The organism is Pseudoalteromonas sp. MMG033 (assembly GCF_057197785.1).
The window spans coordinates 288,358-403,700 of sequence record NZ_JBXVAL010000002.1; the positions used below are offsets into that span (position 1 = coordinate 288,358).

Sequence of the window (115,343 nt, forward strand, 5' to 3'; positions counted from 1 at the left end):
CAGCAAGTAACGCATGAGTTAGCCAAATTAACCTGTTAGTTATCAACTTAGCACAAATTTTACACACATTATGAATTTGCACCTTTTTCAGGCAAAAAAAGTACGATTTCTTGCCTTATTGCTAACACCGTCCATTTTTGGCACTAAACACATAGAAACAACATTCCAATTAGTTAAATAAAATGACTAAATAATACCCATAAATTTCATTTTATAAATTTTTTCTTCATTTTTTTGACTTTAATCATAAATATTATATTCATTTATTCGTTTAATAATTATGTACGAACGCAAGGTCTCTCACTTTGTAGTTTACGTTGTGAAGGAAACAACACGACAACAACTCCGTACATGAAATTTATTACGAGCCAATTAGGCTCTTTATTCTCAAGAAAAGGAAAAAACTATGAAAACTGGCGTATTATTCTCACTAATTGCCATTGCTGCCGCTGCTAACGTTTCAGCTGAAGAGCTGCCTGCTGATGCTGGTTATGCAAGTGTTCAAGAAGTGCTGGAATATGGTCGTAAGTATCAAGCTATCAGAACACAGCTTAAAGATGCAGGATATCGCTTCCACAACTGTCACACCCAAGTAATCAATTACTTCGTGACACCAATGCAACCTGAATATCTTTATGCACAAACTGAATGCACTTACTCGACGCCAAGTGGTGGCAATTACTCTCTACAAACCGACTATGCAAAAGTCACGATTGATGTAAATTATAATCAAGAGTTTGGTTTATATAGAGAAGGTGATGTGACTGTAAACTATATGACGGTTTACTAATCATAAAAAATACATGGCAACTCTTAATACCGGTTACAGTGGTTGTTATGTACCAAAAATATTGGGGTGCCTTCTCGGCACTCCTATAAAGTTGACTTTCATTTTCCAACAGACTCCCGTGCCTTATCTAAAAATTATCTCCATAAATATATGCACTTAGTGCATAAAAGTATAAAATACATCGCTCAAGTTCATCTTTCTATGACAATATTCATAGACTGGAAAGCACCTTGAGTAACATCAACTGTCCAGAATCAGGAGATGTCACCTAGGTAAAAATACACGGAGTTTCAATGTGTAACGGAAAAGCTGCACACCTATCGATATTAATTGCTGATGATCACCACTTGGTTAGACAAGGGCTGAAGTCACTAATAAACCAATCAAAAAACCAGTATAAAATAGACGACGTCGCAACCGGAGAGCAGGCGTGGCAATTTATTTTTGAAAAAGAGCCTGATGTGGCCATTTTAGATATCGCCATGGGGGAACTCAGTGGTATACAGGTATGTGAGCGTGTCAAACAAAGAAACCTAAATACTCGTATCATTTTTCTCAGTATGCATGAGGATCTCAAGATTGTTGACCGTGCATTTGAAATAGGGGCCGATGGCTACTTGTCGAAAAGTGAGGCATTTGACACACTTAATCAAGCCTTGAAACATATCGCCACAGGCAAGACTTTTATCAGTCCAAGTCTCGAGTCTAAGCTAAAACACTACCAAGCCGAAAAAAAACAAAACACGCTAACCACAAGAGAAAAACAAATTATTAGCTATATTGCCGTTGGCCATACTAATCGGCAAATTGCCGACATACTATGCATATCTGCCAAAACAGTTGATAACCACAGAACGAGGGCAATGAAAAAAATAGGGGTTAAAAAGACAGCTGAATTAGTCGCGTATGCCATCAAAGAAAGGCTTGAAATATAAAATTCAAACTCTTGTAGTACAATTAGGGTAAACACCCTATTTATACTTTAATGGTTAAGTACTATTTTACCCATCTCAAAAAAACAAGCATCAATGCGAGTCTTGGAAGATGGAACTTTAAAATTGTCTGACACGCAAAAGCTTAAAGCCAAAATTAAGAGTTGCCAGAATAACCTTGGATAAAATGGACTATCTAATGAAAAAAATTATCAGCATACTTTTATTTTTTCTAGCCAACCTTGCCCAGGCCAATAGCAGCATATATGTCGATGTACCTAATTCGCAAATTAAAACAAACAGTGACTTCTATGTCGATATCATGGCACAAGACTTACCTGCTGTGTACGGGGTTCACTTATCCATAAAGTATGATCCTGCACAGCTTAAAGTATTAGCTGCCACCCCATACTATGAAAAACCTCATATAGAACATGGTAACTTATTTAAACAACAAGCCATTGTAGAGTTAGTGAACAGGGCATATACAGAGCAAGGTTTAATCGAATATTCGGTTGAACAAGCTGTCCCTGCACGCAACCTGTCAAATACCAATAGAATTGCTCGTGTATTTTTTAGAAGCCAAAACAACAACGCGACGACACACGTAGCACTTGAAGAAGCTTACTTTAAGACAGATAATGGAAACGAAGTAGCTTATAAAACACAGTCCTCTATTGAGCTGCAATTTGCAAATTCATTTCATGAACCAATTCACCCAACAGACGACTTTTCTTTCTCTCGCTATTTAATACTTGTCGCGCTAGTCGCACTCTTTGGTTTACTGACACTGCGAACTCGTAAAGCGCCTTTCAAGCCATCACATTGGTTAACCCGGGTCTAAGCTTGATTAGACCCAAACACTCAAATAATTTGCATGTTTGGTTGAATAATGCGATGGCATTTTGGCATGAAAAGTCCCATTAGTAGAATATCACAGCTATTGTGGGCCACTTCACTTATGTCCAATTCAATTTGCTATGAATCAATTACTGCTCATATACGTGGATAAAGCCATCCAAGTCTGGTACCAAAACCTTGCCTGATCCCACTGCTGGTGAAGCATATACACCGCCGTGTACAAAGCCCGAAATCATATTTGGTTGATAATGCCAAACTGTTTCACCTGACTCTTTGGTCACAGCCATAAAACCACGCTGAGTAATATACCAACCAGGCTCATCATGACCTGTGGAACCGATATAAACATGCTTGTCATCAATAATTGGTTTTCCCCAACTCCAACCAGGAGTTGCTACCTGCCAAACAATGTCACCTGTCTCAGTTTCCATCTTAAATAAGCGCTTGGCATCTGAACTGCCGATATAAAAGTAATCGTCATCACTATCCGCAACCGCACTGGACTCAACCCAAGACCCACCTGGTAGCGCCTTTTTCCATAAGACCTGACCTGAATGAGGCTCAAGTCCATACAAGTTAGTATCTCTAGATCCAATCACGACAACATCATCAATCACTGCGGGGCTTGAGGGCACTGCACCTTGTGTCTGATACTGCCATGCCAGCTCTCCTGTATGTTTATTTAGGGCATAGACGTGACCATCCCAGCTGGCAATAAAAACTTTGCCTTGATATAAGCTAGCTGTCGCACGGATCATACCTTGTGTTTCAAACTGCCATTTAACTTCGCCTGTACGCTTAGAAACTGCATAGAAATGACCATCGGCACTGCCAACATAAACAAGTCGGTTATCTGCAACTGGGCTCGACTTAGTATAATCAAATTCCCAAGGCGCGTGATTCGCAGGTAAGATCCTATGATGGCCACCATCATTTAAACTTACTTTCCATAGTAACTTACCGCTCCAGCGATTTAATGCGTATAAAAACCCATCATCACTTGAGAAAAACACTCGATGATTATCGACAAAGGGTTTTGAACGCACCTTACCTTGTGTTTCATGTGTCCAGCGTAATTTCACTCGGTCAATATCAAAAGCATACAATTTGCCATTGTCACTACCAAAATAAGCGAGGTGATTTTTAAGGGAGATACTTCCCCAGTTTTCACTGCCAGTCTGGTAGCTGTATAAGTAATCTCCACTTTTAGCAAGTGAAGATACACTGATGAAGGCGGATAATAGTCCTGCGCATAATGTGGTTGCCACCTTTTTTATTGTCATTGGTTGCTCCTTGTTTTAATTTCCAAGCAACATTAAATGACCCCTAAAAATAAGTCCTGAAATTTAACTTAAACATTCTTAGTAAATATTAAATATCTGATATATTTACTTTTAAAATATGATTTTGCACAAGTTGAGTAAATTTTTCATCTTGCCTTAATGATAAAAAATGCGGATCTGCTGCAATCCATAAAAAAGCATATTGCCCAGCGAGTCGCGACTGCTCCAAGTAATGCAGCGCGAGTTGTTTATCCCCGATCGCCGTTGCATAACGGGCTTGGGACATAGGTGGCTCATAATGTCCAATGTCCGCTCTTCGCGTATCCTGATAAAGCAACCAATGGTAAACCCCTTCCATACCTTGAGAGGCAAACTGCTTTTCAATCATGGTGATTTCAGACTGTGTGTATCCTTCATATTTCATAACCCAAACTAACTCTTGCACTGCCAAGTCAAACCGTCCCAACTGTTCATAAATCGCTCTTAAGCAAACATGATAAAATCGATTACTCTGTGAGTATGGACGTAACCTATCCAGCACTTCAAATGCCTTGTCAAACTGTTGGCTCATCATATAAACCCATGCCACACTCTCACTTGAATAACCTTCAGGCTCCATCGCCTGATACGTACGAATGTGGTGCATCGCTTCGTCAGTTCTACCCAGTGCAAGTAAATACTGCCCATACATGTGATGCGCTTCGCTGTTAGGTAATGCATTTAAAAAATAAGCTTCAGCATCTTGAGTATTCATCTCCCCCATAAAAATGAGCTTTGCGTATAATAGATTAGCCTCTTTATGCTCAGGATAGTCTGATAAAACCCGCTCTAAAATCGTTTTTATATGCTGCTTGTCCTCTGAATAACTGTCACTTTTGGGGCGTAGCTGAGAAAAGTGTGCTTTAGCAAGCCAATATATAGGTTCGGCCAACTGAGGCTCTTCAATAGATATTGATTTTAATAAACTTATCGCTCTATCAAGTTGTTCTGGATGATTATTAATAATATAACGTGCATGATTAAATGACTCCGCTAAGTGCTCTGGGATCACTTGCTTGACAGGTGTTCTAGGCATTTGCCAAAAAACCACAAAAGAAATAGCGACCAAGCACAGAGCTGCTTTTAACAAAAAGCTATCTAACGAGGAAGGTAGCGCATCGCAAAGCGGCGGCCCCACCCAACGATACCCTACGCCCGAAATGGTTTTTATGTATTTAGGTGACTTAGCATCATCTCCTAATAACCTGCGCAGCCCATTAATAGCCACATAGATTGCATCTTCACTAACAACACGTTGCCCCCATACTTCGGATAAAATTTGTGATTTGCTGACATCTTGATGCTTAAACTTTAAAAGTAAAACTAACAGCGCATACTGCTTAGGATCCAATTCCACTACTTTTGTGCCATCTTGTAAGCTCAACTGCCGATGATTTATAACCCATTGTCCTTTATTGGCGGTCTTCAGCATAATTCCTACCTAAGAATAAAAATCTATAGTTATCTAATTTGAAAATAATATTTGGGTAAAATATCGCCATTAGCATAATGGACTTGACGTGTGTTGTTAAGGTTTTGTTTACAAAAATTACAAAGGTAAGAATTTTGCAACATAAAGGGCTGAGAAATTCTCAGCCCTTTGTTAGCTAAAATTAATAATAACTAGTACTTAACGTGCCTTGCTGAAGGTCTTGATTTATTTTCCACTCATCAAAAAGCATCGTTGAACCACCAGAATTTGAACAACGAACAGCATAAGTCATGGAAGAACTGAATGCATCATAAAGCACTTTACCAGTTTGGTTAAATACATCGCTATAAAGGTTATTTACATGCATCTTGCCATTAAATAATCCAGGTACATCACTATTACCAAACTCTACGACACGACACTCGCCGTCAGGTGCATGTGTATTTACTGATAATTGCGCTGTTAAAGTAACAGATTGAAAATATCCCGGATACCTATCACCTGCGTCGGTCCAGCTATCAAACTGCAACGACCTGTCGAAATTAATTGACGGTGCCGCAGGCACTTTGTGGTGTACTAAATAGCTACGGTTGTCATCATGACAAGTCAATTTGATTACCTTGGCCACGGTTTCATTGCCATGTTCTACAGCACCAAAAACCACCCGATTATCAGCAACGGTTAACGGCGCAATCAAAGCACCACTGACTTCACTATACAACGCAGCCGCATTACAAGTCGCTTGTGCTGCTGTGTCAAAAAATGCGGTAAAATAATGCGACGAAGTCGTCTGCACCATCATACTTTTGACCGGACCATATGGGTATTGGGTCGTTTTACCTGCATTACTATCCGCGTCGTAAATTGTCTCAAGCGCGTAGGCATTACCCGTCATCAAAATACCTACAGATAGGGCGTGAATTACTTTCATTATACTCTCCTTTGAAAACAGCCACTTAATAAGTCTATTATTTTTACTAATTATTATGAGCACAAAAATGGCGACTAGCGCTGGTGGTAAACACCAGCGCCCACTCGCTACAAAGCACATCATTTACTTTACAGCCTCAACTCTACAAAAAAGTCGATTTAGGTACAAGCTGCCGCTGTGTGCCATTCTATAATGACCGCAAAAAACAATAAGTCAAATGTTTTTACTTAATAAAAATATCGACATTATCATAATCACTAACCTATAAAAAAATAATTAGTCATTGATATTTATGGATATATTATTTAGTTGAAGCGTAGTTATTAAACCGTGCATTTTTTTGCCCATTAAATGCGTTAACTTATCTTGGCAAGATGAATAGCTTGATGCACTTTTATAAACATGTAGGGAAAACAATGTACTTTTGGAATATAAGGGCACTCAAATCAGATCTCAGAGCGAACCTGCTCACCCCTAGGTGCGATTTAAAATATCTAATTGCTATTATCATTTTGACGTCATTTCGAAATACGCCAACAGAAACCTCAAATGGCTACGACTACTTAAGTTTGATACTCGATCTATTGATGTTTGTGATCTGCTCTTGGTATTGCTTCAAAATAAACGGTGGTGACAGCAGCAAAGATTTTTTACGCCGTTATCTATCTATTTGTTGGGTTGTAGGTGTTCGCGTTCTTGTTTGTTTAGTGCCAATTTCCATTTCTGTTTATTCTCTAGTGTACATAGCAAGAGGCGAAATATCCGAGGGAACCACATTGTTTGACCTTCTGTTCACTTTGTTATTTTCAGGTGTGTACTACTGGCGAGTCATAGGCCAAATGAAAGACGTTCAAAACATGGCGGTGCGCGAGTAAAGCGCACTATGTTAACTCGTAGTGCAATGATAGAAAATCACTGCGATCATAGATAGGTCAACTCAACAACTCAACAACTCAACAACTCAACAACTCAACAACTCAACAACTCAACAACTCAACAACTCATTATTTAATGAATTTAACAACGACACACAAAGGTTATTTATTATTATTTTAATGAGGAGGGTGACAGAGAATAGTCCAATTTTATTATACCCAGTTACCTCCATCTCCCTTTCGTGTTCTTAATGCTTTGATTTATTGATGGTCTGAATCAAAGTTCAACAATTAATTTGGGCTTTCAATATATAAAAATCAATTATTGCTTATAACTTAACTAAATCATCATGTAATAAATCGTGATATTTTTCGTTTTTCCACGCTTACTATTTCAATGTCGTAATACACGATGCGACCAATACACAATGAAAATTAACGCAATGGAGTAACATCAAATGCGTATACGGAAAAAAATAAACGAAATAAAAAACATGCCTTGCGAAACACTTTTTATGTCCTTGCAGCGTATCAATTGATTGTTTTTGATTTGCCGCACTTGGGTCAATTGGTGTGCTTTTGTTGCCGTACTCTGCTTTAGATTACGGTGACAAATATCTTCAACACACTGAATTTTATTAATGACTTTTCTGGTACGTCGACATAGTTTAAGCCACTTTCAATGCCCGCAAACCAGTTTGCTATATGAGGAAAGTCACTTAAATTGACACCGGCTTTTACAGCCAGTTTAGGGTAAGTATACAAGGCAATGTCGGCAATGCTTGGTACCTAACAAGTAGTCACGATCACTTAAATGTTATCTAAATAGATAAAAAATAAATTTATTATCATAGACTTAACAAAAACCTTCGGGTTTAACAATAACCTTAATACCACGATATAAATTAGGGTCATTGAGCACCTCACCAGCTGACTTGGATAAAAGTTTTTGTACTTCTGCTCTCAGTAAAACTTCCTCAGGGTATCAGGTTTTATCCGCCTCATTCTTTTGAACAAGGAACACTCATATCGCATTCGAATCACAGCTCACAACGTCACCATTGTTCTTTTTATGTGTTAACTATAATCACTCTGGATATACTTAGGCATGTATAAATAGGCACAGATTGACAATTTAAAAAAGTATTTTTACGTGACTAAAATTATAGACTACCCCTTACAAAATAAACCAACAACAAACCCACACCAAAATAAAATAAAATATTTTCATTTTGAATTTTTTCATATTATTAAGCTAACTAATTGACAAAAAGATGCTTTCTATATATTGTCAATACCGGTTAAATAAAAAACAATAAGAAGGACATTTAAAATGAAAATAAAAATCAATAAAAAGAAAATAAAATGCTTATCTCTTAACGCTAAAGATTTACCCTCTAATGCTACTCCTCAAGTAGGTGGTGCATGGCAAGTACCTACAAGAGGCCGCCCTGATTGGGCACCAGGTGATTCTGATTGCTGCTGGGCACACTAAAAACCATTTAAATAAAGCATAAAAATATAACATCGAGATTGAACGTTATAAACAATATCACACAATATATTAATTATGTCGTGTGATATTGATTTTAATTAAATTAACTACACCACACAGTTATCATATCGATTTATATTAAAATATATAATTTATTACATCAATAGGAACAGAGTTATTTATTTCAGATCTAACCTTTATCTCATAACCTACAGACATCACCTTTTTCCCTTTTATCACACCCTGAAAATATTGAATTGATGAGCAATGTGCTCACATGGCGGAATTTATGTTCCCGATAAACCCCAAGTACCTAAGTCCCTTTTGGCAATGCAAGACAAGCCTTGCTTGTGCATGGGCGTACCTACGTGGCATGTACGTTCCTATCAATTTATTATTTATAAGAGTTTTTGTGATAAAGGACGCCGTGGAGTTCAAAGTCGAGATAGGCGCCAGACTAGGTGTGTTTTTGTAGCCGTACTCTGCTTTAGATCACGGCAACAAATATCTTCGACACTCTGAATCTTGCAGATCACTTTTCTGGTGCATCAACATAGCTTAAACCACTTTCAATGCGCGCAAACCACTTTGCAATATGAGGAAAGTCACTTAAATTAACACCCGCTTTTACAGCCAGTTTAGGGTAAGTATACAAAGCAAGATCAGCAATGCTTGGTTTGGCACCTAACAAGTAGTCACGATCACTTAAATGTTTGTCCAAATAAACAAAAAAGTTGATTGTTTTATCATAGGTTTGTTCAAGGTCGCCGGGTTTACCAATGACCTTAATGCCACGATATAAGTTAGGGCCGTTGAGTACTTCACCTGCTGACATGGATAAGAACTTTTGGGTTTCTGCTCGCAGTAATACGTCCTCTGGATACCAGGTATTGTCCGCATCATACTTTTGAGCAAGGTACACTAATATCGCGTTCGAATCACATATCACAGCGTCACCATCAACCAAAACAGGCACTTGCCCAAGAGGATTTAGCGCCACAAAATCCTCACTTTTATGCTCCTGCGTATGTGGATCTAGCAATTTAAGTTCGTATTGCAGCCCAAGAATAGATAAAAAGTGTCTGATCTTGTGACCGTTACCCGATAAAGAAAAACTATAAAGCGTTATACCTGACATAAGGATCCTTTTACCTGTTAGTTAGTCAATCTTGAATACCGTTGATACATTCAACAATCGGATCTAGTTTTTCACAGACTTGCAAATGAGTAAATTAAGTATTTTTGAAGATTTTAGCTCTACCTAGTCACTATTGCGCTGTGCTGGTATATCACTGAGATACTCCACAAACTCAACTTCAAATCCATCGGGGTCAATAAAATACACATTTTTTCGATATGAGTGGACTGAACCCACTTTATCTACTTCAAAACCAGCTTGCTCAAGACGCTTTACCACCCCATCAATACAGTTGACCACATAAGCGAAATGACCCAGACCAACTTGGTGTTCCGTTAATACTCTGTTTTGTCCTTCACCATGGTCACTAAAAGCAAGATAGTGGTGATCATCACCAAAGTGCAGCCATGTTCGCGGTTTACCAAACCACTCTCCACTGCCTTTGCTCCTGACTTTCCAGTGTGGAAAAGCAGCACGATAAAAAGTTAATGCCGTGTCGATATTTTTAACTACTAAATTGACATGTTCTAAATACATATGCGTCTCCTATTTGTTTTCCATGGTGAACTTAAATGTGGCATATTTATCCGCAGTCAATTGTTCTATATAAAGTTTAATCATGTTTTTCATGGTCATCCCTCCGTAAGTTGAGTGGCACTTTAAAAGCTCAACTTAACTTGAGGTAAAGGCTTATTTTGATATTTTATGAAAAACTGGCCACACGAGCTAAAACCTCACTTGCCAGATTGCTACAAAAGCAAATCCGCTATTGGTATCAGGCCTTAGAAAATGTAATATTTATGTTTAAAATTCATTTTTAGAGGGAACACTATGTGGATGATTAGGGCCGGTGAAGGCGCATATTTAGTTGATGATTTTGAGAAAGCAGCCTGCGTTAGTATAGGCTGGAACGCAATCGGAGATTTATCTGCCATCACTAACGAATCAGACTTAAAATCTAAATACTTGGCAGTCTTTCAAGGCCAACATACATCAAAATCGAGTAATGCCGTCGCCATGATTAAGAAGTTTCGCTTTGACATGAAAGTGGGCGATCTGGCAATTACCTATAATCCATCTAGCAGGGAGTATTTGGTTGGCAAAATCACAAGTGATTACACTTATGTGCAAGATATTATTGATGATGAGAGCTTCAATCATATTCGTAAAGTTGAGTGGCTAGGTCATGTCAGCCGCGATGCGTTGAGCGTATCTTCTCGTAATACTCTCGGCAGCACGCTCACTGTCTTTGCCGTTAACCAAGACGTCGCATCCGAAATTAAAAGAAACTTAGACCACCAGCAACCAAACCAAGTGGAAGAGCTCGCAGAAGAAAATGAAAAAGCAATTGAGCAATCTCGAAACGATGTCATTGAACAATCAAGCGAACTCATAAAAGACCGGATCATCGCTATCTCACCAGAAAATATGGAATACTTAGTTGCAGGTGTATTAAGAGCGATGGGGTATCGGACTCGTGTGTCAAACAAAGGCATGGATCGAGGTGTGGATATATTCGCCTCTCCTGATGGGATCGGGCTTGAATCTCCTAGAATAAAAGTCGAGGTAAAACACCAAAAAAATAAACGTATGACCTCGCAACACTTACGAAGCTTTATTGGCGGACTCCGCGAAGGTGATCGTGCTTTATACGTCAGTACAGGTGGATTTACTAAAGACGCAAAATATGAAGCCGATCGTTCAAATATCCCTTTGACCCTCATTGATATTGACGATTTAATGAAACTCATCACTGAGCATTACGACGAGTTCGACATAGAAACCCGTGTTTTACTGCCCCTGACCAAGGTGTATTGGCCAAGGTAAAGTAATTAAAACGTCACTCTTAAAACAAGTTTTCTCATCTAAATCACTGAGTAATTTACGCTAATTGCACTTTAGCACACATAAATACAGCACTTGGTGATTTTTATTTCAATAACAGCCTCTCAGAAAATACTGCCTGAATAAACTCAACAAATGCGGCAACTTTAGGAATATGCAGACGGTTTTTAGGATATAGCACGTAAACATCCACCGCTGGTAACTCCCAGTGAGGCAATATAGGCTCAAGCAGATCTTTTTCAGGACTGTGGGAACACATGTAATCTGGCATTATGGCAACGCCAATGCCATCGACAACCATTTGCTTAAGCACAATGTAATCATCCACCCGCATTCTAGGTGAAATAGTGACATCGCATTGCTGTGTGTCATTAACCAAACTGATGACCTCAGACTTTTGGATACTGCTCATCAATAATACATCTAAATTAGCTAACTCGTCTGGGTGGCTAATAGCACCATACTGTTCAACAAATTCCCGACTTGCATAAAACCTTCTTGAAACACGCCCTAAACGCTTAGCAACCAAACGTGAATCAGCTAACTCTCCTATTCTGATCACCAAATCAAACCCTTCTTCAATCACATCAACTCTGCGATTTAGCAGGCTCAATTGCAAATTAACCTGCTTGTGCTGGTGCATAAACTCACTCAATACAGGTTTTAAAATTTCATGTCCCATGCCCACAGACATGCCCACTTTGAGTTCGCCAGCCACCTCATTCAGTGCTTTTGCAACACTGGCATGAGCCAACTCAATATGCGCTTTGATCTGTTTGCAGTGCTCAAGGTAAACACGCCCCGCTTCCGTTAAATGCTGCGTTCGAGTTGTGCGCTCTAGCAAAGTGATACCTAAGCTGGCTTCCAATTGCGCAACCTTTCTACTCAAATTGGCTTTTGGCATATTTAGTCGCTCTGCTGCCACAGTAAAACTCCCTGCATCCACCACAGCCAAAAACAGCAGCATGGCATTCACATCGGTTTTTTCCATCACCCTTACCTTATTGTTGTTATATATGAAAAAGAAATTCTATTTTATAGGTATATATAAAACAACCGTCTGCTCGTACACTTTACTCATCACTTCGAAACAAGATTAAAAAATAGGAAATGACCATGAATATTCTTTCAAGAGATTCTTTAGAACTAGGCGGTTTTGCAGGCATTACAGAGCACAGATTAGTCACCGATAGCCGCGTTTTTGCAGGGCGTAAAAAACCAGAAACATTCGAAGGACTAGGCAACATGGTGTACTTGGCAGATGCGCGCTACTTACCAAAAGGCCAGTCGGGTATGCACCCACACAGCGAAATTGACGTCATTTCGATTGTCTTAGAAGGCCGAGTAAGCCACGAAGGGTCGTTAGAACATGGTAAAGACTTAAGTGCAGGCGATGTGCAAGTGCAAAGAGCAGGCGGTGAAGGCTTTAGCCACAATGAGATTAACCCAGATGACAAACCAAACCGCATGTTACAAGTGTGGGCACTACCCGAAGTTGCAGGCCAACCTGCCCAGTACAAGTCATATACGCCTAAAGGCAATGGCATCACACGTATTTATGGCGGCAGCGACAGTCAAACAGAGACTTTTGCCAGCGCAACCACGATGGATATTGCGCGTTTGGATGCCGCACAAAACCTCACCTTAGAAAAAACCGCTTTAGTTTATGTGATTTCTGGACAAGCTCAGGTAGAGAAGCAAGGTCAATTAACGCAAGTGAAAGAAGGAGATTTAATTGAGGCTGGCAACCTAGCAATAACAGCTACTGAGCAATTACATTTACTGATTGTGTCACATTAATGTGGCACTGAACTAGGAGCACATACACAATGCAAACTAAGCCCCCCAATACACACATAATGATGTTGATAAACTATCTTGCGTTGTTTCCCTTGGTCTATTTTATACCCGAGTGGTTAGCGCCCATGATAGGCAGCAACAAGCTCGTTCATACCGCACTAGTACTCGCGATTATCGTGCCGATTATTTCTTACTTTGTGATGCCATTGGCCGTAAAATCGCTGACGAGAAAATGATGAACACATATACGGCCACCAGCCTAGGTGGCTTGCCTGCTGCATACTAAAAAGCATGGTACTATTATCAAGCTCCTTGCTATCAAACCTGTATAAAATTTCTTGCTCTACCGTCACATTTCCCAACCCCAACAATAAAACCCTTTGGGCTCAGGGCACACGGTCAATGATACACAATACTGACCTCAACTGATAACTCAGCATCTCTGACAGTCATATAAAGAGCACAATTATCCGTCTGAAAAATGTGTCAGTTAAAACTGAGAATTAAGTGATAGACAGGTACAAACATGCAACGCACAATATAAAATACACATAAGTTACTGAAAAGTAATAAAAATAAATTTAAAGTTACTACTTTAAAAGCTCATTAAAAAGGACATCATTATGAACGCCATCAAAGCAATCGCCCTTACAGCTGTCGCAGCAGTTACACTCACTCTAACGGCGGTTTTTACAATAGGCCATGGAAATCACACTCTCAAAGCAATGGCATTTGGCGACCAAGTGATAGAATATAATACATACGGAACCAATAGCTTGGATACCAATTTCGAAGATACGATTGACCATATTGAAATGCGTCTAAAAGACATGCAAACAGACGTACACTATGTGCAATATAAAGTTGATACTGCAACAACAAAAACACCGTTTATTGCGGAGCACCAACGTATAAAAATCACTTATCATGGTAACCTAACAGCCACGTTATGCGGAAAATTTGGCGAGTATGTTGGCATTCTTGCCAAACGTAAAGGCGTTCATCTAGAAGATAAATGCATTACAATTTAATCCTGATTTGGAGGTAAAAGGGCACGATTAGAGGTGCCCTTTTACCCTAGTCAACTTAGCCCTTTCGCTTGTCCATGAGCTCAAACCCCAGCTTAGTGACTTTTTGCCCTTTTAATTTATGCATACCCGAAATGTTAGACAAAATGATATATCCAGCGCGGTTTTCTATATCCATGATCATCACAGAGCTATACCCACCGGTGCCACCATCATGAAAATATACCGTGTCTGATTGATTATCTCCTTGAAAAACATACCAGCCCAACCCCATTTGAATATGCCCTTGCTTAAACAAGACTTGGCGCTGTAATCTTGCCCAAGCATGTATGTCGTCAAAATGTGCTTTCATAAATTGCCCGAGATCTTGCACAGTCGACAGCATGGCCCCTGCACCTTGCAACACACCTAAATCCCAATTTTCGGTCGGATCGCCGCGCTTATTTAAGCCCATCACCAACTCGCCATGCACATCGCGCCAATTGCAAAAGCTGCGCGGCATGCCAAGCGGCTCAAAAAGACGCTTTTGCAGTAACTGTGTAAAGTTCATGCCCTCTATTTTAGCTAAAACATAACCCAGCAACCCCACACCTAAATTTGAGTAATTATGCTTTTTGGTGCGATTAATTTTGATATCGCTGGTAAGATGTGCCAGTAAGTCGGCTTCTAAATAGGCCTGATAGGGGTTGTCTTTGCGCTTAAATAACGCCTGCCATAAGAGCCCCGGAGGTAATCTAGGCAAGCCTGACGTATGGGTCGCTAACGACTCAAACGTGATCTTTTCATTGTCAGCAATCGTCAGGTCAAGATAAGAGGTGATCGGATCGGTTAAGGCCAACTTGCCTTCACACACCATCTGCGCCAACACAGCATTAGTAAACAGCTTGGTGAGCGAACCAATCTCAAATACAGAAGCACGATTGTCAATTTGCTCAATGCCTTTGTTGCCATGCCTTGCACCGTAATACTGGCATTGGCCTGCGTCGAACTTAGCCACCGCCAGCTCGGTGTTGGGCGAAAACGCCTTGGCGACTTTATGAATTGACTGTATTTCGTGATCCGTAAATTGCATAGCTGTCCCTTTACTTTTGTCTCCTATTTATTGGAGCATAAGCGCAGAGACACTACAAAATGAATAACGTAAGTAAATGTTTATAGTGAAATAGTTTGTAATTTATTGGCACCTCAAAGGGTTAAGATACCAACTGCTCACGATAGCTGCCTGGCGACACACCATGCCAGGTCGTAAATGCGCGAATAAATGAGTTAGACTCTTGATAGCCCAATAAAAACGCCACTTCACTTAAGGATATGTGTGACTTTTGCAAATAATGCTTAGCTAATTCAGAGCGCACGTCTTGCAATACACTGTGAAAGCTCGTGTCTTCATCACTCAACTTGCGCTGCAAAGTGCGCTTACTCATGGTCAGCTTTTGCGCCACCATGTCAACTGAGCTTTGCCCAACAGGCAAGGACTCGATCAACACTGCACGAACCCGCTCAACCGTTGTTGCTGTTGCCGTTAAATCAGCTAACTTTTGATTTAAGCCCCCTTCAAAATAAGACCACATACTGGCGTTTGCCGTTAAAAAAGGTCGCGCGGCATCTTCTGCTTTGAATACCATAGAGAGCTTATCACCTTGCTTAAGCTGACAACCAAAAAACGTCTCATATGCAGCGACATTACAGGGCAGTTCAGGTAGGGTTACCGCTAACGGCGAGGCATGATGGCGCGTTGCCATCCGCAATAGCTTGGTAAAAAACACCATTTCAGTGAGCACCAATACAGCAGGTACAGGTCCTTCATAGCCGTAACATGACAGCCCCATTTCAGTGGCAGTGTCAGTGACATCCAGATCCATTTTCATCGGGCCAATTAGGGGTTTGTAATGCTGAATACGTGATAGTGCGGTATTTAAATCGGGGCTACATAAAACAGCAAACAACAGCGCATCGAATACCTCTACAGATAAATGCTCCGCCACCAATAATGGCACATCGCGACCATCAGCGGCCTTTTCAATGGCCAACCACCAATCAAAGTACTCTTTTGGCGAGAGCATCACAGGTTCACGGTTGAATACATCTGCTGGTAACTTGGAGTACGCCACCACAGTTTCAACATCAATGTCCATGTCTTTTAATAAAATTTTACAGTTTGCATGTACTGTAAACTTGCTCGCTATTTTCATATCTTGTTACTTTTCCATTGATTGGCGTGACAACTTCAACACCATTTTACGTGGCAGTAACGGGGTGATCCAGTTCAGTAAAAACTGCAATTTTCGCTCGTTAAATACCACCAGCTGACCTTTTTGCATGGCTTTATAACCGCACTGGGCCACTGACTTTGCCGACCTTGCATTTTTCCAAACATCAACCCCTTCCAAATTACCGGCTGCCACAAAACCTGTATTCACCGCCCCCGGGCACAATGCCGTTGCCGTCACGCCAGTGCCAGATAACTCTTCAGCCACCGCCTGCGTGTATGAGGTTACATACGCTTTTGATGCATAGTATACCGCTTGCAGTGGGCCCGGTAAAAACGACACCGTGGATGACACATTTAAAATACGTCCTCGCTGACGCGCCACCATGCCTTTTGAGTATAGATGTGTGAGATCGGTCAATGCGGTGATATTCACTTGCACCATTTGCTGATCTGCCACCATATCACGTTGGTAAAACACGCCATGACCACCAAAGCCAGCGTTATTAATAAGCACATCCACCTCAATATTCAGTGCCGATGTTTTATCAAAAATACGTTGCGCAGCACCCGGCTGAGATAAATCTTCACTAATCACGGTCGTTTTAATACTGTGCTTAACCTCAAGCTCTTTTGCCAAGGCATCCAACTTATCTTGAGAGCGCGCTACCAAGACTAAGTCACCCCCTTGCTGTGCATGCAAGTGTGCTAATTCAAGTCCAATACCGCCCGATGCGCCTGTGATTAATGCTGTATTTGCCATGTGTTTTACCTCTGTTTAAACCCCGTTGATTCAATGTGCTCAGTATAAACATTCAAAACGCGCCACACACTGACAGATCGTGACACTCAACATGCAAAAGGTGACAAGCTGCATCAAAGGATGCCAAAGTGGAAACCCCCATTACAGTTTTGCTGGTTTAATAAATATCGATTGCAGCGAAATACGGATACAGATCCCGGGGCAAGCCCGGGAAGACGGCCAAGGGAGCACTTAAATAAAACCAACACACCAAGAGAACCCTCGTCATCCTGATAAATATCGTGCATACGGGGAACACGCATGGACGTATTGGCACCATAGTCCTGAGATTCGATTTAGCCCCGTGTGTACGGGGAACATTCTAACAAACGATGGCAGGGAGTTTGTTGTCACGGTTTAGCCCCGTGCATACGGGGAAGACGTACACGAGGTGCCAGTAGGTATCGACCCTGGCGGTTTAGCCCCGTGCATACGGGGAAGACCAGTTCACCCACAAAAACATTAGGTAACATTGCGGTTTAGCCCCGTGCATACGGGGAAGACTGACGGCCACCACTCCAGTTGACACAGCCACACGGTTTAGCCCCGTGCATACGGGGAAGACGAAAGTATGACTCGAAGCGCTATAGCTCAGTACGGTTTAGCCCCGTGCATACGGGGAAGACTCTTAAACAAATATGCGCGCTATGTTCGCACACGGTTTAGCCCCGTGCATACGGGGAAGACAGATAGCCTAATAATGCCTAATTCCGTTTCTACGGTTTAGCCCCGTGCATACGGGGAAGACGCAATTTCGAGAGTGAGTGCGTTCTTTGAATTCGGTTTAGCCCCGTGCATACGGGGAAGACATAAAGCGTAAAGCCGAACGTTGGGCCAAAAACGGTTTAGCCCCGTGCATACGGGGAAGACAGCCAGTCGATAAGTTCCGAAGTTGATGGCTGCGGTTTAGCCCCGTGCATACGGGGAAGACACCCTGAACGCTCGTTCGATGACATGCTGGAGCGGTTTAGCCCCGTGCATACGGGGAAGACTGCTTCACTGGCCGCAAACTCAAATACAGCGCCGGTTTAGCCCCGTGCATACGGGGAAGACAGCCAGTCGATAAGTTCCGAAGTTGATGGCTGCGGTTTAGCCCCGTGCATACGGGGAAGACGCTGTTAAAAGTACGGAACCTGCTGATGTTTTACGGTTTAGCCCCGTGCATACGGGGAAGACACCCTGAACGCTCGTTCGATGACATGCTGGAGCGGTTTAGCCCCGTGCATACGGGGAAGACTATTTGTGCCTGATTTTGTAATTGAATCGAATCGGTTTAGCCCCGTGCATACGGGGAAGACGATTAAAGTATCTTTAGTAGAAACAAAAATTACGGTTTAGCCCCGTGCATACGGGGAAGACGATTAAAGTATCTTTAGTAGAAACAAAAATTACGGTTTAGCCCCGTGCATACGGGGAAGACGCAGCACCGTTCAATAAACTCGCTACGGAGTTTCGGTTTAGCCCCGTGCATACGGGGAAGACATCTTTTAGCTGCATTAGAAAATGAGCAACGCCGGTTTAGCCCCGTGCATACGGGGAAGACCAAACCAATGGTGTTTGATTTTGGGACGTTTACGGTTTAGCCCCGTGCATACGGGGAAGACTTTTTCATTGTACCTCAATTAGTGCGAATCGGCGGTTTAGCCCCGTGCATACGGGGAAGACGGGAGCCAAAAAAGTTTGAGTACATTAGCCAGTCGGTTTAGCCCCGTGCATACGGGGAAGACGCAACCTCACGATATACAGACTCAGCAAAGTGCGGTTTAGCCCCGTGCATACGGGGAAGACAAAAGCAGGTACTTTAATCGAACTCGATACCGGCGGTTTAGCCCCGTGCATACGGGGAAGACAGACAGCGGTTTGATGTGCACTGGACCAAAGCCGGTTTAGCCCCGTGCATACGGGGAAGACTTCATTTAGGTTATGTTGGTGCTGTATTTCGGCGGTTTAGCCCCGTGCATACGGGGAAGACACCTGATTGCCAGGCGAAATACTGAATTGGAACGGTTTAGCCCCGTGCATACGGGGAAGACCAATCTGTTATGCCGACGATTTTCTAATTCGACGGTTTAGCCCCGTGCATACGGGGAAGACTACGCATTGCCGCTAAGTGGCGCTGGTACGTCCGGTTTAGCCCCGTGCATACGGGGAAGACCAATACAGCAAGAAACAAAATCATCGTATCTCCGGTTTAGCCCCGTGCATACGGGGAAGACCCCAATCAATACCTACAATAAACTCATTCATACGGTTTAGCCCCGTGCATACGGGGAAGACTGGTGGCCAACTTAAGATGGTACGACTAAAAACGGTTTAGCCCCGTGCATACGGGGAAGACACATGTGTAGACAAAGCTCGATTTCGGTATGACGGTTTAGCCCCGTGCATACGGGGAAGACTGATTATGACCGTTTTAAACGTGATATTGTTTCGGTTTAGCCCCGTGCATACGGGGAAGACATTCCTTTGTCGACAGATACTGCTTCTATCAACGGTTTAGCCCCGTGCATACGGGGAAGACCCTTACTTATTTCGGCATGTGGCTCACTGGTTCGGTTTAGCCCCGTGCATACGGGGAAGACCGGACAACTCATTCATTTCATCAAGTGCATTCCGGTTTAGCCCCGTGCATACGGGGAAGACAGGCTCGATTGCGCTTGGTGCGGGCCTGTTTGCGGTTTAGCCCCGTGCATACGGGGAAGACTGAATTGCGCGTTACCAAGCGCCTCACCAATACGGTTTAGCCCCGTGCATACGGGGAAGACTGTGATATCTGGAGGAATCCAAATATTGTAATCGGTTTAGCCCCGTGCATACGGGGAAGACTATGTTAACCAAGCATTTTGCTGATAGCCGAACGGTTTAGCCCCGTGCATACGGGGAAGACTCTAAATTTATACCATTGATTTATATAAGTAAATTTGAAAAATAAAAATCTACCAAAATTTTAGGTACAATACGAAGTTTTAAATAGCCATATTTTTAAAGAGCAAAACAATTATTCATCATCAATAGAAGAGCTTTCTTGCGGTGTATACTTCACCAGCCTAAGCCCATCAAAATCAACAGGCATTCGAGCATTTTTTCCGTAAGTGACAAAGTCAAAGCCGGACTCAGTATTAGTTGCCCATGCCATTACTACATTACCATTTTCGGCTAACTCACCGACTTGAAACCACACCATTTCTCTAACACGGCGGCTAATATCGCCCACATATACGCCCGCTCTGATTTCCAACAGCCATACAGCGAGCCTTCCTCTCAACCTAGGCGGTACTGCTTCCGTTACAACAACACACATACTCATAATGGACCACCGCTGCGATGGCCATCGTCACCAATAGATTCTGGTTCAGGTATTGCTGGAGGTTGCGCATCTTCATACGGCTCAGGAGGGTTAATGTCTCCTGCGGCCAAAACCTCTTCAATCAGGGGGATCAATCGCTGCAACACTTTGTCTTTGCGAAACGCCTCTCTGCATGCAAGCCTGACTTGGCGATCTGGCGAGTGTGGACGTTTTTTAGCTACTTTAAATGCGACGGGTACAACTGTGTCAAATTTGATGATATCGGCGATATCATATACAAAAGACAAAGGTTTTCCGGTATGTAAAAAGCCAATGGCCGGGGCATAGCCAGCAGCTAAGATCGCCGCTTCGGTCACGCCATACAAACAAGATGTAGCGGCACTAATGCACTGGTTAATAAGGTCTCCTTTTGCCCAATCTTTAGGGTCATAACGACGACCTTGCCAATTTACTTGATGCTGCTTGGCGAGTAACTCGTATGTTTTGCGAACTCGAGCACCTTCAATGCCCCGAAGCTGATCAACACTCCGTCGCTCTGGTGCAGGCTCACCAAATCTTAACTCAAACATTTTTCGCACGACCTTCAGGCGTAAGCCCTCATCCAGTGCTAACTTTGCTTGATATAACAATTTACCTGAACGGGCACCACCGGGTTGACCAGCAGAATATAGACGCACACCAGCCTCTCCAACCCAGATCAGCAAAGTACCTGTGGTTGCTGCCAACTTGACCGCAGCATGGCTCACTCGCGTACCGGGCTCCAACATAATACACACCACAGATCCCACGGGAACTAACATGCGCTCGCCGTTCACTTCATCAATCACAGCGAAAGCGCCATCACGCACATCAATCCGACCCATACCGATAAATATCATGGAGTTTCTATCTTTAATGGGGATTGGTTTTAAGGGAAGAAATGCCATTCCTTGCACTCCAAAATATCAGGCGAGCAAGCTCGCCTTTTGAAATTATGACAATGGTTTTATCAGTAACAGACCGCAGCCAAACGCTTTTGAGCGACCAATGCCTGACAACAACACCTGCTCAAGCTTTTGCACATCCGCCACTTTTGCGACACCAAAGTAGTCTAAAGTGCTTAAGTGAATGGCTTTTGAGTTATTCTTCTTCACAATTTTATGCTGCTTATAATTGTTAAACTCAATACATTGACTCAACAACTCCAAACCGCCTTGTTTTAGCTTTTTTTCTAGCCACGTTTTGGCCGCAGCATCGACAGCTTTACTCACATCCACGTTAGTTTTTTGAGCTTGCTTTTTAGCATGCATCAACACATCATGACGACGAGTTTTATCCCCTTTGAGCGTGATATCCACGGTAGGATTAGCGCGTAATGAAAACTGCACCAAGCATTCACCTGCATACTGTTTAATATCTTTACTCTTCAGGGCTTTCCAACCTTGGATCGATTTTTTTAACTGCCGCTTCGAACGAATAAACACCGTAGGCACAGGTAGCGTCATGTCCACACGAAACATAAAGTCAGCTTGAGTCAGGTCGCTTTGCTCAAAACAGCGCCAAACCCACTGATGTTGCAGATATAAATCCTCTGGATGCAAAAAGCCAATATCTTCGCCTTGCTGCTCAGGGTCAAAATACAAGCGCGTTTCATACCAAACTTCTTCAGACATAAAGCACTTCCTCTGTATCTACTAACCCCCAACGGCTTTTCACGCATCTAAATGTGAAAGCTCTTTGGTTTAGTTCAAAACTCAATGGCACATCATGCCGCTGCTCAGTCCCTGTTTTATGCTCGCTGTCATAAATATATTTTACGGGGACATCGGCAAGCGTTTCATGCTCGACTATCATTCTGGGGGCTTGCTGCAGGGCTTCCTCTAAAGGCACATCAACGAGCGCATTACGTGGATCAACCACAGGTATCCCCGGTAAATAAGATTTTCGACCCAAAAACTGCGGCCATACTGGATTAAGTAATGCATCGTATAACTGTTCAAGCAGCGGTTTATCACCTTCAAAACCAACCCAAAAAGCAGCATCAGCAAGATAAGCGCGATGCGACAACTGGGTATCAGGTTTTCCACCATCCGCTTTCGCCACATTAAGCGCGGTTTGATAGTCAAATGCTAAATCACCTGGTTTATCTATCCGAACGCCCATACGTAACGATGTGAGGTCTTCTAATGACTCATTGCGTTCTCGGCCAAGTGACGCACACAAAAGACCAATAACCCCACTTTTAGTAGGATCAAGCTGGGTGTTACGCAGCTCAAAGGCACTCTTTAAACCCCAAGATTGCATTGGACCCGCAAGCCGGATCAGTAATGTGCTCATTTACACTCCAAAGCACCTTGCAGTGCATCGAGCATATGCGCTTCAAGTTGAGAGATTGTGCCGCAGTCTTTACCTTGATATTCCTCTAGGTTATCAATATAGGTGCTGCGCCCTTCAAAGATAAAGCCGCTCTCACCATACATAGACGATAACTTTTTAGCGAACATTTCTAATTTTTGTGCCGATTGATGCTCTAGTTCTGCTTCATCAGGTTTATCAATCACTACAGCTTGCGTAAATGCATTACTTAAAGACCAAGGTGCACCGTCTTTTCGTACGTTCACCTTGACATAACTCGGGGGATTTTGTGCCGCAAAACTATTTTGTTTACCAGAGGGGACCGCTTGTACCAAAGCACGGAAAAACCCTTGAACAGCGCCTAATACTTGCTCGTTGTCATGCCCTAGGTTTGCAGCCAATTTATCAATATTAATTTGCGCATAACGGTAATAACACGCACTGTTAAAGTACACACCGCCCATCATCCCAGAGCCTTGCTCACCCGCTTGTAACTCATCGTCCACCGCGGTGAAAAAGTCCATGGCGGGCGTTACGATATTAGTTGAAATTGCATGCGCAACCTGACACGCTGCGTCAACGTTGATGTTATTGTTATCAGCGACCATACGACCAAATAGCGCAATATCTGCTGCGAAAGATTTACCATCTTTAACAAACACATCATTCACGGCTTTGGTGATGGATTTATCTAGTTTTTCTTGTTGGAGTTCGTCAAAGTGCTCTTCAGCAATCGCCTTCAAGGCCGCTATTTCATTTAACCCTAAAAACAACAAATACTCGGTTTTAAATGGATGCTTTTTATCTTTACTTAAACTCAATTTAACCTGTGCTAACAACCTTTGTGCAACGGCCTCGCTTTGCGTTTCTGACTTGCCTAAAGCCACAAAATGGTCGCGAATATCAATGGCTAATTTTCGTGTACGTACGGCACGATCTCCCTGATGCGCAGCAACGGCATCATTAAATGCTCCATGAGTGCGAATTGCACGTTTTTGACATTGACTAGAAATACGTGCTCGCTGTGAACCACCAAAAACACACGATTTTGGCGTATTTGTGTCGTCACGGTTTAAGTTACTTGGCGCAAAGTTTTGTAATAAGTGAAATTCGATAAATGACATAAGAAACTCCTTTTTAATGTGTTGTATCTGCTGAGCTTGTAAGCTCTTCCGATTGTATTGGCTTAGCCCAGTAATCTCTGGCCCATTTTAATTGAATGCGTTTGTCGTCGCTGTCCCAGTGGTAAAGGTCTTCCATCAAGGTACGGTAATCAATCGCGATGTCTTTGCTTTTAAGAATTTGTACCATTTGGCGCAGTATTTGTTTTAACTGATCGCCATTGGACTCTAGGAGGCATTCAAAGCGAAAACTCATACCCGGGCGTTGGCTTTCATCCGCATGTCGCCACAATGTGCCTAGGCTTTTGTGACTCGATTCTTCATAGATTTTATAGTGGCTGGCAAATAACCCCGCTACATAAGCTTGCATCTCTGCACGCTCACCCTGTTCAGACAGTAAGGAGCCTAAGTAAGGCATGCTGGCAAGTTGTGCGCTTTTTTGAAGGTCAAGAGATTTACGCAGTGCTGCCAAAATATCTCTGCGAGGAGTATCAGGATTTCCCCATCGGTATAATTCTTTTACGATTTCTTGTGTATCTTGGCTCCAATATACATGCCGCTGCCAAGACCTACCATATAATGCTTCTTCCAATTGCTGTTTGGCGAGGCTCAGGCCTTTTTGTGCTTTAACACCACCATAGCACCAGCTTTTTGTTGCGCCTTCAAATGCTGCCAACGCGATATTTTGACATACCTTTCTCCAATGAGATTTCGCGTCTTCGCTATTGCTGTTGAGCGCCCAAATAAACTGTTCAAATGATTCATTTAACTTGGGCCAATAAAAGCGGCTAGGGTTGATTGATTCCACCTTAGTCGTCACATCCTGTACTCTCGCGCCTTCAGGGAGTAAATGTGAAGCAAAAGTACGTACGGCACTTAACAACTGAGCATGGATCGCTTCAGCAGTTTCTAACCCTTTAAGTAAATGAGTACTAAATTGGTTGTGTGACGCGCGATCTTTTTCAATCAAGTTAAGTGATAACGGTAGCCGCTCCTCAAACCAACACAGCGGGTTCGCTTTATTATTATCTAAACCAACCAATAAACAGTTCAGTTTAAGTGCATCAATTAACTCGTTATCTTCCGCAGCCAATAATTGAATGCCTGCTGGTCTTAAATCTTCAGGGTCTATACCTGTTTTTTTAGAACGTGCATATTGCAGTAAGTTTGCAGTGTCTCGCCAACACGCTCGCTCAAAACTTAATCTTATAGGTAGTTTTTTATCGTCTTTATTCAAGCGATAAGCAAAGTAGGGCTCTTGTTCCATTTCTTTTGGATTGGGCAACCCCTGAGCAAAAAACATCCTATTTACCCGCCCATCACTGTCTGGGATTAGACGCACATGGCGGGCTCGCCAAGTTAGATAATCAGTCAGCCCTTTCATTGGACGAGCTTGGGGCTTTTCAGACTCTGTTTGCTCCCAAATAGGCAAGTCAACTGTATGTTCTAGCCACTGATCATTTTTCGGCATCTGTAAATTGAGCATCAAGGTTTGGAAAAGATTTTCGCCTTCAACCAATACAACAGCCCCGCCAACCAATGGCGCATTGGTTAGATTAGGGTGTTTACCAAATTGCACAGAGCTGCCACTCACACCGCCGCCAAGGCTAAAGTACTGACAAACAAGTAACTGAAGCGCAGCCTCTTTAGGTGATAACGAAAAATCGTGAGTATCCGCAATGTGATTAAACAAAGTTTTATTGTTGCCACTGGCCAAATCTGGAGAGAGCTTTTTAACTGACGTTGTCACTCCTTTATCTTTCGTAAAATTCGCAGTTTGAAAAAAAGGATAACGCTCTGAAAACAAATCAAATCGTTCTTCACAACGTGGCGATGACAAATAATTGGTGACTTGGCTGCCAAACTCAGCGGATTCGAAAATCTCATCCCACTCATCCATATCGAGATAGCCATAGCTGCGATATAAAATAGCGAGCAACAAACGCTGTACTGAGGACACAACCAGTGGCTTTTCATGGACTATCCGCTGCAACCTTGGTGCAGCTTCTAGTATAGAGATAATTGAATAATCACAGGTGTGACCATCTTTATCCATAGCTGGTATCCAGCTTTCTTTTAGTAAATCGTATTTCATGTTCTTTCATATTCCTTATGTAAATCTATTTCTAGACCGAATGTAGCCACATTAAAATGGAAACATTCTTTACTGTTTATAACTTCACATATGTAATCCAAACCTAGTTATTCACGCGATTTTTACCCAAAGTTAGACCCTGCTTCGGATCTAATTTAAGCTCACCTAACCCTTCTACTTGGTAGACTAGACTCTTATTCAAGATCACGGGGATACAATTAAATAAAGTGGGGGAGCGCTGCCATACGCTTTTAGCTACAAATGAATAAGGCCATTGCGCTTCTAGCTCTTTAAAATGGGCAACCCATTTACTGTGGGATACAGAGATCATGGATTGTTTTAAACGAGCAATGTCTCTTTTTTGCAAACATTGCTTACCTTGCCAGCCAATATCATGTTCTAGTTCTTGTTTGCATTCTGATAATAGAAACTCTGGTCCTTGAACACTTTGCTTATAAATCGAAAACTCGGTTACTGGAATCACGTTGCCTTCTTCAGCGACGAGAAAAACCAATTGCACGCTGATGCTGGTTAAACGCGTACTGAGTACAACTTCATCATGGTCAATTTCACTATTGTTATACTTTAATAAATCCCTTACGCTCTTTTTAGCCGCATCAAACATCATGTTCTTAGCAAGTGTAAACTGCGTGCGCTTATCTAACCTGTATTCAAATGCTTTATCATACTCCTGCTCAAGCCAGGTTACTTGCTGCTCAACATCTGCATAAACACGGTTGATCCAATTATCCATATCTCGATTAATATCAATCTCAAATGCATTCCCTTCCACATTGGCACTTTCCCATAACAAGCGTGTTGTAACAGCCAATATGTGTGATGGGTAAATAAGTACTTCACCATGACCAAACCAGTCTCCATAGTCGTTTGGAATTTTATCCATTGAAGGTAAGTAAACATTTAATCTAGGTACTTGAGTGAACTCGGACCGTACAGGGTTATTGATCTGATGACGCCAAACTCGACCAACTCGCTGTAGCAGCAAATCAATGGGGGCTATCTGAGTGAACATTTCGCATGCATCATAATCCAAGCTTTGCTCCAACACTTGGCTTCCTATCAGAATTAAGCATTTGTCTTTTACAGGTCGATTTGGGTTAATTGAGTTGTGGTCCTCTGGATGTTTACCAACTAAATGTTCAATCATTTTTTCTATCGATAAACGCGTAGCCAGCGGGTATTTTGCATGAAAAGTTAACAGCTCGATGCCACTATGAGGGACTTCACTACAGTGACGTGCAATTAATTTCGACAGCTCCTGAACTTTAGAAACAGTATTTAAAATACAGACAAATACACCTGTGCCTGCTTTCTTTGCAGTGGCTAAAACATCATCAGCCATGGTGCTCACACATTGAGATGGCGACGTAGCATGCAACTTGATCTCATACTTACTCGGGGGGCGGCTCACAATTTCTTTTTCATAGAGATCTTTATCATCAGTAATTGTGTGGGAATGTGCTAAAGCCCCCGAGCTATATGTTGTGACTCTTGGGTATGGCTTATTTTCAACTTCAACCTCTTTTGTTACTGTTTGCCCATATGCTTTAACTAACTCAACTAACATAGTCCGAGGTAAAGTAGCCGACAGTATGACGACCCTGACTTTTAACTTAGCCATCCAATATAAAGTATTTTTAAGCAGATCTAGTTGAAAGCTTTGTAATGAGTGGACTTCATCTAGTATTAAAACCTTGTTTGCAAGGCCAAATAGCCTGACAAAATTATGTTTGTACAACATTGCTGCCATCAAAAGCTGATCAATAGTGCCGACACAAACACCCGCCAATAAGCCATGCTTTTTTGACGTAAACCATTGGTTTGCTCTAACAGAAAGTGCGCTATTTTTCTCATTCGAGGAGTCAATACTGCTCAACCTTAATGCTTCATAGTTTGGCTCAAAATCAGCATTACTGTGCTTTAGATGCATTTCAACATTTTGATATCCCAACGCCTCATGTTGAAGAAATTTTAGCATGCGCTTGTATAGCTGATTCGCCGTAGCCTGTGATGGCATAGCGACATACAGGCCAGAATGCCCAGCTTGGCGTATAAAATGATCTGCAAGTATCTGCGCAGCTTCTGTTTTGCCACTGCCCATACCACTTTCAATGATAGTTATCCAAGGCAGTGTCTTACCCTCTATAATTTTAAGTATTTTTTGCTGCAAAGCGTTTGGTTTAAAAGCAAACACACCTGTAAACCTAAAGGGATTATTTGTAGCGAGGATACGCTTAATGTTTAATTCATCAGCAAGCGCATTTGCTGTATGCTGCCTTTTTTCACAGACATATTCCTGCGCCTCACAATAACAAAAATGAGATTTATCTGAGCCAATCCAATCAGCAACGGAACATAAACCAGCAATGTACGAAAACCATGCAGGCGTCAAAGATTTACTATGCAAACCATTTAATAAAAGAAGGTCTACAGAAAAGTAACTTGCAAACCACTCAATTGCAGTCACCTGTAATTGTTCCCAATTTTTATCACCACATGAGCCACTTTGGGCTTTATTTGCTACAAATACGCCATGATGACTGGCCACAGCAGAAATCATCACTCTGGCGGTGTTTTTATTGACAGCATATTTGTCACATAGATAGTCGTGTAGAATTACAAAACCCGCAGTGCCATGTTTTTTTTCTGCGCCTTCAAAGTTGCTAAAGTGATGTATATTAAACAACTTCGCGATTCGCTCAACAGGAAGCTTATATTGGAAACCCGGTGTGATTTTACCGATATCATGTAATGCGATAAGCAAAAAGACAATTGAAGTTGCGGTCTCTTCATCGACACCTTCAATAGATAAAAAAGGGTCAATTAGGATAGCGCGCTCTTGCTCTGCAAGCTGATTGATAATTGCTCTCGCAACAAAGGCAACATCCAGCATATGACATACGGCAGGCAACGTATTATGGTCATCTGCTTTACCCCAGAACTGAAAAATTTCACAATTAAAATCACTCACACTGCACATTCCTTGCTTTTGACGTGATTAGGTTATACCTGAAGTATTTGCACTGCAATTCTGCTAATTTAACCAGTAAAAAATTTACTAGGTTGTTGATTACTAACTATTCCAAAGCAGTTTATTGTTCCTCAATTCACGATAACATTCAGGGTCCATCACAATTTGCTGAGCTTCTGGGCTTGGGTGTTGCACATCTAAACGTAAAATACTGATCAAATAATTAAGCAGCGCCACGTTGGTTTTGAGCTGTTTTTTGTTGGCGCTCATATCAAAATCATGGGCAATGACTTGCTGAGCATAATCACTTAAACGCGGATCTGGCATGATGGTTAACGTGACTTCCTGCTGCCATGCTTCATCATCTTGTTTGTACTTTTGTGCCTTACATTTAAAGTCTGGAACAGCCGACAAAATTCGAGACAGCGAATAATCACTAAACCCTACTCCCTCACAATATGCTCTTAGGTGATATCGCAACCCCGAGTTCACTAACGTATGTGGGCGAATAATGCGTTCGGTTTCTTCACCATCTTTTATCGATTGATAGCGAATATCGAGCGCACTTTGTCGGCGACAAGCGTTTAATATGGGCCTTAAAATAGTGGGGTTGAGTTTTCTATGAGGTAAAGGGAGCGTTGCAATCGTCGAGGTACTTAAGTTGTGAACATACTGCTCACCAATTAAACTGGCATACTCGGTAAAGTCCTGGGAAATATAATTTGGTGTAAAGGGGGTTGCCAATACATAGGCTTTTTCAGACTCGTTATAATGCGCGTCAATTTGATAGCGTGCGATAAAGTCTGTTAAGTAACGCCGAGCGCTGGGTCTTGATAGTTTGAACTTATCTTGAAAAGTGCCTGTTTGGATCTCTCCTTGCCAAAATAACACCGCCTCAATATATCTAAAATATTGCTCTTCCTTAGCCTGCATAAATCACTTTTAGTAAAATTAACGTGAACAAAATGTATCAAAACAAGGTGAGAAAGTCATTGATCCGCGACAAAATGCGGCACTGTTTACATTGTTTTTGTGTTCAATTGCTCATATATTTTATTACAGACTAGCCTGAATTATCCTTTCTATTAATCAATAGAATGGTTTCTGAGACGAGCTCAGAATGACACACTTCATATGCGTACGTGTTGTTCAAGAGCATACCAATCCTCATAGCTCAATTACATCTCAGTTTAGTTCAGTGTACGGGGAGCACTTGGTAGTATTGCTCTGCACAATGTATAAACCCAGTTTAACCCCGTGCATACGGGGAACACGAGCAAAGAGCGCGATTGTCCATATCTAATATCGGTTTAGCCCCGTGCATACGAGGAACACGAGCAAAGAGCGCGATTGTCCATATCTAATATCGGTTTAGCCCCGTGCATACGGGGAACACAGGGCCGAAGTATTCAACGAGTTGTTCTAGCTCGGTTTAGCCCCGTGCATACGGGGAACACCAAATCACCAAACTCATAATTCTTCCTAGTGCCGGTTTAGCCCCGTGCATACGGGGAACACAACGGGGAAAGCACCGCCTAGTTGTGCATAGGCGGTTTAGCCCCGTGCATACAGGGAACACTTAATTGATGCACCCACTGATGACAGCATTGGCGGTTTAGCCCCGTGCATACGGGGAACACATGCTTAACGTGCACGATGTCGTTAACTCTGGCGGTTTAGCCCCGTGCATACGGGGAACACCGATAAATCCATTACACAGCCTCACAAACCATCGGTTTAGCCCCGTGCATACGGGGAACACGTTCCTGCTTTGAAATCAAAACAAAATCACAATCGGTTTAGCCCCGTGCATACGGGGAACACGCTTAAATCTTTCTGCGGCAAAGATGCATGGCCGGTTTAGCCCCGTGCATACGGGGAACACTTGCCATCATTTCGGCCAACCATAAACAAACGCGGTTTAGCCCCGTGCATACGGGGAACACTATTGCGTATAATCAACTCAGCACGATGCTGGCGGTTTAGCCCCGTGCATACGGGGAACACAGAGGGTGACTCTGCGGGGTGACCAAGGGTGACGGTTTAGCCCCGTGCATACGGGGAACACAGCAATTACACCGAATTTTGCTAAACGAGAGTCGGTTTAGCCCCGTGCATACGGGGAACACTATGAAGCAGCAAATACAAATAATTAAAATTACGGTTTAGCCCCGTGCATACGGGGAACACGCGGTTTAGGCATGCAAAAGGTGAATTTAGAGCGGTTTAGCCCCGTGCATACGGGGAACACATTTACTGTCATTATGGTCGCTGGTGAGACCTCGGTTTAGCCCCGTGCATACGGGGAACACACACTGTGCTTTTCAGCAATCTCATTTACAGCCGGTTTAGCCCCGTGCATACGGGGAACACGCTGAATAAAAATACACAGTAGTATGTAATTCCGGTTTAGCCCCGTGCATACGGGGAACACTCAATACCATTAATTTTCTTTTCTGAGTTTTACGGTTTAGCCCCGTGCATACGGGGAACACTCGTTTTAAAGCGCTATTGCATTGTTTCAATGCGGTTTAGCCCCGTGCATACGGGGAACACTCGTTTTAAAGCGCTATTGCATTGTTTCAATGCGGTTTAGCCCCGTGCATACGGGGAACACCTGCTTCTTTAGATAATGACATGTTTGATTTCCGGTTTAGCCCCGTGCATACGGGGAACACCTGTTTTGCTGCACTGATATCGCCGTATGTTTCGGTTTAGCCCCGTGCATACGGGGAACACCATTTTGCAACAAGTTGATTGGCGAGCTCGACCGGTTTAGCCCCGTGCATACGGGGAACACAATCAATCCATTCAGCCTGTGATTTTCGGCAACGGTTTAGCCCCGTGCATACGGGGAACACAAATTACGCTTGTCAATGAAGAAAAAACAAGCCGGTTTAGCCCCGTGCATACGGGGAACACGCACCTATTGTAATCAGGTCATTTTTACTGATCGGTTTAGCCCCGTGCATACGGGGAACACACAATGCACCGTTTTCTGTGCCCGTGTCTGTTCGGTTTAGCCCCGTGCATACGGGGAACACCATTTGCATTTGGCCGGTCATATCAACGATTACGGTTTAGCCCCGTGCATACGGGGAACACCAACCACTTGTTACCGTCTGCGTCTTTCCAATCGGTTTAGCCCCGTGCATACGGGGAACACCAACCACTTGTTACCGTCTGCGTCTTTCCAATCGGTTTAGCCCCGTGCATACGGGGAACACGCAGCAACTTTCTGACCTTGGTCATTAACATCCGGTTTAGCCCCGTGCATACGGGGAACACGCACAATATATGGGCACATCACTCTACCTCTACGGTTTAGCCCCGTGCATACGGGGAACACTGCGTGTATAGTTATCCTCAAACCCGAACAACCGGTTTAGCCCCGTGCATACGGGGAACACGGCTCAAAATCCGTATAAGATGCGCCGTCCCACGGTTTAGCCCCGTGCATACGGGGAACACGGACGCAGGAGCGCGCCCAGTTGCAAGTAGAGCGGTTTAGCCCCGTGCATACGGGGAACACCCATCGGCGCCCAAGTTGAGTGTATTTAAAAGCGGTTTAGCCCCGTGCATACGGGGAACACATTTCATTCATTGGGTCGCTGAGGTCTGTGAACGGTTTAGCCCCGTGCATACGGGGAACACTCAGTGGTCAGGTATCCAATGCACGCGACAACCGGTTTAGCCCCGTGCATACGGGGAACACTTCATACCCAACATTAAACCCGAGGCCCGATACGGTTTAGCCCCGTGCATACGGGGAACACTTGCAAGCAGGTGACTTATGTTGGCCATGATTCGGTTTAGCCCCGTGCATACGGGGAACACTGATCTGTACAGAGTTGTAGGTATATATCCGGCGGTTTAGCCCCGTGCATACGGGGAACACACAAACATGTGCATGTGATTTTACCCGCAAGCCGGTTTAGCCCCGTGCATACGGGGAACACAGGTACTTAACATTACGCGAGAAGTAATCACGCGGTTTAGCCCCGTGCATACGGGGAACACGATACATAGAAGAACCGTTGACACTTAATTCTCGGTTTAGCCCCGTGCATACGGGGAACACTACATAAAGCGGATAAGCGTCCAACTCATACGCGGTTTAGCCCCGTGCATACGGGGAACACGCGGTTTAGGCATGCAAAAGGTGAATTTAGAGCGGTTTAGCCCCGTGCATACGGGGAACACTCACAGGTTAGTTTCAGAAAGGCTAAAAACTCCGGTTTAGCCCCGTGCATACGGGGAACACTTGTTGTACACTCTATTTGTTGATTAGCAAAACGGTTTAGCCCCGTGCATACGGGGAACACAAACTCGTTTTTCCATCCATCTAGACCCAGTACGGTTTAGCCCCGTGCATACGGGGAACACTCTAAAAATATACTATTGATTTATATAAGTAAATTTGAACTCTTAAAATCTACCAAAAATATTGGGAACAAACCAATCTTACCAACCCAGTAAATACCTGCCTCTCTTTTCCACTCAATAAAACCAAGTTTGCCTCAAAAATAACCATCAGGCACAAAAAAGGCCATTTTACTGGCCTTTTACATTTCCCTTTTCTAAATAGATGGATTTATCTAGAACAGTTGTTCATACAACGCCTAATAAAATCATTACAGTTTGTCCAAGGTGGCGCCCACTTAACGCACGCCTCGTAGTGACTTTGACAGCGCGCTTCACACGCATTTGATGGGGTTAGTTGGTCTAAAATGGTTGGCTGAGCTGGGTAAGTCGCTGCTGTCACACCATCAACCGTTAACGTTTGATTAGCAGTAGTCGATTGCGTATCTGCGGCAATAACTGCAGCACTCATTGCTAAACAGCTCACCGCTGTAAGTAATAGTTTTTTCATGATTTCTCCTTGAGTCGCCTATATCAAATTAAAACCACAAAACGCTATCATCATTACACAAAATTAACAATTGAGTTATATTTAACCACACCTTTTATATGGATAAACCACACAATCTTCTACCACAAAGCTTTACTCAGATTACGTAGTTATATTTCCCAAGTTTTTAAAGAGCGAATTACTTACAGTGTCTGTGCAACAAAATAGTGCAGCGCCAGAATGATACGATGTTTCGTCAACCCCCTTTACGCGGCTTTTGATTGTGCACGCCATAAACGTGTGTAGTAGCCGCCAATAGAAAGTAAGCAACGATGTGTACCAGACTCAACAATTTTGCCCTCATTGATCACCAAAATATTATCTGCATGCACAATACTTGAAAGACGATGCGCTACGGTGATCACAGTACGGTCTTTTAGCAAATTTTTGATTGCGCTAACGACTTCCGTTTGGGTAATTGGGTCAAGCGAGGCAGTAGCTTCATCCAGTAGCACAATGGGCGTGTCTTTAAGTAAAGCCCGAGCTATCGCAATGCGTTGTCGCTGACCGCCAGATAATCTCACCCCACCTTCGCCAACAGGCGTATCAAATCCATTGGGGAGCTTATTAATAAACCTAAGACACAGTGCTTGCTCACATGCATGATGTACTTCTTCAAGGGTGGCATCTGGCTTGCCTATACGAATATTATCTAAGATACTGGCGTCAATGAGCTGCATGTCTTGAAACACCATACTGATAAGGTTGTGCAGCCCTTCAGATCCAATGTCCCGAAGATCAATCCCGCCAATGGTGATACAACCACTTTGTGGCTCAAAAAATCGCGCACATAGATTGATTAGCGTCGACTTGCCACTGCCCGTTTCTCCAACAATAGCAGTAACAGATCCTTGCGGCACAATAAATGAGATATGTTCTAGGGCTTTTTTATCATCATAGTTAAACGATACACGCTCAAAGTTGAAGTCGAACTGCTCTGGTTTTTGTGGTTTGTAGGGCTCTTCTAAGGTCGCTTCACAAAGCAATGACTCCACTTTTTGCTCTGATTGCACTGCCAGTTTTAAGCTCATGCTCTGCTCTGCGATTTCATTCAGTAGCGTTAGCAGTTGCAGCAATAATATGGCAAATATAATGGCACCCAAATTGAGATGACCCACACTATTTTCAGGCGTTGTCAGCGCTAACATGACAACAAATAAAACAACCGTAAAACTCAATATGACTTGAAAGCCAATCACAGGTCCTGCGCCCCACATTTCAACTTGCAAGCTATGCTGCTTACTTGTCTCAAGTTGCTTTTGCACGCGGGCTAACCAGTGGCGTGTTTGATTAAATAACTTTAACGTGCAAAGCGCCTCTATGTAGTCGGTAATAACACTGCTGGTATGCTTATACGCCTGTACTTTTGCTTTGGCCGCCCAATTAAACCTTGCCTTTGCAACACGTAACACCCAAAAAGCACAAGGCAAAATCACACATAACCCCAAGGCATATAAAGGCGAAATGATCAGCATTAATAACAAAATAGTGACGGATGCGACGGCGGCAGATAATAGGTCTGGCAAAACATGTGAAAAAATACTTTCAACTTGCTTGATGTCCTCACTGAGTAACTCTAAAAACTCACTGCTATGGGTTGTGTGAATATACCCCAAAGGTAACTGCCGAAAATGATTTATCGCTTTTTTACGATACGCGTGTGCTAGTTGGTAACTACCTGTAAAGCTGCGTATTTGACCAAGGTAAGCGCACAATAACTGCGCGACAAAAATTGCCACGAGCACAATGAAATAATCTACTGGTGACGACAAAAAAGCCCCGTCTAGCGTGCCCAAGCTCTGCTCTGTATGAAGCCAATAAAAACAAAACATCATCGGCACAATGCCGATACAACGCTCGAATCCTCTAAATAAAACCCCAGATAAAAAGGTCTTTTTTCCGTCGTTCACGTGACCAAATATACGGCCAATACTGTTTATTACTTGTCTATCCATTTAAATCTCATAACTCAGTATAGGTGCCGGTGTAAAATGAGGCGTAGAGGCACAGTCGCCGCCTTGTAATTGCCAGCCTTTTTGATAATGCTCACAACGAACGAGCAAGGACTCATGATCTCCCTGCGCCACGATTTCACCATCGACCAAACTAAAGATCTGATCGCTGTTCTCAAGGCCAAAGTATTTATGGGTGATCACTAAAAATGTGGTGTTGGGGTAATGCCCTTTTAAGCCTTGATAAAACTTACTATGTGTTAAGTTATCCATGGCGGCGCTCGCCTCGTCCAAGATCACCAACGGAGGGGCTGCAAGCAGTGCTCGTGCAATCGCGATACGCATTTTTTCTCCGCCTGATAAGTTAGCACCACGGGCACTTACGGGTGTTTCAAGCCCTTCTCGTTGCAGATGTAGCCAAGGCTTAAGTTGAGCTGCCACCACCGCATGCTCAAGCGTCTCTGTACTAATGCCACTTCGTCCAAATATAATGTTGTCACGCACAGTGCCTTCAAATAGATAGCTGTCTTGTGTCACCACACTCATAGCCTGCGTGCGCACACTATCAGACAAACCAAATACATCTTGACCGTAAAGCTGTACACGCCCTGCACTGGGTGCCAATAATCCACATGCTAACATTGCCAGTGTCGACTTGCCGCCGCCGGACTCGCCAACAACCACGTTAATGGCATTGGGAAGCAATTTAAAATGCACATTGCTTAGCACCCTATGTTGTTCATAACCAAAGTCCACACAATAAAATTGCAACATGGGGTATTTTGAATTGACTTGTATAGGCCCGTCGTCTCGGTGGGTTGACTCGATACTAAACAACGGCGTAATACGCTGGATACTTGCCAATAATTCGCTCACTTCCATAAAAAAACGACTGACTTTAACCACTGGCCCCAGCATCCCAACGGCTAACAAAAAAGCCAGCAACGAATGACTCAATGTAATTTGCCCGCTACTTTGCAACCAAATAGTACAAGGTAATAAAAAGATAAATGCAGAGCCAAGTAGAGCGGTATACAGCGCCCAACCAGGTGCAGTTTGCTTAGTCACCTCATGGACCACTTGCTGGTAATGACTGAGCTTATTGTTAAGTATCGCGAAACGTTGGCTGTCTAAGTTATACAACTTCATCAAAGGCGCGTATTTTACATAATCACTTAATGTGGTGTTTAGGGCAGTCTCCGCGTCACTATATTGCGCATAATGTTGCGCTGTTTTTCGCATAAAAAACGTACTAACCATAAACGCAACAGGCACCACAGCAATAGCACTCAAAGCTAACCGCCAATCAATCATAAATAGTGCAAATAAAATACAGAGCGGTGTTAAACACGCATTGAGTAATTCAACACTTTGATGTGCAATGAAGTTTTCTAACTTTTCGACATCTTGAAGGCATTGTTGCTTCAGTACAGCGCTATTTTGCTTATTGAGCCACTTCAATGACAAGCTGGCGAGATTGTTAGCAAGTTTGAGCCTGACTTCAGTCAAGGCTTTAAAAGCCATTTGATGGCTAAAGTAATAAGCACCAGCCAGACAGAATGTTCTGCCTAAGACAACTGCAACTAACCCAGCACCAAGCCACATCAGTTTTTCAGTAGAGGCAATCACAGGCATTAATATTTCATTGAGCGACAGAAACAATAAATACACAGGCAGTAACTGCAAGCCACTGACCAATGCAATTAAGCTCATCGCCACCATTAATGTCACTTTGTGTGGTGCACAAATTTGTCTCAACACCAACCAAGGACTTTTAATTTCCTCAGTATCATAAGGCTCATCACGCATATAAACAGCTCCTTGAAATGCGTACTTGAATCAGGGCCAAACGGCTAGCCAGATAATATGTAAGTCACAAAGTAATGCAATCACCTTGCTACAAAACACTGACTTTGTTCAGGTGAGTTTGTTATACATCAAACAAACCTCTGACTCCTTTAAGTAAAGTCAGTGATAAAGACTGAATTCAGATTACAATGATCGCTATGTTTATCAATGTTAATTTATTCATGTAAAATACATTTATCTGGCAATATTTATCAAAAAAAGACGAGTAAACTTAAGTTTTATTCATAAATACAACGCATAAATAACCCGTCCTTTTTTCCGCCCCATCAAATTTTCTTGGATTTACCAACCTCTAAAATAACAATAATGAGCATGTAACTGGCTGTAAACCAATACATTTATATTAGGAAAACGTGGCGGCCTACTTGCGCTTGTTTAACTACTGCCGTTTCTGCTAGTACCAAATACGTAGCCTAATAATGCGGTGAGTGTTGGAAACAGTACATTGAGTAAAATAAGCTGCAAGGTATCGAACCAAAAAGCACGAAAATCACTTCTCTGTTGAGTTAACTGCATGAGTGCATCGGAATTTGCCACTTGATTTGTCAATATCAGATTTTGGGTCTCTCTCATAGCCGCAAAGAACTGATACTCACCCCACATAAAAATACAGAGAATGATGACCAAAAACCCAATTAATACACCAATGATCCCCCAAGTTAAATTAACGCCCGCTCTTTCTTTGCCAGTGAGCGGCTCGGAGACAGGGGCATCTTCAGGTGTATAATCCTGTGCAGACGCAAGATCAATATCTTGCAATGATTCTTGTGATTGGATTGCGTGTGATTGTGTGCAGTCCTGTGCACTTAAAGACATGACTTAACTCATTTAAATATTTCGTATTCTACAGATTTGTTTTGGAGATATTATTTAGCTCAGGTATGACAAGACGATGTATGTCTTTTCCTTGCTTATTTGCGGATAAAATTGTTCTATCATGGACTACCTCATCTGATGCCCAATCTAATAACGTTAAAGCGACTTTTGTAAGATCACTTGATTTTTTTAGTCCTAAACGGCTTTGTAGTGCCGCTAAATAGTCTGCATCAACCGAGAATCTCACTTCTGTCTTCTTCGTATCCGCCATTAAAACTCCAAAAAATATCCAGCTTTTTTCCAATTCTAGTGGATGTATGGTGTATGCGCAATAGAAAAAAGCCTAATATATACCCAAACTGGGAATTATTTAAGCAGGCCCCATGCAAGTGGCTTTTGCCATTGCTTTGATCTGAGGATCTACCCCGTTTAGTAAGTCGATTAACTGTGATGCGATGCCAAAATCTGACTGAACTCGGCTTTGCGCTTCATATTCATCTACTCCATTTACCAGTTCAGGCAAAGTTAAAAAAAAGCCACTATTACATTTATTCCCTATCCCCTTCAACGTCACACAGACCATCACATTGCTCGGCTGACTGGCCGTATTTAGAACAACGCCCAATAATTGCGGCGGCATAAAAGTATACAAGCTCGCCAGTGACTTAAATTGATATTCTCCCATCTGCGTATAGATAACCCAAATAGGTGCTTGCTTGTTATAGAGAGGCTGATAATTGACTACAGGGCACTTGTCGGTGGAGAGCATTTCAACAAATCCACTCTCAACTTGATTCTTAATTCGCTGCTCTACATTCTCTCTAAATTGATTGATCAACGTAATGTCATGTTCAATCCTTGTCATTCGGCCATGCTCCATATATAGTATTTACATATTTTAACATTTTAATAATAATTACTTAAACATAAAAAAATCTTTAGATTAATTAACATTTTTGTATGTAGGGCGAGACATTGAATAAAACAGTTAGGCCGCACGATGAGCAAAGCTTAAGTGACTTAAAGGTAATGAGGCTCGCAGCAAACAAGACTCAGAAGCAAATGGCCAAAGTACTCGGGACGAGTGAAGCAACAATTATAAACTACGAAAATGGCGTGAGTGATATAAAATATAAAGATTACTTAAAGTGGTCACTCGCATGTAGGTTTGACTTAAGTGCTATTGAGGAGCAACTGCAAGCCCTCAGAGAGCTAGTCATAGAGAATAACCTGCATAGGTACCGTAAAGTGAACAAGCTAAAGCATGAAAAATAACCAGCGAGTTTATCAGAGCTGAGTTTTTAATAATCAGCTTGGTAGTAGACAAAGGTGGCTACCGACAATTGCGACCTTAGCATCACTCTGAAAGACTTGCCCATGATAACCTACAAATACCCTTGTCTTATATGAAGTAAAACCAATATGGGCAGTAGAACTTAATCACCCTCTTTTAGCACATAGTCCCTCTCTTATCTGACAAACGCATTCATATGCGCTGTTATTTGCAATATGTGAACTGCAGACAATTAAAATCCAACAAATATTAACCGACTTGCAGTAACCGAAAGCAGCTTACAGGCCTTTGCTAGAGAGTATATCGGTTATGGAAAATGGCATGATTGGACTCATAACATCACTGAAAATGTACATACTTCATACACATGCTCAACAAGTGTTTATTTTATTATTATGAATAATCTCATTTCTTAATAAAAATCTCGAAAATTATCCTCTTTTTAATGACAAACCATATTGGATCTGAGAGAATCCGCCACCATAAACAGTAACATAAGTCAGTATTTACTTACTGCAAAGCAATTTATAGCCATAAGTGTATTAAAAATGCGTAACGCCCTAGTGTCATTCCTTCTACTGTTTACATTTCTCCCCTTGCTTATACAAGAAGTTGTAGCAAGCAATGCTTACTATAAAGTAACATATCACTACAATATTGGTGATGTATTCACAACGAACGAAAATGGTGTTTGGCGCACTGCGAAAATTTTAGATATTGATACAAATGAGCAGTCTTCTACAATCCATGCTCTGCTATACAGCAATACAAAAAAAAAGCCGACCTTAGCAAGCTTAGATGAGCTATTAATACAAGCTTATCACTCGACGATTGCACACGGAAATTTAGAGCAAAAATGGCTTTTTATTGGTAATGACACCCCGTTAAAAGCAGAGTTGAAAGGCTATATAAACTACCTAAAACACCATAATTTTCATAAGTATGCTGAAGCGACCAATCAAAAAGTAGACGACCTAATTTTTAGGGCTAATACCCTTTATACAAAAGGCTATGCGTTAAATCAGGCTGCCCAATACAAGCAGGCGATTGAAGCATATCAACAAGCAATCAACATATATCCATTATACTTTGAAGCCATTGATAGCATTGGTTTTGCTTATATGGATATGGGTGACTTTCAGACGGCCATTAATTATTTCAATCAATCTTTACAGATCCAACCAAAGGGTATCACCGCTCAATACTACAAAGGTATGTGCTACATAAATTTAGAAGATTATGAAAAGGCCCGTCATGCATTCAAGCAAGGCATTGAAAGCTTTCCAGAGCAAAGTCACGTTTTTGAAGAAATTTACGACAAGTTGCAGCACAACGCGCTTTAATTCCCAATATAAAAACCAATTCATTGATTGACTGATTTTCAATCATTTTAGATTGACTCCACCAACACATTCACGTAGTTTATTTTCAACATAATCACAGTGAATAAAAAGGAGTTCTCTATGGAAGGCGGTGTCGTGCTGCTTAGTGGCTTATTTGCCACAATCTGGATCACGCTAGGGGTGTATATCGCCGCTCGTTATTACCCAAACTACAATCATAAAACTCAATTTTGCAGTGAACTGGGCGCAGCTGGTAGCCCAACAGAGAAACTATCTCCACTTATCAACAATTACCCCTTAGGCGTTTTATTTTGCTTATTTGGATGGGGCATTATCACACATGCAAATGAGTCATTACTGTTAATTTGCGTTGGCTGGTTGATCATCGTTCATGGTATTGGTACGTGGATAGCGGGCTTTTTCCCTATGGATAAAGACCCTTACACAACAACACCGAGTTTTAATTGCCAAGTGCATTCCTATGCTGGCTTTATCATGCTTTTGTCTCTGCTTATTGCACCAACGCTGATGATATTCAGTCAGTTTGAAGCTTGGTTCCGGGCTTTCTCCGGCTTGTGTGTCGTTATTGCCTGTTATTACCTTTATAAAATGGCACTGACCTTTAAACAAAAGGCCAATCTAGTCGGTCTATATCAGCGCTTATCTTACTGGGTCAAACTCATTTGGCTGGCTGCGTTATCTATTATGTTATGGGTAGCCAATTAATACGTGACCTCTGCACTGGCTGTGCAGAGGTTTGACCAACTAGTTGAAAAACTGCTTGGTCATTGTTCCAATTTTAACTTGTTCGACTTTATCAAACTCAATCTCACGCACTTTAGACATATTCTTCCACAATAATTTATAGCCTCGCGTAAAACGGGTTTTACTCACTCGCCTTTGAAAACGCGCTTGTTCACTCTCCGTCGCATCCCGTAAATCGCCTAAAGTGCCATATAACCTAACGGCAGGTCGAGTGCCAAACTCACCTTTAATTAATGACTTGAGCCAGTACCACATGCTGCCATTCACCGCTAAAATACATACCCGCTTATGTGTACAAGCCGACTTAGGCAACTGAGAAGTAAATTTTTCAAAATAATAGCCCTTTCCTGACTCTGTTAGGGTTAATGAGCCGATAGGGGTAATGTGTGGACTGCCATCGTCTTTTACTGTTGCAATCGCATAGTGAAATGACGATTTAAATGAACACCTAAATAATCTTTTGATTTCGAGCCAATCTGTTTTTATATCCATATTAACATCCTGATTTTTTAGTTTTCTCTTGTCTCATTTTTGACATCTAGCAAATTCGCTGCACAAAAAAGCGTATCCATATAAGGATCTTTGATTTCATAGTATGCGCCTACATCGTTTGGAAAACGTTTCGCAAGTGACCTTTTTATTTTTTCATAAGCCATCGCAATGGCTTCATTATTACGTAAGAAATCACGGAATAGTATTGCATATGCTTGGTTGACGCGACCAACTTCCCTAACGTGTATATGGGCTTGTCTAGCCCCTTCAGGTTCACGAAAGTATAGCTTTTGCATTTCTTTATCTTGGTTCTTATAACCAATCAAATTGTCATGCGTAATATCACCACGATAGATATATCCGCCTTTTTGAAATGCAGCAGCCAGCAAGTGAGTGTCAAGGGCCTTTACACTCGCTTGGATGTCAATGATGTCTTTCGCTGCAAGCCCAACGACCGCTGTCGAGCCAATGTGATCAATATCAACCGCCAAATCACCCAATAAACACTGCAAATCTTCTTTAATTTCATGAAATTCATCTACCCACCTTGGTTGGTAGTCTAAGATAGTAATTCGGGTCATTCTGTACGCTCCTTGATATAACATACAACTAAGGGTATTTTAAAAATCCGCCCCTGCGATTACCAGCGACAATCTTGTACCTTCTTAAACCACGGAGCTGTAAATGGCATTAATTTTCGTGTCGGCAACCGTGGCAGCGTAACTTTCACAATCGGGGCCAAATGCATACCAACCAATAGTTTAACTTGGTGGCTCTCTAGCTGTGAATAGGCGGTTTGCAAGTTTTGACGAGCTTGATCTGACATATGACCACCATGCTTAACTATATACGCAGCATGGATCCATGTTAAAAGTGCTTTTTTTGATTGATTAGGAAATCCGTCCGTCAGCGCTTTTATGGGTGAATAAAGGCGCTGATAGTTGAGTATCTCGTCTCTTAAAATAAATAAAAACAGTAAATTAGTCCCTGCGGTAATGTGACCTGAGCGCTTATCAATACGCTGATAACCAGTCAGTGCAGCACGAAAATAGGCATCAGCTTCATCGTAGTTAGCCAAATCTAAAGCTATCGCCCCCAAATTGTTATCAATGGTTGCCATCATTGATATATTACGCTGTTTTTCCGCCAACAGAGCCGCCTCTTTGTATAGTGAAATTGCGTTTGGATACTTGCCCATATGTCTTGCAACCAATGCTCTGCTATTAATTAACGTAAGCTGCTGCGATGCATTTTGGGCGTACTTTAATGCGCATTGCAAGCTAATATCAGCCTCTTGTAAATGCCCTTTACGGCGCTGCCAAATGCCCAGTGCGCTGAGTACACTGGGTAGGTTATCTTCGAAGAAAGGGTGCGTACTTAACGCAAACAACGCTTGTAATGATTGCTCAAGTTGCCCTAACTGATTGGTCGGCACCGATGCTCTCACACGTAAAACATGCCAGCGGATCTGAAGTCCCAAGGGTAACGCCTCAACATCAGAGATTGAGGCAAGGATGTGCAGCGACTGAGAGGGCTTAACCGTAAGATAATCTTGCGCTTCTTGAAGCATGTCCATCTGCTGCTCAATCGAAGGACGTGCGCTAAGTAGCGATGAAAACAGCAGCCCTGCGGCAATGAATACTACCTGACCTATCAACTCAAGTTCCTATTTATTAATCATCTATTGAATATAGAGGAACAAAGTCAAGAGGCCAAATAATCCATTTTAGACTGAGAATACTGGATTAAGAAGCAAACCCAGCGGGCATTTTTGTTTCATGATTGTTGATGGCTAACCTATCACATACCGCAGCCATTTCTGGATAACTTTGCTTAAGCGCATCATGATCAGCTGCTTCAAAACAGTCCCCTGTAAAGCCCGGCGCCATCGTACAACCAAATAATGCATACTGCCCACCAGCCACCAGCTCGCCTGCCTGCCATACTCCGGCAGGAATTCGATACTGTATTTTCTGACCTTTTGAAAAATCAGTGCCCAATACAATTGTTTGTGATGTTCCATCTGGGTAGAGCAAATAAAGATTGAATGCATCGCCTTGATAAAAGTGCCAAACCTCATCATGTGTTAGGCGATGAAAGCAAGACACACTTTTTAAGGCCCTACAGTACATGCCTATCATCGCTGTACCGACCGGCTTACTATCACCTAATTCATTATCCGCGCGCCAGGTACTTTTATACAAGGTGCCCTCGACAGGTAAGCGATCGAAGCGATAGTGGGCAAGTACATCAAGAATATCAGGTGTGATCTCTTGATGGGTAAATAACTGATAGTCAACAATATCAACTACAGCGTCCAGATTAAGTTTGCCATAAATATGTGGAAACCCAATATCTGCGTCCATAGGCTCAGAGGGCGCTTCAAAAATAAGCTTAGCTTTAACACGCCGCGGGTCAATCACCGCCACCTTAACCGAGTCTAAGTTCGCATAAAATCGCTGATAGACAGCCTCTACTTGCGTAGCTGTACAGGCATGAATATATCCCTCAGATTGCAATGAGGACGGCGCATAATCTTCATCAGTTAATGTGATTTCATCACCACAAAAAAGAACAAAAACCGCATTGTGTGTTGTCATATAATTCCTTAAATATACATCTATGCATCAAGCGAGATGTGAAGTATGAACGGATCTCTCCATTCATATAAAAACAGATATTCGTATTTAGCTAGGCTCATTACTAACCAATTTCAAATGAGGCGACACCAAATGTTTGTGCTATTGGCAGGTCGGGCTCATCGGCAGTGTACATTCTGGCTGTTTCAAAAACCTTCGTCATACCCAATGACTCTGCTAACTGTACCGCGTCCTGGTTCGGCTCTGGTGTATCTAAAAAAGCGATGACAGGCTCGTTAGTGGCTGCGGTCACTTTTCCAAGCAAAGCATCAATGAGCGCTTTTGCCGTATCCAGATTCTCAGCGTAAAGTGGGCCTATTTTATGGCCCTCTTCACACGCTCTGATCACACCATAACCATTAGTAGTACCTTGGTTTACTATGCTCAATGCATCTGCATTAGGTTGCACTCGCCACTGATGGTTAAAATCATCTCGACATACAGGGAAAAATGGCTTTTCATAGGCTTGGATCTGATGTTCATCAACGTCACAGACCGTCCCATCAAAGGTTACCGCCTTGTCCGCCAATAACTCTGATGTAAATGTCCCCTGATATCGAATATTGCGATATGCAAGCTCAAACCCTGATTTTCGGTAATTATCTTGCTGTTCTACCACCCCATCTAAACCGATATTGCAACCAGATAAATAAGCCATAGCGGCTTGCCAAATACGATAGCCAAAGCCCTGCCCTCTATATTCTGGCTTAACGATATAAAACCCAATGAACCCAAAACTGTCATCATATTTAATCGCCGAAATCACAGCGATTGGCTCATTATTGAGTAAGCCAATAAGAAAACCTTGCGGATCGGCTATGGCGTAGCTTTTTGCATCACATTTTCCCGGATTCCACCCCTCTTGTGCAGCCCATGCAATGGCAATGTCGATTTCATCATCTTTCATTGCCCGGATCACAAACTCATCCTTTCCCATTTACCCGCCTCACCTAAATCATCTATTACAGTCAAATATTTCTACAGCTTAATCAAGGAAATATGAAATTCAACCACAACCAATTCTGATTGATAAATATTCGCATATAAATTGGCGATGCGTTGCCTTTTTTGAAACATTCAGTGTATTATAATTGGGTATTACAAGGAGTATAATTATATGGATATAGTGAGCAAGCCGACACAATCAGGCGCAAGCACACCATCATTAGTGCGCTTTACTGGAAATGGAAAAGATTTTTTCGGTATTTGGATCGTCAACCTAATGCTGAGTATTGTGACTCTCGGTGTCTATTCAGCATGGGCAACCGTCAGAACAAAACAGTATTTTTTTAGCAATACACATATCGATAACCACCGTTTCGAATACCTCGCAACACCAATGCAGATCTTAAAAGGCCGGATCATCGCATCAATATTATTGGTGATATACCTGTTTTTTACACATTACTTTCCATTAGTAGGCGCGATATTAGCCCTTATGGTCACACTTTTAGCACCTTGGCTTATCAACCAAAGCTTTAGATTTAATATGCGCATGACGCGCTTTAGAAATGTTCGCTTTAATTTTAAAGGCAGCTATGGCGGTGCGTTTAAGATATTTTTACTCATGCCTCTGCTGTGCGTGTTTACCATGTATTTGTTGCTGCCTTGGACATTGAAAAAAATGGATGAATACCTCCTCACGAATATTCAATTTGGTGACAAAGCATTCTCTGCAAAGCTTTCAACAAGTAAATACCTGAGTGCCTTATTAATCACCTTATTAAGCTCTTTTGTGGCAATTCCCTTTATTGCTGCAGGAATTTATGTTGCTGGTACCAGCTTTGAAGACTCCAGCAAAGTACTGATAACCTTGATACCCGCATACATTGTCTGTATGTATCTATTAAAAGCAATTTATCAGGCGATCATTAGAAACCATGTATTTAACAATGCCGAGATTAAAGAAGTCGCACTGTTTCATTCGGATTTATCTGCGGCGCGTTTTGCCTTCGTTGAAGTAACAAATATACTCGCCATTCTTCTCACCGCAGGCTTGGCATACCCATGGGCGAAAGTTCGTAAAACTAAGGTGCTTGCAGATGCGACTGCGGTCACCATCATGCCCGCAGCTGACAGCATCATTGATACCATGGATAACACTGAATCATCCTTGGGTGATGAAGCATCAAACCTATTTGATGTAGACGTATCTCTGACTTAGCAATGCGTGTTTGCGGCCAACTCTACCCATTTTCGAGCAGTGCATCCTTCGAAGTAGAAGCACTACTCGACAATGGGCAAATACATATTTCTTACGATGTAAATCGTGCGGTACGCTGCTCACTTGATAGCCTATCCTTATCGACGCCAATTCCCGGCGTCGCTACACAAGCATCATTTCCCTCTGGTGAGCGCTTTGTCCCCCACAGTTCAGACTTTGTGTGGCCAGCGCATAAAAAAACACAAGGGCATTGCAAAACTAGAAGGTCATTACGTCATGATCTTCTCAGCACTGCTTCTGACGCCTTTGTTGATTTACGCTCTGTTATTTAAAGTTGTCCCTAGCGCAGCAGTTTGGTTGGTAGATTACGTGCCTGAGTCTGTGGTCGATACCATGGGGCAACAATCCATGTATTTAATTGAAGAAAACTTCCTTTCTGAGAGTGAGCTACCACCAGAGACCCAAAATCAAATCCACCTCATTTGGGATGAAGCCTTAACCGCCGTTGCACTGTCAAAAGAGCGTTATCAACTAGATATCTACGCATCAGAGCACTTTGGCGCCAATGCCTTTGCACTACCCCATGGGCAAATAGTGATAACCGATGACTTAATAGAGGCCTTGGCGGATAATCCCAACGCCATTCGAGCTGTATTTTTACATGAAATTGGCCATGTTGAAGGCAAACATAGTATTCGATTAGCAGCACAAGCATTTGCCGGCACCATTGCTATGAGCTTTATATTTGGAGATATGGAAGGCATACTCGAACTGATTATCGGCTCAGGCAACCTCATCATGGGCGCCCAGTTTTCACAAAAAATGGAGTGGGAAGCGGATGAGTTTGCATTGCAGCGCCTAACCCATATTGGTCATTCCAGTGCAGATTTTGCCGACGCCTTAAAGCGCTTAAAAGCTCTCTCTGAAGCACAGGACAGCACACGCGAAGAAGACGGAACTTGGCTTGAGTACCTCTCTACACACCCAAGCTTAGATGAGCGCATCAAACACGCGCAAACATTCCAAACGAAATAAGGCGGAAGACACTTAGCCGCCCTACTCGATTAAAAATATACAGTATCACTCACACAGTGCAGCTGGGTAATCGTCCACCTGCGTCTGTATATGTTGAAAGTAATTATTAACCTCAATTGGCGTTGTACCATAGTGACCTGCATCATGGCCGATGGTAAAGCTATTACTCGCGCCTAACCCAGCACGTATAAACGCTTCAGCATCTGTTTTTGCATTACCATAAGCACGAACAATATCTAGCCCCTGCGCTTGTAATCGATTTATCTCCGCTATTTTATATTCAGCAGTGCGAAATAAGCTCGTTTCATTGCTCAGCGATGTTCTCAAAAAGCCTTGCGGTAATCCCATCCAATTAAGCCAATCTCTTGTCCCTTTTGCATACCAGTAAACCCGTGCTGTGAGATAAACAGGCTGATAGCCCAGATCCAAATATCGACGCACCAACGAATATGCACCCTCTTTTTCATCCGCTCGAGCAATCCCCGTATAGTCACCAATTTGCTCAGCATCCGACTCAGTCAACGTGCCGTCAATATCAAAAAGCACGGCTTGTGTACCAGCTTGAACCACTGTTACATAACCTTCGGCGCCAGAGTTATCGGCAGGAACCCCTGCATAAATACGGTATTGTCCCGCCTGTAAAGATGGCAACGAAATGCTGGCTTTGCCATCGCGGTTAGTCACTGCGTCTGCCAAGAAACGCCATTGAGTGTCTTGCTCAGAGCGAATGTAAAACTTGACGGTTTCGTACTCTAAATCTTTATGTGCCACGGCCCCATAGTCAAACTTGGCCGTGACGGTGACAGCGTGCCCTTCTACAGAGATTTCATCGTGTACCATATGAAACGCAGGTAACCAAGTGATCAACTTATTTAATCGGTTTCGATATTCTGTGGTCGGCATGTCAGGTTTGGTAAACTTGGCTTCTAGCCATGCTAAATTTGGACAGGTAGGAAGCGCATTTGCTGCGCAAGAAAAACCAGCTATCAATGCCATATAACCCAATTTTTTCATTTTCGTTTCCATCATATTTTTGTCACACGAAGAGTAAATACTCCACATTACAAAATTATTAACAAAAAATTTTCTTTTTCCAGTGACAGGCAAAAAATTTCTTGTGAGGAATTAAACTATGAATATAAGACCATGAATAAATTGGAACTTTATTTATTTTTAAGGGAAAAAAGCAGGCGTAAGAAAATTGTTTCTCAGAAAACTGCCGCTAAAAGTTACTTTTAGCAATGACATCAACTGGGTGTGCAAACTCATCCGGATATTTAAGATACTGCTTTTTACCTTCATATTGCGCAGCGATCCAACCATATTGCGCATGAGAGCGGAACAAATATTCGCCATTGGTAGTCTGCAAACTCCCCTCCACTGAACGCCCATCTAACTTCAGTTTTAGGACAATATGCTGTGATTTATCCTCTGTAAAATATCCAGATGCTACGAGACTGCCTAGCTTAGACTGCTCAATACTGTGAATGGTGATCATGTAACTACGTGCTTGTTGAGGAACATAAAATGCAATTAAGTCAGACTCTTGCAAATTTTTAATACGCCTAATGTTAAACTCTACATAGGCTTGACTGATATATTCATGATTATCAAATAGTGCTTTTCTTGCATTCGTTGAGGCTTTGTTAAAAACAAAGTGTTCTTCATTTTGATGAGATGTGGCATGCTCTAGATTGAGCTCCATATGACCATTCGCAGCATTTAAAGCATGAGGCTTTATTCCATTTGCACATACATTGCTCAGACTTCCCCAAAGAAGACATGCAATAAACAGTGCGACTGCACAGGCTATTCCCTTATACATATCACTATATTAACAATTATAAGCTATTTAGGTACATTAAATGGTGCAAGTAAGTTAATCAAGCAATAAAGGTCTTTTATCAATCACAAAATTTTCACATTGATAAAAAGTCATATGCTTGACATATTAATTTCAATAACTTGCAAGCATTTATTTCTTTACACTCATTTACAATGAATACTTATTTGTCGTTTAAAGGCGGCAAAAATTTACTGAACAGGTTGCGTAAAGTAATGCGTTTTATGGGGTTCATTAATTAATGTAAAGTGCCACCATTCTTCTTTAAGCCCTTTAAAACCTGCCGTATGCATTACCTTCGACAGCAGCATACGGTTGGCTCTTTGCTCAGTACTAATACCTTGATAACTTGGCCAAGACACTTTTGAGAAGAAGTCCCAACCAGAGCCCATATCTAACTCTCGACCTGTTTTTAAGTCAACGACAGTCAAATCAATGGTACTGCCACGAGAATGCCCTGAACGTGCTGCGATATAACCACGCTCGAAAAGCTTATCTTTTGGCACTTCAGGATAGTAGCGTGCTTTGTTTTTAGTATCATCCAGATCTTTTGCCCAACGCACAAAATGATCAACAGCCATCTGTGGTCGATAGCAATCAAATACTTTAAGACCCAAACCAAATGTGTTGAGTTCTCGCTGTGCTAAAACAACCCCTGATGCTGCCGCTGCGCTTAGTAAACATTTAGGCGCTAAATAACCATCGATTTTTTCACCAACAAAGTTATCTTTCGTAAAATAACGGATCTCTGTGTGGATATTTGGCACTTTAGTGGTGATGTCAACAAACTCTGCCGTAGATATCTCTGTGGCAGAGAGTTTTGAAGTAGCCAAAGCGATCAAAACCAGCCCGTAAACTGATGTTTTCATTTAAAACCTCTAAGTACCTTTACTAAAAACAAGTAACACAGTGTGGATTGAAATTATGGAAGAAGTATGGACTAACGACTTGTAATTTCAACAGTTCAGTAAATTACGTGGCAGTGAACACAGTTAGATGATGAGACACCCAAAGCTTAAAGTAGGTGCTTACTTACACTTTTTTACTTATTCATACACTCTATAACGGCATTTCAAACGTAATGTCATAAGCTATAAGTAAGCTACTTTTGGGATGGACAAATGCTATATGCATTATTTTTCAAGGACGATGACTTTTTCACGATGGTAACCCATCGCTTACTGCGCCCCTTGACCAGTTGGCTTAATAAATTGCGAAAACAAATCACTCACTTCAACTCTAGCGCGCAATCTCGCTGCGATTAAGTACAGCCCAGCTAATTTTCGATGTATAAAGAGTGCGTCAACGGGTGGTGTATGCCATTGCCTTTCTCGTGTACTAAGATCCATTCCTTTATCGCGGATCCGAGCTGCAATATCACTTGCAGAAAAGTCGAAAGGTTGTTTTGCTCTGAGCGGCTCTGTTGCCATAAAAAATAATTCCAAAACAATGTCTCGATAGGCATCGTCGATGTCATCGCAAAAATAACCAATTTCATAAATTGCGTCAGTCATGGCGTCTTTATCGTAAGTTTGGCCAGCACGCAATAATGACCAATAGCCTTGAGCAAGGCTCATATTGATTGTACGAGAAGCGCCAAAGTCCAATAGTACGACCTGTTGCATCTTATCGTCATATAGGTAATTAGCTAGATTAGGATCACTTTGAATTGCGCCAAGCTCAAACATCTCAATGAAGAACAATCGGATCAAATCTGTGGCAATTTTATCTCTTTGTGTTTGAGACGCACTGTCATAACACGTCAGCTCTTTTCCAACCACATACTCCATAGCCAATATACTGCCTGTCGAGTACTGCGGGTAAAAATTTGGCACACGATACGCTGGGTCATTTTTTAACCCTTCCTTGAACTCTTGTAAACGCTGGCCCTCTGCAAAGTAGTCTGTCTCAACCAAAAGCTGTTGCTTTGCTTCCTCAATAAGCGGGTCAATCACTACTTGCTTCGGGATCAATCCTGACATTTTTATTAGCATTGCCACATTGTCTACATCGCTATCTATACTATTTGCGACGCCTGGATATTGAATTTTTAAAGCAAGCTTTTCACCTGACTCAGTGGTGGCCTCATGCACTTGGCCAATCGATGCCCTTGCGAAGCTTCTTAATTCTAGATGGCTAAATTTATCTAACCAATCTGGGCCCCAATTCTGTTTAAGCAACTGTACTAGCTGTTTATGCGGCATTGGCTGAGCATCAGCACGTAGTTTTTCTAACAGTACAGCCAGCTCTTTAGGTAGCAGATCACCTGCATCCATAGACACCAGCTGACCAAGCTTCATCGCAGCCCCTCTGAGATGGGCTAGCTTATCTGCCACTGCATGCACATTTTTAGGCTGTAACAGCAGTTCTTTTTTATTCACACTTTGCCCTGAAAGCACTTGTTTTGCGCCAGAGAGCACAACATTAGAGGCAACTTTAGAAGCCAATCCACCCAAATGGGCTAACCGAGAGATACGTGAGGATGGAACCCGCTTACTTTTATCTGTCATTTTTAAAACCAATCAAGTTTATGTTGTGCGTGCGCAATAAAGGTACTTTGCTTTTTGCTATTTGGATCAATATTGTGACCGCAGTGATACAAAAAGCATAGAGAGATCACACCGAGTATATCAAAATCAATACGTTACCCCCAACGCTCAAGCACATCCTTTTATTAAATAAGCTCTGCGCTATACTTTGGGTAGTTTTATAAATCACCCACTGTCGCCAATGAAGTATTTGATTGCAGCTTTTTTTTTACTATTCACCCAGCCTCTATATGGCCAAACCTACCATTTTGTCTCGATCAATTATCTCATTGAACAAGAAGTAGGGCGAATTGTATTAACTGAAGTCTATAAGCAATTAAATATTCAAATTACCATTACGCCATTACCAGGAAAGCGGGCACAATTTGAGGCACAAACAGGGCTTAAACATGGTGAAATTATGCGCATTTTTAGTTACGGTGATGAAACACCTACAACAATTAGAGTACCTACACCATATTATTCCCTTGAAACAGCAGCATTTGTTCGAACAGACAGTAACGTTAATATCAAAACAGCTGCTGATCTACATGAATACCATATCGTTAAAGTAAGAGGGGTAAAGCATACTAACAATATCACCCAAGGCATGAAACACGTTGAAGATATGGATACGACAGAGCAAATACTAAAACTTGTTTCAAAAGGACTCGCAGATGTGGCACTCACCAATAAAATGGATGGCGTTATGTATTTAAAGAAGCTTGGAATAAACAATGTCGTGCATGGCCGAAGCTTGGCAGAGCTTGATTTATATCACTATATACACGAATCACAGAAACACCTTGTACCTTTAGTAAACGGCAAACTCAGTGAAATGAAAAAGTCCGGAGAGCTAGAACGACTCATTAAAATGGCTGAAAAACAAGTGATGTCAGCACAATAAACATGATGCTTGAACAAGATTAAACATTCTTAAAATAAGAACAAACACTTCTCTTTTTATCAATTTTATTCGACTAGATTGATAGCTATATTACACTTATTGGCACATATAAGTGAGACAGCTATGAAAGTTTTAAGGCTAACTAAAGCACAAGCAACGCAAGATGGGGCAGGTGTAAAAATACAACGGATCGCTGGGTTTGATGGAAAAAGCATAGACCCATTTTTAATGATCGATGAACTCAAATCCGACAACACACAAGACTTTATTGGTGGCTTTCCAGCACACCCCCATCGCGGAATTGAAACATTTACCTACATTCGTAAGGGGGGCTTCGAGCATCAAGATCAAATGGGAAATAAAAAAGCCATCCGCGCAGGACAAGTGCAATGGATGAGCACAGGTAGGGGCGTTATCCATTCTGAAATGCCATTAGCAGATGCAAAGCAGGGGATGCATGGCTTTCAAATATGGCTAAATATGCCAGCGAAAGACAAAATGAACCCACCGAAATATCAAGACTCTAGTGCTCGTCCATTGCCAACGATCACCACTGCTAGCAAAGCGACCTTAACCGCACTGGCCGGTGAGTGGCAAACAGCGGGCAAAACAATTACTTCCGATTTGAATCAATTAGCAGGCGATGGCGCGATCAGTGATATCTCTCTGCCAGTTAATAGTGCCTTAAGCTTAGATTTATCACACTTTGGTAAAGTCGTTGCCTATATCCACTCTGGCCGATTAAAAGACACAGCTCATCAAGCTGGATATCTCCTTACCTTAGACCCAAAGACACCCATAGTTTTGGAAACAGCAGAGCACGAAGCAGGGCTTTTGCTACTTGCAGGTCAGCCGATTAACGAACGCATTGCCCATATGGGACCATTTGTGATGAATACCCAAGCCGAGATTCAGCAGGCGGTCCGGGATTATCATGCCGGCTTATTTGGTAATATTTAGCAAATACTGTCAACCCCGTTTACAGATGACAAACTGATATTTTTCAAGTATTTACTATTAATTGAGTGCAGCCTATAATCGCTGCGCTTTAATTAACAAGGAAATTAACTCAGTGAAAAAGTCAGTCCTCGCGTTTATAACGATAATAACAACCTATGCCAGTGCAAGTGGCAGCGAGATCAATGTATTGCACGACGAAGCTCGAAAAAGATCTATTCCCATTGAAATTAATCAGCCAACCAATGCAGCTTTTTGCACAAAAGACAATCCGTGCCCAGTCGCTTTTATCAGTGCAGGTTATGGTGAATCTCATCAAAATTATCAATTCCTCAGTGATACATTGGCGCATCAAGGCTACCTTTCGGTGTCTATTCGCCATGAGCTAAAAGCTGATCCCCCTCTATCTGTGACCGGCAATTTATTCCAGACTCGACAAGAAAATTGGCAACGAGGGGCAAAAACACTGGACTTTGTGCGCTCAACCCTAGCAACAGACTATCCAGAATATGACTTTGATAACCTCTTGCTCGTTGGCCACTCCAATGGCGGAGATATATCCGCACTATTAATCAACCAGGGCAAAACATATGTCTCTGGACTGGTCACATTTGATCATCGACGTGTACCACTGCCACGCAATAAAACGGTCTCTGTGCTCTCCATTCGCGGCAGTGACTTTCCAGCAGACAAGGGCGTTTTGTACACGGAAAAAGAATTGCAAACTTACCCTGGGTGTGTGATTAAAATTCCCAACTCAAAGCACAATGATATGACAGATGCAGGGCCAATGTGGCTAAAAAAATCAATGTCAGCATTATTCAAAGGACATTTAAATGGCCAATCTTGTCAGCGGTTGCAGAGCAAAATAACAGAAAAATAGAAGGGCAGTATAGCTCCAATTGCCATAGGTTGCGTTTCGCCGCACCCTATGGCAAATAACGCTATAAAAGCAAAGAAGATTCTATCGGGGTAAACTGAGTGGCGACATTCATCAAACTCGCAGCTGTCAAGGAAGGTACACCATACACATGCGCCTCTGATTGATATTTATTACGTACCGTATTTAGTAAAATATCAAAGTCACCATCTCCTGATGCCAAAATTATTAAGTCAGAATCCTTAGCTGACTCAAGCACATCAATGGTGATCCCAACATCCCAATCTCCTTTTGCAGTGCCATCCGAGCGCTGGATAAAAGGCTTTAGTTTGACCTCAAACCCGATGGCCCTAAGAATATTTTGAAATTGGCGCTGCTTTTCATCGCCTCGGTCTATCGCATAGGCATATGCGTTGACTACTTGTCGATTGTGCGTTACTTCAGCCCAAAAACGGTTGTAATCAAAATTACGCTGATAAGCGCTCCGAGTGGTGTAATAAATATTTTGTACGTCCACAAAAATGCTCACAGTTTGCATTAAGCTCTCTCGACAATTCGCTGATGAATAAAAACCTTAGTCTAACATCAATGCAACGAATGACCATGCGCAAAGCAGCTATAGTGTATAAGGATAAACAAATAGCAAAGGAATAACGTATGAATAAAGAATTACAAGGTAAGGTTGCATTGATCACTGGCGGCGCTAAAAACATGGGGCAGGCATTCGCTATCAATTTAGCATCAAAAGGATGCAACATCGTCATACACTATCACAGTGATAATGCCTTTAGTGAGGCAGAAAAAACAGCGGCACATATTCAAACGCTTGGACAAAAAGCACTGATAGTCCAAGGCGACCTTACCAACACCTCTCATGTCACAAATCTCTTTTTACAAACATTAGAAGCATTTGGTCGCATTGATATCGTTATTAATAATGCCGGTAGTGTGCTCAAAAAAGCATTTGTTGACTATTGTGAAAACGATTTTGATAACTTATTTAATATCAACTGCAAAGGTGCTTTTTTTGTCATGCAAGAAGCGGCCAAAACCCTTGAAGACAATGGCAGGATCATCAACATTGGTACATCATTGTTAGGAGCATTTACTGGCGATTACTCGCTCTATGCAGGCTCTAAGGCACCGCTTGAGCAATTTACCAGAGCGCTTGCCAAAGAAATCGGCAATAGGGGGATCACAGTCAATTTGGTTTGCCCAGGTCCCATTGATACTGATTTTTTCCACCAACAAGAAACACCTGAATCTGTGGCTTATTTAAGTGCCGCCAGTGTTTCTCAGCGACTTGGCGCCATCGATGACATTGTACCAACCGTCGCGTTTCTCGCTTCACCTCAGTCTCAATGGACAACAGGCCAAACACTGTTTATAAATGGCGGCTTTATCACGCGATAAATGCAATGGACTTTTCATCATGAAGAGCCCACAGAAGCCAGTACTTTCTCAATAAAGGGCCATTTTTGTTGTGTATAGATCTCTCGGTTATGACGATGAATTTGCGCTAGTGTTTGCTTTAAATGTGCGTATTGCCCAGCCACCTTAGCGTTCGTGCGAAGAATATCTCTAAAATTAATGTGCTCAAACCAAAGCGGACTTTGGTTGGGGATCAAATGCACATGATGCGTTCTAAACTCTGGCGAGGGGCGACAAAACCAATGCATTTGCTCAGGTTTGTATGGGTAATAGCAATATCCATTGGTGCTCAGTACATCAATCGCGCCACGTGCATCTTTTAAGTTATTTACCCCGACCATAATATCAATAATGGGTTTCGCAATCATGCCAGGGACAGATGTACTGCCAACATGTTCAATGTCACCTACCACCCAAGGTGCAATCAATGCTTGGAGTCGATCGCGTTCCTTTTTAAATTGACTGGGCCAAGTTTCATCATAGTTGACGAGCGCAATATTCATCTTTTCTCCTAATTATTCTCACGTTAAGACGCTAAGCTCATCTTTATGTTTAGTACGCTCACACCCACCAGCTAATTTAAAATCAAAATAGACCAGCAATCCAAGTTTTGTCACTTTTGTTTCGTAGAGTGTTTAGGTAAAGGTAATCATACTTTGCAAGACAATGCTTTCTTAGCACAGAGGTGAATATGAATATCATACTTCAGGTCGCCACAGAGTCAGACAAAGACTTTCTGCTGTCTTTACGCACGCAAACAATGACAGAACATTTAGAACGGCAAGGGATCTTCTTATCTCAAGAAGCTCATCTAAGTCGCCTAGAAGAGCACTACCAATATGCCAATATCGTTTATGTAAACAATGAAAAGATAGGCTGTCTTAGATACAAGGCCACTGTGCTCAGCCTTGAGATTATGCAAATACAAGTGTTACCGCAATTTCAAAATAAAGGTTTTGGCTGTGCCATACTCAAACAGCTTTTAGGCCAATATCCACATCTTCCAACGCGTTTGAGTGTACTAAAAAAAAGCCCGGCTACACGCTTTTATCGCAAGCTCGGTTTTGTTGTACATGCCGAAGATGAGTTTGAGTACCACATGATGTTATTACCGAAGTTTAACGGCTAGATAGAGACTGTCAGCCCCCTTTACACCAAGGGGGGCTTTTCAATTTGATAATGAGATTGCACTAATTGTCCTATCAACACGGACGTCGCAAGCAAGCTTATCTTTCCTTGCAAAGGTTCACTTGGTAACCACTTTAAACCTTGTCCCAATACCACAGGTACAGTGAGCACAATTAATTCGTCGATCAGGCCTTTGGTTAGAAAGCTTTGCACCAACTTTCCACCATCTATATAAAGTCGGTAATGACCCAACTGATGCAGTTGAGATACAACTTCTTGCTCACTGGCACATACTAGATAAGCTTTGCCTTTGCTTTGCTCTGGCAACTTTTCAAGGGACTGACTCAACACAAATACAGGTTTATCATAAGGCCACTGGCCATAGCGCATTACTTGCTCAAAGGTATTTTTGCCCATCACAATTGCATCTATGTCGGCCATGAAGTTACCAAATCCCAAATCGCTATGCTCTGGGTTGTCAATTTTCGAGAGCCAATCAATGTTACCATGCTGATCTGCAATATAACCATCTAAGCTTTGTGCTAAATATACTGTGTTTTTTGTCTTCATTACCTTAACCGCTTGCCTTAGCCAATGATTATGTATCGGCTAAAAGTCTAGATTAATTAGCTGCTTTGATACAGTTTTTAGTAAAAAAGCGCTCAAGCAATTATAGTTCAGACCACAAATAATCCATTTGGTGGGCCGTTTTCCTCGCCACATCAAAACCAAACCTTTTTTTCACCATATCCAGGCTCATATCGATACCCGAAGCCACACCCGCTGAGCTAGTAAAATTTTGATCTGTGACGAATCTTTTGTCATTGACCACAGATAGGTGAGGGTACTTTTGACTTAACTCTTCAATGCGTTGCCAGTGGGTTGTGACAGTTTTTCCTTCAATTAAACCTGCTTTTGCAAACAAAAAAACACCACTGCATATTGAAGCACAGTGCCGTGTATGCGTTGCCGTTTCAGCCAACCAATCTAATACCGCTTGATTATCTATCACTCGGTCAAGCTTGCCGCCAGCGACAATCAATAAATCAAACCTAGGGTGGCCGTGTATGCAAAAGTGAGGATTAATTGATAAATCGCCCCGCGCTCTAATCGGCGAGTTGCTAGGTGCAATTAAACTGACATTAATGGGACGTTTTGAAATGCGAGAGGCAGTTGTGAACACTTCGAGCGGACCGCAAAAGTCCATGGACTCGACGCCATTATAAATAAAGATACCAATTTCCATGATGTCATCACGGGTTTGTAGTATGTGTCATTAAAGTGGCTCAATTTTAATCAACAATCAAGGGAAAGTTTTATGAAAGCAATTAAAATTTACTAAAAACAAACATTGAAAAATAAAAAATTTCATTGTTTTTTCGATAAACAGTAGCTTATCAGCGATAGAATCACCGACTTATACTACCTAAACATTTTGCAATACTTTTACTTTTCAACAAATTTGCACTTTACCGGTATTGCAGTAGTATGTCCCCGAAACAGCAAGCTTGTATCTCCAAAACATCAGATATAGCGACCAATATTTGGTCAGGATTACAACGTAAAGACTCACAATTATCAATCGAACAAACTGAGAACACTATGAAATTAAAAATGTCATTTTTAAGCGCTGCGGTATGTTTAGCGCTAGCTGGATGTGGCACGACCCCTAGCTCACAAGACTCAGCTCCAGTTGAACAAGTAAAAAAACAATACTCGAACCCATTATTAAAAGAATATACCGGCCCTTATCAGGGGGTTCCTCAGTTTGGCGAGATGAAGCTAGAAGATTTAGTACCAGCGGCAGAAATTGCGCTTGCTGAGCAACTGGCTGAGCTTGATGCTATCGTCAACAACACTGACGCACCTACATTTGAAAACACCATTGCAGCACTTGAACGCTCGGGAAGCGCTGTAGACAATATGTACCCTTATTTCGTTACCTATATTACGAACCTGTCCTCACCGGAAGTGCGCAAACAGCAAGCTATTGTGATGGCAAAGATGTCTGAGTTCGAATCTAAGCGTAACCAAAACAAAGCACTATTCCAACGTGTAAAAACGGTTTATGAAGGTGCTGAATTTAAAACATTGACGCCAGAGCAACAACGCGTCACTTGGAGTCAATACAATAGCTTTGCTCGTCATGGCGCAACCTTGGAAGGCGAAAATGCTGAGCGTTATGCAGAGATCAACCTACAGCTATCAAAACTATACACGCAATTTGGTAATAACGTACTAGCAGATGAAGAAGGTTACACCACTTTCTTGACCAAAGATCAGCTATCTGGCTTGCCACAAGCATTTATTGATTCAGCAGCAAGTGCAGCTGAGAAGAAAGGCCAACCAGGTAAATATGCGATCACCAATACACGTTCATCAATGGATCCGTTTTTAACCTACTCAACTGAACGTGAACTACGTAAAGCAGTCTGGCAAAACTACTACAGCCGCGGAAACAATGCAGGAGAGCACAACAACAAAGCGGTGATCTCAGAGATCCTAAAACTGCGTCGCGAGCGTGTTGAACTGCTTGGCTACGAAGACTATGCGCAGTGGCGATTAGAAGACCGCATGGCGAAAAACCCAGAAAATGCCATCGCCTTAATGGATAAAGTATGGCCTGCTGCTATTGCACGCGTTAAAGAAGAAGTTGCAGATATGCAAGCAATCGCGGATAAAGACGGTGAAAATATTACAATTGAGCCTTGGGATTACCGTTTTTATGCAGAAAAAGTACGTAAAGCAAAATATGACCTAGACTCAAATGAAATTAAGCAGTACTTGCAATTAGACAAGCTCACTGATGCCATGTTCTATGTTGCAGGCCGCCTATTTAACTATGAGTTTTCACCTATCCAAGATGGCTCTGTGCCAGTTTATCATGAAGATGTAAAGGTATGGGAAGTCACAGATAAAACAACAGGTAAGCATATTGGTTTATGGTATTTAGACCCGTTTGCTCGTCAAGGTAAGCGCTCTGGTGCATGGGCTGTATCATTCCGTAGCCATACTTCTATGGATGGCAAAACTAATGTACTCAGTACCAACAACTCTAACTTCGTTAAAGGCCCTGAAGACAAAGCAACACTTGTATCATGGAGCGATGCAGAAACTTATTTCCATGAGTTTGGTCACTCACTACACGCGCTATCTTCAAACGTGAAATACCCAAGTTCAAACGCAGGTGTACGTGACTATACTGAGTTTCAGTCACAATTGCTTGAGCGCTGGTTGTCTACCGAAGAAGTTATCAATAAATTCTTAGTTCATCATGAGACTGGCAAGCCAATGCCACAATCTTTAGTCAAGAAAATCAAAGAGTCTGCAACTTTCAACCAAGGTTTTGCAACCACTGAATACTTGGCATCTGCCATTATGGATATGAAGTTCCACACAACTGATCCAGATAAAATTGGCGACCCTGTAGCGTTTGAAAAAGCACAACTTGAAGCGATTGGTATGCCTAGCGAAGTTGTTATGCGCCATAGAACAACACACTTTGGCCATGTTTTCTCAGGCGAAGGCTATGCTACCGCTTACTACGGTTACCTATGGGCAGAAGTACTGACGTCAGATGCTGCTGAAGCGTTTGCCAATGCACCAGGTGGTTTTTACGATAAAGACGTTGCTAAACGTTTGGTAGACTACTTATTTGCAGTTAGAAATGCGATGGACCCAGCTGAAGCTTATCGCAAGTTCCGTGGTCGTGACGCAGATGTCAGTGCATTGATGCGCGACAGAGGTTTCCCAGAGACCAAGTAATATTGGCTTTTTGACCACAAAAAGGGCATATTCAATATGCCCTTTTTCTACTTAGTTCACACCCAGGCTACTAACTGCATAGTTGGCCGTGCTCATCCAAAACATTAATGCGTTTAAGCTGCTGAATTAACGTTGCCATATTAAATGGCTTCACCACAAATCCATCTACTTTTTTTAATAAAATTGCCTGCACCCGTTCTTTACTGCTTTCACACGTCACCATTAAGACAGGTACTTTTGACAGTTGTGGTGTCTCTCTAATTTTACTCAATAAGGTGAGCCCGTCGACATGTGGCATATTTAGATCTGAGATAACCAAATGATACTTACGCTTGCCCAAGAGCATTAATGCCTGCTTGCCATCTGTGGCCTCGTCAATATTATCAAAGCCCAGATTTCTCAACATATTAATCATGACATGGCGCATTGATGTCATATCATCTACCACTAAAATTCTCATCTTATGTCCTTATTACGTGCATAGAATAAGTGTCGAACTACAAAGCTAGTCAATTTTTATTTGCTTGTCTAACCCCTTTACAGCCACAAAAACAGCTATCCTAAAAGGCCTTCAGCTATGGTATGGTTGATTTAAGAAGATAAAAGCGTGAACTGGCAATGAAATGTGAGCAAAGCGACTTAATTGAAATTGCATGTATGAAGTACTTCATACTGAAAGTTAAGACAGAAACTGAAGCCTTTGAGGGTAGGGCAAAAGACATTGTATACGACGAAAAGAGAATACAATGTCTAGTCATCGAACAGGGCTCTGAAGAAGTCATGATTGAGTTAGATGCCATAAAAGAGCTGACAGCTGTGACTCAAAATCCTTTTTTTGAAACCATTCGATTTAGCTAAACGGCTTACTCAGATTTAAGAGATAAAGACATAAACACACTCAAAGGGTTATCTCTGTATAAACCAAATCGCTCACAGCGGTCAAAGCCTAAAGATTCATACAGTTTAATTGACTCTTCTTGCTTCACACCTGTCTCTAAACGGATCAGCGGTATTTGAGCATCACCCGCGTAATGCAATAAAATTTGCATGATACGCTTCGACAACCCTTTACCACGATAACTAGGCTTAACATAGAGACGTTTAATTTCACCATACAAGGTTTTATCAAACTGCTTAACAATGGCACCACATGCCACAATTTCAGATTCATCTTTTAAACCAACCGCTCTCACATTTGGCTGATTCAATTCCTCTAAAGCAAGCGATTGATCACTGGCAATAGGGTAAAGGGTATTCATTAATCGATCTATTTCCGAGAATAAATCTTGTACATTAGGATCGTCAGGCTTTAGCTCTACTAGCTGCATAGGGTCCCTTTAACATTGTTATTTTGTCGCTCGCACACTGCGAAAATACACCGATATCGGTTGTAGACGTAAGCGCTTACAACGAGCCAAAAGTTAGTTTCCAAGTGCAAACATGCACATATAAACGCTAGAAGTTACTCAGGTAAACGATTCAGTGTAATCTAAATTGACGCAAGTATAACGGAAAATAGTTAAAATGTTATTAAAATGCGATTTCTTGCGTTAAATGGGTACAAAACACCCCACTATGTGCATAAATCGTTCAATTAAATTTAGCGCAAGTGAATAGCGCTTAAAGCACGTGCATATCTTAGCCCTGCACGGTCAAAATGCGCTCGATCAGACGCGCTATGGTAATGGTATACACATAAACGACTCAACAAAGCACCTGAGTACTCTCTGAGCAAGTCATCTATTCCGCTGTGACTAGGGTTGCCTGCAACCGCACAATCGTGAAATATGATTTCGCTTTTAGCAGAAACATGAGACAACAACTCAGGGATAGGGCGGGTATCTCCTGAATAAAACATCACACCGGGTAAGTGTAATGCAAATGCAGAATTAGGCGCATGGTGACGTACTGGGTATGTATAAACTTTTAAGTCTTGATGCCAAAAATACTCGCTCACAGGATGCAGTATGAATGTCTGCCACACATCTGTTTTTTCCTCGGCAAGCTTGGTATATCTGAGCATAGCGCACAACTGCGTGACTAAAGAAACGGGCACATATAATCTCACCGGTTTGCCAGCCAGTGCCGCCTTAAAATACAGTTGCTCAAGTCCACCAACGTGGTCGTAGTGCAAATGGGTAATAAAAATATGCTCAGGCAATCTATTTGAAAATACCTCAGCAAAGCGTCTTAACGTATCATGACCGCAGTCAATTAACAGCCACGGTAGATTATTACGTATCAATAAACAGGCAGAGTTCCCTAACTCCACAGAGCTTGCATCTCCCACTCCCAGAAATAGTGCAGAGTCTGGTGCCGCTGTGCATGGCGCCTCATACTGTTGTGCGAGTGCATCTGCAATTATCACCTCTTGCAATACCTTCACCTTAGCTCACTGAGTACCTTGAAAAGAATCTGCATGATTAAGTTGACCACATCGTGACACAGAATTGACGATTTTATTACTTATAACACTATATTTTGGTCAAAAAAGTCATACACCAACAGAAAGAGAAATAATAAAAGCATTAAATATCAATGCTTTATAGGTTTATTCGAATGTGGCCTTATCTTTGCTGTAATATCAGCAACAAACTCGAATAAGACTAAAAAGATGAAAAGAATAATTACACCTATTATCGCCGGTTTACTACTAAGTGGCTGCGTAGTACACGTCAACGGACATGCTCAAGATGAACTAATAGAACAAACTAAAACACTCTCTCTATCTTCAGCAGATCTAACTGAACTAAAGATAGACAACAGTGCAGGCAATATTGTTGTCAAAGGCATAGAAGACGCCACGTCTATCTCACTCACTGCACACATCATCACAGCCCCCGACAGAAGCTACACACTCACATTAGATAAGCAGGGCGATACAGCAAAACTGATTGCCAAACATGATGCATACATAGGTGTGGCTTGGTATTCAGGCCAAAGCCCGCAAATTAGTGTTGAGGTACACATGCCACAACATATGCTACTTGAAATAGATGATAGCTCTGGAGATATTTCAGTCTCTAATGTCAAAGGCATTACCATAGACGATAACTCAGGTTACATCGAACTGGCCGATATCGATGGCGAAATCAATATTGAAGATGGCTCAGGTCATATTACTGTTACCAATGCAGCAAAAGATATCCGTATTCAGGATGGTTCGGGGCAGATCACCCTAACCAATGCAAAACAAGGCATTCATATTCAAGATGGTTCTGGAGATATTAATATCAACGCAGGTCAATTTGTCTTCATTGATGATGAATCTGGCAATATCAAGCTAAGAAATATTATAGGTGAGATCACCCTTGAAGACGGTTCGGGTGAAATTGATATCATTGGAGGTCAATCGGTAACACTCAAAGATGATGCGGGTGATATAAAAATTTCGAACATAGCAAGTAATGTTACTATTGATGACGGCTCTGGTGACATCAAGGTAACGCAAGCAAGAGGCCAAGTATCTATTGAAGATGATGCCGGTGATATTGCAGTCAGTGATAGTCACGCACTGGAAATCACAGAAGATGGTGCAGGTGACGTTAAAATCTCGAATGTTTTACATGTCTCAAACCTCAATCTAGATAGATAATGAAGCACGCTGTGCTCCCAAAAATAGGGCACAGCCTTAAAAGTGACGGCTCTACAAGAAGAACTCCCTACACACTTGCTTATGCTCAAGCTGTCACTTATTTGAAAAAAATGCATAGCAATCTGGTATTGTTAATAATAATTACCTATATCCCATCCTACTCAGTTTTCATAATATAGTTCTCTTGCTTGCTAAACCAATGGGAATTCTGTGTTTAAGGTCTTTATCTCGACGTGTTTATTGTCACTTGCGACATACTGTCATCATGCGCACTCCTTGGAAGAGTTCGAACAGTACAAAGCACAGTCAGAAGCAAAAGGTAACAAAGATAGAATTGCCCTGCTAGAAGATGCACACACTTTACTCGCAGATCCGGCTTTAACTGCGAAGCAGCGCACCTACGTTTTACATCGAAGCGCATTGCATTTGGTGAGGACCAATCAATTCAGTCTAGCCGCAGAACGACTCGAACAACTTGCCGCTCATTTAGCCCAGTTTCCGGATGCTAACTTTTTGGGTAAATATCATTGGGTAGCAGGGGACTTGGCAATCTTGCTTGGTAATAACACCGACTCAAAGCACCACTTTGAGCACGCCGTTGCTCAATTTGCCAAATCAAACGATATTCGAATGCAAAGCCATGCCCATCGTATGCTAGCTAACGTACTTTCGGAACAAAAAGATTACTTTCAAGCGCTCTCTCATGTGTTTCAAGCCAAAGATACGGCAAACAAAATTAATAACGCGCATTTATTCAGTGCCGCATTAAGTACAGAAGCCAAAATCTATAGAGATTTCCACCAAATTGATAAAGCGCTCGATGTTTTAAATCAACAGTTAGAGTTTCAGCTCGGTGAACCTGATATAAGTCTTGCCCATATTTCTTCAACTTACTTCAGCTTGGCGCGTATTTATGAAAAACTTTCAGATCACCAAGCTGCAATTGACGCATTAAATAAATCTTATGAGATAGATACCAAACTAGACGATAAAAACTACATGGGGGTGACACAGCTCCATATTGCACAGCAATATATTGAGCTTAAAGATCTCACTGCGGCGCGTATTGCAATTGACAAGGCGAGTAGCCTCTTCACGATTGTTAAAAACGAGAAAAACTTAGCCAGAGCACAAGCTGTGCAAGGAAAAATAGCCTTGGCTAACGCTGAATACCCTATAGCCATCGAGCTCATTACACAGAGTTTAAAAAAACTCAGCCCACAGGATAATAAAACCCTATTTAATGAATTTAGCGTCAATCTAGGTGAGGCACTGGCCCACGAAAAGCCCACTGAGGCCATTGCGCACCTATCCCGTTTACTAGATAACGTCAGCGATGAGGATAACCTTATCGTATTGCAAAGCCTTGCTGTGGCATTTAAAAACCTCGCAGACTTTGAACAAGCTTTACATTATCAAGAGCGCGCCTTCGCCGCTAAAGAAGCAATTAACCAACAAGCCGTTACAACCCGTCTAGAAGCGAAAAAGCTAAATAGTGAAATAGGCCTAAAGCGACTTGAGGTGAATGAGTTACAAGCAGGCCTTGCGAAATCTCAACAAGACACCAAAACGCGCACGGTTGTTCTAGCTGCAGCCATCATCGTACTGACGAACTTTCTCTTGCTGTTTTATCTTTACCATTTAAAACGACGTCGCGTAATGGAAAAAGAGACTGAACTACTTAATCAGAGTCTAAGCTTGAAACAACAACTACTGGCAGATGTGTCCCATGAGTTACGTACGCCTTTAACCGTGCTCAAGTTAAATATTGAAGCACTTGAATATAATTTAACAGAAGACCCGAAAACAACGTATAAAGTGTTGCAAAGAAGGCTTGATATGCTCAATACCCTGATTGCAGATATTTATGAGTTAGCCCAAGCGGATACAGACAACCTGCGTCTTGAATTTGAACAGTGCCAAGCAAAAGCTTTATTTGATGATCTTACAATCGCCATCGCGCCCATTATTGATACCTCGGACTTAGAAGTAATCTACATCAACCAATTATCAGAACTGCTGGAAGTTGAGTGTGACATCAGCCGACTCAATCAAGTATTTAATAATTTAGCAAGAAATAGCGTACATTACACAGACAAACCGGGCCAAATCAAAATAACCGTTTTGCAGCAAGAACAAGATATCGTCTGTACTTTTGAAGACAGTGCCCCGGGTGTAAGCAACGAGGCATTAGGCCGACTATTTGAGCGACTCTATCGCTGTGACAAATCCCGCAGTCGAGATTTGGGTGGCTCCGGACTCGGTTTATCAATCTGTGAGAAAATCATTGAGTTACATCAGGGTCGTATTGAAGCAAAACACAGTGACTTAGGCGGAGTCGTGATCCAATTTACCTTACCAATCAAGTCCTAATACCATTTCAATACCATTCACTTATTATCGATTGCGGTCTTAATTCAATGGCCGCTTTTCGCTTCTCTGTATTAATAATATACCTTAGTTGATGCGCCCCTAATCAATTTGTCATTTAGCGTCTATATTTTGATAAGAGCAAAATTAACCAATCAATTTTTTTGATTGGTTCGATTAATTCAATCAAATATACAAATTACCGTTCCGGCGACATAATAACTCCATCAACTTTCGAGGAGAATATAAAATGCTAAACAATATTGAAGGCCAAAACGTACCATCAGTCACTTTCCCAGTTCGCGTAGGTGATGAATTTCAACGCATTACATCTGACGAATTATTCAAAGGCAAAACTGTCATCGTGTTTTCACTACCAGGTGCGTTTACACCAACATGTTCTTCAACACACTTACCTCGTTACAACGAGCTGGCAAATGTGTTCAAGCAAAATGGCGTAGATGACATTATTTGTATGTCTGTCAACGATACTTTTGTCATGAACGCTTGGGCAAAAGATCAAGAAGCAGAAAATGTAACGCTTATCCCAGATGGCAACGGCGAGTTCACAGATGGCATGGGCATGCTGGTAGACAAGAGTGACCTTGGCTTTGGCAAACGCAGCTGGAGATACGCAATGTTAGTTAAAGATGGCGTTATCGAGAAAATGTTCATCGAACCAGATTTACCGGGCGACCCGTTTGAAGTATCTGATGCAGATACCATGCTTGAATACATCAACCCAAATCAGAAAAAGCCAGAACCAGTTTCAATTATTACTAAACCAGGCTGTCCTTTCTGTGCCAAAGCAAAAGCGCTACTAAGTGAAAAAGGCCTAGCTTATGAAGAGTTGGTACTTGGCCAGCAAGCAAGCTTAACCAGCTTAAAAGCACTATCAGGACGTGAAACTGTACCACAGGTATTCATTGGCGGCGCGCACATTGGCGGCTCAGATGATTTAACAATTTACTTTGAAAACAACTAAATAACAGCACTGTAAAGGGGCATGACAGCCCCTCTAAACCACATTTCCAATCTTTAGTGAGGTAATAATGAAACAGCTTGAAACAGATGTCGTTGTGATTGGTGCAGGTACTGCTGGCCTAAGTGCTTATCGTAATGCAAAACAATATACACCCAACGTGCTTATGATTGAGTCCGGTAAATATGGTACAACTTGCGCACGTGTAGGCTGTATGCCCAGTAAACTGTTAATCGCCGCTGCAGAGGCAGCACATCATGTTGAACAAGCTCCTCAGTTTGGCGTCATGTCAGAACCTGCAAAGATTGATGGCAAAGCGGTGATGGCCCGTGTACGCAGTGAAAGAGATCGCTTTGTCGGATTTGTTGTTGAAGCTGTAGAGGAGTTGCCTGCTGAAGACCGTATCATTGGTCACGCTAAGTTTCTTGATGACCACCGCGTGCAAATTGATGATCACACCGTTATTACAGCTAAGCGCTTTGTCGTTGCAACCGGTTCTAGACCAAATATTCCCCCCCCATTTTTGGCATTTGGTGACAAGCTTATCATCAATGATGATGTTTTTGATTGGCAAGATTTACCAGAATCCGTTGCAGTATTTGGCCCAGGCGTTATTGGCCTAGAGCTTGGTCAAGCACTGCATAGACTCGGTGTAAACGTTAAATTATTCGGCGTAGGTGGTAATATTGGGCCACTCACAGATCCTGTGATTAGAGACTATGCCAATACCGTGTTTGCTGACGAGTTTTATGTCGATACGGATGCAAAGGTATCTGATATGAAGGTTGTAGACGGTAAAGCACAATTAACCTATGTGGACAAGCAAGGTCAGTCTCAAACTGAGCAGTTTGATTACGTGCTTGCTGCAACAGGTAGAGTACCGAATGTGGACCAGCTTGGTCTGGAAAATACCTCTTTGGAACTGGAAGATCATGGCGTGCCGATTGCAGATCCACATACCATGCAATGTGGAAATAGCCACATATTTGTCGCAGGTGATGCCAGCGACCAAATTCCATTACTGCATGAAGCCGCTGATCAAGGCACGATTGCTGGTGTGAATGCAGGGCGCTTTCCTGATATCAGAAATGGTTTACGCCGCACACCCATCGCTGCTGTGTTTAGCGATCCGCAAATAGGTATGGTTGGCGATAATTATGCACAATTGACCGCGAACTACGGCGAGTGTGGTTGTTATGAAATCGGCGAAGTTAGCTTCGAAAACCAAGGTCGTAGCCGCGTGATGTTAAAAAACAAAGGCCACATGCGCGTGTATGCAGAGCAGGGGACCGGTTTATTTTTAGGCGCTGAGTTTATTGGACCAGCGGCAGAGCACATTGCACATTTACTTGCTTGGGCTGTGCAAAATAAGATGACGGTACCGCAAATGCTGGACATGCCATTCTACCACCCAGTTATTGAGGAAGGCGTTAGAACAGCGCTTCGTAACGTCAATGCAAAATTAAAGTTCGGCCCAGACATTATCAAACATTGCTTAGAGTGTGGTCCTGGCGCATAAGTCACAAGCAATCTCGAGTGGGCACACTGCTCACTCAGTTTGGCTGTAAAAGTATTCTGGATCAAAAACTTCAGGCTGACGGCCTCTGATCACTTTCAACGCGTCATTCATTTTATCGATAATGCGCTTATCTATCGCTTTATTACACGCAAATCCCAAATAAGAAGAGCGTAGCGGCATCACAATGCGATAGTGCTTCGGATTTATCCCAGCTCGCTTAAACTGATAACGCGCAATGACGTCACCATACGCGATAAGATCTATGCGTTTTAACTTTAACATTTGTACCAGCTCGAAACCGGATGCCAAAAATACCAAGCTCTCTTTATCAACTCCCAACTGACGCAACAACTGATGACCAATGTCATTTTTTACCACCCCAATTTTTAAGTCGCCAATGCTTCTTAGGTTCGGTAAATGATAATCTGTTTCTTTGTGACCAATGATGGCCACATGGTTATCCATCGTAGGACCAATAAATTGAAACAGCCTTGCTCGCTCTTCAGTGTAAGTCATTGAGAATATGCAGGCGTTATTATTTGATAAAGTCATTTGATAAGCTCGAGGCCAAGGCAATAACATCACCTCGTTGTCATCGAATTTCCACCCTAAGTCACGATAAACGAGCTTTAATGCTTGGATCGCAATACCTTCAACTTGGCCATTCACATGATAATTAAAAGGCGGGTAGTCTTCTGTGAACCAAACAAGGTTAGGCCCTTTAGCAACAGCGTGCTGCGCTAACAACAGCATCAATATGTAAAACGCGAACTTAGGCATCATATGTTTCCTCGCTTCACCTTAAAGTGTAGATGCTCACACGAGGTTTGTAAGGCCTATCTCCGCAAATTATCAATCAACTAAGCAGCCATTTAATTTAAGCATTCCACTGAGTACAAGCTATAATAGATCATCCATCACAGCTTAAGTCAACGAGATTAAAGTTGCTGGTAAGTTATCTTGGTACGCTTAATTCATCAGCAAATTCGCTCTAAATAATAAACCAATTATCACCTCATATTGCCTTACAAGGCAGACTAGTTTTTACTTTGGAGCCGATTTTAATGAGGATGTTTTCCAGCTAAGAAAAATTCGACTTTTGCACATTGCTTGCAAGCAAACATATCCAGCTGCTCTTTATTGACAAAGAACTCGGCCAGATTACCTAACACACCCCAACGCATCCCTTCATGGAACTCCTTGGTACCAATAAATGTGAGTGGAATATCACACCTTAAACAACATAAAGCGGCAGTGCTTGCGCTCACAGGCTTTTCACCCCTGACGCAACTGCAATTCCAGCAGACCTCAAATGCATCATCATCAATGTGAGTATGGCAATTTTCGCAAGTCCAAGTCATTTCTAGGCCCTTTTGTTTAAAAATTATGAGATACCAACATACCATCACATAATATGGTTCTAAACAACAAAATATACTTATAGGAACAAGCGATCGTGCTTAACCGCAAACGAAAAAGGCAGCTTACGCTGCCCTTTGATTACTTTGCATGTGACTATGCTTTTTTAATCGCTTTTTTTAACTTTTTGATCTTTGCTTCGTGCTTTGCAATTTTTTTGATACGTTGCTTAACTTCTTTTTTAAGTTGTTTCACTTCTACTTTTTTCGCCATTTTGATCTCCTTTTAGCGCCTTTTGCTTCGGCTTGTGCTTATTTACAAACCGCTTGATAAACTTTCTGATCTCTTTGGATGAGCTGGTATCTAGCTCATTACATAAAGCAACAAACTCATCTCTTTGGGCCTTATTGATCCGCACAATAAGTTGCGCGTCTTTATTCTTTGCCATTTACAACCTCTTTTTGTATATACAAAAGTATATACATTAACCATCTGTGTCAATGATTATTCTGCACAATATATGCCCAACTATAGTGTGTCTTATTTTGTCCTATGCTTGTCATGAATAGGTATCTACGCGCATTGTCTCACTCTTTATACTGGTCACAACAACGTAACCGTAATAGGACAAGCTCCATGAACAAAGCGCTTATCATTATTGATACACAAGATTCTTTTTTTGAAACTGATTATTGGCAGGAAAAAGACTTCACCGACTTCAAAAAAAACCTAGGAAGCCTAGTTGAGCACTTTAACAGTGCTAACTTACCAATTATCAAAGTGCTGCATAGCCGAGAAGATATGCCTGACAGCCCATTCAACCCTGCTTCAGGCTTAGTTAAACCCATGGATTTTTTACCAAGATCATTTACAAAAGTGTTTTACAAGTCAGTACACAATGCTTTTACAGATACCGGATTAACGACATGGTTGAAGCGATACAACATCGATACAGTCGTGATCACCGGCATACGAACTGAACAATGCTGTGAAACCACAGCAAGGGTCGCTTCCGATCTCGGTTTTAATGTTGAGTTTGTCACCAAGGCTACATTGACCTTTGACATGAAATGTCCGATCACCAATAAACTCTACTCTGCAGAGGAGCTGAAAGCCAAAACCAACTTAGTGCTTGCTAAGCGCTTTGCTTCCATTCAAGATCCCAGTGATTACTAATACTGTGAAATAGTATACTTTTTAAAATTCATACGAATCATATTGCCTAATGAAAAACTATCTATGCATTTCATCAGGCAAGTTATAGGTAGCACTCAATCGTGACCATATACTTTGTATTACTCGCAGATACACTGCCTCTGGATTTTGCAGGACCATTGCAGGTATTTTTAGAAACCAAACGCTTAGGCATACAATTCGAAGTTAAATATATCAGTGCGACGACACAGCTTAACTGTGATGGCGGACTGCAACTGCATAACCTAGCACCTTTGCCCACTGAATTAGCTTGCGATGATATCATTGTGCTTCCGGGCTGCCATGATGCGTTTTCTGCATATACGACACAAGATGCTGATAAAACCATTCAATGGCTGAAAAACACGGTCACTAAGCAGACAGTTTTAACAATTTGTTCAGGCTCTATACTTGCTGCAAAAGCAGGCTTATTAGCCAACAAATCATGCACAACGCATTACCAACTCATCAATAAAATGCGTATCGCTTTTCCTAACTGCCAAGTATTAGACAATAGAATTTTTGTTGAAGATGACAATATCATAAGCAGCGCAGGGATTAGCTCGGGTATCGACATGGCAATCTATTTTGTTAGTACTCGGTTCACAGAGCATATCGGTGCACAAGTAGCGCAAGAAATGTTAGTCTATTTCCGTCGAACTGGCCAAGACCCTCAGCTCAGCAGCTGGCTACAGTATCGTAATCATATGCACCGTGGTATTCATAAAGTACAAGATATGGTGTGTAGCAACGTCGACAAACACTACTCCTTGGCACAACTTGCCCACACAGCATGTTTATCACAACGACAGTTGAGCCGCTTATTTTCCATTCATTTGGGAATAACCCCAAGAGAGTACCTTCAACACATCAAAGTGGGCCATGCTCAGCAACTGTTAAAGCGTAGCAATCATAGTATTGAACTAGTCGCACAGCACTGTGGATACTCGAGCAGTCGTCAATTTAGGCGAGTCTTTACCCAAACGACTCATATGAGCCCTCAGCAATTTCGTCAGCTACACTGTGATGCTTAAACCGCTTTATGCGTCATATCAATACCTTTATCAGATAATAAATTTATATTATCTTTAGGAATGTCTAAACTCAAAGAAATCAATACTGCTGGAGTGTTTATGAGTGACCTATTACTCTATATACAATTGCGATTAGAACCAGGCTGCATGGGGCCGCAGGGTAAAGATCATATCGAAGCATTTTGCAAAAAAGAAAACGCTTCTCCGTGGCAAAATCAGTTCGCCACAGTGAGCGTTGTACCCAGATATGATAAGACCCTACCAGAGTGGGAATATAGAGTAAAAAACAAACTGCTTAGCACGGAACAAGCAAATAAGTTTATCTCAATGCACGACACGACAAAGCCTGAATTAGAAGACGACATAGAGTCACATATGGCAGAAGAAATTGACGCTTATATGCAGGGTAAACTCTAGTCTGTTGGCATATGCGTAAAAAACCATGATATGAACCAGTCACTTTTTTATGTATTTTTCATACATATTAAACACCTCAGCGTTTATATGGCGACCAAAGATCTCAAAAAATGAGATTTTCTTGGTTGCACTGATATAAACGCAGACCAGCACTAACAGCACAGTTATCAATTGATTTTGCCAAGCATTTAATTCCCATTGCCCAGACCAAGTCAAAGTAAAATCAGTGGAAAAAGGATAGAGATATTGAATAGGCCATTGAAAACCGTCAGGGCCTTTTGAACCGAGCACATCGCATATAATATGTAAATGAAAACAAATGAATGACAGGCACCACATACTTACCTTATGCGACTTTGCTAAAACAGCACATATCGATGCTATCAACAATGCAGCTAATAAATTATGCCCTAATACATGATGATATTTACCATACAGGTTAGTTTTGGCAAAGATGAGATCGACAACGACCCCTATGCCATCGAGGTCAGGCGCTACCCCAGAGAGACTAGCAAGTACACGATTTCTCCGATTTTGTAAAACTGTGGCAGACAGTGCCCAGCTCAATAAAAAATGCGTTGCTGGCGCCATTTAATAATCCTAATCATGCGTCAATGAATGGAGTAAGAATATAAAGGGAACAGGAAAAATTTATGCTGAATGTACGTGTTGAAAGTTTGCGTTGGAAAGACTTGTAGATAGTATAAAGTGTGCAGGCTAAATGCACACTTTATGAAACGATAAACGGCTTAGTTATGGGTGTAAAGCCCCTGTACAGCCTTTGCTAACTTCTGTATTTTGCATGAAAATTGTCACTTCAGCCATCACCAAACCAAACTTTTTGATGTAGGAGCGATTCATCAAGGTACACTTATCAAAGGCCCACATCCAATCGTCAAACACAACTCGGTAAGTGGTATCATCGACAGGCAAATCCATCTCATATTGCCATCTCAAAGCGTTGCCGTATACAGTACCAATAGCAGTCGTTGCAATATCCGGTGCGTTACCCGTAAACCCATTATTATCATTTTTGATTGTCCAGACACGCTGCTTAACACCATCACCGTAACCATAAGTGAACGCTTCATCCAAGACCAGTTCACCAACATCATTAACCGCGCCATCAATACGCACCTTAAAACGTTGTACCAGCTCACCACTGCGATTTTGCACAATACCCCATGCATTGACCTGCCCATCAAAAAAATCATACACATCGATGTTTGGCGTCATATTTTGATATTCATCGCTTTGTACTGAGCTACGACAAGCCGATAACAATACTAAAGCGCAAAGTAATACAACCAGTTTCATTATTTTTCTCCTAGTAACTTCAAGCGCATTTTTGGCTCTGTGGTTTTTTCACTCAGCCAGATATCGAAAAACCACTTAGTAAAATTTTGATCTGTAATTTCCCCAAGTAACTTTTCAGAGTCATAAAAACGTGTTGCACCATTTTCATCTCGTACACCATAAAGTGAGTAGTTTTCTGTTACATCAGGAAAAATTTGTTTCATCTGCAAAAGCCATTTTTCACCAAGGGCTTCATCATTGAACCCTTGCTTCTGCATCTCTTCTAATGATCGCTTTGCTATCTCTTCGCCATCTAAATCTCTTAAATAGGTGAGTTGAAGCACAAAAGGAGCGAGACTGTTATAGCTACCAGAAGGGGAATAGAGGCTAATATCGTACACATCCCAGAATAAATACGTCATACGCGCCGTTTGGCCAACTTGTGTCATGCCTTTTGTTAGGTCTAGTCCGTGATTATCTTCACTCACGGCCATTCCACTCACCAAAAGCAGCATTGCCAGCAGGCTATTTTTAAACTGTTTCATTTTTAATCCATCATTTATGTTCAACAGCTTATACGCAACGGTGGTCAGGATTGTTCACTTCATCTTAGACAATTTACCACCCATTCATTTGTGTGAAATATAACCGAACAGATGCTTTCAAACGCATTTGCGACTATTTAGACCCTGTCTGCAAATCAAAAAATTGGCAAAACTGCGCTATAAACCAACATAACTTAGGATCTTTTTGACGCGTTTTATGCCAGTATAGCTTCACTCGATAATTCGGCACGTTTACAGGCGGCTGGTGAACTGATAAATGATGCATGTTGGCGGCGTGTTCAGCATATTTAGCTGGTAATGTCAGTAGCCAGTCTGTGCCGGATAATAGTGCGGGCGTAGCGAGCATATGAGGCGTCGCCAATACAAGCTTGCGGGACTTTTTAGATTGCGCCAACGTTTGGTCAACAATGCCTCGCGTTTCGTTCCAAGGGGCAATCAGCACGTGGGGCTTAGATAAAAACAAGTGCAGCGGCAGCTGATGGGGCAGGGCTTGGTTCCTGCAGCTTAACGTAACATAAGATCCTTCAAACCAGTTGAGCTGCGCTAGGCTTTCAAGTGTCTCTTGTTGATGCTCAAAGCCACACACCAGATCCAACTTACACTCTTTTAATGCCTGGACTGGGATCCGCTCTTCTAATTGATTAATCTGAACTGACAGGTTGCGATATTGGCTTAACAAATCACTCAAAAATGGTTTCAAACACCACGCGGTGTAGTCAGTTGCAGCAAGCGTTAAACGCTCCACCTGCGAGGGGTCATACCATTCCGCATAAAGATTAAATCAGCTTTATCCATTCACGACTGCACATTTTCTTAACTCGTTCAGGTATTGAAATAAATTGATTCCAAGCTTTTGAAACTTCGTCAACTATTTCTACATAGCCCGAAAATATTCTATTGGATAAGCAATGTTGCCTTATCCAGCTCCATACTTGTTCTATTGGATTTAACTCAGGTGAGTAAGGGGGAAGCTTTATTAGCGTTAAGTTGCTGAATTCTGACGCAGTATCATGTGTATGCCAGCCTGCGCCATCTATTATCACTACTGCATGCCTACCAATTGGTGTAGCTTGTGATATTTGACGCATGTGCTGCGTCATCGCTTCTTTATTTACGAATGGACTTACTAGCGCTTCTGTTTGGCCCGTGGCAGGACATACTGCACCAAATAAATACCCGTATTCAAACTGTTGTTGTTTCACAATCCTTGGCCGAGTACCCGTCTTAGCCCAAATGCGTGTAGTCGGATTTTGCTGGCCAAATCGAGCTTCATCCTGAAACCATACGTCGATACGATCAAGAGGTAAGTGTCCTGGTGTGTGAAGGATCGTTTCCAGTTGGAAGTTTTTTAAAAGCTTCTTGGCTTTGTAATGACTGCTTAGGGTGTTTTGAACGACTTGTGATCCAACTAAAGCCAAGCTGCTTTAGGATTTTATAGACATGATTTAAGTGGTAATGAACACCAAATTCACTGCTAATGTAATGCACAATGTCCTCACCGGTTAGACGGCCACCTTGAAGCTCCGTGTTTGTGCGTTTAATAAATTCAGACAGTTGATCAAGCTGAGACTGTTGCAGTCTGGATGGACGTCCTTGAATAGGCTTATTGTCTAAGCCATCGAGCCCATGCTCTAGGTAACTAGAGACCCATTTATTAACACTACTCCGTGCTATATTAAGGCGTTTTGCAATGTCGGTTCTGCTATGACCTTCATAAAATAATGACACAGCAAGTAATCGCATACGTTTACGTGCGTTGGGTTCTTTTCGAGAAAGCGCTAAAAACTGTTCAGATATACTTGGGTTCAACGTTATTTAGTCTGTAATTTTATATGCTCTATATTAGATCAGATATTTAAGCGGATTGGTATCAAACGGCTTTGATTCTTGTAATCCAGATATAATCGCTTCAAATGCAGGTAATACGTCCGTTGCCAACTTATTCGCAAAGTCTGTGGCCAACATTTGATTGTTCTCTCTGACAAACAGTTCATCTTTAAGACTTGTGCGAAGACGAGTCAATGCATGGCTACATGCAGATTGACTCATATGTAAAATACTGGCCGTTTGTGTTACTGAGCCTGTTTGATACAAAACAGCAAATAGTTTGAGTAGATTTAAATCTATATTTGGTATGTTTTCCATGTAAATAATGCATGTGGCAAGTGCAAACTATGCACTTTATTCATGTATAACTTAACAGTACACTGATAAACAACTAAGTCAAATAGGGATTAACAACCATGAGTATTTCTATCCGTCCTGCAAAGATCCAAGATGCAGGCACTATTTTGCACTTCATCAATGAATTAGCAATTTATGAAAAAGAACCTGATGCGGTTAAAAACACTGTGCAAGATATCGAACAGAAACTTTTTGGTGATGACGTAAGAGCACACGCGCTTATTTGCGAGCAAGATGGGGAAGCCATTGGCTTCGCCGTCTACTTCTTTAACTATTCAACATGGTTGGGGAAATACGGCTTATATCTTGAGGATTTATACGTTACACAAGATAAACGAGGCGCAGGTGCCGGCAAAGCCATCATGAAACACCTAGCTCAAACCGCCATACAAAAAGACTGTGGCCGCTTTGAGTGGGTCGTTTTAGATTGGAACAAGCCTGCCATCGACTTTTATCAAAGTATAGGCGCAGAACCGCAAGATGAGTGGATCATTTATCGACTTACAGGCCAAGCGCTTAAAGACTTTGCAGAGCAACCTTAAACATCCACATATTTATGTTGCATTGCTTTGAGCTCTGGCGGCAAAGCAATGCCTTCGCGCTCAGCGATAGTAAACATCGCTCGCTGAATAAATCCACCATAGATATTGCCATCACTGTCAGTGATCTGCCAATCTTCAATATCTTTTAACTGGCATACATAGTTATGCGCCATTTTACCTTCATGTGTAATAGGCGGAGTGACTAAAAAAACACTCACTTCATTTCCATTAATTGCCTCTACATGCGCACCTAAGTGCTCAATCACACCGCCATCACTCTCAAAGCCAAGCTTGACGAAAGCATCATTTGGATACTTTAGAAACAATGCTAAAAACTCATCTAACGTAGCTTTAGCAAGCTCTACCGCTTCTAACACTAATGGATCATTTGGGTCAGTCTCAAGTGGCGGAAAATCTTGAGACTCAGAGCTATAGCGGTTGTGTAACCAGAAACCAGCCAAAACAACCACCACGATTAACCCCCAATACATATTTCCCCCTTGGCCTCTAATCAAGATAAGTAAGACTCTATCAACATAAATGATAGCCTTACAATCCTAGTTTAGGACAAGTTTGATCTAAGGTAATGTTTGTAGCGCATCGACTGAGTAGACAAGACCAATACAGGACTGTTTTATAGTGTCACTGCATCAACTTCCAAAAACGCACATAAAAGTTACAATTCAATGTAAACAAATGCAAAAATTAGAATTTTCACATCCCTTTACAATAAAAATATTAATGTTTGAACACAGCTTTAAGCCGCTCGTTTATGTGCTCGCTTAGACTCTTTTCTGCGTATTGAATTTCCCAATAAATCTTCTCTGCTTACTAAAAATCCACATATGGTGCTCACAACAATGTATATCCCGTACATTGATCCAATATAGACCCAATCATTTTCACTGGTAAGCAGAGAGATATTCGTTCCATCATTCACAAATAACACATTCACGATAGATAAAGAGAATACAGCACGATAATAAAGCGAATGCCCTAGATGGCTTGCAAATGCAGACACTAACAGTGCAAATAAACACAAATAAAATCCAATAACGGAATTTGCACCCGGTTGGTAACTAGGATAGATGGCAAAAATCGAAATCAATACCGAGATCCATCCCGATAGATGATAAATCATTATCAGTTCCTTTGAATTAAAATGTTATTTTTTGTAAACCAAAGTACTTGGCGATTATGGTAGATGTACAACAAATTCGCAACTCCTTTGAGATGACTCACACTAAGTTTAACTCATTAAAATGTCTGAGACGCGATTTTTTAATGCAGGAATTGCATTTATCTCAAACCATGGGTTTCGTTTAAGCCAATGATGGTTTCGTGGGCTTGGGTGCGGTAATGGGATCTGGGTTGGCATATAGCTTTGCCATTGCTGCACTGTATCAGTCACATTGTTAAAACTGTCTAAATGGTATGCCTGCGCATACTGACCTATCAAAACCGTCAGTTGGATATGATTAAATTCAGACAGTACTTTTTCCCGCCATGTTTTAGCACAAAGTTTGGGGGGCGCTTTATCTCCACTTTTCCCCTTCCCAGGGTAACAAAATGCCATGGGAACAATGGCAAATAGCGCAGGATCATAAAACTGCTGTTCAGTCACGCCTAACCAAGATCTTAGTTTTTTGCCACTTGCATCGTTAAAAGGTTTACCTGTTTTGTGCACTGTCAAGCTGGGGGCTTGGCCCGCAATCAATATCTTCGCATTTTTGCTACCTTGAATAACTGGCGAAGGTATATGGTTAAAGTCTGCTTGGCACAAACGACAAGCGGTAATGTCATCAAGTAATGTCATAATTCAACTTTCATGAACCAAAAAGGCTGACTAGTTATTGCTTTAATAGACCGGATAAATCAGAAAGTAATTCAATCAGCTGAAAATTTTTCCAATTAGATTAAAAATGCTCGCCATTTGCAATGGTAAAATAAACCATTCTAAAAGAATAAACATTACCAATAAATTAATTTTTTTTCTCTTTCTTGTAGCTAAAGCTTTAACGCTTTTCTTTAAACCTGAATCATTGTGCATTTAGCGCATTTAATAATGATAATTACTGTTATTTGCAAAACTATTCGTAGATAATCACTGATCTGATAAAAAAATTTAGGAACGTTATGTCACAAGCCGATAATGCTTTGACTTTTCAATACAGGTTGAGCGTTGTGTCCCGATTTTGCGCGGCAATTTTGGGCGGTTACTTTTTTACAGCCTACTGTATTTCACTGTTAAGCCTCCTGCTTCCAACCAGTAAAGTAGATGCCGTTTTATACAGTGTTTGTCTTAGCATCTTAATTTATAGCTGTGTATTTATTGCTGCTTTTGCCGCTCGCTCTTTAATCAAGGTTTGGGCAGCTTTAATTATTAGCACCGGCGTCATTGCGCTGCTCACCAATTTTTTTCAGGGAAGTATATGAAAGATAGTTTTTTTCGATCAATGACTTGGCTTCACACTTGGGTTGGTCTTTTGCTATGTTGGCTATTATTTTTAATTTTCTTTGCTGGCACGATTAGCTTCTTTCGACACGAAATTAGTTTATGGAATCAACCTGCTGTTCACAAGATTGAGCAACCCAAAGTTGAACAAGCTATATTAATTAATACTGGCTTGGATTACTTACAAAACAAAGCACCTGACGCAAACAGATGGTGGATAGGGCTTCCTTCACCAAGGCAACCTGAAGTACATGTATCTCATCGCCATAGCCAGCCCGATGGACAAAGAGACAAATGGATAGATGAGCAGCTAGATCCAAATACACTGGATCCAGTTGAAGGGATGGTAGAAACTCGAGGCGGTAACTTTTTCTATCGATTACATTTCGATTTACACTATATGGACCGCAAACTCGCCCGCTGGTTAGTCTGTTTAGCATCGCTCTTTATGCTCATCGCACTCATCTCCGGCATTGTGATCCATAAACGTATCTTCAAAGACTTATTCCAATTTAGACCACAAAAAGGCGTAAGAGCATGGCTTGATGCACACAACTTATCATCAGTACTGGCGTTACCTTTTCACCTTATGATCACCTATACAGGATTGGTCACTTTGATATTTATGCTATTCCCAGATCCAGCAAATACACTATACGAAGATGGTGTAAAAGGGTTTAGAGCGGACTTTTATCCAGAACGTCAGCGTATCGAACAATCAGAGCAAGCGCTGAACTCACCCGCTTTCGATGCCGCATTTGCACACTTTCATCAAAACTGGCCGGAGCAAAAAATAAAGCGCGTGATCGTTGACCACCCAAGTAGTATCAGTGCAACAATCAAAATTTATGGTGACAATGGCACTTTAATTCGTGATGAATACCCGTATTGGCAATATTCTGCGGCCTCAGGTGAACTGATAAAAACAGCGCGTCTTGATCCAACTGGTGGTGAAATAATGTATGGAGGCATGATTGCAGTGCATAGCGGCAGACTTGCTCACCCAGGCCTGCGTTGGTTGTATTTTATTTGTGGTATTGCGGGCTGCGTAATGATTGCCACCGGCTGTATTATGTGGGCTCAACGCATAAGAGAGCGCTTAAAACCAAATCAATCACCAAGCTTTGGGCTCAAATTAGTAGAGGCGTTAAACTTAGGCACGATAATGGGCTTGCCACTGGCAACTGCTGGGTTTTTCTACGCAAATAGGCTTTTGCCAGCCGATATCGCAGGCCGAGCAGATAAAGAAATACTCGCTTTCTTTTTAATTTGGCTCGTTTGTGCAGTAGTAGCAGGGCTTTGGCGCACTAAACGCGCATGGCAAGGTTTCGCTTATTTGAATGCGATAGTCTGGCTATTACTACCAATTTGCAATGCGCTTACAACAAATGGCAATCTAGTCACCTATTTGATGGATAGCAAATGGATTTTAGCAAGCTTTGACCTTGTATTTTTAGCGACTTCAGCGGTGTTTTTCTTCCAAGGAAACAAGCTCGGTATTAAAGCAAATTCGGTCAAGTCAACTAATCGCCAAAAACGTCCCGCAGGTAAGGAGCAAAAAGCATGATCTACAGCTTAGCCACCCTTCTGTGTTTCAGTGCGTTTTATGGATTTGCAATGGCTAAAACCGCTCACTATAAAAGTGTGTTTGGTGTTCGCCCAAATCAAACCATAACCCAGCGTTTTACCTATGGTGCCTGGATCATTATTTTACTAAGCTTTGTCATTAACCTATCACAATCAATCGGCTACGGCAGCTTAATGTTCTGTGGGCAGATGGCACTCTCTGTACTCGTGATCTCATTGAGCATGACATATAAGGCAAAGTGGTTAAGATCACTATTTTACTTACTTCCCACTTTAACAAGTCTTTTAACCATACTAACTATCATTAGTTAGTGCTGTTCGGCGGCTGATATATCAATTATCAGCCGCTCAGATCATCATTTTACTAGCTTTCTTTGGACAACCTCGCTTTCGTTACCTATTTCGACCTATTCACATCCGATTTAGTTAGTAAAAATATGATCTATGATTCAATGAAAGCATCACCAGCTAGTAAAAAACTGATCCCAACCATCAATCGCACATAAAAAGTTAGTAAAAACCTGATCTAAGAAAAGTTGACTTGATAAAAATGTGATCTCTCATTTATAGAACGGCAGGTAAGTTAGTAAATTCGTGATCTATGGGACTATACAGAGGGCAACAATATATTGAAAACTGTTGGTTTTCTTCTACTTAATAGATAAATGAATAGATTAAGTAGGCTGAGTTAGTAAAAATTTGATCCCAATTATAATAAGTCAGATTTTTACCAAGTTACCTGCGGCTAAGTTAGTAAAAATATGATCTCTTCGACTTTAACTTAGTAAAATTGTGATCTCCAGGTACTAAAAGCCTATAATTAAAGAAAATACACCTTGAAAAGTAAGTAAGAGAGCTCACTATTATGTATTGAGCCCCAGCTTAACCAATCAGTAAGTAAAATCATGATCTCATGGTGAAATCGCCACTTGATACATCAAAGAAACGTCGCTGATTCAATTTCATATGACGCTCTTTGATATCTTCAATCTAAAAACCATTAATTTTTAGACCAATCTAGCTGCATATCCCATTTAAATTGCTTGTCTTGTTGCAGTGGAGCTTGTGAATCATCTACGTTCTGCAATACATTTTTCGCTTTTACAAGCGTTGCATCACGACCAAAGAGATAACTTTGCTCTCTCACAATGGTTAAATACGCTTTGTTTAAAGCCAGTGCACGTTCCTTTGAAGGCGTTATTAACTCGTAAAGGTTAACTGCCTTTTGTACTTTTTCCATATCAACCTTGCCGCCGGTAAACCACTTTTTAAGCATCTCTTGGTTTTGACGAAACTCATCACCGCCGCCAACTCGGGACATATATGTCAAAAACTCACCGTGCTCTTCACCTACATTTGGCACATCTTTTTGCGTTTTTAGATTGATGTACCCCCAACCAGCAGCACCTTCAACCTTGCGAGCAAACGAAAATGTTTGGTCATACGTTGCCCCCACAGTCTTATGACAACCATTACAAAATGCCAATTCTTGAGCATGTTGAGGGCGCAGCTCACCACGGCTGTCCTCTATGTAACCATTAATCATCCAACCAAATGTGTTATTTACGCCTTTATCGCCCACATAAAGTGTCACAGGGAGCTTTTCAAATTCCTTTTCTTTTGCTTCTCGGTAATAAGAGCCTGCGATTTCTCTTTTTGATTTAAAGTTATGCTTTCTCATATAACGTAACTCTTTGAGCCGAGGTGCATTATAAATTTTACCGTGTTCATCAACGCCCAAATAACGTACCGTGTGCAAAAACTCCGTGCCTTCTGGGTAGAGCATATGCACTAATTCCGTTTCTGTGTCTCCGATATAATGTGCTTGCTTCACTATGCGAGTAATATCACTGAGCTTGCCATCTCCATTCAAATCTTGACCAACAGCATGCTCTGAAATTCGCGGTACAGAAATGGCCTCCAAACCTTTCACGGCCAATTCGGTCAGGCTCAAATTCGCCAGATAGATATCCCGACTATAAAGGCCATCTTTGGTTTGAAAGCCGCGTGGGAGCCTAATCATCACGTCCCCTGTTGAACCATTTGTTGGCCAAAATGTACTTGGAAAAGGCTTATAATTAAATGCAACCCAACCACTGCCGTCGCGGGCAAATCCCAACTCGTCAAAGGCTTTCTCTGGAAACGCCAAATTCTTAAGTGGCGTTACTTCACCACGCCAGTCACTGCGCTTGATCATTTTTGTTATAAAAGGTGTGTAGTTATCCTGCTCGATCCAGTTAGTAATTTCTTGATCTGAGATCCCATTAATCAAATCCGTACGGTCGATAAACAGGTTCTTCCAATGGTTTTTTAAACCGAGATCTGAAAACGCATAATCACCTTGTAAATCTCCATCTTTCATCACATTAGGTCGCGTTTTGTCATCATGATATGACTGGTGGCAGGCATAACATGGGTTGTTTACTCCGTCAGTCTTGGTATAACACTGTGGCGGTATCACAGACTCGGGGTTATAGACTTCTTGATGTTCAATATACGCCATTGCAGGGATATCATCCCCTTGTTTATATGGCGTGAGGTGACTGACTTGCTTAGTGTCGGTTGGTAAAATTTTGTTCTGTCCAAGCGGCTCAGTGCAGCCGCTCAACACGATGGTCAAAGCGAGTGTGGAAATAAGTAATGGGTATTGCATTTGTATGACTTCCATTTTTAATGCCAAAAAAGCGGTGCAAAGCACCGCATAGTCGTTAATTTTTATTCTGATTTTGGGTCATACATCCATAATGTATTGTTGTATTTCCAATCTGCACTGTGATCTTCACCAATCAATATGCGTCCATCGCGCATAACAATCACATTGTCTGGCTGCGCCAGTAAACTTGCGTCACAACGCTCACTTTCATCCAGTGAAGAACGATAAGTTGACCCCATTACCACAGGTTCAATGCGCGTAAGGCTGTAGTTGTTATCAATATGGGCGCGATAAACGCCACCACAGCTTTTTACACGATCAGACAATTGAATATCGCCTTCACCATCAATCATGGTCTTATTGATATCAGCAATACCTATGTATAAGTAGGCTTTTTCTACGACTTCGCCTTTAACCACGTCTTGACCTGACACGGCTTCAAGCACACGGTCATGATTGATTGCCAAACCTTCAAGCTTACGCCATTCGGCAGTTGCACCTTTAAGACGTGCAGCTTGACGTGACTCTAAAAATGCTACTCGGTCATCCATTGGCTTGCCAGCAGTAACTGGAGAGCCACCTTCCTCAGCGGTCGGATAAGTTTGCTTATCATCAGCCCATGCTTGTACGTCAGCCATAGCAATATAATTCGTTTTACCTTCCACATATTCATCAGGTGTTATGCCATCATACTCTTCAATCCATTCAAGTATTGTTGCATTTGTGCCAGAAGCAATTTCCACCCACTCGATATCAAACCCAGTCACAGCGGGGTCGTTTAATCCTTTATCTTGGGTCAATTTTGCACCATATAAGGTACCAGCGCTTAAATCTTTCGCTGTATCTGCAACAAACTTAAATAGCACACCACCCGTATCATCTTGCGAGGAGTAAACCGTGCGACTGTCAGGCATCACAACCGCGTTTTCATGTTCGTAGCGACCGATAGTGTAGTGCTTCTCAACAACAGGATTATCTGATAATGGTGATTTAACTTCTGCGATATAGCCATAGCGGTATGGGTTTGGTGATTCCGGCGCTAAAAACTCTCTAAATTGCGTTAAGCGTGAATTTACCTCTGGCGCATTCCATTCAGGGTTTGTCGTCGTATCCACTTCTGAATTTACGATCCACTCTTCTGATGTCAAAGGTGTATCCCATGGAGATACCGAACCGAAGCAATTCGCTGCGGTGCCTTTGACAGCGTCAAAATCCAACATCATGGCTTCTTCTACATTCCACTTACCACTATCACTTTTCGACATTTTTAAACGGCTCATACCACCAGGATAATCTTCCCAGTTGGTAAATAGATAACCTGTCGTTTCAGACTCAAAAATGAAACCGTTAAAATCTGGCATATCATTTTTGATGATTTCATCACCAGAAGTCATACCGTAAATGACGCCTAAACCGCCAGCTAAACCTTTATCGCCAAGATCTAAAAAGGTATCTCCCGTCTGGCCCAGTATTTGGTATTGGCCAATTGCAGTGACCACAGTTTGCTTTTCGAAGTCAGATGAATGAAGGGGGGCATCAGCCAAATTGCGCGGTAATTCATTGAAATTCACCCCAGTAAGCACACCGACAGTGCCTGTATTAAATGGGCGTTTGTTAAAGTCATCTTCAGCGGCATTGCTATCGCTTGGATGCTGAGCATTAAAGAATAGATCCCCTTGCTCAGTTAAAAATATTCCCGTTACCTCTGAGCCAGATGGTACAGTGGCAATACGCACCAAGCCAGCCCCTGTATTTAGATCCGGCTGAGCATTTTTACCATCCACCCCATTTTCGCCAACAGTACCTTGATCCCCTTGAACACCAGGTGCACCATCATCACCATCACATGCTGTTAATGCCACAGTGACGGCCACGGCAATTAACGAATAGGCTATGCGCTTCATTTTTATTACTCCGAATTATTTGTTGCTACATTGGGTTTTTATAAGCGCAACTAGCCTGAACGGAAGTAATGACAAATAAGTTTATGAAATATTAATCTTTTTGGTCAAAAGAAAGACTCTATTAATATGACTGTAAAGGGGGCTTACAGTGAACTAATGCTGTGATGTTCCATATAAATTAGCGCGTCGACGTCATAACCAAGTTTCAAGGCTGTCTTTTGAAAGTCTTTCAAAACAGCATTAGATACTTGTGGTGTGCGAGACAATAGCCACAAATAGTCTTTGTCATAACTTGTCACATAAGCGTATTGATAGTCTGCTTCGTCTAATTTAAAAACAACATAACTACCATAAAACGGACCGAAAAAAGACACTTTTAAATGACCTATATCTTGCTCAGATACAAACTTAGCCACACCATCAGCCTGCTTCCATGTTTGCTCGGCAGTCACATAACCTCTGTTAACAACACCAACACTGCCATCTTGATTTAAAGTATATGTTGCAGTCACATTTTGCATGCCACGCTCAAAGCGGTGATCGAGGCGCGCAATTTCGTACCAAGTGCCTTGATAACGCTGCAGATCAAAGTTTTTTACCGGTACAACCCCTTCGGGTAAACCAGTACATGCTGTTAAAGCCACAAGAGCCACCAACACACATGCTTTTGCAAAGTACTGTATTTTCAAAACGCTGTACTCCTATATTGGTAAATAGACTGATACAATTAAATATTGTGGTCTATACGGCCACTGAGTGCCAAACGATCTATCTGCTGGCAGAATATTAAGTTGTTGAAACTACTTGGCAGTTCATGAAAATACTAACTCATGGTTTTGGCGCGTCAGCGGGCATTTTAGCTGTATACGTCGAAAATAAACCTAATCTCATAGAATACAAAAACCTTAATGAAGTCATACCATTACGTCAGGGTGAGATCGACTATATTAATCAGGAGTGCGGTAATGGATGGCGAAAGCTGTTCAATGTATATAGTAAATTTCTCTCTGAGTTAAGTCATCCAGATCATGATTTTACTAAGGAAGAGAAAAACACGCTCACATGGCAAGCATATAGAGATAAAAGCTTACTGCAAGCCGAATCACAAGAAGCTCTGCTGTTTTCTCCGCCAGATCTGGGCCAAGACAACTACCAGTGGCACATCATTGCAGGGCGAACATATGCTAAAAAGCTCATCAGGGATCACGATTTTACCCACTCAATGGTCTGGTTAGATGAAGAATTTGCCATTGATAAGGTAAGCAGAATCATCGTGTGCCCGTATTTTGATTATCGCCAGCTCAGCAATATCAAGATCACCAAGCTGGTCGAATTAATTAGGGCACATACGCCTTAATCACTATCCTTTTGCAATGGCATGGGCACTAAAACCAAGTGCCTTAAAATAAAGGGTAGGGGAGCAAAACCCAGTAAGACTTGTCAGTTCATGCAGTCTTGCACCACTTATAGGGTAAAAGGCTTCTTGGAATTGATGACGCATCGTTTGCGCCCCAACTTCTGTCAGCCCAAGCTCCTTCTGACAATAATGTAGCTGTGCCGCGCGTTCAAAGTCGGTATCAGGCTGCATCAAATCAGCTAAAAACAATTGCCCACCGGCACGCAAATTCAAGCCAATTTGCTTTAATAGCTCAGCTTTATCGCCATTATCCTTTACAAAATGAAGTACTAATAAGCATAAAGCTGCATCTGCTTGATAGATTGCATCTTTAATTGGACCAAGATGAATAGTGACTCTGTCACTCAACCCCAAGTTAGTAAAATTTTGATCTGCGATAGCGAGCATATCCGCAGAAATATCTTGCGCAATAAACTGCCAGCCAGCATTATGCTTTGCCAGCTCAATAATGTCCTTGCCTGTGCCTGCACCAATAACCAGTATGGTTGCATCTTGATCTAACGTCACACTCAGCTGTGCTGCAGTCGTATGATGCAGCAGCTCATAGCCTGGCACCAATTTACCAATGCGTTTATCGTAACTGAGCGCTTCATCACCTGTGAATGTAGGCATATATTTCCTCTTTAACTTTCCTTTGTTGTCACGGTAGAGTATCCACCGGACTGCTTTTTAATCCTAATTTGTGTCGCAACACGTTCTGTCATTTGAGCCACATGAGAGATAACTCCGACCTTTCGACCCTGTGACTGTAAGGCATCCAGTGCATCCAATGCCACACTCAATGTCTCTGGGTCGAGTGTGCCAAACCCTTCATCGATAAATAAAGAATTGATTTTCACTTGGTTTGATGACAGAGATGCTAGCCCTAGCGCCAACGCCAGAGAGACTAGGAATGATTCTCCACCAGATAGGGTATTCACGCTACGCTGCTCATCGGCCATATCACGATCGATAATGGCTATTTCCAATGACTGACCAATTACAGTCAGACGATAACGCCGCGACAAGCTCATTAAATGATGATTGGCATAATGCAGTAGGATTTTTAGCGTTTGTGTTTGCGCTAAATTACGCATAGTTTTGCCTGTTGCATCCCCTAGTAAACGATTAAGTAAGTGCCAATGCTCATAGTCAGCTTGCATTTGTACTAGCTCACCTTGCTGAGACTGTAACTTTTGCATATTGTTTTGATGAGTTTGCAGCGCTACCGAAACTGTCACCATTTCAGTTTGCAACTGATTATGCTGCGCATTGAGTGCGTCTAAAGCTGTGACTATTTCCGACTGTGCATGTTCAGGTTTGCCACTCTCTGTATGCTCCGCCAAATTCTGCTTTACATGCGCTAACTGTGACTTTGCGTTATCGCGCTGTTGTTCTAATAATTTTGCCTGTTCGATTAATGGCATCCATAACTCAGGCAGCCAAGCGAGTAACTCATCGACTAATACTTCAGTCAGAGTAGGGTATTGAAGTTGAGTTTGCGCCAACCAATCTGTAAAGCGAGTGTGGTTGTCAGCTAGGTTAGCCTCATATTCTTTTATCTGCTGGATAAGATGTGCTTGACGTAAAGCCTGCTCATCACGCACCTTATTTAAACGAGTAAGCTCATCTTTATGCGTTTGGAGTTGTTGCTGCGCCAAAGAAACACCTTGGTGTAGTTGCTGACTCCATTGCTCTGGCGTTGTTTCAAGTGCCAGCAATGCACCGCGCTGAATTTGCGCTTGATCGCGTAGCTGCTGATATTGACTAAGCTGTTCGTTAAAGCTGCTTAATTGCTGTAAAGCCTTATCAAGCAGTGCTTGAGTGGTGCTCTGCTGAGGTAAACATTGCTCGATATCTTTGACTATTTGCGCACGCTTATCTTGCAGCGCCATCACAGCATTCACTTGCTCACACAAGTGCTGCACTGCGGTATCCGCAGAGTGAGTCAGCTGAGATAACCACGCCTCATTGCCATAGACTTCAGAAATTCGTAGCGTCAACTTCTCACAAGTCTGCCCTAATTCATTGCTTCTTTGTGTTAATGTGGCTTGTGATTGCTCAATTGACTGAAGTTGCTGCTGATACTGTTGCAAAGTACTTCGCTGCTGCTGAAGCTGCTGCTGATTCTGCTGTAGTAATTGCCATTTATGCTGTTGAGATTTACTCAGTTCGCTGTAAAGGGCGAGGTTGTTATCAATCTGCACAAGCTGCTGCGCGTGTTGCTTAGCATCGCGAAGTGACTCAGGTAGTTCATCAAGCAAGGTTTGATTAACTTTCTGCTTGTTTAATATCTGCGCTTTTTGTTGCAGCGCGGCTTGCAGCTGTCCATTTATTTGCTCTAAGTTAGACACCACTTCATGATAACGGGCTTGCGTTTGCTGACGCGCCTTTTCTGCACTGTGATACTGGCCTTGAAAGTCTCGGATCAATTGCTGCCAATGGCTATCGATATGATCTACACGATAAGGGTGCTCGGTCGCACCACACACCATGCATTCTTTGCCATGCTCTAACTGTCCGCGCAATGCACTTATGTTGTCACTTGCACGCAATTTAACCTGATGTAAGTTTTCTTGGGTTAAATTCAACTGCTGACGAGTAAGTTCATCTTGATGCTCTGCATCTTTTCTCTGAGCCTCCGCACTGTGCTGTTGATGCCTCAAACCATCAAGGTGTGCCTGTAACTGCAGTAGTTCATCACTCAATACTCGCTGCTGCTCTAAAGCTTGTTGCGCCTTATTGAGTTGTGACTTCTGAAATTGCAATTTTTCGTAGTCCAATTCACTCAAGCTATGCTGTAATTGATTCACTTCAGCCTGCATTGAATTAACATGTTGCTCAACCTGACTGCATTGGGGCTGCGCTTCCATAACAGCTTGCTTCGCAGCTTGATATTGCGAGCCCAAGGCAGATTGCTCGGCCTGTAATTCATTTCTGTCATGGTGCGCACGTAAATACTGTTGCAGTACTTCGTAAGTTTGAGGCCAAGATGCACACAGCGATATCAACTGTGGCGATTCTGACAATTGCTTATCCACCAGTGTTTTCTCAGCATCAAACGCTGTAAGTTGTGATTTCAGTGTTTGAAGTGTATGAGCATACTGTTGCTCCAACCGTTTTTGCTGAGCGACCTGTGCTTCAAATTGCTCACAAAGTGTCGCATTTTCATTGCGCACTTTATCAAGCTCTCTCACTTTAGTAATATCAGGCTCATGTTGTTTCAATGCAACTTGTGCAAGAGATAATTGCTCATTGCTGGCTTTTAGGGCAGATTCTTGAACCGAGATCTCGCTGTGGAAATCCTGCGCAGCCAAAGCGCTCAGATCAGATTGGGCACGCACTATATTAGCCTGAAATTGCTTAGCCTGAGTACGGTTATCAGCGATTTGCTGAGTCAGTTGTGCCAGCTGTGCACGTTTGAACTCATCACTGCGGCTAGCCAGCGCCGCGTCTTGTTCTTCGACGCTACTCGACAAAACAGTCAATTGCTGTTCTAGCTTGGTTTTTGCCGTGTACCAACCTAGATGCTGTTCGAGCGTTTTTACTTGTGATTGTAACTGACTTTGCTGTTGCTGTAGCTCAGCTAAAGATTGCTGCTTTTGGGCAAGCGCCTCTTCACTGAGTAGCTCAATATCACCAAGCTTTTGCTTAAACAAAGCAAGCGCTTCAGACTTTTGCTTATGAAACTCAAAAATGGTTTTGCCAACTCGGCTAAACTGCTCAGTCGCAGTCAGACACTCCAGCAACTGAGCGCGCTCATCCGCATTCGCCTTTAAAAAAGCAGCAAAGTCGTGCTGAGCTAGTAGCACCGCTCGGGTAAACTGTTCAAAATTCAACCCTATTAATTGTAATAGCTTTTGCTTTGCGTTGGATTTTTGCGCCAGTACCTGATCAGCAGCGGCATCCAGTAACACTAATTCTGCTTCTTTAATTCGCCCATCTACTTTATTGCGGGCACGAGCTACTTGCCAACGCGCAGTATATTGCTCACCATCTTGGGCGACAAATCCGACTTGCGCATAACCTGACACTGTCCCTCTTCGTAATAAATGTCTAGGGTCACTCAGTTTGATTTCATCGCCATTAAAAGCGACCTTGTTTTTTGAGTCTGATTTTAATCTCGCCGTTTTACCGTAAAACGCCAGACAGATGGCATCTAACAGGGTACTTTTACCAGCTCCAGTTTCACCTGTGATGGCAAACAAACCCGTATTTTTCAAAGGAGGAGCGTTAAAGTCGATACGCGCTTCTGGCAAAGAGGCTAAGTTTTTAACCTCAATAGTAAGGATCCTCATAGTTCTCCTTGCTCATTTAATGCAACTAATACCGTCTCTAAACATGCTTGTAATTCTTGTGGCAATGCAGATTCCTTATCTATTTGTTCTTTGTATGCCAACTCTAATAAAGTAAACGGTGCGAGGTCATTCACTTTACTTAAGTCCTCAAACAGTGGCGTATTCTCATTATCTGTCGCCTGCGAGACACGCTCTATACCGCAAAAATGGACGCGTTTATCAGCCAGAGCTTGTTCTATTTTGTGACGAAATTGACTGTCAGTTTCGTTAGCATTCAAACGCAACCTTAAATAAGGCTTAGGTTCTGCTCCCTCTGCTGGTAACTCCAAGTCTTCAATCGCTTGACAAAGCGCTTGCAAAGTCGCGCCGCCTTTTTCTGGTAATAAAATGACATCCTTGTGTCTTGGCACATATCTTGGTGTTATCTCAGTGATTTGCTTACCAGAAAATTCAACCAGCAGTATCTGATGCTTATAGTTGCGCTCAGAAAACGACATCGGGAAAGGTGTACCGCTGTAACGTATTGCCTCATTGTTTGCGACTTTTTGTGCTTTATGCAGGTGACCAAGGGCCACATAGTCAGGCGTGTCTCCAAACACATCAGCATGAATCGAATCAAAGCCACCAATGGTAATATTGCGCTCAGAGTCCATTGAAATATCCCCACCTTTTGCATGTAGGTGACCTAAAGTGACCACAGGAAGCGACTTATCGCTTATCTGCTCATACGCAGACAGGTAAGCCTGCTGCACTGCTTGTGCGTAACCAGAGTCGTCGCCGTCAACTTGAGTCATATCGGCACTGCGCAAAAAAGGCATCGCGACAACTTGAACCGCACCACAACGCGTGTGGATCAGTTTAACCACCTCTTCTGGTGCATGTTTGTCATATTTACCGACTACATGGGTATCAAACTGTTGTAGCAATGGTTTCGCTGTTTCAATGCGATTGGCAGAATCATGATTGCCCGCAATAATGACGATATGCAAATGAGGGGAGGTTGTTTTGACAAGCTTGATGAACGCATATAACTGTTGCTCAGCTGTCGCTGGAGGCGTTGCTGTATGATAAATATCGCCACTAATAACCAACAGATCAGCATCAACTTCAACTAACTCTTGGATGAGCCAGTTTAAAAAAGCCTGATGCTCTTCATAGCGATTATGTTCATAAAATTGCTGACCGAGATGCCAGTCTGATGTGTGTACAACTTTCATACAGCGTTCCTTTCCTAATTAGGAACGCTAATATAACATTGCTTGGGACTATTTATTAATAGCTCAACCGCCACCATGCGAAAATTAATAAAGGTAACGCCAAAAGAAGTAGCATTGGTGCTCTATATAGCTTACTTTGCTTAGCCTCTAAGCGCTTAATTGCAGCACGTTCATTACAGGCAGCCACTTTATCAACGTAACAGTAGCCATCTTCTATGTACGCTTTACAATTTTGTTCATCAGCAGGTATCGCTACGAGCTTCTCTTGTTTTTTTAGTATGTAAAAGTCCATACTGCTCACCACATTTTTTTCTATAAACGGGTATTAATCAATGAGCAAAACTAACGCCAGTTTTACCCAAAATAAGGAAGAGCGCGATTTTAATGATAAACAATGCCAAATATCAACAGTAAACTTGGGGTTTTTAAATTTTTTTTCAAAATAGAGACAATAAATATGGAAAATGCATACTTGGCATACAATTAAAATTGTCATTTTTTCATCACTTTTGGCCCTATAACCAGCCTAAATGATCGAGCTGAACAATTTCTGAACCACCTATCTATTCGTACAATTTATTACATTTAATATTAATATGTTGATATACATGAGATAAAAGAACTCGACTTAACAGTAGATATGTTATATCAATACACCCTCAGAGGTCAAAAAACCGACATTTAGCTTGCAAGATATTAGAAAAAAACACAATAATCCTCTTAAAAGTATTTAGAATCTTGTAGACTGTAAGTAAGTGAGTAAACACTATCATTTATCTTTGAAGGAGTTAGATATATGAGAACTTGGCTTATTGCCGGGCTCAGCTTAATGTGGCTTTCACCAGTACAAGCACACAAATTAAAGGCATCACTGGCAACGGCAAAAGTGTTGCCACACAGTGGACATATAAAACTAGAGTATAGATTTCATATGCACGACCTTGAGCATGCTGTAGTTCATCTATTTAATGATTCAAAAAATATTTATCAAGATATAAAAGTGCAACAGCAATTTTCTGACTACGTCTATACACAAACATCACTAAGGCGCTTGAACGGCCAAGCACTGGCTCTATCAAAACCCACTTATGAAATAGACCGCAAATACTTCAGAGTTTATCAAGAAGCGTTATACGAAAAGGAAGTGCCATTAAAAGGTCTACAAATGCGCAATGGCACATTGAGAGATATCTGGCCTGAGCAAATCAATTTAGTCAATTTCAGAGGCATGGGGCCAGTAAAAACCATGTATTTTGATAAAGATGACAATTGGCTAAGTGTACAATTTGATGAAACAATCAAACCAAGCCAACATTAAAAAAAATTAAGTAGCCACTTAAAAAGCGGCGTAGATAATATCACCTACCACGCCACATAGAGATAAACAGCTTCATAAACACTGAATTACTGACATACCTGTTCGTCTCGAACGGCAAACTGCGAGTCACAGCGTAAAAACGCTTCGCCTTGCTCATCAAAAAAGCGCCCATACCACCCAGAATAGCGGTCTAATTCCAGTTCTAAAAAACCAAATTTTGCTTGCTCATTGCCATTGGCTTCCAACCCATCCACAACGGCCTCAAAGCTCGTGTAAGGTAACTCTTCACTGAGACTCACACCACTATTGCCAACCACTATTTGTGGCGGGCGTTTGTATTGCTTATCAAAACTCAATGACTGATAAATATGCATATGGCCCGATAATGCCAAAGCTACTTGCTCAGGCAGATGTCCAAGCGGTGTATCCGCTAATGCCCGCTGCAACATGATATTTAATGTATTGTCAGTTGCCACATTATTGACCCCCCACAGCGGCCTATGCGTCACCGTCCAAATTGGCTTATTAGGATATTTGCTCGCAAATTTCTGTAAAGACTCGTATTGGCTCTGATACTGCGCGGTTAGCGCATTTGAAAACCGATCATCACATGCATTGGCCGAATCCTGCACCCAAATATTGAGCTTTTCAAGCTTCAGCATATATGGTTCTATCATCGCGATGGCAGAGGCCGCTGAATTCAGAGGCTGAGAAAAATTGCCTTGTGCTGGGCACGCGCGCTGGGCTATGCCTTGCTCCAAACTAGATCCTGGGCCGAAAAAATAAAACCAGCCAAGTCCGGCGCGGCTACACAATTCATGATTTCCCCTCGCAAACACCCAAGGCGCCTTCGTTAGAATAGAATCCGCAGCGCTGAAAAAGTCAGCTCGCCAAGCGCGCCACGTATCCGGTTTTGGGCTGCCTTGTGCATTTTGACTATAGTAGGTTTCTTCTAACCCACAGGTTTTTCCGCCATAGCCACCATCGCCTGCATCATAGGCATAAACGCCTTTACTAATACTGCCACTGGTGCCTCTGTAATTGTAGTCCCCCATATGTAGAATAAGGTCAACATCTCGCTTAGCCCCCTGTGTTATCAAGGTTTTAAAAGGCTCAGCAGGTCCATTGCCGTCACATACATGTGATTTACAGCCCGAATCACCATAGACCTGAATACGCTTGGGGTTGAGTGTCATTGCATCAAACTGTAGTTCAGTGCCGCCCACTTGATATGCGATACCAGCCTGAACGGTAGACTCACACACTGTGACCGGAAAGTGTTTACCTGGGTGAAGCGCACGAATTTTCATCTGACTACGCTCACCACTTTCGCTCTCAAGTACAGGGCACACTTGATCTTTACTCTGAATTCCCGGAATGATGGCACGCACATAAATCAGTGTTTCGCCTGATTTGCTGGGAGCCAGCATTGAATAAGCCGTGATCACTTCGGCTTTTTTTATTGGCTTTGGACTACTGCAACTGGCCAGCACCAACAGCCCACACAATATACTCACAACTCGCATTGTCATTTTCCTTCTAGTTTGCGTCACTAATTCCTTGTTTAGTGTAGTAAAAACTCTGTAAAGGGCTATTACAGATAATTACCTACACGGACAACGCATTATTTGCAGGCTGCAATATCTCGCCATTTAATACCCAACTTTGCTAGGTACTTTTGCAATCGACTGGAATCGTTAATGGTGGCTTTTTGCGTTCTACTGACATCAAATAACACGCGCCCCGCAGCTGCCATACAGGGGCTTTGCAAACAAACGGTGACGACATACTCTAATTGTTGGCGATCAAATGCATCTATATGTGCAATTTAATCGTCGTTCAGGATAGAAATTAAGCAAGAACTGTGCTTGTTCGGCTGATGTATAAACAATTTTGTTGAACCTGTAAGTTAACGCTTTGACTTTCGCTTTCCTGCGTAACTCTGAGTGGATGATGCTTGTCAGTCATTGAAATATTTACCCCAAACACTGTTTAATTTCGTTGATCAGGGTATTTACACGCTGTGGCTGTGCTGTATTTCGATGTGTACCTAGATAGACAGTCTCATAGACAGGATGTGTTAAAGGGTGAGCTGCTATAAGCTCTGGCTGTGCAAAGGCTGCGACAGCATGAGCTGGCAATACCGTAAACCCAAAACCTCGTGCGACAGGCTCTAGAATTAACCCAATTTGATTTGAAAACCCTTTATTTTTTAGTAAGTCACTATGTTGGAACTCTGAAAAATTCGGCCCAAGTAATAACTCTGCATGATGACTGCCATCGGGGTGGTTGATATAGCCCAAAGCACTGAGCGACCGCCAATCAAGTGAGCCCAAGTTTTTTGGCGTCACAAGTAATAATTGCTCCTGAGCAATGGCTTCACAGTGCACGTTGGCATCACTGGACTTTTTACTCATCAAACCAATATCGATGCGTTTACCAGCAATGGCCTGCTCGATTTCACGATTAGGAGCAAAACGATAATCAATCGTGAGGTCCCGATAGCGCTGCTGTACATTCAGAAGACTCGGGTACAGCTTTAGCCCCACACTGCCAGGTGACATCATTCGCACGTTACCTTTATAAGCAGGGTCTTCCCCAATAAGCTTTTCTAACGAAGCTACCCCATGAAGAATATCTTGCCCATGCACATATAGCTTTTCACCGGCCTCAGAGAGTGAAAATTGCTTGCCTTCACGCAACAACAATATTTTGTCAAGCTGTTGCTCTAGCTTGTTAATATGTTGGCTCACACCTGATTGTGTCATATGAAGATGCTGTGCGGTGCGCGTGAAGTGACCAATTTCAACCAAGGTGCAAAAAGTACGTAGCCAGATTAGATTAATCATTACATTTTGTACTCAAATTAATAAGTATTGATAATTTTACTTAATGAACTTTGATTTGTAACCTGCTCACATCACAATGAGGAGCACATTTTATGAACAAGGTTTATCCAAGAAATTTTTCCCATATTGGTATTTCAGTACCAGATCTTGAAAAAGCTGTTGAGTTTTATACCCAAGTATTAGGTTGGTATTTAATCATGAAACCCACAGAGATCACTGAAGATAACAGTGCCATTGGCCAAATGTGCACCGATGTATTTGGTGCAAATTGGGACAGCTTTAAAATTGCACACTTATCAACGGGTGACAGAATTGGCGTAGAGCTATTTCAATTCAAAAACCAAACCAACTCAGATGACAACTTTGAGTATTGGAAAACTGGTATCTTTCACTTTTGTGTACAGGACCCGAATGTAGAAGAACTTGCGGAGCGTATTGTTGCAGCTGGTGGCAAAAAGCGCATGGCAGCACCTCGATACTACTATCCAGGTGAAAAGCCATATCGCATGATTTATATGGAAGACCCATTTGGCAATATCTTAGAAATTTATAGCCACAGTTATGAGTTGATATACAGTGAAGGCGCCTATTAATCTCATGTTTTAATTCTCTCAATCACACTCATCAAGTTGCATGACTTGGGTTTAATAGGGGTGTAAAGCCCCTTTACTTTTCGTTCCAGTGAAAAAACAGGATCTCTCTAAAATATAAAAAAACAAAATCAACACTCCAGCTTTGTACTTTGTGATTAATCACCACAAAAAAGTAAATTTATCGACTTGTCATACGACTTATATAGATAACGCTATATGCAGGAAAACACGTAACCATGACAGATAAACACACTTGGCCAGCCGATGCCGATGGGGAAGTACTCAAAGTATTGGAAGAAAGAGGCTTTGATTTTGGCTCCACACACACGATTGAGTTTTATCTAGAATTTAAGGCTTGGCCGCTGAGCAAACAACAGCAAAATGAAATATCTGAAAAATTACACGGCGCAGATTTTATAGAGTCAGATCCAGAAGATATTGAGCTTGGTGATGCGCCAGGTTATGTCTTATTTACAACACAAAATAAAGTCACCCATGAGTTTGTCGGCCAAGAGCAAATCAGACTAAGTGAATTAGTTGCCCATTTAAATGGCACTTGTAACTCATGGGCCGTATGTAGCCCCTGTGGCGGATAATACCTAATACAGCCAACTCACTAACATAATCCAATCTATTCATGCTAGTGAGTGGCATCATAACTTACCACACCGAGCTCTTACCCAAAAAGCTGATAAGCTACCCTGCACTTGGTTTACATAAAAAAATCGTGCACTCTACTAATTAAAATAAAAATAAATGTGTATCAGAGATCATGCAATACAAAAAAGACAATTATCGAATTAGTGATTCACGAGAAGACATTCAAATCGAGCAGGTTGAATCATTACTAAGGAGTTCCTATTGGGCCAGCAAACGCGACTTAGCAACCATTAACACTTCTATAAAAAACAGTGAATGCTTTTCGCTCTTTTGTCAAGAGCACCAAATCGGCTTTGCAAGAGTCGTCACTGATTTTGCAACGGTTGCCTACGTCGCCGATCTGATCATTCACCCAGATCATAGATCTCAAGGACTCGGAGTATGGCTTACAGAAACGATCGTCAATGATCCACGTTGGTGCACTAAATTTAAATTCCTCGTCACTGATGATGCGCACAGCCTGTACGAAAAGTTTGGGTTTTCTGGCAGCCCGAAACTACTAAGCACCCAGGTGTAAAATTTACTAACTCAACCATTAGATCGATCTAATTATCAGTTTAAGCCCCAGCCTCAAATTGATAGATAAATAACCATCAAAAGCACAGCACAGCACAGCACAGCACAGCACAGCACAGCACAGCACAGCACAGCACAGCACAGCACAGCACAGCACAACGACCATGCTATACCACATATTACTTTGCAAACGCTTTATAGGTCTTAGTAATAAACAAATCTTTTTGTTTGATATTAACGAGGTGATTGCAGGTTGAGGTGAATAACGGCGTTTGAACTATGCCCGTTTTTTGCCCCGTGGTAACTAACGCCATAAACGGATTACGTTTGTATGCTTTTACCGACTTACCTTGGTGCTTTCGCACTATCCTTTTAGCCAAATATTTGCCTTGCTCCACTGCCAAATAACCCAGTTTGGCTTCGCCCACATCGGCAATATCACCCAGTGCATAAAAGTTATCTTGGCCCACTACTTGAAGCGTATCATTCACCACAATCAAACCTTTAGCATTGAGTATATGTGAGAAGTTTTCTTGCAAAAATACGTTGTTCGGTTTGGTACCCGTCGCACATAACACCATATCCGGCTTTAACACATCTGTTGAGCGCTTATCTTGGAAGCCCTGAGTCTTGTCACACTGGCGATAATCACTATTTAACTTAACCTGTACGCCTAACTCTTCCAACTGTTGATGTGCTTTACGCTGTGCTTTTTGACTAAAGCCAGTGAGTAGTGCTTTATTTTTGTGAGCTAAAGTAACCACTTTATTTTTGAAGGTATAAGCAATTTCACCAGCCAGCTCTACGCCAACGACACCACCGCCTATGATTAGTATCTTAGTTGCGTCTTTGAGCTGCGCGTAATGCTGTTTAAGTTCAGCCTCTCTGTCATGTAAGCTATGTGCATCCATGCTCTTGGCCAATGGCAAAGTCGGATATCTAGACCCACTGGCAATCACAACCTGCTCAAACTCAATTCGCTCGCCATTTTCCAGCAGCACGATATTCTCCCGGAGCGTTTTTACACCACTTTGAACAAACTGACCGGCCAAAATATCTCGATAATATCGGCGTGTTCTCCCCTTAAATTGGCCCTGTGCTGTAGACTCTCTGAGCACAGCATACGTGACTTCAAAATAATCTTTTTTGTCTACGAGTATGGTCTGCACACCACTTTCATGTAATTTTTGTGCAGCCGCTACGCCACCAAAACCACCGCCAATGATCAGTACTTGCGTTTTCATATCTATTGCCTCAATTTACTCAATGAGATGTAGCATATACCGTTGCAAATTTGTTTTTAATGTGTATTTTAAATACCCTTTCGTGCATATATGCAACGGAGACATATCATGGATAAATGGACAGAGTTTAAAACCGCCTACCGATTAGCCAAGCTAGGGACACTTAGCGCCACAGCAACCGATCTGGGCATACACCGCTCAACAGTCATGCGGCAAATAGATAGCTTAGAAGCGCACTTAGGTATCAAGCTTTTTCAACGCAATGACAAAGGTTATATTCCAACAGAAGCAGGGCTGGAAGTGATGCGGTTGGGGGAAATCACAGATGTACAATTTAATCAGTTTGTCGATAAAGCAACAAACTCAGATGCCATGATGAACGGTGTGCTTAAAATCACCTGTGTTAATGAGCTAGCCGAGTTGTTGTTTCCAGTGATAAATCAATTCCAAGCGCAATACCCAAACGTAAGATTCGAGATCTTAGGTGATATACGAAAATATGCGTTAGAGTATGGCGAAGCAGACTTAGCCATTCGGATGGGTGAGAGACCACAGACACTTGATAACATAGTGATCCCATTTCAGTGCATCGAAGTGGTCATGTGTGTGCATCAAAAATATGTAGAACAACATGGCCTGCCAACAAAAGACAATTGGTCACAACATAAATTTATCGCCAATTCCGAACGCATTGCACATTTACCGTGGAATGAGTGGATCCACACTCAGGTAGAAGCAAGTCATATTGTTACCACCAGCAATGCTCACCAAGTACTCGACTACGCGCTGCATGCAGGGTGTGGGATCTCTGTTAGTACAAAAGAAGCTGCACAAAACAACCCAATGCTACACATATTACCCATAGGCGACACGTGGCAGGTGAACACTTGGATATTGGTACATCGTGATATCGTACATATTCCAAAGGTACGTAAATTTATCGACATACTAAAGCTAGCACAATAAAAAACCAAACTTATACTTTATCAGCCGCTTCAATTTCTTGTATAAACCCACTTAACACGGCTCGATTTTTTGCCAAACGAGCCGCTTTTTCATCGACCTCTCTTAACTGGCTGTGTAGTAGCACTCTTAACTCGTCACAAGGTTCAAAAATGGGCCGCTCGCCTCTAATACAAGGTAAAAATTGCAATATGATACTTAGCGTCATACCAGCTGAACTAAGCAATTTAATGCGCTCTAACGTCAGCACCTCACGCTCATCATAGTCACGATATCCAGCTGCGGTACGACGTGGTGTTAACAATCCTTGCTCTTCATAATATCGAAGCATGCGCACACTCACACCGGTTTGCTCTGATAGTTCACCAATTCTCATCTTTACTCCTTGACCTTAACAGCATTGTCAGGGTTTATCGTATTGGCTTCTAAATATGGACTCAATGGAAGTAACACAATGACTAATAATGAATTTTCACCAAATACCTTTATCAATGGTGAGTATCAACCCAACTCTGCACTTAACCCATTAGCATTTTCTGGCTTTGCACACTTCAGTGCGATGCAAGTGAGGGAAGGAAAAGTCAGAGGTATAGACTTACACTTAACGCGTCTGCGTAACGCGTCGAAAAAGTTATTTAATAATGCGCTCTCAGATCAACAGATACGCACTTACATCAGAGACGCAATTAGGAAAAGTCCATTAGATTGCTCGCTGACTATCACACTGTACTCTTCTTACGGTGAATTTACTGCCCAAAGTATGAACACGCTGCCGCAAGTACTCGTGCGTACTAGTGCGCCTTCAAACGGCCCCGTCGGACCGCTACACCTCACCGCGATTAAACACCAGCGACCTATGCCTGAAATAAAGCATGTAGGAGAAATTGGCAAAACCTTTTATTTACACAGAGCATTAGAAAAAGGGTTTGATGACGCAATATTTGTTGATGGGCAAACAAGGATAAGTGAGGGAACAATTTGGAATCTTGTCTTTTGGGACGGACACACCATTATTTGGCCAAAAGCTCCTATGCTCCAAGGTAGCATGATGAGCATATTACAACGACAACTCACCAAGCTTCAGATACCACAGCGCACAGTAGAACTTAAGCTGACCGACCTTACAATACTCAGTGGCGCAGCGGTAATGAATTCGTGGACGCCAGGGATAAGTGTAAAGGGCATTGACAGTACTTTCTTTAATGACTCAGATAAACTAAGCGCACTGTTACATAACGCATATCAATGCGAGCCATTAGAAGAGGTTTAACGCCTTGACGATAGGGAACACCAATATAGCACTTGCCTTTAGTGCCAATACTGTTGATTGCTCCATGGAGTCCTGTAAAAACAACACACAGCTATCTTAAAGTTTAAGGGCGTAAACACACATTTTTCTGGTTGTGTCTGAAATATCCAGCGTGGTTGGCGCAGTACTTTGCAATACAGCGCCGACTTTTTCAACGTTTCGAATACTGGCTATGTTGTCTTCTAAGCAATGAAACTCAAGTGTTTTTGCACCTTGAGATTTTATCCAAGGAATGAGTTCATTTAAAACTCGTGGAATGACCTGCTGTCCTCGCGCCTTCTCACATAGCCAGTACCCGACCTCACACCGGCTTGTTACCGGATCTATGTACTTCACACCAAAGACACCACTAAAGCAGCCGTTCACAGAGATGGCTAACCACCTTGAACTTGGCTCGCCACTGTTAATTCGCTCATCAATATATCGCTGTGCACTATCAACACAAGTTACCTGCTTCACCCAAGGCAAATTGCGTTCTAAACTCATCCTGTTGTGTTCTACTGCACTATACAGTTCGGGGCTATGATGCAACCCCAATGAAGTTAATTGAATATCAGGTAAAGTCATAGATCTACACCCTTCCTTGCAAGCATTATTATTCGTAAGTCTGTTCTATGTTTCTTAAATAAGAACATGACTGTACGAACAAAAAAACATGAAGTCAAAGCGGCTACGTTCAGGTTAGGGCCAGTTTTGTAGTCATAAAGGCTGTATTTGAAAAGAAAGTTACAAAGCGTAACACGCACTCACAAGGGTTTGCACACTGCATCGGGATTGCAACACAGGTTTTAGGTAGACTTTACCTCGTTGAGTAAACACATATACACCTGCAGTTTGTAGATACGTTTATTGTAGTTATTTAACATGTTGATTTCCCTGTCTTAAAAGACTTTTGGCGCACCTTTGGTGCGCTTTTTTTATCTACATTAGTTGTAGCAGCTTACATGTGGACCATCAGTATGGCACACAGGGTAGCTATATTTGCACAACCAAGGATCCGTTTTGTACTGAACCTGATATTGACCACCGGCAATAGCACCAGTTTGTTCTTTAGACACTTCATTGTTTGTTAATGACTTTAGCTTCGTTTTTTGTAATTTAAGTTTCATTACTATTCCTTTAATTCATTGTTTTTTATATGCAGTAATTAGGCAACACAGCCCAAATACTGAACACCACTATCCGCAAAATTCATCGCACAGTAAACATGGAAATTTTCATCCGAAATAACACTTTCACATCATCTTGTTGAGTATTTCTTAACAAGAAATAGTTCTTGAAGCTATTATCAACAATAAGAACAAGTGGCGTGTATGGTGTTATCTACTATATTTCTGACTAATAACAACATTCATTAATTAGGTGCCCTATGATATTTTCATCAAGGACAGATCGTCAGAAATTACACTCCCTCGAAGCCAAACTTAACGTCTTTTTTGAAAATCAATCCATCATAGAACTCAATGATGATGGAATAATCACACATGCCAGCACACATTTCTTAACACAAATTGGCGCGCAGCATCATGACATCATTAATCAACATTACAGCCGCATTATAAAAACTCGGTTCAGCTTAGACGAGCAAGCTGATAGCAACTGCCAAGAAGTTCAATTACGGTGCTCAGAGGGCTTGGAACTTTGGTTTCAAGTACATGTGCACGCCACTTATGACCAACAAACACGCACTCAGCGCAAACTATTATTACTCAATAATATCACCAAATATAAAAACGGTAGTATTGACCAACTTGGGCAAATAGAAGCAATCGGCAAATCCCAAGCGGTCATCGAATTTAATATGGATGGCACGATTATCCACGCCAATGATAACTTTTTAAACGTAATGGGCTACACACTTGATGAAGTTGTTGGCAGGCATCACAGTTTATTTGCAGAGCCTAAATACGCGCAAAGTGAAGATTACACACGATTCTGGCAACAACTAAACCAAGGACAATTTAGTACCGGAGAATTTAAACGACTGGCAAAAGACGGCAAGGAAGTTTGGATCCATGCTTCATATAATCCTATTTTTGATGCCAATGGTAATCCTTATAAAGTCGTGAAATATGCTTCAGATATTACTCAAGCGAAATTACAGGCAGCAGACTATCAAGGGCAGCTTGAAGCCATCAGCAAATCTCAAGCAGTGATAGCGTTTAATATGGATGGCACTATCCTAGATGCCAATGACAATTTTTTATCGACTATGGGTTACACCTTAGATGAAATTAAAGGCCAACATCACAGCATGTTTGCCAGCCCAGAGTATGCAGCAAGCGCTGAATATGCTGCATTTTGGGCTGATTTAAACGCAGGTCGCTACTTTACAGGCGAATACTTGCGTCAGGGCAAACACGGTAAGGAAGTTTGGATCCAAGCCTCTTATAATCCGATACTAGACCTCAGTGGCAAGCCATTCAAAGTCGTGAAATATGCTGCGGATATCACAGCGCAAAAACGTCAAGCTGCCAATTATGAAGGTCAACTCCAAGCGATAAGTAAGTCCCAAGCCGTGATCGAATTTAATATGGATGGCACCATCATAGATGCCAATGAAAACTTTCTAAAAACAACCGGCTACGTACTGGATGAAATCAAAGGTCAACACCATAGTATGTTTGCCGAACCTGATTACGCTCAAAGCCAAGCATATAGCGACTTTTGGCAAAAACTCAATCAGGGTAAATTTGATTCTGGTGAGTATCAACGCATTGGTAAACATGGTAAAAAGATTTGGATCCAAGCAACCTATAACCCGATATTTGACGCCAATGGTAAGCCTTTCAAAGTCGTTAAGTTTGCCACAGATATTACCGCACAAAAAATACAAAGTGCTGATTTTGCAGGGCAGCTTGCCGCCATTCACAAGTCTCAAGCTGTGATTGAATTTAATCTAGATGGCACCATCATTGATGCCAACGAAAACTTCCTAGCAACAACTGGCTATACACTTGCACAGATCAAAGGGAAACATCATAAACTATTCGCCGAAGCAGAGTATGCGAACAGTGAAGAATACCAAGCGTTTTGGCAGCGTTTACGCCTCGGTCAATTCGACAGCGGTGAATACAAGCGCATCGCAAAAAGTGGTAAGACAATTTGGATCCAAGCTTCTTATAATCCCATTTTTGACGCTGAAGGCAATCCGTTTAAGGTCGTTAAATACGCCACGGATATCACAGCAAGAAAGCATGCTGTCTCTAGTATCAAGCAGGCGATTATGGCACTTTCCCAAGGGGAACTCACACATACCATTGAGGAGGACTTAGGCGTTGAATTTAATGTTTTGAGAGACGCCATGAACAGCTTAATGGATAACTTAAGTCGTATGGTACAAGAAATCACGGAAGCCTCCAATAACGTATTTCAAGGCGCACAAAGTATTGCCGTTGGCAACGAAGAGCTTAATAAACGCACCGAAAACCAAGGTGCAAGCATTGAGGAAACCGCCTCTACCATGGAAGAGTTAACAGTGACCGTGCAGCAAAATGCAAAAAGCGCAAAAGATGTGTCAGATCACGCGGATGAAGTAATGAAGAAGGCACAACAAGGGGGCGAAACTGTCTCCAACGCTGTTGCAGCCATGAATGAAATCGAAACCTGCAGTAATAGTATTTCAGATATTATTGGAGTCATTGATGAAATTGCCTTTCAGACCAACTTGCTGGCACTCAACGCCTCTGTCGAAGCGGCAAGAGCAGGGGAGGCAGGCAGGGGGTTTGCTGTTGTGGCCAGTGAAGTACGTAATTTAGCGCAGCGCAGTGCATCTGCCGCCAAAGAGATTAAAGGGCTCATTCAAGACAGCTCTCAAGCCGTGTCCAAAGGGAGCCAGCTTGTCTCTGCATCAGGTGACACCTTTAACCAGCTCATCCAAGTCGTTAAAGAAGTGAATGTGATGATCACAGAAATTACGTCCGCAAGCCAAGAGCAATCAGAAGGCGTGGCCGCAGTCTCCTCAACCATAGCGCAAATGGACAATGAGACCCAAAACAACATGCATTTGGTTGAGCAATCAACACATGCCAGTCAGATCATGAGGCAGCAAGCACAGCATCTGCTGCAGCAAGTCGATAACTTCAAAATTCAGCCACAGACGAATCAGGAATTATTACCTGCACCAGAGGCAAGAGGCATGTTAAGGCTCAATGCAGGATAAGCTTCATCTGCGTATAAGTTGAATAAGTCACAGCTTAGCTGTTATGTAGGCTGTGACTAACCCATTCACTTCAAAACACTTGGGTAACATAAAAATACCCGAGGGCACCCTTTTGCGTTGTGACTTTAAGAGTTTGACCAGCTTTAAAATGCGCTCGATGCTCAGGTAGATAATAGAATGCGCTTGCATCATTCCAAAGTGTGTAGTACTTAATAAAACTGTAACGCATTTTAAACTCATCAACATGCTTAACTATGTAAGTATCGGTCCGATAATCCTCTATCTTGATACTATTGTTGATCAATATAGCGAATATCATCCCAAACAAAATATAACCACATGTCGTGATTACATAGTTTGATTTGCGCTGAAACCATGGCATCTTTTCTTGCTCAATGAGCCATTGCATACTTTTTTTCGCTTTATAGTACTTGAATGAGTAATAAATAAAGGCAGCAACAATACCAGTAAAGCCACCCCAAGCCACTAACTTTTGGCCGTTCACAACACTTTCTGTGAGCAAAAAGTTAGCTTGGAGAATAAAGCTCAATAATGCAATTGGAATAGCAAAGCGTGATAATAACTGCAAAGTGCAAATAACTCCTTTTATCTTCAAAGCAGCAAATTTAGTTAATAATGATTAAGTATCAAACACATATACAGTTCAATAACGAATATATGTGTTCAATTCGACTTATTAATTGGTTTTGCTTGCTAACTTTGACAGATGACGTAAGCCAGCCTTTAGCGCAAGATCTTCGTTCTCAATATTGTCGACATGATCGATAAGGATATCAGGTAAAAATGCTTCTCTGGGCGTGCCATTGATATGAAATAGCTTTTCAACGGGGATCACCACATTTAGCTGAGAGTGCGTCAGTGTATGTCCAGAAATAGCACCTAGCAACTGCGCCATAGGTGTACCAATGACAGTCGCACGTTGCATACCGTGTAAACCAATGGTCATACCCTCTCCCATACTCCCGGTCCAACGATTGCTGAGCACCACCAACGGCTTAGTAAATGTCATATCGCCTCTAGGGTACACAAACTCTTGCCAGCGTCTTTTCACACCAAACTCGTGTTCTACAGCCACCAGCTCATGCTCTTGATAGGGAAAACGCTCAGAGATAAAGCGGCTCATTATGCCACGTGCCACATCGCTGTTACCGCCACTGGGAGTATTGCGTAAGTCTAAGATCAAAGCTGATGCTTCTTTATACTTTGCCAGAGTTTCATCAAAGGCGGGGATCAACGCATTGTTACCAAGACTGTTTTCGGGTCGAATATAAGCAATGTCGCCCAGCCATTCACTGGTCAAGATGGGTTTTTCTTTGATGATTTCATCAACAACTTGCTGAGTATCTATGGTGAGGGTTTGTAACTGCCCTTGCCACTTTACAGTCACTGAAATAGTCTGGTTTCGAGTACCAGTTAGCAAACGGTTGAGTACCCAAGTCTGAGCATTTTGCTGCCCTGATACATTCGCTGCCTTAATGGCATCAAAAACGGCTTTACCATCGATTTTCTCAATCGTCATGCCAGCTCTAAAGCCAACTCTGTGAGCATAACCATTGTGCGGTATCGAGGTGATCACAGCCGTCTCACTTTTCACTTCAGCCCACATAGTTAAAGCGGTTGGCATAGGTAAATAGTAATCCCGAGGACGCGGCCTTATTTCGCTGTGTTGGTCGTAAAAAAATTCAAAGCAATGATTCAAGTGACCAGATAGCGCATTCACCGTTTTGATTTGAGAGACTTGCTTTTGCAAACAAGCTTCAAAAGATGCTTGGTGTACATTTTTTTTATCGAGATAAGCGTACCTTTGCTTTAAAAGCTCAGTAAACTCTCTAATATCCTCATTGATTTGCTGAGCAGACAAACTTGGCGTACTACCTTGTGCAAGGCTATAGCCAGACACCATCATGGCACTGCAAAAAAGCGTATTTATTATGTGTGCTTTCGCATTACGTGGCATTTTAAATATCAATTTAACTTCCTTCTTCTTCAAGTTGAGCTTCTCGCTCTCGCAAAGTTGCTTCCAGTTCATGTAATGAAATCTCTCCTTGTTGATAACGCTGTTCTTGTTCTAATACATACAGCACAAAGTTTAAATTCGACAAAAAAAGTTCGGGTCTGTGCGTATTTGCGCGCTTCATTAAAATGAGTGATTCACTTAATTCTGTCAGTGACTCTTGAGATAAGTTTTTAATAAACAATTGCTGAGACATTAGTGCATCGAGGTACTCGGGGTAGGGCAAGGGGTTATCTTTAAAAAATTGTGCTTTAGAACGCTTCGTCTCAGTGCCAGCCTCATTTTTTTGGTAAAACGCCATCACCGCTCGACTATAGTCGAGGCTTTCTGTCGCCACCGCTTTTGCAGCATGGAGCAACTTTATTAAATCACGACGCTCTTTTTCATCTTCATGGTAGTTACTAATGGCTATTGCCAATAATACACCAATAAGTGTTGCGACCATGGTCAGTGCAAAGTTACATGCCAGTTCATTGTCTTTTGTAAACTGTCTAAAAGAGGGTATAAAAAATACGGTACAGCAGGCAATGAGAATGACGGTAGTAATTAAATAAGCCAAAGTGGACACCCTAGTTATATTTATTGTGTGGTGTTTTTTATTACTTTAACAGTCAATGATATGAATTTTAATATAAATTTAAAAGAACAGCTTATTTACGCAGTCACGTTACACACATGCACTCGATGCATTTAAGCGAGTTGAATTATTCGATACGCGCTTTTCTTTTATCGCTATTGAGCATCATAAATTGCGCAATTTTTATGACGCTCAGGTAAGTCCTGTGACATCTGTTGATTATTTTTTACTGTGATCTTTGCAACCTTATATGACGTACTCTATGGTTAAAGGCAAGCAGAGTGTCTTGCTACGGAATACGAGGTAAGAAGCACATGATTAAAGGAATTATTTTTGACTTGGATGGGACCTTGGTGACATCCAATTTAGATTTCGCAATGATGAAAGCCCAGCTGGGCTGCCCAAGAGATGAAGATCTGCTCGGGTTTATTGAGGCACTGCCGTCCCCCTACATGCGTGAAGAAGCCATGTCACTCATTCACCAGCATGAGATGCAAGATGCCCATCAAGCAGAGTTTTTACCTGGTGTTAAGCAATCTATTGATGCGCTTCATAGCAAAGGCTTTCCTATGGCCATCGTCACACGTAATTTTGCAAAAGCGGCAAAAATAAAGCTTGAACGATGCAAGATGCCTATTGATATCATTTTGACACGTGATGATGCACCCGCTAAGCCCAACCCAGCGGCACTCAACCTTGTTGCGCAGCAGTGGGGATTAAAAAATAGTGCGTGCATGTATGTCGGAGACTACTTGTACGACATAGAGGCTGCAAACAATGCCAGCATGATATCTTGTTTATACACACCAGAAGTAACACCTGATTACGCGCAGCAAGCAGACATGATTTTTCGCCACTGGGAAGCTTTTTTACCCTTGATAGAGCAAAACAACCTCAATTTTCAACACCAGTTAGCCTGACATACTCGTTTTATCGTAATAAACCTGTCTTATCACCAAGCTCATGCCCGATAGGGTATAGCCCAACGCGTCGAGTCTTGTTAGAATCTTGTGCAATTGAATTTCAAATAACGAGAATTAAGATGGGTAGAGCATTTGAAGTCCGCAAAAACGCCATGGCAAAAACGGCAGCGGCAAAAACTAAAGTTAACTCAAAATATGGTAAAGAGATCTATGTAGTTGCTAAAAATGGCGGCGCAGATCCTGAAACAAATCTATCCCTTCGTCGTTTGATCGAAAAAGCTAAAAAAGATCAGGTTCCAGCACACGTTATTGATAAAGCCATCGAAAAAGCAGCTGGTGGCGCTGGCGAAGACTACTCACCAGCACGTTATGAAGGTTATGGCCCAGGTAACTGTATGGTTATCGTTGACTGCTTAACTGACAACCCAAATCGTACAATCAAAGATGTACGCCTACCGTTTACTAAAACTGACTCAAAAATCGGTAGCCCGGGCTGTGTAGCACACATGTTTGATCATTTTGCTATTTTAGGTTTTGCTGGCGACGATGATGAAGCAGTGCTAGAAGCACTAATGATGGCTGACGTTGACGTAACTGATGTCGAAGTTGAAGATGGTAAAGTATCTGTATTTGCGCCTAACACTGAGTACTTCAAAGCAAAGACTGCATTAACTGAAGCATTTGAAGGCATTACATTCGAAGTAGACGAAATCACATGGATCCCACAAACTCATGTAGAAATCGAAAACGAAGATGATATTGCTAACTTCGAGAAGTTCATGGGCATGCTTGAAGACTGTGACGACGTACAAAACGTGTATCACAATGCTATCGTTAAAAAGTAATCGATAAAATTACTTAAAAAAGCCGGAGTAAATCCGGCTTTTTTATATTTAAATTTTAAAAATCAAAGGTTCGAGACACTGAAAACGCAATGCGCTCGTCCGATGTATCCGAATCAATTGATGTATCTTCAGCGGCAATGGCTAAATCAAAGCCCGCTAAGCTGGTGGAATATGCTATTTCATAGTGATGATAAGAACTGTCCGTACCATCCCACGTTTCATCTCCGCCTACATAATTAGACACCGTATAACTTACAGAAATATCGTGATTCTCAGCCACTTCAAATGTATGAGACAGGGTTGTTATGATATGTTTTTCATCTAAGCCAGCATAATCCCAGCTGTACCAGAAATTAAATTCAGTAGTGCCGAGTGCATTGTCAAAACCAAACTTTGTGTATGCTTCTGGATAATTGCTATCACTAGAGTCATCGGCGCCATGGTAACTATAATAAGCAATCCCAGTATCTAAGCTAAGCGACTCTGTAAGCGTCCACGTTCTGCCAAAGTAGACGTCGACTTCAACATCTGTACCATTATCAAAGTCAACATTTGAAGCCCAAGAGCCTGCATACCAGCTAGTTTCAGAATTGCTGTAATCGAGACTGGCTTGCAGTGCAAAGTCATTTTCCGTTTGGCTGATACCGTTGAATGTATAATCAGAAGCACCTGTAATAGTCGAAGACCAATCACTTGCAATAACCGTATTAGCTACCAGTAAAGCAGACAGTGTAGACAAAGTGAGTCGCAGATTTTTTTTCATAATATTTATCTCAAACGTACGGTGTTCCCGAACCTATTTAGTTTAAAAGTCATAATTGCGCCGTCTATAAACTTCATTAGCATCAAGTTTAGTGTAACTAACCAGTTAAACAATACGTTTCCTATGGCTCGAAACACTCTATACATATTCCAACCGGTGAGAATTTCAATAAACGCAACACACAGCAGGTAGACAGGCTTTATAAAGACGCAAGACTTTATCAGAAATTAACTAAAAAAAATCACAAAAATTTATATAAATCATTATTTTTAATAACTTAATATTAAATAACCGACAATTTAAACAGCGTCTAATGACATAAAGCATATAATTTACTCGATACAGATACTATGCCTATATTCTCATTTATAAATTTAAAAAATCTCATAAGTTACGTTAAAGAAATAAAAAATTAACACAAAAGGGGTTAAATAGACAAAAAACACTAAAATTAGAGCAATTACTTATGAATATTTCCCGTCGCCAGTTTATTAAAAGCAGCATGATTATATCGAGCTTACCATTGAGCCTATCGCTATCAGGCTGTACCTTTTCAGAGAATCCTTTTGGCCATGGTGTTGCAAGCGGTGACCCTTTGTCTGATAGCGTGATATTGTGGACTAGGATCACGATTCCTAAAGAAGTAAAAGAACGGGTAGATATCAACACATTAACGGTCAAGGTAATTTGGCAAATAGCAACTGATAGCAGTTTTTCAACTATCGTTTCCAGTGGCCATGTCATCACGAGCCAAGCGCAAGACTTTACTGTAAAAGTAGATGCCAAAGGCCTACAGGAAAACACACGATATGTGTATCGATTTATTATCGATGAGCTCGATGAGCCAATTATCTCACCAACAGGAAAAACCAAAACCCTGCCAGAATATGATGTAAGCACAATCAAATTAGCGATGGCATCATGCTCTCACTTCAGTTACGGCTACTTTAATGTGTATGCACGTATCGCAGAGATTGCAGACTTAGATGCGGTACTGCATCTGGGTGATTATTTATACGAGTATGGCAATAAAGACATCTACAGAAATCCTTTTTTATGGAATCGTAAAGTCACACCAAATCACGAAATGATGACATTATCAGACTACCGCCAAAGACATGCTTGCTATAAAACGGATACTGATCTACAAAAATTGCATCAAACCCACCCGATGATCTGTATTTGGGATGATCATGAGTTTACTAATGACGCATGGCGAGAAGGTGCAAAAAATCATAATGATGGCGAGGGCACATGGCAAACGCGCAGCCGTGCCGCCATTCAAGCCTACTATGAGTGGATGCCAATAAGAGAGCCTCAACACACTAACAGAGAAAAAGCATACCGCCGCTTTCGATTTGGTAACCTAGCTGAGCTTAATATGTTAGACACCCGCTTTATTGGTAGAGATCAACAAGTCGATGTGAAAGACCCAGCACGCCTCGACGAACAGCGCACATTACTCGGCTATGAGCAAGAACAGTGGCTACAAGACAACTTGTTAGATGCCAAACGCAATGGCGTAACATGGCAGTTAATTGGCCAGCAAGTGCAAATGATGCAAATTCAAATGCTTGGTAAGCCTATTAATACAGATTCTTGGGATGGATATCCAGCAGCCAGAAACCGACTATTAGATTTTATTGAACACAATCACATCAATAACGCCGTTATATTGACCGGTGATGTGCATTCGTCATGGGCAGCTAACATCTGTAAAGATCCTTACGACTGGCAAAAATATAACCGCTTTACTCATGATGGTGCCGTCGCTGTGGAAATCGTGACTTCATCTGTGACCTCACCCTCTATTCCTGTGCCAGGTTTACAGCAGCTAGTCGGTGACGTTGGCAAAATCTTAATGCCCGAAAACCCACATATTCGCTATGTTGATCTCGCTAACCGCGGGTTCGTGACATTGGAAATCAACGAAGAACGACTGCAAGCCAATTGGCATCACGTACCTTTTGTTGGCTTCAAAAATGACCA

114 protein-coding genes and 2 CRISPR repeat arrays (2 of these 116 only partly in view) are annotated in these 115,343 nt (G+C 41.9%); of the genes, 44 read left to right on the forward strand and 70 right to left on the reverse strand.

The genetic code is table 11. The features are described from left to right. Positions 1–15, reverse strand: the 5' end (the start) of a protein-coding gene (locus AC2CZC_RS22585; RefSeq protein ID WP_484585526.1) for a substrate-binding periplasmic protein. It extends 720 nt beyond the left edge of the window; only the first 15 of its 735 coding nucleotides appear in the window; its start codon is at positions 13–15; the stop codon falls past the left edge of the window. Between the two features lie 391 nt (positions 16–406). Between AC2CZC_RS22585 and AC2CZC_RS22590 the strand changes: the two genes are divergently transcribed. The 3 genes from AC2CZC_RS22590 (at position 407) to AC2CZC_RS22600 (ending at position 2,566) form a co-directional block, all read left to right on the forward strand. Continuing rightward, positions 407–790 (forward strand): hypothetical protein, encoded by a 384-nt coding sequence (locus AC2CZC_RS22590; protein WP_484585527.1) that lies wholly within the window; start codon positions 407–409, stop codon positions 788–790. 293 nt (positions 791–1,083) lie between these two features. Beyond that, positions 1,084–1,725 carry a response regulator gene (locus tag AC2CZC_RS22595; protein ID WP_484585528.1) on the forward strand — a complete coding sequence of 214 codons (642 nt, stop codon included), beginning with the start codon at positions 1,084–1,086 and terminating at the stop codon, positions 1,723–1,725. Positions 1,726–1,921: 196 nt separating this feature from the next. Next, the gene (locus AC2CZC_RS22600; protein WP_484585529.1) at positions 1,922–2,566 is read left to right on the forward strand and encodes a cohesin domain-containing protein; all 645 of its coding nucleotides are present in this window, start codon (positions 1,922–1,924) and stop codon (positions 2,564–2,566) included. A 145-nt stretch (positions 2,567–2,711) separates the two neighbouring features. On the opposite strand, the gene AC2CZC_RS22605 is transcribed toward AC2CZC_RS22600, so the two are convergent. From AC2CZC_RS22605 to AC2CZC_RS22615, 3 genes are all read right to left on the reverse strand, one after another. After that, positions 2,712–3,866 carry an outer membrane protein assembly factor BamB family protein gene (locus tag AC2CZC_RS22605; protein WP_484585530.1) on the reverse strand — a complete coding sequence of 385 codons (1,155 nt, stop codon included), beginning with the start codon at positions 3,864–3,866 and terminating at the stop codon, positions 2,712–2,714. A gap of 88 nt (positions 3,867–3,954) precedes the next feature. Further along, the gene (locus tag AC2CZC_RS22610) at positions 3,955–5,337 is read right to left on the reverse strand and encodes a winged helix-turn-helix domain-containing protein (RefSeq protein WP_484585531.1); all 1,383 of its coding nucleotides are present in this window, start codon (positions 5,335–5,337) and stop codon (positions 3,955–3,957) included. Positions 5,338–5,518: 181 nt separating this feature from the next. Next, entirely contained in the window at positions 5,519–6,268 is a 750-nt protein-coding gene (locus tag AC2CZC_RS22615; protein ID WP_484585532.1) for a hypothetical protein, read from the reverse strand. Positions 6,269–6,684: 416 nt separating this feature from the next. Between AC2CZC_RS22615 and AC2CZC_RS22620 the strand changes: the two genes are divergently transcribed. Together AC2CZC_RS22620 and AC2CZC_RS22625 are read left to right on the forward strand one after the other, a co-directional pair. Then, positions 6,685–7,143, forward strand: a complete 459-nt coding sequence (locus AC2CZC_RS22620) for a hypothetical protein (protein WP_484585533.1) — start codon at positions 6,685–6,687, stop codon at positions 7,141–7,143. Positions 7,144–8,476: 1,333 nt separating this feature from the next. Then, positions 8,477–8,638, forward strand: a complete 162-nt coding sequence (locus AC2CZC_RS22625) for a hypothetical protein (RefSeq protein ID WP_484585534.1) — start codon at positions 8,477–8,479, stop codon at positions 8,636–8,638. A gap of 532 nt (positions 8,639–9,170) precedes the next feature. Here AC2CZC_RS22625 and AC2CZC_RS22630 read toward each other — a convergent pair. Together AC2CZC_RS22630 and AC2CZC_RS22635 are read right to left on the reverse strand one after the other, a co-directional pair. Further along, positions 9,171–9,776: a glutathione S-transferase family protein gene (locus AC2CZC_RS22630; protein WP_484585535.1), complete on the reverse strand. Its 606-nt coding sequence runs from the start codon at positions 9,774–9,776 to the stop codon at positions 9,171–9,173. A 123-nt stretch (positions 9,777–9,899) separates the two neighbouring features. After that, complete coding sequence (locus AC2CZC_RS22635; protein ID WP_484585536.1) at positions 9,900–10,313, reverse strand: VOC family protein; 414 nt, start codon at positions 10,311–10,313, stop codon at positions 9,900–9,902. A 294-nt stretch (positions 10,314–10,607) separates the two neighbouring features. Between AC2CZC_RS22635 and AC2CZC_RS22640 the strand changes: the two genes are divergently transcribed. Further along, a complete protein-coding gene (locus AC2CZC_RS22640; protein WP_484585537.1) occupies positions 10,608–11,603 on the forward strand; it encodes a restriction endonuclease in 996 nt (331 codons plus the stop codon). A 103-nt stretch (positions 11,604–11,706) separates the two neighbouring features. Here AC2CZC_RS22640 and AC2CZC_RS22645 read toward each other — a convergent pair whose 3' ends face one another. Continuing rightward, positions 11,707–12,612 (reverse strand): LysR family transcriptional regulator, encoded by a 906-nt coding sequence (locus AC2CZC_RS22645; protein ID WP_484585538.1) that lies wholly within the window; start codon positions 12,610–12,612, stop codon positions 11,707–11,709. Positions 12,613–12,737: 125 nt separating this feature from the next. Between AC2CZC_RS22645 and AC2CZC_RS22650 the strand changes: the two genes are divergently transcribed. The 3 genes from AC2CZC_RS22650 to AC2CZC_RS22660 all read left to right on the forward strand — a co-directional run bounded on the left by AC2CZC_RS22650 (position 12,738) and on the right by AC2CZC_RS22660 (position 14,452). Continuing rightward, positions 12,738–13,421 (forward strand): pirin family protein, encoded by a 684-nt coding sequence (locus tag AC2CZC_RS22650; protein ID WP_484585539.1) that lies wholly within the window; start codon positions 12,738–12,740, stop codon positions 13,419–13,421. Between the two features lie 29 nt (positions 13,422–13,450). Then, a complete protein-coding gene (locus tag AC2CZC_RS22655) occupies positions 13,451–13,657 on the forward strand; it encodes a hypothetical protein (RefSeq protein ID WP_484585540.1) in 207 nt (68 codons plus the stop codon). Between the two features lie 387 nt (positions 13,658–14,044). Then, a complete protein-coding gene (locus tag AC2CZC_RS22660; RefSeq protein ID WP_484585541.1) occupies positions 14,045–14,452 on the forward strand; it encodes a hypothetical protein in 408 nt (135 codons plus the stop codon). A 55-nt stretch (positions 14,453–14,507) separates the two neighbouring features. On the opposite strand, the gene AC2CZC_RS22665 is transcribed toward AC2CZC_RS22660, so the two are convergent. From AC2CZC_RS22665 to AC2CZC_RS22745, 17 genes are all read right to left on the reverse strand, one after another. After that, the gene (locus tag AC2CZC_RS22665) at positions 14,508–15,521 is read right to left on the reverse strand and encodes a serine hydrolase domain-containing protein (RefSeq protein WP_484585542.1); all 1,014 of its coding nucleotides are present in this window, start codon (positions 15,519–15,521) and stop codon (positions 14,508–14,510) included. Between the two features lie 121 nt (positions 15,522–15,642). Beyond that, positions 15,643–16,641, reverse strand: coding sequence for an AraC family transcriptional regulator (locus AC2CZC_RS22670; RefSeq protein WP_484585543.1), 999 nt, complete (start codon positions 16,639–16,641; stop codon positions 15,643–15,645). Between the two features lie 6 nt (positions 16,642–16,647). Next, entirely contained in the window at positions 16,648–17,421 is a 774-nt protein-coding gene (locus AC2CZC_RS22675; protein WP_484585544.1) for an SDR family NAD(P)-dependent oxidoreductase, read from the reverse strand. A gap of 331 nt (positions 17,422–17,752) precedes the next feature. Beyond that, positions 17,753–20,347: a CRISPR direct-repeat array (repeat unit 29 nt; unit sequence CGGTTTAGCCCCGTGCATACGGGGAAGAC). 111 nt (positions 20,348–20,458) lie between these two features. After that, positions 20,459–20,767, reverse strand: coding sequence for a type I-E CRISPR-associated endoribonuclease Cas2e (cas2e, locus tag AC2CZC_RS22680; protein ID WP_484585545.1), 309 nt, complete (start codon positions 20,765–20,767; stop codon positions 20,459–20,461). After that, positions 20,764–21,693 (reverse strand): type I-E CRISPR-associated endonuclease Cas1e, encoded by a 930-nt coding sequence (gene cas1e / locus AC2CZC_RS22685; RefSeq protein WP_484585546.1) that lies wholly within the window; start codon positions 21,691–21,693, stop codon positions 20,764–20,766. Before cas1e ends, cas2e begins: the two co-directional genes overlap by 4 nt. A 45-nt stretch (positions 21,694–21,738) precedes the next feature. Further along, positions 21,739–22,419, reverse strand: coding sequence for a type I-E CRISPR-associated protein Cas6/Cse3/CasE (cas6e, locus tag AC2CZC_RS22690; RefSeq protein WP_063364442.1), 681 nt, complete (start codon positions 22,417–22,419; stop codon positions 21,739–21,741). Next, positions 22,412–23,083 (reverse strand): type I-E CRISPR-associated protein Cas5/CasD, encoded by a 672-nt coding sequence (gene cas5e, locus AC2CZC_RS22695; protein WP_484585547.1) that lies wholly within the window; start codon positions 23,081–23,083, stop codon positions 22,412–22,414. Before cas5e ends, cas6e begins: the two co-directional genes overlap by 8 nt. Next, positions 23,080–24,225, reverse strand: a complete 1,146-nt coding sequence (gene cas7e, locus AC2CZC_RS22700) for a type I-E CRISPR-associated protein Cas7/Cse4/CasC (protein WP_484585548.1) — start codon at positions 24,223–24,225, stop codon at positions 23,080–23,082. The genes cas5e and cas7e overlap by 4 nt, the downstream gene beginning before the upstream one ends. A 13-nt stretch (positions 24,226–24,238) precedes the next feature. Continuing rightward, a complete protein-coding gene (casA, locus tag AC2CZC_RS22705; RefSeq protein ID WP_484585549.1) occupies positions 24,239–26,317 on the reverse strand; it encodes a type I-E CRISPR-associated protein Cse1/CasA in 2,079 nt (692 codons plus the stop codon). Between the two features lie 103 nt (positions 26,318–26,420). After that, positions 26,421–29,309 (reverse strand): CRISPR-associated helicase Cas3', encoded by a 2,889-nt coding sequence (cas3, locus tag AC2CZC_RS22710; RefSeq protein ID WP_484585550.1) that lies wholly within the window; start codon positions 29,307–29,309, stop codon positions 26,421–26,423. 102 nt (positions 29,310–29,411) lie between these two features. After that, a complete protein-coding gene (locus AC2CZC_RS22715) occupies positions 29,412–30,242 on the reverse strand; it encodes a helix-turn-helix transcriptional regulator (RefSeq protein WP_063364447.1) in 831 nt (276 codons plus the stop codon). Positions 30,243–30,554: 312 nt separating this feature from the next. Beyond that, a CRISPR array of direct repeats spans positions 30,555–33,695; the repeat unit is 29 nt; unit sequence CGGTTTAGCCCCGTGCATACGGGGAACAC. Positions 33,696–33,903: 208 nt separating this feature from the next. After that, a complete protein-coding gene (locus AC2CZC_RS22720; RefSeq protein ID WP_063364147.1) occupies positions 33,904–34,182 on the reverse strand; it encodes a hypothetical protein in 279 nt (92 codons plus the stop codon). 245 nt (positions 34,183–34,427) lie between these two features. Beyond that, complete coding sequence (locus AC2CZC_RS22725; protein WP_484585551.1) at positions 34,428–36,176, reverse strand: ABC transporter ATP-binding protein; 1,749 nt, start codon at positions 36,174–36,176, stop codon at positions 34,428–34,430. Next, positions 36,177–37,982 (reverse strand): ABC transporter ATP-binding protein, encoded by a 1,806-nt coding sequence (locus AC2CZC_RS22730; RefSeq protein WP_484585552.1) that lies wholly within the window; start codon positions 37,980–37,982, stop codon positions 36,177–36,179. A 435-nt stretch (positions 37,983–38,417) separates the two neighbouring features. Further along, positions 38,418–38,858: a hypothetical protein gene (locus AC2CZC_RS22735; protein WP_484585553.1), complete on the reverse strand. Its 441-nt coding sequence runs from the start codon at positions 38,856–38,858 to the stop codon at positions 38,418–38,420. A 28-nt stretch (positions 38,859–38,886) separates the two neighbouring features. Further along, positions 38,887–39,129, reverse strand: coding sequence for a hypothetical protein (locus AC2CZC_RS22740; protein WP_046356818.1), 243 nt, complete (start codon positions 39,127–39,129; stop codon positions 38,887–38,889). A 99-nt stretch (positions 39,130–39,228) separates the two neighbouring features. Beyond that, positions 39,229–39,723 carry a hypothetical protein gene (locus AC2CZC_RS22745; protein WP_484585554.1) on the reverse strand — a complete coding sequence of 165 codons (495 nt, stop codon included), beginning with the start codon at positions 39,721–39,723 and terminating at the stop codon, positions 39,229–39,231. A 110-nt stretch (positions 39,724–39,833) separates the two neighbouring features. On the opposite strand from AC2CZC_RS22745, the gene AC2CZC_RS22750 reads away from it, so the two are divergent. From AC2CZC_RS22750 to AC2CZC_RS22760, 3 genes are all read left to right on the forward strand, one after another. Further along, a complete protein-coding gene (locus AC2CZC_RS22750; protein WP_063364152.1) occupies positions 39,834–40,133 on the forward strand; it encodes a helix-turn-helix domain-containing protein in 300 nt (99 codons plus the stop codon). 567 nt (positions 40,134–40,700) lie between these two features. Then, positions 40,701–41,495 (forward strand): tetratricopeptide repeat protein, encoded by a 795-nt coding sequence (locus AC2CZC_RS22755; protein WP_484585555.1) that lies wholly within the window; start codon positions 40,701–40,703, stop codon positions 41,493–41,495. 120 nt (positions 41,496–41,615) lie between these two features. Next, positions 41,616–42,221 carry a DUF998 domain-containing protein gene (locus AC2CZC_RS22760; RefSeq protein ID WP_484585556.1) on the forward strand — a complete coding sequence of 202 codons (606 nt, stop codon included), beginning with the start codon at positions 41,616–41,618 and terminating at the stop codon, positions 42,219–42,221. Between the two features lie 39 nt (positions 42,222–42,260). On the opposite strand, the gene AC2CZC_RS22765 is transcribed toward AC2CZC_RS22760, so the two are convergent. The 5 genes from AC2CZC_RS22765 to AC2CZC_RS22785 all read right to left on the reverse strand — a co-directional run bounded on the left by AC2CZC_RS22765 (position 42,261) and on the right by AC2CZC_RS22785 (position 46,328). Next, complete coding sequence (locus tag AC2CZC_RS22765) at positions 42,261–42,752, reverse strand: hypothetical protein (protein ID WP_484585557.1); 492 nt, start codon at positions 42,750–42,752, stop codon at positions 42,261–42,263. Between the two features lie 17 nt (positions 42,753–42,769). Next, positions 42,770–43,333 (reverse strand): GrpB family protein, encoded by a 564-nt coding sequence (locus tag AC2CZC_RS22770; RefSeq protein WP_484585558.1) that lies wholly within the window; start codon positions 43,331–43,333, stop codon positions 42,770–42,772. 59 nt (positions 43,334–43,392) lie between these two features. After that, positions 43,393–44,409 carry a tetratricopeptide repeat protein gene (locus AC2CZC_RS22775; protein WP_484585559.1) on the reverse strand — a complete coding sequence of 339 codons (1,017 nt, stop codon included), beginning with the start codon at positions 44,407–44,409 and terminating at the stop codon, positions 43,393–43,395. A gap of 88 nt (positions 44,410–44,497) precedes the next feature. Then, complete coding sequence (locus AC2CZC_RS22780; protein ID WP_484585560.1) at positions 44,498–45,352, reverse strand: cupin domain-containing protein; 855 nt, start codon at positions 45,350–45,352, stop codon at positions 44,498–44,500. Between the two features lie 103 nt (positions 45,353–45,455). Beyond that, the gene (locus tag AC2CZC_RS22785) at positions 45,456–46,328 is read right to left on the reverse strand and encodes a GNAT family N-acetyltransferase (RefSeq protein ID WP_484585561.1); all 873 of its coding nucleotides are present in this window, start codon (positions 46,326–46,328) and stop codon (positions 45,456–45,458) included. Between the two features lie 180 nt (positions 46,329–46,508). On the opposite strand from AC2CZC_RS22785, the gene AC2CZC_RS22790 reads away from it, so the two are divergent. From AC2CZC_RS22790 to AC2CZC_RS22800, 3 genes are read left to right on the forward strand one after another with little or no spacing between them, the layout of a single operon-like run. Then, positions 46,509–47,555: a YjgN family protein gene (locus AC2CZC_RS22790; RefSeq protein ID WP_484585562.1), complete on the forward strand. Its 1,047-nt coding sequence runs from the start codon at positions 46,509–46,511 to the stop codon at positions 47,553–47,555. Between the two features lie 2 nt (positions 47,556–47,557). After that, positions 47,558–47,887, forward strand: a complete 330-nt coding sequence (locus tag AC2CZC_RS22795; protein ID WP_484585563.1) for a hypothetical protein — start codon at positions 47,558–47,560, stop codon at positions 47,885–47,887. Beyond that, positions 47,832–48,590 carry a M48 family metallopeptidase gene (locus tag AC2CZC_RS22800; RefSeq protein WP_484585564.1) on the forward strand — a complete coding sequence of 253 codons (759 nt, stop codon included), beginning with the start codon at positions 47,832–47,834 and terminating at the stop codon, positions 48,588–48,590. The genes AC2CZC_RS22795 and AC2CZC_RS22800 overlap by 56 nt, the downstream gene beginning before the upstream one ends. A gap of 45 nt (positions 48,591–48,635) precedes the next feature. Here AC2CZC_RS22800 and AC2CZC_RS22805 read toward each other — a convergent pair whose 3' ends face one another. The 4 genes from AC2CZC_RS22805 to AC2CZC_RS22820 all read right to left on the reverse strand — a co-directional run bounded on the left by AC2CZC_RS22805 (position 48,636) and on the right by AC2CZC_RS22820 (position 52,943). Further along, positions 48,636–49,604 carry an LNS2 domain-containing protein gene (locus AC2CZC_RS22805; protein ID WP_484585565.1) on the reverse strand — a complete coding sequence of 323 codons (969 nt, stop codon included), beginning with the start codon at positions 49,602–49,604 and terminating at the stop codon, positions 48,636–48,638. 208 nt (positions 49,605–49,812) lie between these two features. Beyond that, the gene (locus tag AC2CZC_RS22810; protein ID WP_484585566.1) at positions 49,813–50,415 is read right to left on the reverse strand and encodes a hypothetical protein; all 603 of its coding nucleotides are present in this window, start codon (positions 50,413–50,415) and stop codon (positions 49,813–49,815) included. 209 nt (positions 50,416–50,624) lie between these two features. Then, complete coding sequence (locus AC2CZC_RS22815; RefSeq protein ID WP_484585567.1) at positions 50,625–51,302, reverse strand: M15 family metallopeptidase; 678 nt, start codon at positions 51,300–51,302, stop codon at positions 50,625–50,627. A 309-nt stretch (positions 51,303–51,611) separates the two neighbouring features. Further along, entirely contained in the window at positions 51,612–52,943 is a 1,332-nt protein-coding gene (locus tag AC2CZC_RS22820; protein WP_484585568.1) for an ABC1 kinase family protein, read from the reverse strand. Between the two features lie 220 nt (positions 52,944–53,163). Here AC2CZC_RS22820 and AC2CZC_RS22825 point away from each other — a divergent pair, with 220 nt between their 5' ends. The 3 genes from AC2CZC_RS22825 (at position 53,164) to AC2CZC_RS22835 (ending at position 55,708) form a co-directional block, all read left to right on the forward strand. After that, the gene (locus tag AC2CZC_RS22825; protein ID WP_484585569.1) at positions 53,164–53,868 is read left to right on the forward strand and encodes a substrate-binding periplasmic protein; all 705 of its coding nucleotides are present in this window, start codon (positions 53,164–53,166) and stop codon (positions 53,866–53,868) included. A gap of 123 nt (positions 53,869–53,991) precedes the next feature. Then, a complete protein-coding gene (locus tag AC2CZC_RS22830) occupies positions 53,992–54,828 on the forward strand; it encodes a pirin family protein (protein ID WP_484585570.1) in 837 nt (278 codons plus the stop codon). 112 nt (positions 54,829–54,940) lie between these two features. After that, positions 54,941–55,708, forward strand: coding sequence for an alpha/beta hydrolase (locus tag AC2CZC_RS22835; protein WP_484585571.1), 768 nt, complete (start codon positions 54,941–54,943; stop codon positions 55,706–55,708). 61 nt (positions 55,709–55,769) lie between these two features. Here the strand turns inward: AC2CZC_RS22835 and AC2CZC_RS22840 are convergent, their stop codons facing one another. Continuing rightward, complete coding sequence (locus tag AC2CZC_RS22840; RefSeq protein WP_484585572.1) at positions 55,770–56,243, reverse strand: LabA-like NYN domain-containing protein; 474 nt, start codon at positions 56,241–56,243, stop codon at positions 55,770–55,772. Between the two features lie 119 nt (positions 56,244–56,362). Here AC2CZC_RS22840 and AC2CZC_RS22845 point away from each other — a divergent pair, with 119 nt between their 5' ends. Beyond that, the gene (locus AC2CZC_RS22845; protein ID WP_484585573.1) at positions 56,363–57,118 is read left to right on the forward strand and encodes an SDR family oxidoreductase; all 756 of its coding nucleotides are present in this window, start codon (positions 56,363–56,365) and stop codon (positions 57,116–57,118) included. 17 nt (positions 57,119–57,135) lie between these two features. On the opposite strand, the gene AC2CZC_RS22850 is transcribed toward AC2CZC_RS22845, so the two are convergent. Further along, entirely contained in the window at positions 57,136–57,639 is a 504-nt protein-coding gene (locus AC2CZC_RS22850) for a GrpB family protein (RefSeq protein WP_484585574.1), read from the reverse strand. 188 nt (positions 57,640–57,827) lie between these two features. Here AC2CZC_RS22850 and AC2CZC_RS22855 point away from each other — a divergent pair, with 188 nt between their 5' ends. After that, on the forward strand, positions 57,828–58,265 hold the full coding sequence (locus AC2CZC_RS22855; RefSeq protein WP_484585575.1) for a GNAT family N-acetyltransferase: 438 nt from the start codon (positions 57,828–57,830) through the stop codon (positions 58,263–58,265). A 20-nt stretch (positions 58,266–58,285) separates the two neighbouring features. Here AC2CZC_RS22855 and AC2CZC_RS22860 read toward each other — a convergent pair whose 3' ends face one another. Both AC2CZC_RS22860 and AC2CZC_RS22865 read right to left on the reverse strand, forming a co-directional pair. Continuing rightward, positions 58,286–58,834, reverse strand: a complete 549-nt coding sequence (locus tag AC2CZC_RS22860; protein ID WP_484585576.1) for a dihydrofolate reductase family protein — start codon at positions 58,832–58,834, stop codon at positions 58,286–58,288. 100 nt (positions 58,835–58,934) lie between these two features. After that, positions 58,935–59,510: a DJ-1/PfpI family protein gene (locus AC2CZC_RS22865; RefSeq protein ID WP_284020898.1), complete on the reverse strand. Its 576-nt coding sequence runs from the start codon at positions 59,508–59,510 to the stop codon at positions 58,935–58,937. Between the two features lie 356 nt (positions 59,511–59,866). Between AC2CZC_RS22865 and AC2CZC_RS22870 the strand changes: the two genes are divergently transcribed. Further along, positions 59,867–62,029 (forward strand): M3 family metallopeptidase, encoded by a 2,163-nt coding sequence (locus AC2CZC_RS22870; RefSeq protein ID WP_484585766.1) that lies wholly within the window; start codon positions 59,867–59,869, stop codon positions 62,027–62,029. A gap of 70 nt (positions 62,030–62,099) precedes the next feature. Here AC2CZC_RS22870 and AC2CZC_RS22875 read toward each other — a convergent pair whose 3' ends face one another. Further along, positions 62,100–62,489 (reverse strand): response regulator, encoded by a 390-nt coding sequence (locus AC2CZC_RS22875; protein ID WP_063364171.1) that lies wholly within the window; start codon positions 62,487–62,489, stop codon positions 62,100–62,102. Between the two features lie 158 nt (positions 62,490–62,647). On the opposite strand from AC2CZC_RS22875, the gene AC2CZC_RS22880 reads away from it, so the two are divergent. After that, entirely contained in the window at positions 62,648–62,887 is a 240-nt protein-coding gene (locus tag AC2CZC_RS22880) for a Rho-binding antiterminator (RefSeq protein ID WP_063364172.1), read from the forward strand. A gap of 5 nt (positions 62,888–62,892) precedes the next feature. On the opposite strand, the gene AC2CZC_RS22885 is transcribed toward AC2CZC_RS22880, so the two are convergent. Together AC2CZC_RS22885 and AC2CZC_RS22890 are read right to left on the reverse strand one after the other, a co-directional pair. After that, on the reverse strand, positions 62,893–63,357 hold the full coding sequence (locus tag AC2CZC_RS22885; RefSeq protein WP_063364173.1) for a GNAT family N-acetyltransferase: 465 nt from the start codon (positions 63,355–63,357) through the stop codon (positions 62,893–62,895). A 272-nt stretch (positions 63,358–63,629) separates the two neighbouring features. After that, positions 63,630–64,397, reverse strand: a complete 768-nt coding sequence (locus AC2CZC_RS22890) for an MBL fold metallo-hydrolase (protein WP_231098174.1) — start codon at positions 64,395–64,397, stop codon at positions 63,630–63,632. Positions 64,398–64,643: 246 nt separating this feature from the next. Here AC2CZC_RS22890 and AC2CZC_RS22895 point away from each other — a divergent pair, with 246 nt between their 5' ends. The 4 genes from AC2CZC_RS22895 (at position 64,644) to AC2CZC_RS22910 (ending at position 70,495) form a co-directional block, all read left to right on the forward strand. Continuing rightward, entirely contained in the window at positions 64,644–65,624 is a 981-nt protein-coding gene (locus AC2CZC_RS22895) for a DUF4097 family beta strand repeat-containing protein (protein WP_484585577.1), read from the forward strand. Between the two features lie 210 nt (positions 65,625–65,834). Then, the gene (locus tag AC2CZC_RS22900; RefSeq protein ID WP_484585578.1) at positions 65,835–67,997 is read left to right on the forward strand and encodes an ATP-binding protein; all 2,163 of its coding nucleotides are present in this window, start codon (positions 65,835–65,837) and stop codon (positions 67,995–67,997) included. 247 nt (positions 67,998–68,244) lie between these two features. Next, positions 68,245–68,979 carry a glutathione peroxidase gene (locus tag AC2CZC_RS22905; RefSeq protein ID WP_484585579.1) on the forward strand — a complete coding sequence of 245 codons (735 nt, stop codon included), beginning with the start codon at positions 68,245–68,247 and terminating at the stop codon, positions 68,977–68,979. Positions 68,980–69,046: 67 nt separating this feature from the next. Then, positions 69,047–70,495: a dihydrolipoyl dehydrogenase gene (locus tag AC2CZC_RS22910; RefSeq protein WP_484585580.1), complete on the forward strand. Its 1,449-nt coding sequence runs from the start codon at positions 69,047–69,049 to the stop codon at positions 70,493–70,495. A 30-nt stretch (positions 70,496–70,525) separates the two neighbouring features. Here AC2CZC_RS22910 and AC2CZC_RS22915 read toward each other — a convergent pair whose 3' ends face one another. The 3 genes from AC2CZC_RS22915 to AC2CZC_RS22925 all read right to left on the reverse strand — a co-directional run bounded on the left by AC2CZC_RS22915 (position 70,526) and on the right by AC2CZC_RS22925 (position 72,302). Beyond that, positions 70,526–71,278: a substrate-binding periplasmic protein gene (locus AC2CZC_RS22915; RefSeq protein WP_484585581.1), complete on the reverse strand. Its 753-nt coding sequence runs from the start codon at positions 71,276–71,278 to the stop codon at positions 70,526–70,528. A gap of 278 nt (positions 71,279–71,556) precedes the next feature. Beyond that, positions 71,557–71,856: a hypothetical protein gene (locus AC2CZC_RS22920; protein WP_484585582.1), complete on the reverse strand. Its 300-nt coding sequence runs from the start codon at positions 71,854–71,856 to the stop codon at positions 71,557–71,559. Positions 71,857–72,095: 239 nt separating this feature from the next. Then, positions 72,096–72,302 carry a hypothetical protein gene (locus tag AC2CZC_RS22925; RefSeq protein WP_063364180.1) on the reverse strand — a complete coding sequence of 69 codons (207 nt, stop codon included), beginning with the start codon at positions 72,300–72,302 and terminating at the stop codon, positions 72,096–72,098. Positions 72,303–72,490: 188 nt separating this feature from the next. Between AC2CZC_RS22925 and AC2CZC_RS22930 the strand changes: the two genes are divergently transcribed. The 3 genes from AC2CZC_RS22930 (at position 72,491) to AC2CZC_RS22940 (ending at position 74,499) form a co-directional block, all read left to right on the forward strand. Continuing rightward, on the forward strand, positions 72,491–73,030 hold the full coding sequence (locus AC2CZC_RS22930; RefSeq protein WP_484585583.1) for an isochorismatase family protein: 540 nt from the start codon (positions 72,491–72,493) through the stop codon (positions 73,028–73,030). A gap of 101 nt (positions 73,031–73,131) precedes the next feature. Then, positions 73,132–74,082, forward strand: a complete 951-nt coding sequence (locus tag AC2CZC_RS22935) for a GlxA family transcriptional regulator (RefSeq protein ID WP_484585584.1) — start codon at positions 73,132–73,134, stop codon at positions 74,080–74,082. A 99-nt stretch (positions 74,083–74,181) separates the two neighbouring features. After that, positions 74,182–74,499 carry a hypothetical protein gene (locus AC2CZC_RS22940; protein WP_063364183.1) on the forward strand — a complete coding sequence of 106 codons (318 nt, stop codon included), beginning with the start codon at positions 74,182–74,184 and terminating at the stop codon, positions 74,497–74,499. Between the two features lie 39 nt (positions 74,500–74,538). Here the strand turns inward: AC2CZC_RS22940 and AC2CZC_RS22945 are convergent, their stop codons facing one another. The 6 genes from AC2CZC_RS22945 to AC2CZC_RS22970 form a co-directional block, all read right to left on the reverse strand. Beyond that, positions 74,539–75,090 carry a metal-dependent hydrolase gene (locus tag AC2CZC_RS22945; RefSeq protein WP_484585585.1) on the reverse strand — a complete coding sequence of 184 codons (552 nt, stop codon included), beginning with the start codon at positions 75,088–75,090 and terminating at the stop codon, positions 74,539–74,541. A 162-nt stretch (positions 75,091–75,252) separates the two neighbouring features. Beyond that, entirely contained in the window at positions 75,253–75,816 is a 564-nt protein-coding gene (locus tag AC2CZC_RS22950) for a DUF3833 family protein (protein ID WP_484585586.1), read from the reverse strand. Beyond that, positions 75,816–76,340 (reverse strand): chalcone isomerase family protein, encoded by a 525-nt coding sequence (locus AC2CZC_RS22955; RefSeq protein ID WP_484585587.1) that lies wholly within the window; start codon positions 76,338–76,340, stop codon positions 75,816–75,818. The genes AC2CZC_RS22950 and AC2CZC_RS22955 overlap by 1 nt, the downstream gene beginning before the upstream one ends. A 133-nt stretch (positions 76,341–76,473) precedes the next feature. Further along, positions 76,474–77,106 carry a LysR substrate-binding domain-containing protein gene (locus AC2CZC_RS22960; RefSeq protein WP_484585588.1) on the reverse strand — a complete coding sequence of 211 codons (633 nt, stop codon included), beginning with the start codon at positions 77,104–77,106 and terminating at the stop codon, positions 76,474–76,476. Between the two features lie 31 nt (positions 77,107–77,137). Beyond that, a protein-coding gene (locus AC2CZC_RS22965) for an IS630 family transposase (protein WP_484584823.1) occupies positions 77,138–78,104 on the reverse strand; the annotation gives its coding sequence in 2 pieces (ribosomal slippage) (positions 77,138–77,704 and positions 77,706–78,104; 966 coding nt in all). A gap of 99 nt (positions 78,105–78,203) precedes the next feature. Beyond that, entirely contained in the window at positions 78,204–78,506 is a 303-nt protein-coding gene (locus AC2CZC_RS22970; RefSeq protein ID WP_484585589.1) for a LysR family transcriptional regulator, read from the reverse strand. Between the two features lie 98 nt (positions 78,507–78,604). Here AC2CZC_RS22970 and AC2CZC_RS22975 point away from each other — a divergent pair, with 98 nt between their 5' ends. Further along, entirely contained in the window at positions 78,605–79,087 is a 483-nt protein-coding gene (locus AC2CZC_RS22975; protein WP_484585590.1) for a GNAT family N-acetyltransferase, read from the forward strand. Here AC2CZC_RS22975 and AC2CZC_RS22980 read toward each other — a convergent pair. The 3 genes from AC2CZC_RS22980 to AC2CZC_RS22990 all read right to left on the reverse strand — a co-directional run bounded on the left by AC2CZC_RS22980 (position 79,084) and on the right by AC2CZC_RS22990 (position 80,903). Next, a complete protein-coding gene (locus tag AC2CZC_RS22980) occupies positions 79,084–79,578 on the reverse strand; it encodes a hypothetical protein (RefSeq protein WP_484585591.1) in 495 nt (164 codons plus the stop codon). The genes AC2CZC_RS22975 and AC2CZC_RS22980 overlap by 4 nt on opposite strands. 266 nt (positions 79,579–79,844) lie before the next feature. Further along, positions 79,845–80,228: a hypothetical protein gene (locus AC2CZC_RS22985; protein WP_484585592.1), complete on the reverse strand. Its 384-nt coding sequence runs from the start codon at positions 80,226–80,228 to the stop codon at positions 79,845–79,847. Positions 80,229–80,336: 108 nt separating this feature from the next. After that, a complete protein-coding gene (locus AC2CZC_RS22990; RefSeq protein ID WP_484585593.1) occupies positions 80,337–80,903 on the reverse strand; it encodes a uracil-DNA glycosylase family protein in 567 nt (188 codons plus the stop codon). A 320-nt stretch (positions 80,904–81,223) separates the two neighbouring features. Between AC2CZC_RS22990 and AC2CZC_RS22995 the strand changes: the two genes are divergently transcribed. Genes AC2CZC_RS22995 through AC2CZC_RS23005 form a run of 3 tightly spaced genes read left to right on the forward strand, consistent with a single transcriptional unit; the run spans position 81,224 to position 83,441 of the window. Next, complete coding sequence (locus tag AC2CZC_RS22995; RefSeq protein ID WP_484585594.1) at positions 81,224–81,523, forward strand: hypothetical protein; 300 nt, start codon at positions 81,224–81,226, stop codon at positions 81,521–81,523. Continuing rightward, positions 81,520–83,109, forward strand: coding sequence for a PepSY-associated TM helix domain-containing protein (locus AC2CZC_RS23000; protein WP_484585595.1), 1,590 nt, complete (start codon positions 81,520–81,522; stop codon positions 83,107–83,109). Before AC2CZC_RS22995 ends, AC2CZC_RS23000 begins: the two co-directional genes overlap by 4 nt. Beyond that, positions 83,106–83,441, forward strand: coding sequence for a DUF3325 domain-containing protein (locus tag AC2CZC_RS23005; protein WP_484585596.1), 336 nt, complete (start codon positions 83,106–83,108; stop codon positions 83,439–83,441). The genes AC2CZC_RS23000 and AC2CZC_RS23005 overlap by 4 nt, the downstream gene beginning before the upstream one ends. Before the next feature lie 688 nt (positions 83,442–84,129). Here AC2CZC_RS23005 and AC2CZC_RS23010 read toward each other — a convergent pair. From AC2CZC_RS23010 to AC2CZC_RS23020, 3 genes are all read right to left on the reverse strand, one after another. Next, complete coding sequence (locus AC2CZC_RS23010) at positions 84,130–85,782, reverse strand: hypothetical protein (RefSeq protein ID WP_484585767.1); 1,653 nt, start codon at positions 85,780–85,782, stop codon at positions 84,130–84,132. 62 nt (positions 85,783–85,844) lie between these two features. Next, a complete protein-coding gene (locus tag AC2CZC_RS23015; protein WP_484585597.1) occupies positions 85,845–87,686 on the reverse strand; it encodes an alkaline phosphatase PhoX in 1,842 nt (613 codons plus the stop codon). Between the two features lie 143 nt (positions 87,687–87,829). Further along, complete coding sequence (locus AC2CZC_RS23020) at positions 87,830–88,369, reverse strand: lipocalin family protein (protein ID WP_484585768.1); 540 nt, start codon at positions 88,367–88,369, stop codon at positions 87,830–87,832. 131 nt (positions 88,370–88,500) lie between these two features. Between AC2CZC_RS23020 and AC2CZC_RS23025 the strand changes: the two genes are divergently transcribed. Beyond that, entirely contained in the window at positions 88,501–89,043 is a 543-nt protein-coding gene (locus AC2CZC_RS23025; protein ID WP_484585598.1) for a DUF6942 family protein, read from the forward strand. Between the two features lie 3 nt (positions 89,044–89,046). Here the strand turns inward: AC2CZC_RS23025 and AC2CZC_RS23030 are convergent, their stop codons facing one another. From AC2CZC_RS23030 to AC2CZC_RS23045, 4 genes are read right to left on the reverse strand one after another with little or no spacing between them, the layout of a single operon-like run. After that, positions 89,047–89,715, reverse strand: coding sequence for a class I SAM-dependent methyltransferase (locus AC2CZC_RS23030; RefSeq protein ID WP_484585599.1), 669 nt, complete (start codon positions 89,713–89,715; stop codon positions 89,047–89,049). Positions 89,716–89,726: 11 nt separating this feature from the next. Beyond that, a complete protein-coding gene (locus AC2CZC_RS23035; RefSeq protein WP_484585600.1) occupies positions 89,727–93,380 on the reverse strand; it encodes an AAA family ATPase in 3,654 nt (1,217 codons plus the stop codon). Further along, positions 93,377–94,597, reverse strand: a complete 1,221-nt coding sequence (locus AC2CZC_RS23040) for an exonuclease SbcCD subunit D (RefSeq protein WP_484585601.1) — start codon at positions 94,595–94,597, stop codon at positions 93,377–93,379. The genes AC2CZC_RS23035 and AC2CZC_RS23040 overlap by 4 nt, the downstream gene beginning before the upstream one ends. A gap of 55 nt (positions 94,598–94,652) precedes the next feature. Then, a complete protein-coding gene (locus AC2CZC_RS23045; RefSeq protein WP_063364201.1) occupies positions 94,653–94,889 on the reverse strand; it encodes a hypothetical protein in 237 nt (78 codons plus the stop codon). A 504-nt stretch (positions 94,890–95,393) separates the two neighbouring features. Between AC2CZC_RS23045 and AC2CZC_RS23050 the strand changes: the two genes are divergently transcribed. Next, on the forward strand, positions 95,394–95,915 hold the full coding sequence (locus tag AC2CZC_RS23050) for a DUF6702 family protein (protein ID WP_484585602.1): 522 nt from the start codon (positions 95,394–95,396) through the stop codon (positions 95,913–95,915). Between the two features lie 86 nt (positions 95,916–96,001). Here the strand turns inward: AC2CZC_RS23050 and AC2CZC_RS23055 are convergent, their stop codons facing one another. The 3 genes from AC2CZC_RS23055 to AC2CZC_RS23065 form a co-directional block, all read right to left on the reverse strand. Then, positions 96,002–97,441, reverse strand: a complete 1,440-nt coding sequence (locus AC2CZC_RS23055; RefSeq protein WP_484585603.1) for a metallophosphoesterase — start codon at positions 97,439–97,441, stop codon at positions 96,002–96,004. Between the two features lie 98 nt (positions 97,442–97,539). Continuing rightward, positions 97,540–97,671 (reverse strand): transcriptional regulator, encoded by a 132-nt coding sequence (locus tag AC2CZC_RS23060; RefSeq protein WP_484585604.1) that lies wholly within the window; start codon positions 97,669–97,671, stop codon positions 97,540–97,542. A 220-nt stretch (positions 97,672–97,891) separates the two neighbouring features. After that, positions 97,892–98,764 (reverse strand): LysR family transcriptional regulator, encoded by an 873-nt coding sequence (locus tag AC2CZC_RS23065; RefSeq protein WP_484585605.1) that lies wholly within the window; start codon positions 98,762–98,764, stop codon positions 97,892–97,894. 92 nt (positions 98,765–98,856) lie between these two features. Here AC2CZC_RS23065 and AC2CZC_RS23070 point away from each other — a divergent pair, with 92 nt between their 5' ends. The 3 genes from AC2CZC_RS23070 (at position 98,857) to AC2CZC_RS23080 (ending at position 100,534) form a co-directional block, all read left to right on the forward strand. Continuing rightward, positions 98,857–99,357 (forward strand): lactoylglutathione lyase family protein, encoded by a 501-nt coding sequence (locus AC2CZC_RS23070; RefSeq protein WP_484585606.1) that lies wholly within the window; start codon positions 98,857–98,859, stop codon positions 99,355–99,357. A 236-nt stretch (positions 99,358–99,593) separates the two neighbouring features. After that, positions 99,594–99,953, forward strand: a complete 360-nt coding sequence (locus AC2CZC_RS23075; protein WP_484585607.1) for a ribonuclease E inhibitor RraB — start codon at positions 99,594–99,596, stop codon at positions 99,951–99,953. A gap of 176 nt (positions 99,954–100,129) precedes the next feature. Further along, positions 100,130–100,534, forward strand: coding sequence for a GNAT family N-acetyltransferase (locus AC2CZC_RS23080; protein WP_484585608.1), 405 nt, complete (start codon positions 100,130–100,132; stop codon positions 100,532–100,534). Positions 100,535–100,712: 178 nt separating this feature from the next. On the opposite strand, the gene AC2CZC_RS23085 is transcribed toward AC2CZC_RS23080, so the two are convergent. Then, complete coding sequence (locus AC2CZC_RS23085) at positions 100,713–101,777, reverse strand: NAD(P)/FAD-dependent oxidoreductase (RefSeq protein ID WP_484585609.1); 1,065 nt, start codon at positions 101,775–101,777, stop codon at positions 100,713–100,715. Between the two features lie 108 nt (positions 101,778–101,885). Between AC2CZC_RS23085 and AC2CZC_RS23090 the strand changes: the two genes are divergently transcribed. Then, positions 101,886–102,743, forward strand: a complete 858-nt coding sequence (locus AC2CZC_RS23090) for a LysR family transcriptional regulator (protein WP_484585610.1) — start codon at positions 101,886–101,888, stop codon at positions 102,741–102,743. A 10-nt stretch (positions 102,744–102,753) separates the two neighbouring features. On the opposite strand, the gene AC2CZC_RS23095 is transcribed toward AC2CZC_RS23090, so the two are convergent. Next, positions 102,754–103,116: a MerR family transcriptional regulator gene (locus AC2CZC_RS23095; RefSeq protein WP_484585611.1), complete on the reverse strand. Its 363-nt coding sequence runs from the start codon at positions 103,114–103,116 to the stop codon at positions 102,754–102,756. Between the two features lie 78 nt (positions 103,117–103,194). Here AC2CZC_RS23095 and AC2CZC_RS23100 point away from each other — a divergent pair, with 78 nt between their 5' ends. Then, entirely contained in the window at positions 103,195–104,010 is an 816-nt protein-coding gene (locus tag AC2CZC_RS23100; RefSeq protein WP_484585612.1) for an aminotransferase class IV family protein, read from the forward strand. A 96-nt stretch (positions 104,011–104,106) separates the two neighbouring features. On the opposite strand, the gene AC2CZC_RS23105 is transcribed toward AC2CZC_RS23100, so the two are convergent. Then, positions 104,107–104,616, reverse strand: a complete 510-nt coding sequence (locus tag AC2CZC_RS23105) for a GNAT family N-acetyltransferase (protein WP_484585613.1) — start codon at positions 104,614–104,616, stop codon at positions 104,107–104,109. Between the two features lie 359 nt (positions 104,617–104,975). Further along, positions 104,976–105,158, reverse strand: coding sequence for a hypothetical protein (locus AC2CZC_RS23110; RefSeq protein WP_063364214.1), 183 nt, complete (start codon positions 105,156–105,158; stop codon positions 104,976–104,978). Between the two features lie 260 nt (positions 105,159–105,418). Between AC2CZC_RS23110 and AC2CZC_RS23115 the strand changes: the two genes are divergently transcribed. After that, positions 105,419–108,211, forward strand: coding sequence for a methyl-accepting chemotaxis protein (locus AC2CZC_RS23115; protein ID WP_484585614.1), 2,793 nt, complete (start codon positions 105,419–105,421; stop codon positions 108,209–108,211). Between the two features lie 70 nt (positions 108,212–108,281). Here the strand turns inward: AC2CZC_RS23115 and AC2CZC_RS23120 are convergent, their stop codons facing one another. From AC2CZC_RS23120 to AC2CZC_RS23130, 3 genes are all read right to left on the reverse strand, one after another. After that, positions 108,282–108,800, reverse strand: coding sequence for a hypothetical protein (locus AC2CZC_RS23120; RefSeq protein WP_484585615.1), 519 nt, complete (start codon positions 108,798–108,800; stop codon positions 108,282–108,284). A gap of 108 nt (positions 108,801–108,908) precedes the next feature. After that, positions 108,909–110,261, reverse strand: coding sequence for a S41 family peptidase (locus tag AC2CZC_RS23125; RefSeq protein WP_484585616.1), 1,353 nt, complete (start codon positions 110,259–110,261; stop codon positions 108,909–108,911). Beyond that, entirely contained in the window at positions 110,203–110,805 is a 603-nt protein-coding gene (locus tag AC2CZC_RS23130) for a hypothetical protein (protein WP_484585617.1), read from the reverse strand. The genes AC2CZC_RS23125 and AC2CZC_RS23130 overlap by 59 nt, the downstream gene beginning before the upstream one ends. Positions 110,806–111,137: 332 nt before the next feature. Between AC2CZC_RS23130 and AC2CZC_RS23135 the strand changes: the two genes are divergently transcribed. Both AC2CZC_RS23135 and AC2CZC_RS23140 read left to right on the forward strand, forming a co-directional pair. Then, positions 111,138–111,743, forward strand: coding sequence for an HAD family hydrolase (locus AC2CZC_RS23135; RefSeq protein WP_484585618.1), 606 nt, complete (start codon positions 111,138–111,140; stop codon positions 111,741–111,743). A gap of 122 nt (positions 111,744–111,865) precedes the next feature. Then, entirely contained in the window at positions 111,866–112,591 is a 726-nt protein-coding gene (locus AC2CZC_RS23140; RefSeq protein ID WP_039610508.1) for a YebC/PmpR family DNA-binding transcriptional regulator, read from the forward strand. Positions 112,592–112,646: 55 nt separating this feature from the next. Here the strand turns inward: AC2CZC_RS23140 and AC2CZC_RS23145 are convergent, their stop codons facing one another. Further along, a complete protein-coding gene (locus AC2CZC_RS23145; protein ID WP_484585619.1) occupies positions 112,647–113,354 on the reverse strand; it encodes a TorF family putative porin in 708 nt (235 codons plus the stop codon). Positions 113,355–113,820: 466 nt separating this feature from the next. Here AC2CZC_RS23145 and AC2CZC_RS23150 point away from each other — a divergent pair, with 466 nt between their 5' ends. After that, positions 113,821–115,343, forward strand: partial view of an alkaline phosphatase D family protein gene (locus AC2CZC_RS23150; protein ID WP_484585620.1) — the 5' portion only. 55 nt of this gene lie beyond the right edge of the window; the window shows 1,523 of its 1,578 coding nt (coding positions 1–1,523); the start codon lies at positions 113,821–113,823; its stop codon lies beyond the right edge, outside the window.

What these genes read in the sequence shown, in the direction of transcription:
- AC2CZC_RS22885 (WP_063364173.1), bottom strand. Translation starts at nt 63,357, where the DNA reads ATGCAGCTAGTAGAGCTAAAGCCTGACGATCCTAATGTACAAGATTTA.
- AC2CZC_RS22880 (WP_063364172.1), top strand. Translation starts at nt 62,648, where the DNA reads ATGAAATGTGAGCAAAGCGACTTAATTGAAATTGCATGTATGAAGTAC.
- AC2CZC_RS22820 (WP_484585568.1), bottom strand. Translation starts at nt 52,943, where the DNA reads ATGACAGATAAAAGTAAGCGGGTTCCATCCTCACGTATCTCTCGGTTA.
- AC2CZC_RS22630 (WP_484585535.1), bottom strand. Translation starts at nt 9,776, where the DNA reads ATGTCAGGTATAACGCTTTATAGTTTTTCTTTATCGGGTAACGGTCAC.
- AC2CZC_RS23010 (WP_484585767.1), bottom strand. Translation starts at nt 85,782, where the DNA reads ATGCAATACCCATTACTTATTTCCACACTCGCTTTGACCATCGTGTTG.
- AC2CZC_RS22945 (WP_484585585.1), bottom strand. Translation starts at nt 75,090, where the DNA reads ATGGCGCCAGCAACGCATTTTTTATTGAGCTGGGCACTGTCTGCCACA.
- AC2CZC_RS22600 (WP_484585529.1), top strand. Translation starts at nt 1,922, where the DNA reads ATGAAAAAAATTATCAGCATACTTTTATTTTTTCTAGCCAACCTTGCC.
- cas5e (WP_484585547.1), bottom strand. Translation starts at nt 23,083, where the DNA reads ATGAGCACATTACTGATCCGGCTTGCGGGTCCAATGCAATCTTGGGGT.
- AC2CZC_RS23100 (WP_484585612.1), top strand. Translation starts at nt 103,195, where the DNA reads ATGACTAATAATGAATTTTCACCAAATACCTTTATCAATGGTGAGTAT.
- AC2CZC_RS23050 (WP_484585602.1), top strand. Translation starts at nt 95,394, where the DNA reads ATGAGAACTTGGCTTATTGCCGGGCTCAGCTTAATGTGGCTTTCACCA.
- AC2CZC_RS23125 (WP_484585616.1), bottom strand. Translation starts at nt 110,261, where the DNA reads ATGAACTGGAAGCAACTTTGCGAGAGCGAGAAGCTCAACTTGAAGAAG.
- AC2CZC_RS22725 (WP_484585551.1), bottom strand. Translation starts at nt 36,176, where the DNA reads ATGGATAGACAAGTAATAAACAGTATTGGCCGTATATTTGGTCACGTG.
- AC2CZC_RS22800 (WP_484585564.1), top strand. Translation starts at nt 47,832, where the DNA reads ATGATCTTCTCAGCACTGCTTCTGACGCCTTTGTTGATTTACGCTCTG.
- AC2CZC_RS23135 (WP_484585618.1), top strand. Translation starts at nt 111,138, where the DNA reads ATGATTAAAGGAATTATTTTTGACTTGGATGGGACCTTGGTGACATCC.
- AC2CZC_RS23110 (WP_063364214.1), bottom strand. Translation starts at nt 105,158, where the DNA reads ATGAAACTTAAATTACAAAAAACGAAGCTAAAGTCATTAACAAACAAT.
- AC2CZC_RS22670 (WP_484585543.1), bottom strand. Translation starts at nt 16,641, where the DNA reads ATGAAAATAGCGAGCAAGTTTACAGTACATGCAAACTGTAAAATTTTA.
- AC2CZC_RS22980 (WP_484585591.1), bottom strand. Translation starts at nt 79,578, where the DNA reads ATGTATTGGGGGTTAATCGTGGTGGTTGTTTTGGCTGGTTTCTGGTTA.
- AC2CZC_RS22640 (WP_484585537.1), top strand. Translation starts at nt 10,608, where the DNA reads ATGTGGATGATTAGGGCCGGTGAAGGCGCATATTTAGTTGATGATTTT.
- AC2CZC_RS23045 (WP_063364201.1), bottom strand. Translation starts at nt 94,889, where the DNA reads ATGGACTTTTACATACTAAAAAAACAAGAGAAGCTCGTAGCGATACCT.
- casA (WP_484585549.1), bottom strand. Translation starts at nt 26,317, where the DNA reads ATGAAATACGATTTACTAAAAGAAAGCTGGATACCAGCTATGGATAAA.
- AC2CZC_RS22845 (WP_484585573.1), top strand. Translation starts at nt 56,363, where the DNA reads ATGAATAAAGAATTACAAGGTAAGGTTGCATTGATCACTGGCGGCGCT.
- AC2CZC_RS23005 (WP_484585596.1), top strand. Translation starts at nt 83,106, where the DNA reads ATGATCTACAGCTTAGCCACCCTTCTGTGTTTCAGTGCGTTTTATGGA.
- cas2e (WP_484585545.1), bottom strand. Translation starts at nt 20,767, where the DNA reads ATGAGTATGTGTGTTGTTGTAACGGAAGCAGTACCGCCTAGGTTGAGA.
- AC2CZC_RS23145 (WP_484585619.1), bottom strand. Translation starts at nt 113,354, where the DNA reads ATGAAAAAAAATCTGCGACTCACTTTGTCTACACTGTCTGCTTTACTG.
- AC2CZC_RS22610 (WP_484585531.1), bottom strand. Translation starts at nt 5,337, where the DNA reads ATGCTGAAGACCGCCAATAAAGGACAATGGGTTATAAATCATCGGCAG.
- AC2CZC_RS23025 (WP_484585598.1), top strand. Translation starts at nt 88,501, where the DNA reads ATGAAAATACTAACTCATGGTTTTGGCGCGTCAGCGGGCATTTTAGCT.
- AC2CZC_RS23015 (WP_484585597.1), bottom strand. Translation starts at nt 87,686, where the DNA reads ATGAAGCGCATAGCCTATTCGTTAATTGCCGTGGCCGTCACTGTGGCA.
- AC2CZC_RS22620 (WP_484585533.1), top strand. Translation starts at nt 6,685, where the DNA reads ATGTACTTTTGGAATATAAGGGCACTCAAATCAGATCTCAGAGCGAAC.
- AC2CZC_RS22970 (WP_484585589.1), bottom strand. Translation starts at nt 78,506, where the DNA reads ATGGAAAACATACCAAATATAGATTTAAATCTACTCAAACTATTTGCT.
- AC2CZC_RS22665 (WP_484585542.1), bottom strand. Translation starts at nt 15,521, where the DNA reads ATGCAATTTACGGATCACGAAATACAGTCAATTCATAAAGTCGCCAAG.
- AC2CZC_RS23105 (WP_484585613.1), bottom strand. Translation starts at nt 104,616, where the DNA reads ATGACTTTACCTGATATTCAATTAACTTCATTGGGGTTGCATCATAGC.
- AC2CZC_RS22715 (WP_063364447.1), bottom strand. Translation starts at nt 30,242, where the DNA reads ATGCAGGCTAAGGAAGAGCAATATTTTAGATATATTGAGGCGGTGTTA.
- AC2CZC_RS22735 (WP_484585553.1), bottom strand. Translation starts at nt 38,858, where the DNA reads ATGTCTTTAAGTGCACAGGACTGCACACAATCACACGCAATCCAATCA.
- AC2CZC_RS23090 (WP_484585610.1), top strand. Translation starts at nt 101,886, where the DNA reads ATGGATAAATGGACAGAGTTTAAAACCGCCTACCGATTAGCCAAGCTA.
- AC2CZC_RS22930 (WP_484585583.1), top strand. Translation starts at nt 72,491, where the DNA reads ATGAACAAAGCGCTTATCATTATTGATACACAAGATTCTTTTTTTGAA.
- AC2CZC_RS22720 (WP_063364147.1), bottom strand. Translation starts at nt 34,182, where the DNA reads ATGAAAAAACTATTACTTACAGCGGTGAGCTGTTTAGCAATGAGTGCT.
- AC2CZC_RS22795 (WP_484585563.1), top strand. Translation starts at nt 47,558, where the DNA reads ATGCGTGTTTGCGGCCAACTCTACCCATTTTCGAGCAGTGCATCCTTC.
- AC2CZC_RS22590 (WP_484585527.1), top strand. Translation starts at nt 407, where the DNA reads ATGAAAACTGGCGTATTATTCTCACTAATTGCCATTGCTGCCGCTGCT.
- AC2CZC_RS22815 (WP_484585567.1), bottom strand. Translation starts at nt 51,302, where the DNA reads ATGAAAACATCAGTTTACGGGCTGGTTTTGATCGCTTTGGCTACTTCA.
- AC2CZC_RS23035 (WP_484585600.1), bottom strand. Translation starts at nt 93,380, where the DNA reads ATGAGGATCCTTACTATTGAGGTTAAAAACTTAGCCTCTTTGCCAGAA.
- AC2CZC_RS22810 (WP_484585566.1), bottom strand. Translation starts at nt 50,415, where the DNA reads ATGTATAAGGGAATAGCCTGTGCAGTCGCACTGTTTATTGCATGTCTT.
- AC2CZC_RS22865 (WP_284020898.1), bottom strand. Translation starts at nt 59,510, where the DNA reads ATGGAAATTGGTATCTTTATTTATAATGGCGTCGAGTCCATGGACTTT.
- AC2CZC_RS22950 (WP_484585586.1), bottom strand. Translation starts at nt 75,816, where the DNA reads ATGAAACTGGTTGTATTACTTTGCGCTTTAGTATTGTTATCGGCTTGT.
- AC2CZC_RS22905 (WP_484585579.1), top strand. Translation starts at nt 68,245, where the DNA reads ATGCTAAACAATATTGAAGGCCAAAACGTACCATCAGTCACTTTCCCA.
- AC2CZC_RS23115 (WP_484585614.1), top strand. Translation starts at nt 105,419, where the DNA reads ATGATATTTTCATCAAGGACAGATCGTCAGAAATTACACTCCCTCGAA.
- cas7e (WP_484585548.1), bottom strand. Translation starts at nt 24,225, where the DNA reads ATGTCATTTATCGAATTTCACTTATTACAAAACTTTGCGCCAAGTAAC.
- AC2CZC_RS22675 (WP_484585544.1), bottom strand. Translation starts at nt 17,421, where the DNA reads ATGGCAAATACAGCATTAATCACAGGCGCATCGGGCGGTATTGGACTT.
- cas6e (WP_063364442.1), bottom strand. Translation starts at nt 22,419, where the DNA reads ATGTCTGAAGAAGTTTGGTATGAAACGCGCTTGTATTTTGACCCTGAG.
- AC2CZC_RS22860 (WP_484585576.1), bottom strand. Translation starts at nt 58,834, where the DNA reads ATGAAGACAAAAAACACAGTATATTTAGCACAAAGCTTAGATGGTTAT.
- AC2CZC_RS22975 (WP_484585590.1), top strand. Translation starts at nt 78,605, where the DNA reads ATGAGTATTTCTATCCGTCCTGCAAAGATCCAAGATGCAGGCACTATT.
- AC2CZC_RS22870 (WP_484585766.1), top strand. Translation starts at nt 59,867, where the DNA reads ATGAAATTAAAAATGTCATTTTTAAGCGCTGCGGTATGTTTAGCGCTA.
- cas1e (WP_484585546.1), bottom strand. Translation starts at nt 21,693, where the DNA reads ATGGCATTTCTTCCCTTAAAACCAATCCCCATTAAAGATAGAAACTCC.
- AC2CZC_RS23055 (WP_484585603.1), bottom strand. Translation starts at nt 97,441, where the DNA reads ATGCGAGTTGTGAGTATATTGTGTGGGCTGTTGGTGCTGGCCAGTTGC.
- AC2CZC_RS23140 (WP_039610508.1), top strand. Translation starts at nt 111,866, where the DNA reads ATGGGTAGAGCATTTGAAGTCCGCAAAAACGCCATGGCAAAAACGGCA.
- AC2CZC_RS22650 (WP_484585539.1), top strand. Translation starts at nt 12,738, where the DNA reads ATGAATATTCTTTCAAGAGATTCTTTAGAACTAGGCGGTTTTGCAGGC.
- AC2CZC_RS22925 (WP_063364180.1), bottom strand. Translation starts at nt 72,302, where the DNA reads ATGGCAAAGAATAAAGACGCGCAACTTATTGTGCGGATCAATAAGGCC.
- AC2CZC_RS22660 (WP_484585541.1), top strand. Translation starts at nt 14,045, where the DNA reads ATGAACGCCATCAAAGCAATCGCCCTTACAGCTGTCGCAGCAGTTACA.
- AC2CZC_RS22895 (WP_484585577.1), top strand. Translation starts at nt 64,644, where the DNA reads ATGAAAAGAATAATTACACCTATTATCGCCGGTTTACTACTAAGTGGC.
- AC2CZC_RS23000 (WP_484585595.1), top strand. Translation starts at nt 81,520, where the DNA reads ATGAAAGATAGTTTTTTTCGATCAATGACTTGGCTTCACACTTGGGTT.
- AC2CZC_RS23065 (WP_484585605.1), bottom strand. Translation starts at nt 98,764, where the DNA reads ATGATTAATCTAATCTGGCTACGTACTTTTTGCACCTTGGTTGAAATT.
- AC2CZC_RS22955 (WP_484585587.1), bottom strand. Translation starts at nt 76,340, where the DNA reads ATGAAACAGTTTAAAAATAGCCTGCTGGCAATGCTGCTTTTGGTGAGT.
- AC2CZC_RS22915 (WP_484585581.1), bottom strand. Translation starts at nt 71,278, where the DNA reads ATGATGCCTAAGTTCGCGTTTTACATATTGATGCTGTTGTTAGCGCAG.
- AC2CZC_RS22780 (WP_484585560.1), bottom strand. Translation starts at nt 45,352, where the DNA reads ATGACAACACACAATGCGGTTTTTGTTCTTTTTTGTGGTGATGAAATC.
- AC2CZC_RS22805 (WP_484585565.1), bottom strand. Translation starts at nt 49,604, where the DNA reads ATGAAAAAATTGGGTTATATGGCATTGATAGCTGGTTTTTCTTGCGCA.
- AC2CZC_RS22920 (WP_484585582.1), bottom strand. Translation starts at nt 71,856, where the DNA reads ATGACTTGGACTTGCGAAAATTGCCATACTCACATTGATGATGATGCA.
- AC2CZC_RS22730 (WP_484585552.1), bottom strand. Translation starts at nt 37,982, where the DNA reads ATGCGTGATGAGCCTTATGATACTGAGGAAATTAAAAGTCCTTGGTTG.
- AC2CZC_RS23060 (WP_484585604.1), bottom strand. Translation starts at nt 97,671, where the DNA reads ATGGCAGCTGCGGGGCGCGTGTTATTTGATGTCAGTAGAACGCAAAAA.
- AC2CZC_RS22840 (WP_484585572.1), bottom strand. Translation starts at nt 56,243, where the DNA reads ATGCAAACTGTGAGCATTTTTGTGGACGTACAAAATATTTATTACACC.
- AC2CZC_RS22825 (WP_484585569.1), top strand. Translation starts at nt 53,164, where the DNA reads ATGAAGTATTTGATTGCAGCTTTTTTTTTACTATTCACCCAGCCTCTA.
- AC2CZC_RS23070 (WP_484585606.1), top strand. Translation starts at nt 98,857, where the DNA reads ATGAACAAGGTTTATCCAAGAAATTTTTCCCATATTGGTATTTCAGTA.
- AC2CZC_RS23040 (WP_484585601.1), bottom strand. Translation starts at nt 94,597, where the DNA reads ATGAAAGTTGTACACACATCAGACTGGCATCTCGGTCAGCAATTTTAT.
- AC2CZC_RS22770 (WP_484585558.1), bottom strand. Translation starts at nt 43,333, where the DNA reads ATGACCCGAATTACTATCTTAGACTACCAACCAAGGTGGGTAGATGAA.
- AC2CZC_RS22595 (WP_484585528.1), top strand. Translation starts at nt 1,084, where the DNA reads ATGTGTAACGGAAAAGCTGCACACCTATCGATATTAATTGCTGATGAT.
- AC2CZC_RS22875 (WP_063364171.1), bottom strand. Translation starts at nt 62,489, where the DNA reads ATGAGAATTTTAGTGGTAGATGATATGACATCAATGCGCCATGTCATG.
- AC2CZC_RS22645 (WP_484585538.1), bottom strand. Translation starts at nt 12,612, where the DNA reads ATGGAAAAAACCGATGTGAATGCCATGCTGCTGTTTTTGGCTGTGGTG.
- AC2CZC_RS22635 (WP_484585536.1), bottom strand. Translation starts at nt 10,313, where the DNA reads ATGTATTTAGAACATGTCAATTTAGTAGTTAAAAATATCGACACGGCA.
- AC2CZC_RS22740 (WP_046356818.1), bottom strand. Translation starts at nt 39,129, where the DNA reads ATGGCGGATACGAAGAAGACAGAAGTGAGATTCTCGGTTGATGCAGAC.
- AC2CZC_RS22995 (WP_484585594.1), top strand. Translation starts at nt 81,224, where the DNA reads ATGTCACAAGCCGATAATGCTTTGACTTTTCAATACAGGTTGAGCGTT.
- AC2CZC_RS23080 (WP_484585608.1), top strand. Translation starts at nt 100,130, where the DNA reads ATGCAATACAAAAAAGACAATTATCGAATTAGTGATTCACGAGAAGAC.
- AC2CZC_RS22855 (WP_484585575.1), top strand. Translation starts at nt 57,828, where the DNA reads ATGAATATCATACTTCAGGTCGCCACAGAGTCAGACAAAGACTTTCTG.
- AC2CZC_RS22985 (WP_484585592.1), bottom strand. Translation starts at nt 80,228, where the DNA reads ATGATTTATCATCTATCGGGATGGATCTCGGTATTGATTTCGATTTTT.
- AC2CZC_RS22790 (WP_484585562.1), top strand. Translation starts at nt 46,509, where the DNA reads ATGGATATAGTGAGCAAGCCGACACAATCAGGCGCAAGCACACCATCA.
- AC2CZC_RS22765 (WP_484585557.1), bottom strand. Translation starts at nt 42,752, where the DNA reads ATGGATATAAAAACAGATTGGCTCGAAATCAAAAGATTATTTAGGTGT.
- AC2CZC_RS22785 (WP_484585561.1), bottom strand. Translation starts at nt 46,328, where the DNA reads ATGGGAAAGGATGAGTTTGTGATCCGGGCAATGAAAGATGATGAAATC.
- AC2CZC_RS23095 (WP_484585611.1), bottom strand. Translation starts at nt 103,116, where the DNA reads ATGAGAATTGGTGAACTATCAGAGCAAACCGGTGTGAGTGTGCGCATG.
- AC2CZC_RS22910 (WP_484585580.1), top strand. Translation starts at nt 69,047, where the DNA reads ATGAAACAGCTTGAAACAGATGTCGTTGTGATTGGTGCAGGTACTGCT.
- AC2CZC_RS22615 (WP_484585532.1), bottom strand. Translation starts at nt 6,268, where the DNA reads ATGAAAGTAATTCACGCCCTATCTGTAGGTATTTTGATGACGGGTAAT.
- AC2CZC_RS23085 (WP_484585609.1), bottom strand. Translation starts at nt 101,777, where the DNA reads ATGAAAACGCAAGTACTGATCATTGGCGGTGGTTTTGGTGGCGTAGCG.
- AC2CZC_RS22990 (WP_484585593.1), bottom strand. Translation starts at nt 80,903, where the DNA reads ATGACATTACTTGATGACATTACCGCTTGTCGTTTGTGCCAAGCAGAC.
- AC2CZC_RS22760 (WP_484585556.1), top strand. Translation starts at nt 41,616, where the DNA reads ATGGAAGGCGGTGTCGTGCTGCTTAGTGGCTTATTTGCCACAATCTGG.
- AC2CZC_RS22830 (WP_484585570.1), top strand. Translation starts at nt 53,992, where the DNA reads ATGAAAGTTTTAAGGCTAACTAAAGCACAAGCAACGCAAGATGGGGCA.
- AC2CZC_RS23075 (WP_484585607.1), top strand. Translation starts at nt 99,594, where the DNA reads ATGACAGATAAACACACTTGGCCAGCCGATGCCGATGGGGAAGTACTC.
- AC2CZC_RS22940 (WP_063364183.1), top strand. Translation starts at nt 74,182, where the DNA reads ATGAGTGACCTATTACTCTATATACAATTGCGATTAGAACCAGGCTGC.
- AC2CZC_RS22625 (WP_484585534.1), top strand. Translation starts at nt 8,477, where the DNA reads ATGAAAATAAAAATCAATAAAAAGAAAATAAAATGCTTATCTCTTAAC.
- AC2CZC_RS22755 (WP_484585555.1), top strand. Translation starts at nt 40,701, where the DNA reads ATGCGTAACGCCCTAGTGTCATTCCTTCTACTGTTTACATTTCTCCCC.
- AC2CZC_RS22655 (WP_484585540.1), top strand. Translation starts at nt 13,451, where the DNA reads ATGCAAACTAAGCCCCCCAATACACACATAATGATGTTGATAAACTAT.
- AC2CZC_RS23030 (WP_484585599.1), bottom strand. Translation starts at nt 89,715, where the DNA reads ATGCCTACATTCACAGGTGATGAAGCGCTCAGTTACGATAAACGCATT.
- AC2CZC_RS22850 (WP_484585574.1), bottom strand. Translation starts at nt 57,639, where the DNA reads ATGAATATTGCGCTCGTCAACTATGATGAAACTTGGCCCAGTCAATTT.
- AC2CZC_RS22745 (WP_484585554.1), bottom strand. Translation starts at nt 39,723, where the DNA reads ATGACAAGGATTGAACATGACATTACGTTGATCAATCAATTTAGAGAG.
- AC2CZC_RS22605 (WP_484585530.1), bottom strand. Translation starts at nt 3,866, where the DNA reads ATGACAATAAAAAAGGTGGCAACCACATTATGCGCAGGACTATTATCC.